Annotated in this window: 103 protein-coding genes and 7 tRNA genes (1 of these 110 cut by a window edge); 60 read left to right on the top strand and 50 right to left on the bottom strand. The window is 38.8% G+C overall.

The genetic code is table 11. The features are described from left to right. Positions 1-623, bottom strand: partial view of a methyltransferase gene (locus EG365_RS04980; protein ID WP_000371518.1) — the 5' portion only. 391 nt of this gene lie to the left of the window's left edge; only the first 623 of its 1,014 coding nucleotides appear in the window; its start codon is at positions 621-623; the stop codon falls past the left edge of the window. 62 nt (positions 624-685) lie between these two features. After that, entirely contained in the window at positions 686-2,044 is a 1,359-nt protein-coding gene (locus EG365_RS04975) for a uracil-xanthine permease family protein (protein ID WP_000070856.1), read from the bottom strand. 178 nt (positions 2,045-2,222) lie between these two features. On the opposite strand from EG365_RS04975, the gene typA reads away from it, so the two are divergent. The 3 genes from typA to EG365_RS04960 all read left to right on the top strand — a co-directional run bounded on the left by typA (position 2,223) and on the right by EG365_RS04960 (position 5,240). After that, entirely contained in the window at positions 2,223-4,058 is a 1,836-nt protein-coding gene (gene typA, locus EG365_RS04970) for a translational GTPase TypA (protein WP_001280092.1), read from the top strand. 255 nt (positions 4,059-4,313) lie between these two features. Continuing rightward, positions 4,314-4,745, top strand: coding sequence for a large conductance mechanosensitive channel protein MscL (mscL, locus tag EG365_RS04965; protein ID WP_000022555.1), 432 nt, complete (start codon positions 4,314-4,316; stop codon positions 4,743-4,745). A gap of 141 nt (positions 4,746-4,886) precedes the next feature. Next, on the top strand, positions 4,887-5,240 hold the full coding sequence (locus tag EG365_RS04960) for a gamma-glutamylcyclotransferase family protein (protein WP_001984816.1): 354 nt from the start codon (positions 4,887-4,889) through the stop codon (positions 5,238-5,240). Between the two features lie 10 nt (positions 5,241-5,250). Here EG365_RS04960 and EG365_RS04955 read toward each other — a convergent pair whose 3' ends face one another. Continuing rightward, the gene (locus tag EG365_RS04955) at positions 5,251-5,541 is read right to left on the bottom strand and encodes a peptidylprolyl isomerase (RefSeq protein WP_001192454.1); all 291 of its coding nucleotides are present in this window, start codon (positions 5,539-5,541) and stop codon (positions 5,251-5,253) included. A 19-nt stretch (positions 5,542-5,560) separates the two neighbouring features. Continuing rightward, positions 5,561-6,385 carry a bifunctional DNA-formamidopyrimidine glycosylase/DNA-(apurinic or apyrimidinic site) lyase gene (mutM, locus tag EG365_RS04950; RefSeq protein ID WP_001114562.1) on the bottom strand — a complete coding sequence of 275 codons (825 nt, stop codon included), beginning with the start codon at positions 6,383-6,385 and terminating at the stop codon, positions 5,561-5,563. A gap of 75 nt (positions 6,386-6,460) precedes the next feature. Here mutM and EG365_RS04945 point away from each other — a divergent pair, with 75 nt between their 5' ends. From EG365_RS04945 to EG365_RS04930, 4 genes are all read left to right on the top strand, one after another. Next, a complete protein-coding gene (locus EG365_RS04945; RefSeq protein WP_001280163.1) occupies positions 6,461-7,027 on the top strand; it encodes a DNA-3-methyladenine glycosylase in 567 nt (188 codons plus the stop codon). Positions 7,028-7,159: 132 nt separating this feature from the next. After that, a complete protein-coding gene (locus EG365_RS04940; protein ID WP_000055238.1) occupies positions 7,160-9,289 on the top strand; it encodes a TonB-dependent receptor family protein in 2,130 nt (709 codons plus the stop codon). Positions 9,290-9,298: 9 nt separating this feature from the next. Continuing rightward, positions 9,299-10,408, top strand: a complete 1,110-nt coding sequence (locus EG365_RS04935) for an NADH:flavin oxidoreductase/NADH oxidase (protein WP_001096158.1) — start codon at positions 9,299-9,301, stop codon at positions 10,406-10,408. A 64-nt stretch (positions 10,409-10,472) separates the two neighbouring features. Continuing rightward, complete coding sequence (locus tag EG365_RS04930) at positions 10,473-11,396, top strand: AEC family transporter (protein WP_000231862.1); 924 nt, start codon at positions 10,473-10,475, stop codon at positions 11,394-11,396. A gap of 34 nt (positions 11,397-11,430) precedes the next feature. On the opposite strand, the gene EG365_RS04925 is transcribed toward EG365_RS04930, so the two are convergent. From EG365_RS04925 to EG365_RS04915, 3 genes are all read right to left on the bottom strand, one after another. Continuing rightward, a complete protein-coding gene (locus EG365_RS04925; RefSeq protein ID WP_000734694.1) occupies positions 11,431-12,255 on the bottom strand; it encodes a tetratricopeptide repeat protein in 825 nt (274 codons plus the stop codon). 182 nt (positions 12,256-12,437) lie between these two features. Continuing rightward, on the bottom strand, positions 12,438-13,148 hold the full coding sequence (locus EG365_RS04920; protein WP_000850476.1) for a DsbC family protein: 711 nt from the start codon (positions 13,146-13,148) through the stop codon (positions 12,438-12,440). A 145-nt stretch (positions 13,149-13,293) separates the two neighbouring features. Beyond that, a complete protein-coding gene (locus EG365_RS04915) occupies positions 13,294-14,016 on the bottom strand; it encodes a YgfZ/GcvT domain-containing protein (protein ID WP_000054214.1) in 723 nt (240 codons plus the stop codon). 216 nt (positions 14,017-14,232) lie between these two features. On the opposite strand from EG365_RS04915, the gene EG365_RS04910 reads away from it, so the two are divergent. From EG365_RS04910 to EG365_RS04895, 4 genes are all read left to right on the top strand, one after another. Further along, positions 14,233-14,682 carry an SRPBCC family protein gene (locus EG365_RS04910; RefSeq protein WP_000190598.1) on the top strand — a complete coding sequence of 150 codons (450 nt, stop codon included), beginning with the start codon at positions 14,233-14,235 and terminating at the stop codon, positions 14,680-14,682. A gap of 142 nt (positions 14,683-14,824) precedes the next feature. Further along, the gene (locus EG365_RS04905; protein WP_000354381.1) at positions 14,825-15,181 is read left to right on the top strand and encodes a DUF488 domain-containing protein; all 357 of its coding nucleotides are present in this window, start codon (positions 14,825-14,827) and stop codon (positions 15,179-15,181) included. A gap of 90 nt (positions 15,182-15,271) precedes the next feature. Then, positions 15,272-15,616 carry a zinc ribbon domain-containing protein YjdM gene (locus tag EG365_RS04900; protein ID WP_000056785.1) on the top strand — a complete coding sequence of 115 codons (345 nt, stop codon included), beginning with the start codon at positions 15,272-15,274 and terminating at the stop codon, positions 15,614-15,616. Between the two features lie 211 nt (positions 15,617-15,827). Beyond that, positions 15,828-16,169 (top strand): YegP family protein, encoded by a 342-nt coding sequence (locus tag EG365_RS04895; RefSeq protein WP_000929503.1) that lies wholly within the window; start codon positions 15,828-15,830, stop codon positions 16,167-16,169. Between the two features lie 54 nt (positions 16,170-16,223). Here EG365_RS04895 and EG365_RS04890 read toward each other — a convergent pair whose 3' ends face one another. The 4 genes from EG365_RS04890 to EG365_RS04875 are packed head-to-tail and all read right to left on the bottom strand — an operon-like array spanning position 16,224 to position 22,928. Further along, on the bottom strand, positions 16,224-17,939 hold the full coding sequence (locus tag EG365_RS04890) for a proline--tRNA ligase (protein ID WP_001202763.1): 1,716 nt from the start codon (positions 17,937-17,939) through the stop codon (positions 16,224-16,226). Between the two features lie 58 nt (positions 17,940-17,997). Continuing rightward, positions 17,998-21,096, bottom strand: coding sequence for an efflux RND transporter permease subunit (locus EG365_RS04885; RefSeq protein ID WP_000264364.1), 3,099 nt, complete (start codon positions 21,094-21,096; stop codon positions 17,998-18,000). 15 nt (positions 21,097-21,111) lie between these two features. Next, positions 21,112-22,230, bottom strand: a complete 1,119-nt coding sequence (locus tag EG365_RS04880; protein WP_001260821.1) for an efflux RND transporter periplasmic adaptor subunit — start codon at positions 22,228-22,230, stop codon at positions 21,112-21,114. 59 nt (positions 22,231-22,289) lie between these two features. Next, a complete protein-coding gene (locus tag EG365_RS04875; protein WP_001989943.1) occupies positions 22,290-22,928 on the bottom strand; it encodes a hypothetical protein in 639 nt (212 codons plus the stop codon). A 282-nt stretch (positions 22,929-23,210) separates the two neighbouring features. Here EG365_RS04875 and pilG point away from each other — a divergent pair, with 282 nt between their 5' ends. The 6 genes from pilG to EG365_RS04845 all read left to right on the top strand — a co-directional run bounded on the left by pilG (position 23,211) and on the right by EG365_RS04845 (position 31,830). After that, entirely contained in the window at positions 23,211-23,594 is a 384-nt protein-coding gene (pilG, locus tag EG365_RS04870; RefSeq protein WP_000389061.1) for a twitching motility response regulator PilG, read from the top strand. Positions 23,595-23,617: 23 nt separating this feature from the next. After that, positions 23,618-23,980, top strand: coding sequence for a response regulator (locus EG365_RS04865; protein ID WP_000101096.1), 363 nt, complete (start codon positions 23,618-23,620; stop codon positions 23,978-23,980). Between the two features lie 60 nt (positions 23,981-24,040). Further along, entirely contained in the window at positions 24,041-24,577 is a 537-nt protein-coding gene (locus EG365_RS04860) for a chemotaxis protein CheW (protein WP_000729757.1), read from the top strand. Positions 24,578-24,623: 46 nt separating this feature from the next. Continuing rightward, positions 24,624-26,702 carry a methyl-accepting chemotaxis protein gene (locus EG365_RS04855; protein ID WP_000505931.1) on the top strand — a complete coding sequence of 693 codons (2,079 nt, stop codon included), beginning with the start codon at positions 24,624-24,626 and terminating at the stop codon, positions 26,700-26,702. 146 nt (positions 26,703-26,848) lie between these two features. After that, entirely contained in the window at positions 26,849-31,369 is a 4,521-nt protein-coding gene (locus EG365_RS04850) for an Hpt domain-containing protein (RefSeq protein ID WP_000658903.1), read from the top strand. After that, positions 31,366-31,830 carry a hypothetical protein gene (locus tag EG365_RS04845; protein ID WP_000678929.1) on the top strand — a complete coding sequence of 155 codons (465 nt, stop codon included), beginning with the start codon at positions 31,366-31,368 and terminating at the stop codon, positions 31,828-31,830. The genes EG365_RS04850 and EG365_RS04845 overlap by 4 nt, the downstream gene beginning before the upstream one ends. 35 nt (positions 31,831-31,865) lie before the next feature. Here EG365_RS04845 and dapE read toward each other — a convergent pair whose 3' ends face one another. The 3 genes from dapE to EG365_RS04830 all read right to left on the bottom strand — a co-directional run bounded on the left by dapE (position 31,866) and on the right by EG365_RS04830 (position 34,278). Next, entirely contained in the window at positions 31,866-33,002 is a 1,137-nt protein-coding gene (gene dapE, locus EG365_RS04840) for a succinyl-diaminopimelate desuccinylase (protein ID WP_001016571.1), read from the bottom strand. A 125-nt stretch (positions 33,003-33,127) separates the two neighbouring features. Then, positions 33,128-33,271 carry an entericidin A/B family lipoprotein gene (locus EG365_RS04835; protein ID WP_001984826.1) on the bottom strand — a complete coding sequence of 48 codons (144 nt, stop codon included), beginning with the start codon at positions 33,269-33,271 and terminating at the stop codon, positions 33,128-33,130. A 98-nt stretch (positions 33,272-33,369) separates the two neighbouring features. Next, entirely contained in the window at positions 33,370-34,278 is a 909-nt protein-coding gene (locus EG365_RS04830; RefSeq protein ID WP_001017530.1) for a DUF1853 family protein, read from the bottom strand. A gap of 104 nt (positions 34,279-34,382) precedes the next feature. On the opposite strand from EG365_RS04830, the gene EG365_RS04825 reads away from it, so the two are divergent. From EG365_RS04825 to EG365_RS04790, 8 genes are all read left to right on the top strand, one after another. Beyond that, positions 34,383-34,751 (top strand): YbaN family protein, encoded by a 369-nt coding sequence (locus tag EG365_RS04825; protein ID WP_001259501.1) that lies wholly within the window; start codon positions 34,383-34,385, stop codon positions 34,749-34,751. An 89-nt stretch (positions 34,752-34,840) separates the two neighbouring features. Further along, the gene (elsL, locus tag EG365_RS04820; RefSeq protein WP_000077301.1) at positions 34,841-35,344 is read left to right on the top strand and encodes a cell wall-recycling L,D-carboxypeptidase ElsL; all 504 of its coding nucleotides are present in this window, start codon (positions 34,841-34,843) and stop codon (positions 35,342-35,344) included. Positions 35,345-35,550: 206 nt separating this feature from the next. Beyond that, positions 35,551-35,626: transfer RNA gene (locus EG365_RS04815), tRNA-Val, on the top strand. 24 nt (positions 35,627-35,650) lie between these two features. Beyond that, positions 35,651-35,727: transfer RNA gene (locus EG365_RS04810), tRNA-Asp, on the top strand. 47 nt (positions 35,728-35,774) lie between these two features. Further along, a tRNA-Asp gene (locus EG365_RS04805) sits at positions 35,775-35,851 on the top strand. 21 nt (positions 35,852-35,872) lie between these two features. Then, positions 35,873-35,948, top strand: a tRNA-Val gene (locus EG365_RS04800). 39 nt (positions 35,949-35,987) lie between these two features. Next, a tRNA-Asp gene (locus EG365_RS04795) sits at positions 35,988-36,064 on the top strand. A gap of 66 nt (positions 36,065-36,130) precedes the next feature. Then, positions 36,131-36,206: transfer RNA gene (locus EG365_RS04790), tRNA-Val, on the top strand. 207 nt (positions 36,207-36,413) lie between these two features. Here the strand turns inward: EG365_RS04790 and EG365_RS04785 are convergent. The 4 genes from EG365_RS04785 to yccS form a co-directional block, all read right to left on the bottom strand. Then, positions 36,414-37,199 carry a YdcF family protein gene (locus EG365_RS04785; RefSeq protein WP_001198163.1) on the bottom strand — a complete coding sequence of 262 codons (786 nt, stop codon included), beginning with the start codon at positions 37,197-37,199 and terminating at the stop codon, positions 36,414-36,416. A gap of 126 nt (positions 37,200-37,325) precedes the next feature. After that, positions 37,326-39,872 carry a PepSY domain-containing protein gene (locus tag EG365_RS04780; protein ID WP_000473046.1) on the bottom strand — a complete coding sequence of 849 codons (2,547 nt, stop codon included), beginning with the start codon at positions 39,870-39,872 and terminating at the stop codon, positions 37,326-37,328. A 157-nt stretch (positions 39,873-40,029) separates the two neighbouring features. Then, complete coding sequence (locus EG365_RS04775; protein ID WP_000125649.1) at positions 40,030-40,605, bottom strand: SdpI family protein; 576 nt, start codon at positions 40,603-40,605, stop codon at positions 40,030-40,032. Between the two features lie 100 nt (positions 40,606-40,705). Then, on the bottom strand, positions 40,706-42,880 hold the full coding sequence (gene yccS, locus EG365_RS04770; protein ID WP_002016809.1) for a YccS family putative transporter: 2,175 nt from the start codon (positions 42,878-42,880) through the stop codon (positions 40,706-40,708). A 127-nt stretch (positions 42,881-43,007) separates the two neighbouring features. Between yccS and EG365_RS04765 the strand changes: the two genes are divergently transcribed. Continuing rightward, complete coding sequence (locus EG365_RS04765; protein ID WP_000003701.1) at positions 43,008-44,222, top strand: multidrug effflux MFS transporter; 1,215 nt, start codon at positions 43,008-43,010, stop codon at positions 44,220-44,222. A gap of 27 nt (positions 44,223-44,249) precedes the next feature. On the opposite strand, the gene EG365_RS04760 is transcribed toward EG365_RS04765, so the two are convergent. Then, the gene (locus EG365_RS04760) at positions 44,250-44,954 is read right to left on the bottom strand and encodes a nitroreductase (protein WP_001047597.1); all 705 of its coding nucleotides are present in this window, start codon (positions 44,952-44,954) and stop codon (positions 44,250-44,252) included. Between the two features lie 510 nt (positions 44,955-45,464). Between EG365_RS04760 and EG365_RS04755 the strand changes: the two genes are divergently transcribed. The 6 genes from EG365_RS04755 (at position 45,465) to sbmA (ending at position 51,572) form a co-directional block, all read left to right on the top strand. Continuing rightward, positions 45,465-45,668 (top strand): hypothetical protein, encoded by a 204-nt coding sequence (locus EG365_RS04755; protein ID WP_002010643.1) that lies wholly within the window; start codon positions 45,465-45,467, stop codon positions 45,666-45,668. Between the two features lie 182 nt (positions 45,669-45,850). Continuing rightward, positions 45,851-45,991, top strand: coding sequence for a hypothetical protein (locus EG365_RS04750; RefSeq protein WP_000490937.1), 141 nt, complete (start codon positions 45,851-45,853; stop codon positions 45,989-45,991). 99 nt (positions 45,992-46,090) lie between these two features. Further along, on the top strand, positions 46,091-47,566 hold the full coding sequence (locus EG365_RS04745; RefSeq protein ID WP_001005337.1) for an alanine/glycine:cation symporter family protein: 1,476 nt from the start codon (positions 46,091-46,093) through the stop codon (positions 47,564-47,566). 168 nt (positions 47,567-47,734) lie between these two features. Next, a complete protein-coding gene (locus EG365_RS04740) occupies positions 47,735-48,706 on the top strand; it encodes a patatin-like phospholipase family protein (RefSeq protein ID WP_000811534.1) in 972 nt (323 codons plus the stop codon). 197 nt (positions 48,707-48,903) lie between these two features. Beyond that, a complete protein-coding gene (locus EG365_RS04735; RefSeq protein ID WP_000615951.1) occupies positions 48,904-50,139 on the top strand; it encodes a threonine ammonia-lyase in 1,236 nt (411 codons plus the stop codon). Positions 50,140-50,375: 236 nt separating this feature from the next. Then, positions 50,376-51,572: a peptide antibiotic transporter SbmA gene (sbmA, locus tag EG365_RS04730; protein WP_001984834.1), complete on the top strand. Its 1,197-nt coding sequence runs from the start codon at positions 50,376-50,378 to the stop codon at positions 51,570-51,572. 39 nt (positions 51,573-51,611) lie between these two features. Here the strand turns inward: sbmA and EG365_RS04725 are convergent, their stop codons facing one another. After that, positions 51,612-52,361: a DUF4850 domain-containing protein gene (locus EG365_RS04725; RefSeq protein WP_000735830.1), complete on the bottom strand. Its 750-nt coding sequence runs from the start codon at positions 52,359-52,361 to the stop codon at positions 51,612-51,614. 124 nt (positions 52,362-52,485) lie between these two features. Here EG365_RS04725 and EG365_RS04720 point away from each other — a divergent pair, with 124 nt between their 5' ends. Together EG365_RS04720 and EG365_RS04715 are read left to right on the top strand one after the other, a co-directional pair. Beyond that, a complete protein-coding gene (locus EG365_RS04720; protein WP_000789887.1) occupies positions 52,486-53,553 on the top strand; it encodes a DUF1176 domain-containing protein in 1,068 nt (355 codons plus the stop codon). 83 nt (positions 53,554-53,636) lie between these two features. Beyond that, positions 53,637-54,155, top strand: a complete 519-nt coding sequence (locus EG365_RS04715) for a hypothetical protein (RefSeq protein ID WP_000086450.1) — start codon at positions 53,637-53,639, stop codon at positions 54,153-54,155. Positions 54,156-54,233: 78 nt separating this feature from the next. On the opposite strand, the gene EG365_RS04710 is transcribed toward EG365_RS04715, so the two are convergent. From EG365_RS04710 to gatC, 5 genes are all read right to left on the bottom strand, one after another. Then, a complete protein-coding gene (locus tag EG365_RS04710) occupies positions 54,234-54,812 on the bottom strand; it encodes a DJ-1/PfpI family protein (protein ID WP_000037733.1) in 579 nt (192 codons plus the stop codon). Between the two features lie 276 nt (positions 54,813-55,088). Beyond that, the gene (locus tag EG365_RS04705; RefSeq protein ID WP_000347085.1) at positions 55,089-56,396 is read right to left on the bottom strand and encodes a HEPN domain-containing protein; all 1,308 of its coding nucleotides are present in this window, start codon (positions 56,394-56,396) and stop codon (positions 55,089-55,091) included. Between the two features lie 59 nt (positions 56,397-56,455). Further along, positions 56,456-57,925, bottom strand: coding sequence for an Asp-tRNA(Asn)/Glu-tRNA(Gln) amidotransferase subunit GatB (gene gatB, locus EG365_RS04700; RefSeq protein WP_000796648.1), 1,470 nt, complete (start codon positions 57,923-57,925; stop codon positions 56,456-56,458). After that, entirely contained in the window at positions 57,925-59,403 is a 1,479-nt protein-coding gene (gene gatA / locus EG365_RS04695; RefSeq protein ID WP_000130658.1) for an Asp-tRNA(Asn)/Glu-tRNA(Gln) amidotransferase subunit GatA, read from the bottom strand. The genes gatB and gatA overlap by 1 nt, the downstream gene beginning before the upstream one ends. A 53-nt stretch (positions 59,404-59,456) precedes the next feature. Then, positions 59,457-59,771, bottom strand: a complete 315-nt coding sequence (gene gatC / locus EG365_RS04690; RefSeq protein WP_000107699.1) for an Asp-tRNA(Asn)/Glu-tRNA(Gln) amidotransferase subunit GatC — start codon at positions 59,769-59,771, stop codon at positions 59,457-59,459. A gap of 133 nt (positions 59,772-59,904) precedes the next feature. On the opposite strand from gatC, the gene EG365_RS04685 reads away from it, so the two are divergent. The 6 genes from EG365_RS04685 to EG365_RS04660 all read left to right on the top strand — a co-directional run bounded on the left by EG365_RS04685 (position 59,905) and on the right by EG365_RS04660 (position 64,726). After that, on the top strand, positions 59,905-60,945 hold the full coding sequence (locus EG365_RS04685; RefSeq protein ID WP_000601379.1) for a rod shape-determining protein: 1,041 nt from the start codon (positions 59,905-59,907) through the stop codon (positions 60,943-60,945). A gap of 16 nt (positions 60,946-60,961) precedes the next feature. Beyond that, on the top strand, positions 60,962-61,819 hold the full coding sequence (gene mreC, locus EG365_RS04680) for a rod shape-determining protein MreC (RefSeq protein ID WP_001182997.1): 858 nt from the start codon (positions 60,962-60,964) through the stop codon (positions 61,817-61,819). Beyond that, positions 61,806-62,297 carry a rod shape-determining protein MreD gene (mreD, locus tag EG365_RS04675; RefSeq protein WP_001121008.1) on the top strand — a complete coding sequence of 164 codons (492 nt, stop codon included), beginning with the start codon at positions 61,806-61,808 and terminating at the stop codon, positions 62,295-62,297. The genes mreC and mreD overlap by 14 nt, the downstream gene beginning before the upstream one ends. Further along, complete coding sequence (locus EG365_RS04670) at positions 62,285-62,845, top strand: Maf-like protein (RefSeq protein WP_000940843.1); 561 nt, start codon at positions 62,285-62,287, stop codon at positions 62,843-62,845. The genes mreD and EG365_RS04670 overlap by 13 nt, the downstream gene beginning before the upstream one ends. A 113-nt stretch (positions 62,846-62,958) precedes the next feature. Continuing rightward, the gene (gene rng, locus EG365_RS04665; RefSeq protein ID WP_001288187.1) at positions 62,959-64,413 is read left to right on the top strand and encodes a ribonuclease G; all 1,455 of its coding nucleotides are present in this window, start codon (positions 62,959-62,961) and stop codon (positions 64,411-64,413) included. 139 nt (positions 64,414-64,552) lie between these two features. Beyond that, the gene (locus tag EG365_RS04660) at positions 64,553-64,726 is read left to right on the top strand and encodes a PA1571 family protein (RefSeq protein ID WP_001103036.1); all 174 of its coding nucleotides are present in this window, start codon (positions 64,553-64,555) and stop codon (positions 64,724-64,726) included. A gap of 29 nt (positions 64,727-64,755) precedes the next feature. Here the strand turns inward: EG365_RS04660 and EG365_RS04655 are convergent, their stop codons facing one another. Both EG365_RS04655 and EG365_RS04650 read right to left on the bottom strand, forming a co-directional pair. Next, on the bottom strand, positions 64,756-66,141 hold the full coding sequence (locus EG365_RS04655; RefSeq protein WP_001247581.1) for a WS/DGAT/MGAT family O-acyltransferase: 1,386 nt from the start codon (positions 66,139-66,141) through the stop codon (positions 64,756-64,758). Between the two features lie 171 nt (positions 66,142-66,312). Next, the gene (locus EG365_RS04650) at positions 66,313-67,047 is read right to left on the bottom strand and encodes a phosphoadenylyl-sulfate reductase (protein ID WP_000216076.1); all 735 of its coding nucleotides are present in this window, start codon (positions 67,045-67,047) and stop codon (positions 66,313-66,315) included. A 184-nt stretch (positions 67,048-67,231) separates the two neighbouring features. Here EG365_RS04650 and thrH point away from each other — a divergent pair, with 184 nt between their 5' ends. After that, positions 67,232-67,849: a bifunctional phosphoserine phosphatase/homoserine phosphotransferase ThrH gene (gene thrH / locus EG365_RS04645; protein WP_000406996.1), complete on the top strand. Its 618-nt coding sequence runs from the start codon at positions 67,232-67,234 to the stop codon at positions 67,847-67,849. Between the two features lie 67 nt (positions 67,850-67,916). Here thrH and EG365_RS04640 read toward each other — a convergent pair whose 3' ends face one another. Continuing rightward, on the bottom strand, positions 67,917-69,428 hold the full coding sequence (locus EG365_RS04640) for an OmpP1/FadL family transporter (RefSeq protein WP_000768256.1): 1,512 nt from the start codon (positions 69,426-69,428) through the stop codon (positions 67,917-67,919). Between the two features lie 598 nt (positions 69,429-70,026). Next, the gene (locus EG365_RS04635) at positions 70,027-70,725 is read right to left on the bottom strand and encodes an NAD(P)H-dependent oxidoreductase (RefSeq protein WP_001023286.1); all 699 of its coding nucleotides are present in this window, start codon (positions 70,723-70,725) and stop codon (positions 70,027-70,029) included. 163 nt (positions 70,726-70,888) lie between these two features. Here EG365_RS04635 and EG365_RS04630 point away from each other — a divergent pair, with 163 nt between their 5' ends. After that, positions 70,889-71,923, top strand: coding sequence for an AraC family transcriptional regulator (locus tag EG365_RS04630; protein WP_000187163.1), 1,035 nt, complete (start codon positions 70,889-70,891; stop codon positions 71,921-71,923). Positions 71,924-71,965: 42 nt separating this feature from the next. Here the strand turns inward: EG365_RS04630 and EG365_RS04625 are convergent, their stop codons facing one another. Together EG365_RS04625 and EG365_RS04620 are read right to left on the bottom strand one after the other, a co-directional pair. Next, entirely contained in the window at positions 71,966-72,958 is a 993-nt protein-coding gene (locus EG365_RS04625) for a fatty acid desaturase family protein (protein ID WP_000993883.1), read from the bottom strand. Between the two features lie 106 nt (positions 72,959-73,064). Beyond that, positions 73,065-73,865, bottom strand: a complete 801-nt coding sequence (locus tag EG365_RS04620; protein WP_000799167.1) for a PaaX family transcriptional regulator C-terminal domain-containing protein — start codon at positions 73,863-73,865, stop codon at positions 73,065-73,067. Positions 73,866-74,220: 355 nt separating this feature from the next. On the opposite strand from EG365_RS04620, the gene EG365_RS04615 reads away from it, so the two are divergent. From EG365_RS04615 to hchA, 4 genes are all read left to right on the top strand, one after another. Continuing rightward, a complete protein-coding gene (locus EG365_RS04615) occupies positions 74,221-75,039 on the top strand; it encodes an undecaprenyl-diphosphate phosphatase (protein ID WP_000426931.1) in 819 nt (272 codons plus the stop codon). A gap of 158 nt (positions 75,040-75,197) precedes the next feature. Beyond that, complete coding sequence (locus EG365_RS04610) at positions 75,198-76,091, top strand: AraC family transcriptional regulator (protein WP_001186870.1); 894 nt, start codon at positions 75,198-75,200, stop codon at positions 76,089-76,091. A 46-nt stretch (positions 76,092-76,137) separates the two neighbouring features. After that, positions 76,138-77,136: an NAD(P)H-quinone oxidoreductase gene (locus tag EG365_RS04605; protein ID WP_001053079.1), complete on the top strand. Its 999-nt coding sequence runs from the start codon at positions 76,138-76,140 to the stop codon at positions 77,134-77,136. Between the two features lie 202 nt (positions 77,137-77,338). Further along, positions 77,339-78,214 carry a glyoxalase III HchA gene (gene hchA, locus EG365_RS04600; protein WP_001095768.1) on the top strand — a complete coding sequence of 292 codons (876 nt, stop codon included), beginning with the start codon at positions 77,339-77,341 and terminating at the stop codon, positions 78,212-78,214. Positions 78,215-78,227: 13 nt separating this feature from the next. Here hchA and EG365_RS04595 read toward each other — a convergent pair. Both EG365_RS04595 and EG365_RS04590 read right to left on the bottom strand, forming a co-directional pair. Further along, positions 78,228-78,300: transfer RNA gene (locus EG365_RS04595), tRNA-Arg, on the bottom strand. A gap of 76 nt (positions 78,301-78,376) precedes the next feature. Beyond that, complete coding sequence (locus EG365_RS04590; RefSeq protein WP_002016863.1) at positions 78,377-79,732, bottom strand: amino acid permease; 1,356 nt, start codon at positions 79,730-79,732, stop codon at positions 78,377-78,379. A gap of 379 nt (positions 79,733-80,111) precedes the next feature. Between EG365_RS04590 and prpF the strand changes: the two genes are divergently transcribed. The 3 genes from prpF to EG365_RS04575 all read left to right on the top strand — a co-directional run bounded on the left by prpF (position 80,112) and on the right by EG365_RS04575 (position 82,797). Next, on the top strand, positions 80,112-81,299 hold the full coding sequence (prpF, locus tag EG365_RS04585) for a 2-methylaconitate cis-trans isomerase PrpF (protein ID WP_000011463.1): 1,188 nt from the start codon (positions 80,112-80,114) through the stop codon (positions 81,297-81,299). Between the two features lie 158 nt (positions 81,300-81,457). Next, entirely contained in the window at positions 81,458-82,369 is a 912-nt protein-coding gene (locus EG365_RS04580) for a polyprenyl synthetase family protein (protein WP_000097112.1), read from the top strand. A gap of 59 nt (positions 82,370-82,428) precedes the next feature. Continuing rightward, positions 82,429-82,797 carry an MmcQ/YjbR family DNA-binding protein gene (locus tag EG365_RS04575; protein ID WP_001012945.1) on the top strand — a complete coding sequence of 123 codons (369 nt, stop codon included), beginning with the start codon at positions 82,429-82,431 and terminating at the stop codon, positions 82,795-82,797. 67 nt (positions 82,798-82,864) lie between these two features. On the opposite strand, the gene EG365_RS04570 is transcribed toward EG365_RS04575, so the two are convergent. The 4 genes from EG365_RS04570 to EG365_RS04555 all read right to left on the bottom strand — a co-directional run bounded on the left by EG365_RS04570 (position 82,865) and on the right by EG365_RS04555 (position 85,926). Next, the gene (locus tag EG365_RS04570; protein ID WP_001143941.1) at positions 82,865-83,719 is read right to left on the bottom strand and encodes an SPFH domain-containing protein; all 855 of its coding nucleotides are present in this window, start codon (positions 83,717-83,719) and stop codon (positions 82,865-82,867) included. Between the two features lie 28 nt (positions 83,720-83,747). Then, the gene (locus EG365_RS04565; protein WP_000397562.1) at positions 83,748-84,209 is read right to left on the bottom strand and encodes an NfeD family protein; all 462 of its coding nucleotides are present in this window, start codon (positions 84,207-84,209) and stop codon (positions 83,748-83,750) included. Between the two features lie 105 nt (positions 84,210-84,314). Next, positions 84,315-85,232 (bottom strand): patatin-like phospholipase family protein, encoded by a 918-nt coding sequence (locus EG365_RS04560; protein ID WP_000684973.1) that lies wholly within the window; start codon positions 85,230-85,232, stop codon positions 84,315-84,317. Between the two features lie 67 nt (positions 85,233-85,299). Continuing rightward, on the bottom strand, positions 85,300-85,926 hold the full coding sequence (locus tag EG365_RS04555) for a lysophospholipid acyltransferase family protein (protein ID WP_000434847.1): 627 nt from the start codon (positions 85,924-85,926) through the stop codon (positions 85,300-85,302). A 127-nt stretch (positions 85,927-86,053) separates the two neighbouring features. On the opposite strand from EG365_RS04555, the gene EG365_RS04550 reads away from it, so the two are divergent. The 5 genes from EG365_RS04550 (at position 86,054) to EG365_RS04530 (ending at position 93,033) form a co-directional block, all read left to right on the top strand. Continuing rightward, entirely contained in the window at positions 86,054-87,301 is a 1,248-nt protein-coding gene (locus EG365_RS04550) for an MFS transporter (protein ID WP_000489706.1), read from the top strand. 545 nt (positions 87,302-87,846) lie between these two features. Further along, positions 87,847-89,151, top strand: coding sequence for a DcaP family trimeric outer membrane transporter (locus tag EG365_RS04545; protein WP_000362914.1), 1,305 nt, complete (start codon positions 87,847-87,849; stop codon positions 89,149-89,151). A gap of 183 nt (positions 89,152-89,334) precedes the next feature. Next, positions 89,335-90,984, top strand: a complete 1,650-nt coding sequence (locus EG365_RS04540; protein WP_002017062.1) for a phosphoethanolamine transferase — start codon at positions 89,335-89,337, stop codon at positions 90,982-90,984. Positions 90,985-90,998: 14 nt separating this feature from the next. After that, on the top strand, positions 90,999-91,673 hold the full coding sequence (locus tag EG365_RS04535; RefSeq protein ID WP_000161505.1) for a response regulator transcription factor: 675 nt from the start codon (positions 90,999-91,001) through the stop codon (positions 91,671-91,673). A gap of 25 nt (positions 91,674-91,698) precedes the next feature. After that, complete coding sequence (locus EG365_RS04530; protein WP_000559382.1) at positions 91,699-93,033, top strand: two-component system sensor histidine kinase PmrB; 1,335 nt, start codon at positions 91,699-91,701, stop codon at positions 93,031-93,033. Here EG365_RS04530 and EG365_RS04525 read toward each other — a convergent pair whose 3' ends face one another. The 3 genes from EG365_RS04525 to EG365_RS04510 form a co-directional block, all read right to left on the bottom strand. Beyond that, on the bottom strand, positions 93,034-93,732 hold the full coding sequence (locus tag EG365_RS04525) for a phosphatase PAP2 family protein (RefSeq protein ID WP_000184466.1): 699 nt from the start codon (positions 93,730-93,732) through the stop codon (positions 93,034-93,036). 152 nt (positions 93,733-93,884) lie between these two features. Further along, entirely contained in the window at positions 93,885-95,072 is a 1,188-nt protein-coding gene (locus EG365_RS04520; RefSeq protein WP_002001094.1) for an ammonium transporter, read from the bottom strand. A gap of 302 nt (positions 95,073-95,374) precedes the next feature. Further along, entirely contained in the window at positions 95,375-96,259 is an 885-nt protein-coding gene (locus EG365_RS04510) for a LysR family transcriptional regulator (RefSeq protein ID WP_000144729.1), read from the bottom strand. 116 nt (positions 96,260-96,375) lie between these two features. Here EG365_RS04510 and EG365_RS04505 point away from each other — a divergent pair, with 116 nt between their 5' ends. The 3 genes from EG365_RS04505 to EG365_RS04495 all read left to right on the top strand — a co-directional run bounded on the left by EG365_RS04505 (position 96,376) and on the right by EG365_RS04495 (position 99,114). Then, on the top strand, positions 96,376-97,281 hold the full coding sequence (locus EG365_RS04505) for an AEC family transporter (RefSeq protein WP_001084918.1): 906 nt from the start codon (positions 96,376-96,378) through the stop codon (positions 97,279-97,281). 94 nt (positions 97,282-97,375) lie between these two features. Next, positions 97,376-98,392 carry a molecular chaperone DnaJ gene (locus EG365_RS04500; RefSeq protein ID WP_000006933.1) on the top strand — a complete coding sequence of 339 codons (1,017 nt, stop codon included), beginning with the start codon at positions 97,376-97,378 and terminating at the stop codon, positions 98,390-98,392. 137 nt (positions 98,393-98,529) lie between these two features. Further along, positions 98,530-99,114, top strand: coding sequence for a methyltransferase domain-containing protein (locus tag EG365_RS04495; RefSeq protein ID WP_001003239.1), 585 nt, complete (start codon positions 98,530-98,532; stop codon positions 99,112-99,114). Positions 99,115-99,170: 56 nt separating this feature from the next. On the opposite strand, the gene EG365_RS04490 is transcribed toward EG365_RS04495, so the two are convergent. Continuing rightward, positions 99,171-102,050, bottom strand: a complete 2,880-nt coding sequence (locus EG365_RS04490) for a valine--tRNA ligase (protein WP_000128713.1) — start codon at positions 102,048-102,050, stop codon at positions 99,171-99,173. A gap of 196 nt (positions 102,051-102,246) precedes the next feature. On the opposite strand from EG365_RS04490, the gene EG365_RS04485 reads away from it, so the two are divergent. Genes EG365_RS04485 through EG365_RS04475 form a run of 3 tightly spaced genes read left to right on the top strand, consistent with a single transcriptional unit; the run spans position 102,247 to position 104,245 of the window. Further along, on the top strand, positions 102,247-102,924 hold the full coding sequence (locus EG365_RS04485; RefSeq protein ID WP_000120755.1) for a hypothetical protein: 678 nt from the start codon (positions 102,247-102,249) through the stop codon (positions 102,922-102,924). A gap of 25 nt (positions 102,925-102,949) precedes the next feature. Further along, positions 102,950-103,756: an SDR family NAD(P)-dependent oxidoreductase gene (locus tag EG365_RS04480; protein WP_001086064.1), complete on the top strand. Its 807-nt coding sequence runs from the start codon at positions 102,950-102,952 to the stop codon at positions 103,754-103,756. A gap of 54 nt (positions 103,757-103,810) precedes the next feature. Further along, positions 103,811-104,245 carry a nuclear transport factor 2 family protein gene (locus EG365_RS04475; RefSeq protein WP_000371754.1) on the top strand — a complete coding sequence of 145 codons (435 nt, stop codon included), beginning with the start codon at positions 103,811-103,813 and terminating at the stop codon, positions 104,243-104,245. Here the strand turns inward: EG365_RS04475 and EG365_RS04470 are convergent. The 9 genes from EG365_RS04470 to EG365_RS04430 all read right to left on the bottom strand — a co-directional run bounded on the left by EG365_RS04470 (position 104,242) and on the right by EG365_RS04430 (position 115,269). Further along, on the bottom strand, positions 104,242-104,676 hold the full coding sequence (locus EG365_RS04470; protein ID WP_000369288.1) for a YbjQ family protein: 435 nt from the start codon (positions 104,674-104,676) through the stop codon (positions 104,242-104,244). The genes EG365_RS04475 and EG365_RS04470 overlap by 4 nt on opposite strands. A 7-nt stretch (positions 104,677-104,683) precedes the next feature. Next, entirely contained in the window at positions 104,684-105,031 is a 348-nt protein-coding gene (locus EG365_RS04465) for a YbjQ family protein (RefSeq protein WP_000927244.1), read from the bottom strand. A gap of 109 nt (positions 105,032-105,140) precedes the next feature. Continuing rightward, on the bottom strand, positions 105,141-106,595 hold the full coding sequence (adeK, locus tag EG365_RS04460; protein WP_001174793.1) for a multidrug efflux RND transporter outer membrane channel subunit AdeK: 1,455 nt from the start codon (positions 106,593-106,595) through the stop codon (positions 105,141-105,143). Then, positions 106,595-109,771, bottom strand: a complete 3,177-nt coding sequence (gene adeJ, locus EG365_RS04455) for a multidrug efflux RND transporter permease subunit AdeJ (RefSeq protein ID WP_000046678.1) — start codon at positions 109,769-109,771, stop codon at positions 106,595-106,597. Before adeJ ends, adeK begins: the two co-directional genes overlap by 1 nt. 12 nt (positions 109,772-109,783) lie before the next feature. After that, complete coding sequence (adeI, locus tag EG365_RS04450) at positions 109,784-111,034, bottom strand: multidrug efflux RND transporter periplasmic adaptor subunit AdeI (protein ID WP_000986589.1); 1,251 nt, start codon at positions 111,032-111,034, stop codon at positions 109,784-109,786. Between the two features lie 24 nt (positions 111,035-111,058). Continuing rightward, entirely contained in the window at positions 111,059-111,685 is a 627-nt protein-coding gene (locus tag EG365_RS04445; protein ID WP_001987651.1) for a phosphatase PAP2 family protein, read from the bottom strand. 184 nt (positions 111,686-111,869) lie between these two features. After that, positions 111,870-113,930, bottom strand: a complete 2,061-nt coding sequence (locus EG365_RS04440; RefSeq protein ID WP_000547883.1) for a site-specific recombinase — start codon at positions 113,928-113,930, stop codon at positions 111,870-111,872. 14 nt (positions 113,931-113,944) lie between these two features. Then, on the bottom strand, positions 113,945-114,922 hold the full coding sequence (gene sdsA / locus EG365_RS04435) for an All-trans-nonaprenyl-diphosphate synthase (protein WP_000234081.1): 978 nt from the start codon (positions 114,920-114,922) through the stop codon (positions 113,945-113,947). Positions 114,923-114,969: 47 nt separating this feature from the next. Next, a complete protein-coding gene (locus tag EG365_RS04430) occupies positions 114,970-115,269 on the bottom strand; it encodes a hypothetical protein (RefSeq protein WP_000667118.1) in 300 nt (99 codons plus the stop codon). Between the last annotated feature and the right edge of the window lie 74 nt (positions 115,270-115,343).

Below are 115,343 nucleotides of genomic sequence, written 5' to 3'. Positions count from 1 at the left end.
ATAATTCCAGCTCCACACCCGAAGTCGGCAATTCTACCTGATTTCACCTGATTTAGATAAGGGAGTAAAACGGCAGTTCCGACATCTAGATGAGTTTGGCTGAAAACGCCGGGTAGGGCACAAATGGTAAGTTCTTGCTCATTTACTTGAACAGTATAGGTTTTTAACCAGCTTTCAAGAGGTTTGATCTTTTCAGTTTTCTCAATTTTTAAATGCCATAACTGACAATGTCGGGCACTATCAAGTTTAAGTATTTTGCCAAAGCTTTGTAGTTGTTTTGCCGCTCTCTCAACACCACCTTTTTTTTCACCTACTAAAAAAACTGATTGGTCAATTTTCAGATGGCTCATCACTACATGCAATATATAGTTTAAAAGCTCTTTTGATTTTGGAACAAAAATTATAGCCTGATCAAATTCTTGTAATGGAAACTCAACCGAGAAATGAGCTGTTGCGCCTGCATTTAAAAAACCCTGATAGTCAGCATAATTCCACGTCCAGACTGATGCATCAATCTCAGTGGGTAATTGACTGACTAGGGCGTCATTCGGTGCATTAATTAACAAGACCCTACCTTTTAAATAGTCATGTTGTCTTAATATCACTTCACTTCTAGGGTCCATGTACATCTCTCATGAAGAAGAATGCCCAGTGAAAACTGGGCAGTAATCAAAATTAAAATTGGTTATTTATGTGTTTCTGGGAGTACAACATTTAAAATTAATGCTGCAATACCACCTGTTGCTACGCCGGAACTAAAAATATTTTTAAATAATTCTGGCAGATGCTCCAAAATTTGTGGCACCTGAGCAACACCCAAACCTAATGCAAGTGAAATCGCAATAATTAAAAGGGCACGGCGATCTAAATGAATTGATGAAAGTATATTAATACCTGAGGCAGCAACGGCGCCGAACATTACCATGACTGCTCCACCTAATACGGCTTGTGGAACAGCTTGTATTACACCAGCTACAGCAGGGAATAGACCTAATAAAATGAGTAAAGCAGCAATCCAGATTCCTACATAACGACTTGCTACGCCAGTTAATTGGATAACACCATTATTTTGGGCAAACACGGAGCTTGGGAAAGTATTGAATAGGCCAGCAAGTAGTGAATTTGCACCATTTACTAACACACCACCCTTAATACGTTGCATCCACTGAGGACCATCTACAGGTTGGTTTGATAGTTTACTGGTTGCCGTTACGTCACCAATTGCTTCTAAAGACGTAACCAAATAAATAAATGCCATTGGAATAAATAAGCCCCATGAGAAGCTTAAGCCAAAATGCATCGGTGTCGGAATTTGAATCACGGGCGCATCTTTTAGACCAGAGAAGTCTAGATATCCCATAAAGCCGGCAAGAATGTAGCCAATCACTAAAGCAATTAAAATAGCTGAACTTTTAATCCAGACAATACGAATACGGTTTAGGACAATAATAATAGCAAGAACCGTACACGACATTATAAGGTTATCAGCACTGGCAAAAGTATGGTCCTGCATGGCTTGATAACCACCGCCCATACTAATCAAACCTTCTTTAATGAGCGTTAGACCAATCAGGAGTACCACAATACCTGTCACAAGGGGAGTAATTAGCTTTTTTACCCATGGGAGAATTTGTGATACGCCCATTTCAATAAATGAACCTGCAATCACAACACCAAAAATAGCAGCCATAACTTGATTGACTGGTGTACCTGCAGCAACCATTGCACTGCCAATACCGATAATCGGGCCAATAAAGTTAAAACTTGTACCTTGAACAATAAGTAAGCCTGCACCAAACGGACCAACTTTTTTACATTGTAAGAAAGTCGCGATTCCTGAAATGACCAAAGACATTGATAAAATCATATTGGTTTCATTTCGTGGAACGCCTAATGCTAAGCAAATTAGAAGCCCGGGAGTAACAATCGGGACAATAATTGCAAGCAAATGTTGAAAGGCTGCCAAAAAAGCCACGAACGGTTTTGGTCGGTCATCTAGCCCATAAACGAGGTCAAGACGGTCTTGTGATGGTTGATTGGACATGGGAGTAAATACGCCGCAATTTCGCAAATTGGCGCTATTCTAATCGAGATACCTATCTTTACAAAACGAAATACAGACTATTGGAAAATTTTTTTGTCAATGTCAATAAACTGTCACTACTCAAGAGTAGTGTTTTTCTGTATAATTTGCCCTCAAATTTTAGGCGTTTCGAATTTTCATGTCAGATATCAAAAATCTCCGTAATATCGCAATTATTGCGCACGTCGACCACGGGAAAACCACACTTGTCGATAAACTACTTCAGCAATCAGGTGCTCTCGGTGACCGAGCAGGCGAGATTGAGCGTGTCATGGACTCGAATGCGCTTGAAAGTGAACGTGGTATTACCATCTTAGCGAAAAACACCGCTATTACTTGGTTAGACAAACGTACCGATACAACTTACCGTATCAACATCGTGGATACCCCGGGACACGCCGACTTCGGTGGTGAAGTAGAACGTGTAATGTCGATGGTTGACTGCGTACTACTTCTTGTTGACTCACAAGAAGGCCCAATGCCACAAACTCGCTTTGTGACTCAAAAAGCCTTTGCTCGTGGTTTAAAACCAATCGTGATTATCAACAAAGTTGACAAGCCAAGTGCTCGTCCAGACTGGGTAATCGATCAAGTATTTGATTTGTTTGATAACCTTGGCGCAACTGATGAGCAACTTGATTTCCCAATCGTTTATGCATCAGGTTTACGTGGTGTAGCGGGTCCTGCTCCTGAAGAGCTTGCAGAAGACATGACTCCGTTGTTCGAAACGATTGTAGACATCGTTGAGCCACCAGCTGTTGATGTTGATGGTCCATTCCAAATGCAGATTTCATCACTTGACTATAACAGCTTCGTAGGTGTTATCGGTGTTGGTCGTATTCAACGTGGTTCTGTAAAACTAAATACTCCTGTTACTGTAATTGACAAAGAAGGCAATACACGTAACGGTCGTATCTTAAAAATCATGGGTTACCATGGTTTAGAGCGTATTGATGTTGATTCTGCATCTGCGGGCGATATCGTATGTATTACTGGTATTGATGCTCTTAACATTTCTGACACGATTTGTGATCCGAAAAACGTTGAAGCATTACCACCTTTATCTGTAGATGAACCTACAGTGTCTATGACTTTCCAAGTAAACAACTCTCCGTTTGCTGGTAAAGAAGGTAAATTCGTAACTTCACGTAACATTCGTGAGCGTCTTGACCGCGAATTAATTCACAACGTAGCTTTACGTGTTGAAGATACTGACAGTCCAGACCGTTTCAAAGTATCTGGCCGTGGTGAACTTCACCTTTCAGTTTTAATTGAAAACATGCGTCGTGAAGGCTTCGAATTAGGTGTATCACGTCCGCAAGTAATCATTAAAGAAATTGATGGTGAAAAACAAGAACCTTACGAAAACGTAACGTTTGACGTTGAAGAGCAGCACCAAGGCGCTGTAATGGAACAAATGGGTCACCGTAAAGGCGAAATGACCAATATGGAAGTTGACGGTAAGGGCCGTATCCGTATTGAAGCAACTGTTCCTTCACGTGGTTTAATTGGTTTCCGTTCTGAATTCTTAACCATGACCTCTGGTACTGGTATTATGACTTCAAGCTTCTCTCACTATGGTCCTCTTAAACAAGGTACTGTTGCGAAGCGTCAAAACGGTGTGTTGATTTCTATGGTTCAAGGTACATGCTTGGGCTATGCATTATTCAGCTTACAAGACCGCGGTCGTTTATTCGCTAAGCCACAGTTAGAAGTTTACGAAGGTATGATCGTAGGTATTAACTCTCGTTCAGACGATATGGTTGTAAACCCAACTAAAGCGAAACAGTTAACTAACGTTCGTGCGTCTGGTACTGATGATGCTTTAACTTTAACACCTGCAATTGAATTCACGCTTGAACAAGCTCTTGAATTTATTGAAGATGACGAGTTAGTAGAAGTTACTCCAAAATCAATTCGTATCCGTAAGCGTTACTTGACTGAAAATGAACGTAAACGTAACCGTGATAAATAATTTTTCTTAAATGAAAAAGAAAAACCGCTAAATTCGTTTAGCGGTTTTTTATTGCTTACTGGTAAAGCTGAAAGTAAACTTAAAGTCATATTTTTCTTGTAAGCAAATATGTTGTTAAAGTGTGAAATAGCTTTCTTTTTTTGAAAAAAATATTAAATTATCAATATCATGGCGAGTACTATCTAGACGGATAAGAGGCCAGTGAAAAAAGAAAAATATGATGTGTTCCTCCCCCCTACATCTGGAGATGTTTAGATGAGTATTATTCAAGAATTTAAAGAATTTGCCATTAAAGGCAATATGATGGATTTAGCCATTGGTGTAATTATTGGTGGTGCTTTTGGCAAAATCGTAGACTCGTTAGTAAAAGATATCATCATGCCACTTATCACTGTAATTACTGGTGGTGGTGTTGATTTCTCGCAGAAATTTATCGTGTTAGGTGCAAACCCTAATAACTTACAATCTCTAGATGCCTTACAAAAAGCAGGTATCAATGTATTAACTTATGGTAACTTCCTGACCATTTTAATTAACTTCCTGATTTTGGCTTGGGTTGTGTTCTTAATGGTGAAATTATTAAACAAACTTCGCCGTGATAAGAATGAGCCAGAAGCTCCAGCTGCAACTCCAGAAGACATCCAATTATTACGTGAAATTCGTGATGAGTTGAAAAAACAAGCTTAATAAAAAGTATTTAAGTATAAAAAACGGTACCTAGTGTACCGTTTTTTATTACATAGCATTTTATACTGGACTAGAGATATTGATAAACTTGCTAAATCACAGTTAAGTTTAGCTAAGCAGATAGAACAAGGACATAAATTAATGAATCAGCTTTTTGTATATGGAACTTTATGCCCTAATAAAGCAAATGCTCATATTTTAGAGCAGATTGGTGGTAACTGGACAAAAGCGAGTGTACGAGGAGTGATTCATATTTTAGATTGGGGACCAGACAAAGGCTTAAAGGCCTTAGAATTAGATCCAGAAGCAGATTGGGTAGAAGGCTATTTGTTTAGCACAGAAAAGTTAGCAGAAAACTGGCAAATGTTAGATGATTTTGAAGGCTTTCAATACCAACGCGTGACAGCAGATATAAAATTAGAATCGGGTGAGTATGTTAAAGCCTGGACATATCAAATCAATATGCAGGCTAAAGCTCCCCACAATTACAAGTAAAATGCTGAAATCAACGTAAGCCAGTCATTCTGAATTTAACTTCTAAGAGATGATAGCCAAACTGGCTTTTGATTGGACCTTGTAATACACGTTCAGCAGCCGTAAAAACTACTTTGTCAATGACAGGCACCAATTGCCCTTTTTTGACTTCACCAAGTTCACCACCACGTTTTGCCGAATTACAGGTGGAGTATTGCTTGGCAAGTTTGGCAAAGTCAGCACCACTTTGTAGCTTCTTTTTCAGCTGTTCGGCTAAGTCTTTATCTTTGACTAAAATATGTCGGACAATTGCTGTTTGCATGTTGTCTTCCTCCAAAAAATTAAGGCTTTCTCAGCTTTTTAAGTGGTTGGCACTGTGGGCAAAATACGCTGGCACGCTGACCGAGTTTTAAGTTTTCTAATGTGGTTTCACAGTTAACACACATTTCACCGGCACGACCATAAGCGAGTAAAGTCTGTTGAAAATAACCATTTTCACCCATGGCATTGCTGTAGTCTCGTAAAGTCGAGCCACCTAAATCAATTGCTGACTTCAAAATTCGCTTAATCTCAACAACCAGTTTCTCAATCTGTTGCATGGTTAAATCACCAGCGGGCTGTGCTGGATGAATGCCAACATTAAACAAACTTTCAGTTGCATAGATATTGCCAACACCAACCACTACATGATTATCCATGAGTGCAATTTTTATGCCGACAGATTTATTCTTGAGTTTAAAAGCTAAATATTCTGCATGAAAGTCAGTACTTAAAGGCTCTGGCCCTAAAGTATCGATGAGTTTGCCTTGAGTTTCAGGATTAAGCCAAAGAATACAGCCAAAACGACGTGGGTCATGGTAACGTAACTGCTGATCTTCAAATTGAATAATGAGATGATCGTGTTTTCTCAATTCATCGTTTGGTTGACACAGGCGAAAACTACCTGACATTCCTAAATGCCAGAGCATTTGATCTTGTTCAAACTCTGCCAAAATATATTTTGAACGTCGATTTAACCCAATGAGACGTTGCCCAACAAGTTTCTGAACATTATCTGGTATAGGCCAGCGTAAGCTAGGATTGCGTACTTCAACACTTAGAACTTTTTGATTCAATAAGGGAAATAAACTGGTTTTAGTGGTTTCGACTTCGGGTAACTCAGGCATGCCAACTCGCAGAATTAACAGATATACTGGATTAATCAAGTATAACGTGTGGTATGTAATATTTCAGAGAATACTATGTCAGATATTTTACCATTAAGCTGGTTTCAACGAGAAACTTCGGAAGTAGCATATGATTTAATCGGCTGCGTATTATGTAAGCGACAGCCGGATGGACAAGTTATCCGCTGTACAATTAGTGAAACAGAAGCTTATTTGGGCGTTCGCGATAAAGCCTGCCATAGCTACAATGACAAACGTACCGCACGGACAGAGGTGATGTATCGCCATGGTGGTACCATTTATGTCTATTTAATTTATGGCATGTATGAAATGCTCAACATTATTACTCAAACAGAAGGTGTACCTGAAGGAGTGATGATTCGATCAGCATTTTTAAATAGTGCTTCAACTAAAAAAGAATATAAGCTTTTGGCTGGACCCGGCAAACTGACACGTTATTTGGGCATTGATCGGACCTTAAAGGGCCAGACTTTAGGTGAAGAATCTGGACTATGGATTGAAGCAGCCACTACACAGCCAGAAGTGGTTTTAACGCCACGTATTGGAATTGATTATGCCGAGGAAGCAAAAGACTGGCCTGAACGGTATTGCTGGAAAGATCATCCATCATTAAGTCGATAATTCTCATTTGGCAAACAAACTTATATGGCAAAACGAGCGTTCCAGATTTACAACAATGTAGACCGAATTCTATATCCAGACAAGACACTGCTTTTTGTTATCATAACTACAATATAAATAAAGGAAATAAGCATGTCCTTATTACGCTTAGACCGACTTCATTACTGTATTTTGATGAGTATGGGCTGTATTTCTAGCCCACTTGTTTGGGCAGAAGACTTAAATTCAGACGTTGCCCAATTGCCAACTTTACATGTGGAAGCGACACGTACTGACACCGGTTATTTACAAACACCAGCTTCGGTTTTCCGAATCGAGGCACCTCAAGTGGATAGTTCTTCACAAGTAAATTTAACTGAAGTTGTGAAGGGCATACCGAGTTTACAGATTCGTAACCGTGAAAATTATGCGCAAGATCTACAGCTATCTATGCGTGGTTTTGGTGCACGTTCTACGTTTGGTGTACGTGGTATTCGTCTTTATGTGGATGGTATCCCTGCAACAATGCCAGATGGGCAGGGCCAAACATCTAATATCGACTTAAGCAGTTTAGATCATGTTGAAGTTCTAACAGGGCCTTTTTCTTCACTTTATGGAAATTCATCAGGCGGGACTATTTTAACTTCTACTAAAGAAGGGCAAGGGAAAGACTCAATTGAGCTGAGTTATTCGGGTGGTAGCCATGATAAAAGCCGAGCAGGACTTGTGCTGCAAGGTGGAGCAAAGGGTGCGAATGAACCAAGCTATATTATTAGCTCATCATACTTTGATACCGACGGTTACCGCGAACATAGCGGTGCAGAAAAAGTACTAAATAATGCAAAGCTCAGCTGGAATCTTGATGATGGTAGTAAAATCAACTGGGTAACCAACTATGTAAAAATCCACGCCGATGATCCGCAGGGTCTAACGCATGATCAGTGGAATGCAAATCCAAAGCAACAAGTTCCATTTTTAAAGCAATTTAATGTTCGTAAAGATATTGAACAAACCCAAACGGGCGTGACATGGTCTAAGCCGATTAATGACAAAAATGAACTCTATGCCATGGCATATTTAGGCAATCGTCAAGTCACACAATATCAATCTATTCCTAAGTCCACCCAAGATGCGAGCATAAACCATGCCGGTGGAGTCATTGATTTTGAACGTAATTATTATGGCGCTGATTTCCGTTGGACGGGTAAAGAGTTACTTCCAAATACCACGCTAAGTGTCGGTGTGGCACTTGATGCAATGGATGAAGATCGTAAAGGTTTTGAAAACTTTAATTTAGTAAATGGTCAACCTTCTTATGGTGTCAAAGGTAATTTACGTCGTGATGAAGACAATACTTTATGGAATATCGATCCATATTTACAAGCTTCATGGCAGTTCTTACCTACATGGCGTTTAGACACGGGTGTTCGCTATAGCAATGTCCACTACAAATCTGAAGATAACTATTTAAGTAATGGTGATGATAGTGGTAAGACGGATTACGATAAAGTTTTACCGTCGGTCGCTTTAAGTTGGCAAATTTTACCTGAACTTATGGCCTATGTAAGTTATGCCAAAGGTTTTGAAACACCAACTTTTACTGAAATGGCATATCGACCTGATGGTCAAAGTGGTTTTAATTTTGATTTAACAGCTTCAACAAGCGATACCTATGAAACAGGTTTAAAGTCACAAAACCAATTAGGTGATTTTACTTTGGCGGTTTTCCAGACTAAAACTAAAGATGACATTGTTTCGGCCGGTAACTCAAATGGCCGATCAACGTTCCGTAATGCAGATAAAACCTTACGTGAAGGTGTAGAATTTGCATGGAATAAAAAGTTATGGCGAGACTTAATAGCGACCGCAAGCTACTCGTATTTAGATGCAACCTTTGATGCTGACATTCCAGCGTTAGGAAATATTGCTCAGATTTCCTCAGGAAATGCCATACCGGGTATTGCCAAAAACCAAGCTTATGCCTCTTTGGCATGGCAGCCATCGCACGGTCTATATGGTGGTGTAGATGTACAGTATATGGACAAAGTATACGTGAATGATACCAACAGTGACGCAGCACCGAGCTACAGTGTAACCTCAGCAAATGTTGGTTATGCATGGGTAATGGGCGATTGGAAAGTCAATAGCTTTGCTCGTGTAGATAACCTCTTTGATAAAAAATATGTAGGTTCAGTGATTGTAAATGACGGTAATAGCCGCTATTTCGAACCTGCTGATGGACGTAACTGGAGTGCAGGTTTACGTGTAATTAAACAATTCTAGGAATTAAAAATGGCAAAATTATTTGAAACGGTTAATTTCGATTCACTACAACTGGTCAATAGAATTGTAATTGCCCCAATGTGCCAATATTCGGCAACAGATGAAGGCGAAATTACCTATTGGCATGAACAGCAATGGGCAAATTACGCGTTGTCTGGAGCTGGGCTATGTATTGTGGAAGCTACAGCTGTACAGGCGGAAGGTCGAATTAGTTATGCAGATCTTGGCCTTTGGAATGATCAGCAACGTGACCAGATCAAAACTTTATTGGGAAAAGTTAAAACACTTTCTCCTATGCCATTTGGAATTCAGTTAGCTCATGCTGGACGTAAGGCATCTACTGAAAAGCCTTGGTTGGGTAAAGGCCAAATTGCAAAAGATCAGCCACATGGTTGGCAAACAGTTGCTCCAAGTACAAGTACTTTTTCGGTTCATGATGCAGCGCCACATGCTTTAACCATTGCCGAGATTAAACAAATTCAACAAGACTTTGCAGCTGCGGCCAAACGTGCAGTTGAAGCGGGCTTTGAGTTAATTGAGGTACATGCTGCTCATGGTTACTTGCTACACCAATTCTTATCGCCAATTGCAAATCAACGTACTGATGAATATGGTGGCTCTTTAGAAAACCGTATGCGTATGACGCTAGAGGTTCTTCAGGCAATTAAACTTGCTGTTCCCGAAGGTTATCCGGTAGGGGTACGTTTATCTGCAACAGATTGGATGGATGGCAATGAGCAGTGGGATATTGAGTCTACGGTTGGTTTATCAAAAGCCTTAGAGCAGTTAGGCGCGGCCTATATTCATGTCTCTAGTGGCGGTTTACATGAGCATCAAAATATTACTATTGGAGCAGGTTACCAAGTTCCTTTCGCGGAACAGGTTAAAAAACATGTAGCTATTCCTGTGATTGCTGTAGGTCTTATTACTGACCCACAACAAGCTGAACAAATTTTAGAAAACCAGCAAGCTGATGCCATTGGTCTTGCGCGTGCAATGTTATATGACCCACGTTGGCCATGGCATGCTGCTGCTACATTGGGTGCAAAAGTCAAAATTGCTCCCCAATATTTGCGTTGCCAACCACATGGCTTAAAACAGCTTTTTGATTCTTTTTAGTTTTTAATATTCGGGCAAATTAAGATTTGCCCGTTTTCTTTTGAAATGAGTGAGGAAGTAGTCTGTGGTTTTTCAGGTAATTTTACCAATTTTGATTTTATTATTGATGGGGTACTGTAGTGTCCTCATTAAACTGGTAACACCTGAACAAATTAAGGCTCTGAGTGCATTTGTTATTAAAATTTCTTTACCTGCTTTTTTAATCCAATCTTTAGCCAATAAAAACTTACAAGATATTTGGCACCCAGCTTATTTTATTGCTTATGGTGGCGGCTCTTTAATCTTGTTTTTTTTGGCTTTTATCCTTTACCGCAAGTATTTTAAAAATAGCCTAACACATAGTGCAGTCATATCGATGGGCGCTTCTATGTCAAATACAGGTTTTATGGGTACAGCGATTCTAACCATGCTAATGGGGAGTCATGCTGCAATCTATATATCTTTAACCTTAATTATCGAAAATTTATTAATAGTTGCTTTAATGCTCATTTTGGCAGAAGCGGGTTTGCATCAACAGCAACGGCTTTTGCCTTTACTGAAAAAAACATTCATGAATTTACTTAAAAACCCTGTAATTATTGCAATTTTAGTTGGGATGAGCTGCATTTTGCTAGATATTCATCTGCCTTCAAAACTTGGACAAGCCTTAGAACTTTTAGGAAGAACAGCTTCGCCTCTAGCATTATTTGCTATTGGTGGCAGCTTGGTTGGTATTGGTATTACCGCCGTGAATTTCCAAAGTATATTGTTGGCTGGATTTAATGTCATCCTTATGCCTGTTGTGATTTTTGGGCTGTTCCTTTTACTGCCAAACGTGAGCCAAGAGATGTTATATGCTGGCACTTTACTTGCTGCGCTGCCAATGCCGATCGCTTTTGGTATTTTTGGGCAAGCCTACGGTTTAAATGAAAGAGCATTAATCCCCTTAATGATTAGTACCATTATTGGCTTTATGGGTGTGAGTGGGCTTATTGCCTTGTGGTGGTAAAAGAAAAGCCCCATGAGGGGCTATTGTCTCTTTACTATTTTTTAGGAGCTGGCTGCATAGGAGCGGCGGCAGCTTGTTTATTCTTCTCAGCAATAATTTTTTCGACCGAAGCTAAAGATTCTCTAGCATTAGGAACATTTTGCTTAGCAAGCTCAGTAAAGATCTGTTTTGCTTGAGGCAGGTTCTGAGGAATGATATTGCCATTCGCCATCATGGTTGCTAAAGCCATAGATGCAGGCGCATAACCCTTTTGAGCAATTGTTTGCAAAGCTTCAATGCCTTGGCGTTTCATTAAAGGATTTTTATTTTCAACCCCTTGGCTAATATCATAAAGCGCTTTGACCTGAATAGCAGGGTAGTTTCCTTTTCTAATCAAAGGCGCTAGCTTTTGTAAAGCAATTTGGTGAGATTGAGGTTTTTTCTGCGCAAATAAAATAGTCGCTATTTTGACAGTTGCATCATCAGAACCTTGAGCTGATGCCTTTTGAATATATTGACTGAATTTGTTGCTATCTTTGGCAACACCTAATTCACCAGTCTCATAAAGTTGTGCAAGCGTGTAACTCGCTTGAGCATAACCTTTATTTGAGGCATCTTCATAATATTTCAGAGCTTTGGCATTATCTTTGGCAGTACCTTGGCCCATTTGTGTCATATAGCCTAAGTTATAGATGGCTTGAGCATTTCCTGTTTGTGCAAGACGTTGGACTTCTTGAAAGGCAGCAGGATAATTTTTTGCTGCGTATAGCTGCTCAGCCTGTTTAAATACATCGTTTTTAGCTGCAGAAGCCGTCGTGTCTGCTGCAAAGATTGATGAACTTGAAATGGCAATTAGACTGGCGATAAGTAATTTCTTCATTTCTTTTTAACCTTTTACTTTGTAGCTACATCATTCCATCGATGTATTAGCTCAATTCAATTTCTCATCATAAATATTGATGGCCGAAAGTAAACAGCCGATTTGTATATAAAACGATGTCTATAAAGCAAACTGTGGAGAAAAATAATACGCCACTCTACTTAAGAGAATGGCGTATTGGATTATTTTACTGACTGTAATAATGCTTCAATCTGTTTTGCATCACTTGGTACGCCAGAGATTCTTTGACCATCTTGTAAGAACAGAGTGGGTGTACCATCTATATTTAATTTCTGGCCTAAAGCAATATTTTTCTGAATTGGACTTGTACAGCTTTTGCCAGCCGCTGGCAATTTACGGTTAAGCATATAATTTGTCCATGCTTCTGAAGGGTTTTTAGAGCACCAGATTTGATTAGAAACCTTTTCAGCATTTGGATGTAAGCTGGTCAGCGGATATAAGAATACATATACGGTTACGTTATCCACCCCAACCATATTTTGTTCTAGACGCTGACAGTAAGGGCAATCAGGGTCACTGAAAATATAAAGAGTACGCTCTCCTTTACCTTTGACGTATTTAATTGCCTGATTTAATGGGAGACTTTTAACATCAATTTTACCCAATTCGGCAATTCGCTCTTCTGTCATATTTTTTTGTTGTTTGATATCAACTAAATTGCCTACAAAAAAGTATTTTGCATCTTGATTGGTATAAACAATACGGCCACTTGTATAGACTTCATAAATTCCAGCGACAGGTGACTGATAGACACCTTTTACAGGGAGGTCTGGATAATTTGTCTTCAGATTTTGTTCAAGTGTTTTAACATCAGCATGAGCAGAACCGAAAAAAGCCAAACTCAACATGAGTGTAGCAAGTTTAGTTTTCATATTTTTTCTCTTAGATTACAACGTGGATTATGATGGCATAGAAAACTTAAAAAATTGATGTCCTAATTTAATGAATTCATTAGAATTTTGTATCTATAGAAAAGCCCGCAGATTTATCCACGGGCTTTTAATTTATTAAATATAATTATTGTGGTCTAGCAACATCACCACTTAAAGCTTCTGGTAAATCTAAAACTTGAAGACCTAACTCTTGAAGGGCGGCAGGTTTCGCAACAACTAAGGCAATATAACCGTCAGTAGTTTGGGTACTATTAACCACTTCTACGTCATTGTGCAATTGAGTTGCTGGAGCAGGTGAATCACCCGTACCTTGAACTAAATGCAACCAGTGTTTTGGTTTTGCCTTAAACCAAAGGCGCGCCACAATTTCTTGACCTAAGTAACAGCCTTTATCGTAATTGACGCCTTCGCGTTGATGTAAACGTAATTCTTGTGGCTGAAACTCATGTTCAGTCGCTTGAGCAATCCATGCTTGACCTGTCATGATGGCTTGTTTTTGCCATTCGGAAATATCAGTTTCTGTAGAGCTGAACTCAGTATGGCCATTCACAACTTTTGGGAATACAGCACCTTGTTCACTTAAGGTCATTTTTGAAAAAGCACCATATTTTTTAATGTGCTTCGCGAATTCTTCAGCTTGATCTTGAGTGACAATAATTTCAAAACTTTCTGCATTATTCTTTTTTAGCCACAAGCCAAAATGGATGCGGCCTTTAAGATCACAAATGGCTGTATAGCGTGTTTCATTTTCAGCTAAACGTTCAGTATCTACAGTCACTTGACCTTGTAAAAACTTTTGTGCATCTACACCGTTTAATGCATATGAGGAGAAAGCGAGCAGACTCATGATTAATCTCAAATTCAATATGTTTCTTTATGATTGCTGACTATTTTGCTCCATTTTTACTAAAAAATCAGCCATAGTTTTCGTAATTTACTTTTGTATAAAACAATAGGTTTAGGTCAAAAAAACACCAAAAATATACGTTAAAAGAAATTCTACGGTTTAAGCTATTCAACATAATTTTTATAACTTAAATGGACTTAAAATAAGGAGAAGACAATGGCAACAGGTACAGTAAAATTACATCGAGTGTTTAAGGCACCAGCTGAACGAGTTTATCGTGCTTTTCTTGACCCAGATGCTTTAGTTAAATGGATGGCACCTCACGGTTTTACCGCGAAGGTTCATAGTTTTGATGCAAAAGTAGGGGGCTCATACAAAATGAGCTTTACCAATTTCTCAACCGGGTCAACGCATTCATTTGGAGGTACTTATGTTGAACTCGTTCCCAATGAATTAATTCGTTATAACGACCAATTTGACGACACAAATTTACCTGGCACGATGCAGGTCACCATTACATTAAAAACAGTATTGGTCGGCACAGAAATACACATTACCCAAGAAGGAATACCTGAAGTTATTCCTGTGGAAGCATGCTATTTAGGCTGGCAAGAGTCTTTATCTTTATTGAAGTTGTTAGTAGAAGCCGACATTCCAGATCAATAATTGTCTTTTTTAATTGAGACTTAAGTAAAAAGTGAGTAGAAAAACTACTCATTTTTTATTTTTTAAACACTATCAAAAATGAACAAAATATTGAATGATCATATGAAGCTCAATGAGTTAAGCCTTCTTGTGAGATAAAGATATGGATATACAAATTAAAAGAATTTATGACGATGTAAGCGGTGATGATGGAAAGCGAATTTTGGTTGATCGACTATGGAGTCGAGGGATTAGCAAAGAAAATGCTCATTTAGATTTATGGTTAAAAGAAATAGCTCCTTCAACCGAACTTCGTAAGTGGTTTCATGCAGAGTCTGCAGAACATTGGGATGAGTTCAAACAACGTTATTTAAAAGAACTAGAAACAAACCCCGCAGTTAAAGAGTTATTAGAAATCGTTTCACATCATAAAGTCACACTTTTATATTCGGCTAAAGATGTGGAACATAACCATGCGATTATTTTAAAAGAATATTTATTAGAAAAGAGCAAAAGTTAAATATATAAATTTTTTTTTGGTAAAAGTCTTTTATTTAAAACTTTAAAAAATGAGTCATATCTCGCATAATATACTTTTTGAGATTTTTTTATGTCTTTGCCAAACTGTCCAAAATGCCAATCAGAATATACATATCAAGACGGCGATTTATTAATTTGTCCAGAATGCTCACACGAGTGGAAAGAAGGGGAAGCTTTAGTAACTGAAGAGCAAGAAGTGATTAAAGATGCTAATGGAAATGTTTTGGCGGATGGCGATAGCGTTACTGTAATTAAAGATTTAAAAATTAAAGGTTCTTCTTCAGTTGTTAAAGTCGGAACAAAAGTAAAAAGTATTCGTTTAGTTCCAGATGCAAGTGATGGTCACAATATTGACTGTAAAATTGATGGTATTGGTCAGATGAAGTTAAAATCTGAATTTGTAAAAAAAGCTTAATTTGTTAATTTTAATTACATTTTGGTAGAGATCGCAGGCGTGATCTCTACCTTTTTACATTTCAACATCCTTATAATTTTATTACGATAATGTATAAAAAGTAGACTATCCAAAGCTTAATAGCTCATTTATATTGTCATTAAGAAGAATTAACTTTCGTCCAGAATAATAACGAAAGTCATACCCACACCAACAAAAAAACGAGGTTCATATGGCAGGATGGTACGAAATTACACAAGCGAATGATGGACAATATCGCTTTGTACTTAAGGCTGGTAATGGCGAAATTATTTTAAATAGTGAGCTATATAAAGCGAAAGCATCAGCAGTCAATGGTATTGAGTCAGTTCAAAAAAATAGTAGTGACGATGCGCGATATGATCGTTTAACTGCAAAAAATGGGAAACCTTACTTCAATTTAAAAGCTGCAAATCATCAAATTATTGGTTCGAGCCAGTTTTATGCCAGTGAAGCTTCACGCGATAAAGGTATCGAATCGGTTAAAAACAATGGATCTTCCACAACCATTAAAGACTTAACAGTTCAGGTGTAAAATTAAATTAAAAAAAGCAGCTTCTAAAAGCTGCTTTTTTTATTTATGTATTTATTAACGCGCTAATTTAGCTAAGAGTTCTTCTTTAGTTAAATTGCTCGCTTCAGCATCACGGCGACCTTTATATTCAAAAGTACCCGCATCAAGACCTTTTTCACCAATCACAATACGGTGTGGAATACCCATTAATTCAAGGTCAGAGAATTTAACGCCTGGACGTTCGTTACGGTCATCAAGTAATACGTCAAAGCCTTGGGCTTGAAGTTCTGCATAAAGCGCTTCTGCTGCTTCAAGAGTACGTGGTGATTTGTGTGCATTCATTGGAACAATTGCGATTTCAAAAGGAGCAATCGCTTGAGGCCAAATAATCCCTTTGTCATCGTAGTTTTGTTCAATTGCAGCTGCAACTACGCGTGTCACACCAATACCATAACAGCCCATTGTTACTGTAAATGGTTTGCCATCTTCACCGAGAACTTTACATCCTAAAGCTTCAGAGTATTTAGTACCAAGTTGGAAAATATGGCCCACTTCAATACCGCGTTTAATTTGTAGTGTACCTTTACCATCTGGAGATGGGTCACCTTCAACCACATTACGCAAATCGAAAACTTCAGTAATCTGTGCATCACGTTCCCAGTTTACGCCTACAGCATGTTTGTCTGCCTCATTTGCACCAGCAACGAAGTCAGAAAGAACAGATGCAGCACGGTCAACAATTACAGTGATGCCTTTTTCAACTAAACCTTGTGGACCAGTGAAGCCAGCAGTTAAGCCAAATGCTTGAAGTTGTTCTTCTGTGGCAAACGCGAGAGGAGCGGCCACTAAAGGATGCTTCTCGGCTTTAATTTCATTAAGTTCGTGGTCACCACGTAAGAATAGGGCAACGACAGGTACATTGCCTTTCTCATCAGCAACGCCTTGAACCAATAAGGCTTTTACAGATTGTTTAGGGTCAGCATTTAAGAACTGGCAAACATCAGCAATTGTTTTTTGATTTGGTGTTTCAACCAATTTAAATTCTTGTGTAGGCGCTGCACGCTCACCCACTAAAACAGCTTCAGCCATTTCAACGTTTGCTGCATAATCAGACTCAGTTGAAAATGCAATGTCATCTTCACCGCTTGCAGCTAATACGTGGAATTCATGTGAAGCTGAACCACCAATTGAACCTGTATCTGCTTGTACTGGGCGGAAATCTAAACCTAAACGAGTGAAAATACGGCTATAGGTGTCATACATCACATCATAAGTTTCTTGTAATGATTCTTGAGTTGCATGGAAAGAATAAGCATCTTTCATGATGAACTCGCGTGAACGCATTACACCAAAACGAGGGCGGATCTCATCACGGAATTTGGTTTGAATTTGATAGAAATTTACAGGAAGCTGTTTATAACTTTTTAGCTCGTTACGTGCTAAATCGGTAATCACTTCTTCATGTGTAGGACCAAGCACAAACGGATTGTCGTGACGATCTTTGAAACGTAATAATTCAGGACCATATTGTTCATAACGACCCGATTCTTCCCACAAGCTTGCGGGTTGAGTTACGGGCATGAACACTTCCATAGCACCTGAACGGTTCATTTCTTCACGAACAATGGCATCAACTTTTTTAAGCACACGTGTTCCCATCGGCAGCCATGTATATAAACCAGATGCCAATTTACGAATCATCCCCGCACGTAACATGAGCTGATGTGAAATCACTTCAGCATCGTTTGGGGTTTCTCTCAACGTTGCAAATAAAAAGCGGCTTGCGCGCATGGAAAAAGTCCTAAAAGTTAAGCGTTATAAAAACGCGGATTATACGATAGTCGCTGCATTATGACATGAATCGTCGGGTTTGACGCAGCATAAAGTTTTTCAAGTCATCCAGATAAGTGAAAATGACGGGGACAACCACAAGAGTCAATAAGGTAGAGGTAATGACACCCCCAATTACAGCATGAGCCATTGGTGCACTTTGTTCACCACCTTCACCTAAACCTAGAGCTAATGGAACCATACCCATCACCATCGCACTTGTTGTCATCAAGATTGGGCGTAAACGGGTTTTGCCTGCTTGTAAAATAGCATCATAACGACTTATCCCATCTTCCATCGCTTTTTTAATAAAGTCGATAAGCAAAATCGCGTTTTTGGTTACCAGCCCCATCAGCATAATAATGCCAATAATTGAAAATAGATTTAGGGTACTCCTAAATAAGAATAAGGCCAGGAAGACACCAATCAGGGACAATGGTAAAGATGCCATAATCGCAGCAGGGTGAATAAAACTATTAAACTGAGAACCCAACACAATATAAATAAATACAATCGAAAGGGTAATTGCCGTTAACGCATAACCCGCAGATTCAGCCATATCGGCATTTGCCCCTTGAGTATCAAAGGTATAACCAGCTGGCAATTTGAATGCTTTTTGCATTTTATCGATATCTTGACCGATATCCCCACTTGGACGTCCTGAAGTGTTTGCTTCAATTAAAACTTCACGTTCAAGGTCACGTCGGTTAATTTGCGAAGCTCCAAGTTTTTCTTGGGTTGTGGCTACGGCGCTTAATGGAACTAAAATATTTTGCCCATTTGCATTGGTTTTATTCGAGTTGAGATATAGGTTCTGAACATCTTGGGGAAGCACACGTTTATTTTCATTTAAACGGATATTCACATCATAAGTTTCGCCGTCACGATCTTCCCATGTTGTGACATTGTCACCTGCAATGAGTGGTCGAATCGCATTCGCAATTTGAGAAACAGATAAACCTAAATCACTGGCCAGTACACGGTTAATATGTACACCTAAAGTCGGTTTAGGTTCTTTTAAAGAGCTTTCTAAATCGACCACACCATCAATTTTTTCCATTTCAGCCATGAAACGATCCGAGATTTTTTGTAGTTCATTTAGATCAGATCCTTTAATAGAAATCATGATTGGCTTTTGACCACCAGACACTGAGTCTTGAGCAGCAGCGACTGAAGTCACTCGGATGCCAGCTACACTTTGTAAACGATCACGGAATTCATTGTTGAGTGTTGTCAGGTCTGCACTACGTTCTTGTTTTGGTTTTAGGGTGACTCCTAAACCTGCATGGTTTTTACCGGAGTCGACTTCACTGTTAACCACTCCATAAGTAGAAACGACATCAGGGAATTGCCTAATAATCTGATCAACCTGATGTAATTTTGCTTGGGTATATTCTAAAGAAGAATCAACTGGGGTTTCGAACTGAATACGAATTTCACCTTTATCTGGTGTAGGTACAAATTCGGTTCCGATCATTTTTGATAAGCCTAATGCCACAACCAATGAAACAATTGCAATAATGACTGTGATGAAACGAAAGCGTAAGGCAAGCTTTAAAAGCTTTTCATAGATATGCGTTAGGCCATCTAATAGATTAGAAATATAGTTAAAGAAACGTTGCAGTCGACTTTCTTTTTTCTTTACAGGATCTTTCCAGTGTGCGGAAAGCATTGGGTCGAGTGTAAAGCTGATGAACATGGAAATAAGAACAGCCGTACTTACAGTTACCCCAAATTGGTAGAAGAAACGCCCAATTAAGCCTCCCATAAAGGCAACTGGTAAAAATACCGCCACAATGGTGAGTGTGGTTGCAAGTACTGCTAACCCAATTTCTTTAGTACCGTCTAAAGCCGCGGTGACATGGTCTTTGCCGAGCTCTGTATGTCTGACAATGTTTTCCCGAACCACAATTGCATCATCAATTAATAGACCAATACTCAGTGACAGGGCCAACAGTGTCATCATGTTAATGCTAAACCCAAATGCCCAGATGAATGTTAATGTGCCAAGTAGGGTAATCGGTAAGGTTAAACCTGTAATAACTGTAGAGCGGAAAGAACCTAAAAATAGTAAAACAATTAAAACTGCTAAGACTGCTCCTTCAATAATGGTACGAACAACGTCTTTAATTGAAGCACGAATACCTTTAGAGCTGTCAGCGACGACTTTATAATTCAAAGCCGCAGGCATTTGAGCTTTTAGCTTCTCTAAGGTTTGATAAGTCTTATCAACAACCTGAATTACATTAGCATCGGAACTTTTTAAAATATCGACAGAAACCGCTGTTCTTCCATTATAAAAAGCACTTGATTGCAGTTCGGCTTGAGTATCTTCAACGGTTGCTACTTGTTTTAGAAAAATAGGGGAACCATTTTTATTAGCAATAACTAAATCACCAAATCCAAGAGGATGGATGACTTTTGATTGAATCTGAACAACCAGTTCAGAATTCTTTTGTTGTAAGGTTCCTGCAGGTACTTCTATATTTTCATTTTTTAGGGTGTTAATGACCTGATCAATACCAATACCATAGCTTTGTAATTGTTCAGGATGAACCTTAATCCGAATTTGACGTTTAGCATCACCTAGTAAATTGACATTACCCACACCAGAAACAGTTTTAAGCTGAGGTACAATTTTTTTGTCTACATAGGAGCTTAATTGAGCCAAGCTCATGCTGTTCGATTCAAACACGACTGACATAATTGGGCTAGATGATGGATCGTAGCGTTGTACAATCGGTGTATCAATTTCATCGCGAAATTGGGCAATAACTGGAGCAATTTTGTCGCGAACATCCTGTGCTGCAATCGCCGAAGACGTATCAAGATTAAACTCTGCAATCACCATCGAAAGCCCTTCACTTGAGCGTGAAGTGATTTGTTTAATACCCGAAATGGTATTGATTTGATCTTCGAGTTTTTTGGTAATATCCGATTCAACTGCTTCAGGTGAAGCACCCGCATATTGCGTAGTGACGACTACGAATGGGAAATCAATATTTGGAAACTCTTCAACGGTCATACGTTTCCAAGATGCTAACCCGAGTACCATTAGACTGAGCATCATCATGATGGTAAAAACGGGGTACTTCACACTAATTCGGGTAAACCACATAAGCTATTTGCTACCTTATTTATTTTTTTCGGTTGTAAGCGTCACTTTTTTATTGATATCAGAATCTTCAAACTGAATACGACTTACCTGATCTGTACTTTGTAAACCCTGAACTAAAGCGATATTTTCGTTGTATCGTTGCTCAACCACTCGAATTTTGACTTTCTGAATCGTTTGATTGCGTATTACCCATACAAAAGGATCATGTTGCAGATTTTGAATGCTATCTAAAGGAATGGTTTGCCCCTGATTGCTATCATTATGCAAAATAATACCGTTAATAAACGCACCAATACTTAATGAATCAATCGCTTCTTTAGGGCTCGCAAAGAATTCAATTTGTCGGCTGTCTTGGTCTGCTACAGGTGAAATACGGGTCAGTATGGCATGTAATTGTTTCGAGTTACCCTGAATCTGATACTGGATAGAGCTACCTACTTTTAAGGCAGATTGTTGCTCAATAGGTAGTTTCGCTTGTATTTCTAATTGATCCGGATTAACGATTTCAAATAATGTTTGTCCAACCGAAACGGTTTGTCCCGGTTCAACTTGTCGTTTCGTAATCACACCTGAAATGGGGCTAGTAATAATACCGTCTCGATCAGCTTTTTTAGCAATATCCACATTGGCTTGTTGAGCTCTAACACTTTCAAGTTGACCTTTATAATCCACCTGACTTTGCTCAAACTCTACACGGGCAATAAAGCCTTGATTGAGCAATCTTTGTTTTCGATTCATCAAATTACGTGCAAGTTCTGCTTGTGCCTGAGCAGAAGCAAGATTAGCCTGTGCCTGAGCTAAGCGTGCAGCGTTGTCTTGATTATTTAATCTAACTAGGACTTGGCCTTTTTGTACCTTTTGACCTACATTGGCTGTAACGGCAGTTGCTGTTGCACTAACTTGGGCTTGAATAGAACTTTGTTGTACTGCACGAATAGTTCCTGTAAAAGCGGTTTGAGCGGCGAGTGAGCCTTCTTTTACAGGAATTAAATCTTGAGGAATGAGTTCAATTTTTTTAGGTTCAGATGCTGTTGTTTTTGGTACTTCTTGCTGGTTACATGCAGCTAAGATTAAACTCAGACTGATCAAGCTTAATTTAAAAAAAGTAGAAGGGGTAAGATGCGTTGTGCGCATACAGCATCATCCTGTAATTCAAATTTTATTTTGCCCCTATTCTTGATAAAGCTGTAACCTTATTCAAGCTTTTTTAAACGTTCGATAATATTTTCATAATCTTTATTGGTGCGATTATAGGTTTTCGAAAGTATTTCAAGTGTTTGTTTAACCTTATTAATATTCATAAGATTGTTTTCAATCAAGGTTTTATGTCTTTCGGGAACTTGTTCACCCTTACGAAAATATTCCATTTCTTGCCGTTTAAATAAAATTTTGTCTTGTTGTAATTGGCTCAGTTGGTCCTGCTGATAATTTATTTGTTTTTTAATTGCCAATAATGCTTGGTCTCTTTTAATCGTCGCAGTTTTACTATTGCTATATGCTCTTTTTAATTTGTTATCTTCTTCTCTATATCGAGCTGATAATGCACGCTGTGAGGACTGATTTAAATCGGCTTCAGAATTATAAGGATGATTTCTTTTAATGACCTGCATATTCTGGTCGAGTGCTTCATATCCATAGCGAATATGAGCCGGTGTTACGGATGTACTAATATTCGCAATACCATGCTGATCATAATAACGATACCAGACAGCTTTAGGAGCTGCATTTGCAGCCAACGTTGGGGAAGAGAAAAACAGTGCTCCGCAAGAGGCAATGCCTATAAATACAGACAAGCAGTTCCTATAAAAGGCATATTTCATCCGCTTATTCATAAAATTCCCCAAAAAAGAAAGGTAAGTCACTTATTTTTAAATAATTAATCTTAAATATATTAGTTATTATTTAACTGAATAAAAATATCGACATTATAAAAAAAATGATAATTTTTTTGAAAGTGTGATGAGGTTAAAAGTTATTGTTTATAAATGAGAAAGTAGACAAAAAGCTTTCATTGAAAATAGAAGTATAGATATGTTAAAAATGCGTATAAATCTGTAAAAACAAATTTAAGTTAAATTGCATTTATATTTTATGTTATGGGGATGGAAGATTAAATGGAAGATGCATTCCAAAATCTGAAAGTAATGGTTATTGATGACTCAAAAACTATTCGCCGTACCGCAGAAACTCTATTGCAACGCGAAGGTTGCGAAGTGATTACTGCTGTCGATGGATTTGAAGCTTTATCTAAAATTGCTGAAGCGAATCCGGATATTGTTTTTGTAGATATCATGATGCCTCGTTTAGACGGTTATCAAACTTGTGCTCTGATTAAGAACTCTCAAAATTATCAGAACATTCCCGTTATCATGCTCTCTAGTAAAGATGGTTTATTTGATCAGGCAAAAGGGCGTGTGGTAGGTTCAGATGAATACTTGACGAAACCTTTTAGCAAAGATGAATTGCTAAATGCGATTCGTAATCATGTAAGTTCATAATAAGTAATTTGAGGGCAAAAGAAATGGCACGTATTCTCATTGTTGATGACTCACCAACAGAAACTTTTCGTTTTAAAGAAATCCTAACTAAGCATGGCTATGACGTACTTGAAGCATCTAACGGTGCAGATGGTGTGACTTTGGCAAAAGCTGAGCAGCCTGACTTGGTATTAATGGATGTGGTCATGCCAGGTGTAAATGGTTTTCAGGCAACGCGCCAGATTACCCGTGATGAAGACACGAAGCATATTCCGGTGGTGATTGTGAGTACTAAAGATCAGGCAACTGACCGAGTATGGGGTAAACGTCAAGGCGCAATCGATTACTTAATCAAGCCAATCGAAGAAAAGCAATTAATTGATGTAATTAAACAATTTCTAAATTAACTCATCCATCCATAAAAACATAAATAACGGGATAAATACGCCCGTTTTATAGGATCGAGTATGGCAGCGAATGGATTTATCGAGTTACTTCGTTTGTCTAAACGGGGTAATAAGAATTACGCTTCAGTTCAAAATGAAGCACAGCGATGGTCAGGAATTGCTTTTGAAATGAGAGGGCAATACTTCGTCGCACCACTTGGGGAAGTGTCAGAAGTTATCTATCCACCGAAATATACACCAGTTCCAAATACTCAAAGTTGGGTCAAGGGATTGGCAAACATTCGTGGAAGATTACTTTCGGTATCTGATTTGGCTCATTTTATTTCAGGGCAGCGGAGTTCATTTTCGTCTACCCAAAAAGTGCTGTGTATTAGCCATCATGACCAGTATGTGGGGTTGGTTGTGGATCAGGTTTTGGGGATTCAGCACTTTAATAAAAAAAGTTTTTTTTCCGAGAGTTTAGACTTAGAGGAAAACCTAAAAGAATATTGCCAAGGGTATTTTCACCAACACAATCAACATTGGCATGTCTTTTTATTTAGTCGGTTATTGCAAAACCCACACTACATGAACGCATCGACAAAATTTATAAACTAATTTTTATGCTGTGAATGAACAGCGTATTTTTCTGGGGAGAAGCTGTATGGGCTTTAAACTTAAAAAGAAAAGTGGCAATCGCGGTGCTACCGGAAAATCGAGTGTCAATTTTATTGCAAAAATCCAGTCAAAAATTGAGCAGTTTGCCAGTTTATTTGGGGAAAGTGAAAAGTCCAAGCCTATCCTTTATGCAGCGCTGTTATGTTTAGTATGTGCGTTAATTTCATTAGCTTATCTATTTTATAATGTACCTCGTCATAACCAGTTAATTCGAAGTCTTGGTGAGTTACGTCTGTTATCTCAAACCATTTCTAAGCAAGCAACTGAAGCAACAGAGTCGGGTTCTCAAGAGGCGATCACAAAGCTACAGCAATCTAAAAAAGACTTTGATGAGAACTTACTTGAAATTGAAAATATTCACGGTAAGTCGACCGATGAATATCAAAAAGTTGAGAAAATATGGGGTGAGGTTTCAAAAAATATTGATTTGATTTCATCACATCAACGAGTACTTAACCAGTTATATGATACCAACATCTCGATTAGTGAAACGGTTCCAGAGATTCAGGCAGAATATAACTTGATGGTCGACCAAATGGCTCGCCAAGGTTTGCCAAGTAGTCAGGTAATTATTGCTAAAAACCAGGTATTTATTGCAGAGCGTATTTTACGTTCGATTAACTCGGTGTTAAGTGGTACGGACGGAAATGTATCAACTAGTGACTTTAGTGTCGATATTGAGACTTTTGGTACCTATTTAAATGCTGAACTGAATGGTAATGCCGAGTTAGGTGTTGATCGTATTGCTGATCCGGCTTTACGTGAATCTTTAGAAAGTATTAAGTCTGAATATGACAAAGTCTTAAAATCTGCTGCTGCAACGGTATTAAAAAATGGTAGCCAGATTGTCAATGTTCGTCAGGCTTCTTCTCAGATTTTCTCTAAATCGGATGTAATGTTGGAAAGTCTAGGACATTTATCTGATGTTGCAAGAAAGAACTGGCTCACCTTATTTTTAGGTGCTGTTCTTATTCTTTCATTAGGCGGACTAATTTTCTCTGTATTCAAGTTAATTACACTACGTAGTGTAATGGATAAGCAACGTGTTGCTCGATTACAGGAAGAATATGACCGTAACCAGAATGCGATTTTACGTTTACTTGATGAAATTGCCGACTTGGCGGATGGTGACTTACGTTCATATGCAACTGTATCTGAAGACTTTACGGGTGCTATTGCCGACTCGATTAACTTCGCAATTGACCAACTGCGAGATTTGGTTTCACGAATTCATGAAACCTCTCAGGAAGTTGCACGCTACACACAAGATACGCAAAGTATTACTAACCAGTTAGCAGAGGCATCAGAACATCAGGCGCAAGAAATTGCAGGTGCTTCTACTGCCATGAATGAAATGGCACAGTCAATTGACCAAGTATCTGCCAACGCTTCTGAATCTGCGGAAGTAGCACAGCGTTCAGTACAAATTGCATCAAATGGTGCACAAGTGGTAAATCGTTCAATTGAAGGTATGGATACTATTCGTGAGCAGATTCAGGAAACTTCTAAACGTATTAAGCGCTTAGGTGAGTCTTCTCAAGAAATTGGTAACATCGTATCGCTCATTAACGATATTGCAGACCAAACGAACATCCTTGCATTAAATGCAGCAATTCAAGCATCTATGGCAGGTGAGGCTGGTCGTGGTTTCGCCGTGGTTGCCGATGAAGTACAACGTCTTGCTGAGCGCTCAGCATCTGCAACCAAACAGATCGAAACACTGGTTAAAACAATTCAGACCGATACCAACGAAGCCGTTATTTCAATGGAACAAACAACGACGGAAGTTGTACGTGGTGCGAATTTGGCAAAAGATGCGGGTATTGCACTGGATGAAATCCAAAAAGTATCGGGTGACTTGGCAAAATTGATTGCGAGCATTTCCGACGCAGCAAAACTTCAGTCAGCATCTGCGAGTCACATTGCAACCACCATGACGGTTGTACAAGAAATTACTTCGCAAACAACAACGGCAACGTTTGACACTGCTCGCTCCGTATCAGAGTTGGCGAATATGGCAGAGTCATTACGTGAGTCAGTAACGGACTTTAAATTACCAGACTAAATTGGGGGATAAGAATAGCTATTCTCATATCGCTATTCTTTTAAAAGTATGAGCAGCGCCAGACAAATATTGGGGAGATAGTTATTTTTCTGGTGTTGTCTCTGTAGTTTTCCCCACTCAGGGGGTAAGCAAAAGAAGCCTTTGCTATGAAAGAAATATTAAAAACTTTAACTGAAGCAATGACGCTACCTGAAGATAGCTATTCTGAACAAGATGCTGAGTTTCTTGAGATCTTCATTGAAGAAATTGAAGAGATTTTTGTTGATTTGCAACCTTTGATAAATAAATGGATGCAGTCTGAGAATATTGCTACGCTCACTGAAATTCGTCGTCATTTCCATACCTTAAAAGGTTCCGGAAGAATGATTGGCGCTAAATCTTCAGCTGAGCTTGCGTGGACAGTTGAAGATACACTCAACCGGGTAATCAACCAAAGCTTACAATTAACGCCAACTATTCAGAGCTATGTGCAGTTAGTATTTAAGTTCTATTTCCTTAAATTAGTAGATAATTTTAAGCAAAAACGAGCACATACCTTAGATTTCAGACCTCTTATTTTATTAGGCCAACAACTACAACAACAGCAAAGTTTAGAACCAGCTTTAGAAGAGCTTTTACAACTTTCAAATACGCTTACGGCCGAAACAGTGACTGGTCTTGAGCTAGATTATATTGAACAAGATTCGTTAGCCGAGCCAATCATTCAAGCTACTCATACTGAAATTGAAATAAATCTAGATGAAACTTTGACCTTATTTATGGAAGAGGCGGAAGAACATTTAGCCACGATTCATCAATTTTTGGATCAAGAGTTACATCAGTACGACAGTTATAACGCTTTAATCCGCGCTTTACATACTTTGCGTGGTAGCTCTGCAATGGCACAGGTCGAAACAATTTTCGAGGCCAGTACCAAAGTTGAGCATTTATTTAAAATACTGCTACAAGAAGAGTTATCTTCTCACTCTGAAGAAATTTTATTATTACAAGAATATCGTGAGTTTGTTCGAGATAGCTTGGAACTACTATCTAGATATAGTTCAAGTGAACAGCTCGAAGCGAGATTGCAGCAATTTAATCAATCTTGGGATGCATATGTTGAGCAACATGGTGACCGAACAGATCCGTTAATGCCTTCTCATGGCTTGGTATCGCAATTATTACAATTAGATGTTTCTGAATTACTGGATGCAGAATTAGATTTTGAGAAGGGTATTCGTAATGAGTTTCCTGATTATCTTGAACGCCTAAGTGAACAGGCTGATTTATTACTGCAACATACACATTCTCAAGCAATGTTGGGTTTACATGAATATACCAGCCAACTGAAAGAAAGTTATGAAGTGCTGCTTGATAAACCTACTTTATTACAATCAGACTATATATTTGAAATTTATCAAAAAGCGCATCAACAGCTCATTCAATTATTTGATGCTTTAGCTGCTGGTCAGCGAGTCGGTATTGTTAAGCAACATCAAAGTATTTTAGAAGAATTAAAACTTTATACGCAGTACACTCCAGACCTATCAAATGACCTGCCTCAGCAGGATTCGACATCTTTTGAACCAATATCCAATATTGAACAAGAGCCAGAAGTAGTAGCTACTGTAGAGAATTTCTCAGACTCTGTAGACTGGGCGGTATTAGGTCAAAGTGTGCAGCAAGATCGACAATATATTTCATCTACACAAGTGAATCGAAATTTTGATGCTGATCTTTTAGATATCTTTCTTGAGGAAGCTGAAGAATTACTTGAGGGAATTGATACCGATCTTAATATTTGGGTAGGTGAGCAAGAAAACTTTGCAGCTCTGAACAACCTAATGCGTTATTTGCATACCTTGAAAGGGGGAGCAAATATGGTTCAGGCAACGTATCTTGGTTTGATTGCCCATGAATTAGAAAGCATTTATGAGCGTTTAATTCAAAAGCAATTAGTAGCAACTTCAGATTTAATTGATTTTATTCGTTTGGTTCAAGATGACTTGGCTGACCGTTTACAAATCATGCGTGAACAACAACTAGATTATGCAGCCCCTTACACAATTAACGCATTAAAACGAGCGGGTCAAAACTCTAACTTCCAACCTTTACCAGTGGTTGAGGCATTTGATACTGAAAGTGAGATATTCTCTGAGCAAGAGGTGATATCTGAAGTAATAATAGATGAGATACCAGTAGAACTTGAACCTGCTCTTGCAGAGTTAGAAACTCATCACGATCAGGTATTCGACACAGCGGCTACCGAGTTAGCTACTCCAGTTGAAGTAATTACCTCGGTTACATCGCAAGAGAGTGAAATTGCAGCTGATGAACAGGACATTGAGGCTGTTGTTGAACAGACGTTCCTGGAAGAAGCTACTGAATTGTTAGAAATGGCTGAATCGCTATTAAAACAATGGTTTGAACAGCGTACAAACCGTAGTATTTTGCTTCAGCTTCAAAGAGCCGTGCACAGTTTAAAAGGTGGTGCACGGATGGTGGGTTTAGAAGCCGTACAAGCAATTGCCTACCAACTAGAAAATGCTTTTGAACAATTTGCGCTACATCACTTCAATTCGAATATTTATGATCATTTATTAGAAAGTGCGATTGCATGGTTAAAAGATGCAATTTTCAACCACAATTATCAGCATTTCGATGGATTACAGCAAAGTTTAGAAAATATTCAATTCTTTGAAACTACAATCCAGATTCCGACTAAGTTAACTAGAGCGGACTTGTTTAACTCAGAACCGGTGATGACCTTTATACAAGGTGATGGTACAGAGCCTCCACCAATGATGGGAGCATGGGAGCAAACAGAGCGTCTGGATCAGAATAATGAAATGATCCGTGTTTCAGCTGACTTAATCGAGAAAATGATTGATTTGTCTGGTGAAAACTCCATTAACCGTTCACGAATTGAAATGGACCTAAGCCAATTTAGCCATACACTAGTTGAAATGGAGTTGGCGATTCAACGACTTGCCGATCAGTTGCGACGAATGGAAGGTGAGTTAGAAACACAGATTATTGCTAAACATGGAATTGAACATTCTCGTTATACTGACTTTGACCCATTAGAGATGGACCAATATTCATCTTTAAATCAATTGTCGAAATCGCTTGCTGAATCTGCATCGGACTTGGTCGACTTTAAAAATACGTTATCTGACAAAATCAGAGATACCGAAAGTTTGCTTTTACAACAATCACGAATTCAAGCGGAAATTCAAGAAGGTTTAATGCGGACACGTTTGGTCCCATTTTCGCGTTTATTGCCGCGTTTACAACGAATTGTTCGTCAGACGTCTACAGCATTGAATAGACCTGCTGAGCTTTTCGTAAATAATACGGAAGGTGAGTTGGACCGCAATATTTTAGAACGGTTAGTGACTCCGCTTGAGCATATGCTCAGAAACGCAATTGACCATGGTTTAGAAGACCGAATGCAGCGGCAACAAGCAAATAAACCGGAAACAGGGCGTATTGAACTTAATATTCAGCGTCAAGGTACGGATGTTGTGGTTGTCTTTAGTGATGATGGTCAAGGCATTGATGTTGAAAAAGTACGTCAGAAAGCACTCCTTGCCGGATTGATCAAGCCAGAACAAGACTTAGAACAGCAAGACATACTGCAACTCATTTTCCATCCGGGTTTAAGTACAGCAGAGCAAGTCACTCAGATTTCCGGGCGTGGTGTAGGTCTTGATGTCGTGCAGAGTGATATTAAGTCTTTGGGGGGACATGTCAGCGTTGAATCCGTCTATGGGCAGGGAACAACATTTACGATTCGCGTACCGACTACAGTAGCGGTAAGTGATGCCTTAATGGTTAAAGTGGCAGATCAACAATTTGCGATTCCACTTGCTCAAATCGATCGAATTATTCGAGTGTCACCAGCCTCTTTAGAGCAGTATTTTGAAAGTCCTCAAGAACTATTTGAGTATGAAAATAAACGTTATCCATTACGTTATCTTTCTGAATTTGTTGGTAACCAACCCATACCACGTTTAAATGGTGTGATGTATTCATTACCTGTGTTAATGATTAAAGCCAATAATGGCCAAACTGTGGCACTACTTGTTGACCAGTTAATTGGCTCTCGAGCACAAATTGTAGTGAAACCAATTGGTCAACAGTTCTCTAGCATTGGAGCAATTGCAGGCGCCACAATTTTAGGTGATGGACAGGTCTGCTTAATTTTAGACGGACAAAATATTGCGCGACAAATTCAGTCAACTCAGCGTCATAAACAACTTAGTGAAGCAGTGTATAGACACCGAGAGTCTGATGAACGCCGCCTCATCATGATTGTAGATGACTCAGTAACTGTACGTAAGGTCACGTCCCGATTGCTTGAACGTCAAGGCTATGATGTGGTTACGGCTAAAGATGGTGTTGACGCCATAGAGCAGCTAGAAAATATTAAGCCAGATTTGATGCTACTTGATATTGAAATGCCACGTATGGATGGTTTTGAGGTTCTCAATCTTGTACGACATCATGATATGCATCAATACATGCCAATTATTATGATTACATCCAGAACAGGCGAAAAACATCGTGAACGAGCATTCTCGTTAGGTGTAAGTCAATATATGGGTAAACCTTTCCAGGAAGAAGAGTTACTAGAGAATATCGATGCTTTACTTGTAGCGTCTGACAGTGAGGTCAAATCATGAAAGGTAGTGTAAATACATCATTGATCGCTAATATGGACCAACAAGAGCTACAGCATCTTATTACAGTTTCAACTGGTTTTATTGACGCTTATATCATTGAATGTAACGATCAGGTACCTATGCTATTGCCACAAAACATTGTGTTGTCTGCCATGGATGTAAAAAATGGCGTAAAACATATTGAATGGCATGATGTGAAGCTACCCGTCTACTCAGTACATAACACAATTGATCAACATGCAGTAGCATTAGTGATTGAAGGGGAAGATATTAGCCAACGTTTTGCATTAATCTGTAAAACAATGCCAGTTTCTACTCGTCTGCGTATTTCTGAAATTGTCGATGAAATGGATGAGCATGAGGCTGAACAACACCCAGCAGTATTTAAATATGTGCGTATGCAAGATCAACGCTACTATATACCTAACTTAGAATATATTGAAAAATTACTTGGTTTATAAAAGAAAAAGGAACTCTTTTGAGTTCCTTTTTTATTTTATTGAGCTAATAAATTTTCTAAAATTTGCTCATAAATATCAGTTAATGGATCAAGATCATGTACATCAACATGTTCATTAATTTGATGGATAGTTGCGTTTAGAACACCGAGTTCTAAAACTTGTGCACCTGTTGGAGCAATGAAGCGCCCATCAGATGTACCACCACTTGTTGAAAGCTCAGTCTCAGTACCAGTCACATTTAAAATAGCAGTTTGAGCTGCGTTAACTAATTCACCTACTGGAGTTAAGAATGGTAAGCCAGACAAATTCCAGACAATTTCATATTGCAAGCCATGCTTGTCTAAAATTTCATGAACACGTTGTTTAAGCTGTTCTGCTGTAACCTCGGTTGAATAGCGGAAATTAAAAGTAACTTCTAAAGCACCAGGGATTACATTGGTTGCGCCAGTACCTGCATGGATATTTGAAATCTGGAATGAAGTTGCAGGGAAATACTCATTGCCATTGTCCCAAACTGTTTGGCACAACTCAGCTAACGCTGGGGATGCTTCATGAATTGGATTACGTGCCAAGTGTGGGTAAGCTACATGACCTTGTTTGCCTTGAACCTTCAATACAGCATTAAGAGAACCACGACGGCCATTCTTAACAATATCACCTAATTTATGAGTACTTGATGGTTCCCCAACCAAACACCAAGTAATTTTTTCATTACGCTTTTCCAGTGTTTCGATAACTTTAACTGTACCGTTAACAGCAGGACCTTCTTCATCTGAAGTAATTAAAAAAGCAATTGAACCTTTATGGTTTGGGTGTTTTGCTATAAAACGTTCAGATGCAACTACCATTGCAGCTAATGCAGTTTTCATATCTGCTGAACCACGACCATATAATTTGCCATCGCGAATTTCTGGTGCAAATGGGTCTGAATTCCAAGCGTCTAAACGTCCTGTTGGTACTACGTCGGTATGACCAGCAAAACAAAATACAGGGCCTTCGGTTCCACGTCGAGCCCATAAATTATCGACATCTCCAAAGCGCATAGGTTCAATATGGAAGCCAACCTTAGCTAAGCGCTCAGCAATAATAGTTTGGCAAGTATGATCAATAGGAGTAACAGAAGGCTGTTGTAAAAGTTCTAAGCTAAGCGAGAGAGTGTCTGAGTGGTTCATACCGGAAATTGCGTACTGATGAGGTGAAATATAGTCCGATATAATAGGCGAATCTCTAAAGGATGGGTATTTAAAAATAAAAAAACCTTATCGAAACGATAAGGTTTTTAAATGTTAAGCATAACTTACATTTTATTTTCAGTTTTTTGTGCGGTGTTAGTTACAGCATCACCAGCTTTAGAGACATCTTGACCAAAACCCTTGAACGTATTACAACCTGTTAAAACAAATGCCACCATTACAGATGCGACTAAAACTTTTTTCATCATTTTCTCCGTATAAATTTAATAATGAAGTAAATTTAGATTAAAAAACAAACGGAAAAAGAAACATGATTGTTTAATAGTAAAAACGTTATAAATTGTTTCTATAAGGACGTGGTCTCTTGTAAAATACCGTTATTTTTGATGAGAGAAGGTTTTAAGCTTAGTAAAGCAGGGTGCCTGAACATATAAAATCGGGTTTCATTAATATTTTGACAATATAGGCCATCAGTCCACCAATAAGCAGTGTTTGAACTCGCTTTTTGATGAGGACAAAGCCATTCATGTCTTTCTAAGCGGTAAAAGTCAGATTTAGGGATTTCTGTACCCCAAGTACCTAAGCGACGTTTTAAATTTACCCATTCAGGAATAAGCTGTTCTTGAGGTAAATTTAGAGGAAGATAAAGTTGTCCTTTTAAGACAGCGAAACGTTGTTGAACTTTAAAACCCAAAGCTTCTGAAAATTGAAATTGTTTGTCAGTAAAGTGGTAAAGCTTTTTACTTAAAGTATCTTGTCTATTTAAACCAATCCATTGTTCTAAATTTAATTGACCTTCACCTAGGTAATATTTTAGAGCAACTTCCCAATGTTCAATTTCTTGAGTATTTTGATTTAAAACTAAAAAATCGAGTTCACCTAAAGTTTTTGCTCCATCAATTTTTTGAATACTATGGCCTAATAACTGATAAGGATGATATTGATCTTCTTGTAGCCAAAACCAAAGTAAATTTTCAAAACGTAAACCTAAGCGTGTGCTCTTAAGCCGAGACATAAATTGAAGTAAAGGTTCTGGTGCTTCATCAAGCTGCTTTAGGCGGGGTAAGTAATTTTGAAAATGTTGTTCCCAATTTTTATCTGTATGTAATTGAAAACTATGTCGAATAGTAAGGCTGCAGGGAAGTTGGCTAAGTAGGTTCGGGCTGGCAATTGTAAAGGCCAATTGTCTTACCATTGGGTGACTGAACTGTAACCATGGCTCAAAATAGGATGTTTTAATTGAGGCAATATTCATACGTTGAGTACTCGAAATAATTCATCCAAATTTCATGGTCAATCAACAAAACAATACCAGAAAAACACTTTATACTACGAGTAACAATAGCTTAAGGTTTATATATGCGAACATTGTTTTGGCGAACTCTGGTCGTGATTTTTATCACGCTTGGTATTATTGGAGCAATTTTACCAGGCATGCCGACAACAGTGTTTCTTATTCTGGCTGCTTGGGCGGCCTCAAAGGGATGGCCTCAGATGGATGCGTGGTTGTTAAACCACCCCAAGTATGGACCAACCCTGCGGGATTGGCGAGCAAATGGGACAGTACCGCGTAAGGCAAAGTGGATTGCAACCATTATGATGACCGCAAGTGGTATTCTGATGCTGTTTACTTCGGCGCCGTTTTGGGTCAAGGTTTTTACCGATACTACCATGCTTGTTGTTGCAATTTGGTTATGGCTACGTCCTGAGCCAAAATTAAAAGATTGATAATCTTTTAATTTTGGCGCAAGACAAGTTTCCCCATAATTTTTCATTAAAGCTCAAAATAGTTGAGTTGATATAAGAGAAGAAATTCGATGTCCCAATTTAAACTTGAAGATGCAGATATTCTTATCGATTTAGCAAATCAAACTTTAAGCTTACCTAAACATAATAAGTTTTACGTGGTCTCTACTGGCAAAAATGGAATTGGGGAACAAGAAAATACGGGTAAAACCCCACGTGGATGGCATCGGGTTGCTAAGAAATTTGGTATGCAATCTCCCAAAAATGCAGTTTTTATTGCACGGCAGCCCACAGGTGAAGTTTATAGCAGTGAATTAGCCGCACAATTTCCTGAGCGAGATTGGATATTGTCACGCATTCTTTGGTTAGATGGTTTAGAAGAGGGCTTTAACAAAGGCGAAGGCCACGACACGATGCAACGTTATATCTATATTCATGGTACACCTGATAAAGAACCGATGGGGGTTCCAATGTCACATGGGTGTATTCGAATGCGTAATGAAGAAATCATTGAATTGTTTGATTTAGTCTCTGAAGACGCATTAGTTTATTTGTCTGAACAATCTTTAACCTAAAATAGGATTTTAAAGATTATTGTTTAATTAGCCGAATGATCAAAATATTAAAATAAGTGCTTAAATAAAATACAAAAAATTGTTTTTTACTTAATAATGACTTATTTTTAATCATTCATTCGTATTTTTTTGAAAAGTTGTCGAAAAGCGTTTGACACCTGTTAAAGATTCTCTATAATGCACCTCACAAACGATGAAGACGTTAAGGGCGCTTAGCTCAGTTGGTAGAGCGTCTGCCTTACAAGCAGAATGTCGGCGGTTCGATCCCGTCAGCGCCCACCAAGCCTTTACGTTAAGATCTCAAGTGCAGCGGTAGTTCAGTTGGTTAGAATACCGGCCTGTCACGCCGGGGGTCGCGGGTTCGAGCCCCGTCCGCTGCGCCACTTAAGACTTAACATCGTTTACCCCACAATTGCGATATTGTGAAAGTGCAGCGGTAGTTCAGTTGGTTAGAATACCGGCCTGTCACGCCGGGGGTCGCGGGTTCGAGCCCCGTCCGCTGCGCCACTTTTATAAAACGCTTTTGCAGGGCGCTTAGCTCAGTTGGTAGAGCGTCTGCCTTACAAGCAGAATGTCGGCGGTTCGATCCCGTCAGCGCCCACCATAATTTGTGACCATACTTTATTTTTAAAGTATTGCAAGTGCAGCGGTAGTTCAGTTGGTTAGAATACCGGCCTGTCACGCCGGGGGTCGCGGGTTCGAGCCCCGTCCGCTGCGCCATTCTCTTGATTCCCTGATCTAGAGGATGTAATGTATAAAGACTGTGATTGTTGTCTTTTTCAATCAGGGCGCTTAGCTCAGTTGGTAGAGCGTCTGCCTTACAAGCAGAATGTCGGCGGTTCGATCCCGTCAGCGCCCACCATAATTTTTTCAAATTTAAAAAATTAAACACGCTAATTTATTTAGTGTTTTTTGCGTTTCTGCTCTTCCTATTTTTTATCTATCTATTTTATCTTTTTTGGTTAACTCTCTCTTTTCCATACTTAATTTTTGAGTTCGAATTATTATTACTATCGAGTTTAACTAAAGCTGCCATGCTGTAACGCAATAGCAGCTTTGTAAACTAAGATTAATACTCATTTAGAAGCCAGCCACTAGCGTATGCAAAATATTCACGTAGCCAAGCGTTGTAGCGAGTAATTAAAGGTGTTTCTGCAGCGACCATATAAACCTGTGTATAGCCTTGTTTCTTTGCAATAGCTGCAGCTCGTGGTGTATGGAAGTCACTTGTAACAATTGCAATGGGTTGATTAACATTAATATGAGCTTGTTCAAGTAAAGGTTTACTATTTTTAAGATTAAGTTCTGTACTTGTGCTTTTGTCTTCAAGGATCATTCGATCTTTTGCTATATGAAAATGTTGTTCCAAGTAGCGTGACATGACTAATGCTTCAGGTTCTTTTTCGGAAAAGTCTAAACCGCCTGTTAAAATAACCTTTGCTTGCGGTTGTGAAAGGGCAACTGGTGCTGCTGTGTCAAGACGCTTTGCAAGAATAGCTGAAGGCTGTCCATTTTCGACACCACTTCCTAAAACAATAATTGCTTTAACTGCGGGGAGATTTTGACTTGCGTCTTTATTTTCTTTAATAAAATTAAAAAAATAGCCTAAGCCAATTAACCAAATCCAGAAACACAACCACCCAAAACGCCAAAGAGTATGAAGCCGATAGTGATAGAAGAAAAACCGTTCTAAATGATAATAAAATAATGCATAAAGACAGAAGAATGCTCCTAAAACTAAAGGAACAAGTGTGCCTACATGAATTTTATTTAGAAAAGCTAGAAATAAGCCGTCCAAAAATAAAATTGAACCAATGACTGCTAAGAAAATCCGAATCCACTTACTGACTTGCATTGTGTTTAAAGCTGCAATTTAAATTGCAGACAGTGTATGCAAAATCATTCCAAATTCAATGCTGATTGTAATAAAAAGCCGAGTAAAGCATTTTGGCTATTACTCGGCTTTGTTATTTATTGATATTTAATAAACATCACGGCGATAACGGCCTTGTTGTCTTAACTCATCGACTTGTTCTTCGCCTAAAATATGAATAAGTGCTTGATCGACTCCACTTGCCATTCCATCAATACTGCCGCATACATAGAGTACTGCACCGCGTTCAATCCAGTTGATTAACTCCGCTGCATTTTGTCGGATGATATCTTGAACATAAACACGTTGTTCTTGATCGCGTGAGAATGCAAGATCAAGTCGTTTTAACATTCCCATCGTTTGCCAAGCTTCAATAGTTGATGCATAGAAGAAATCATGATTGCGTTGGCGTTCACCGAAAATTAGCCAGTTTTCAGTATAGTTATGGCGAGTTCGTGTATGAAGTAAGCTCATTAAACCAGCGATTCCCGTTCCATTACCAATACAAATAATTGGACGATTATCATCAATCAAATGAAAAGACTCATTGGTACGGATACGCAGTGCAACATTTTGATTAATTTCTGTATGTTGAGTCAGCCAACCTGATCCTAAACCTAAATTACCAGACTCATCATATTGTTGACGAACAACTAGACGTAATACTTGCTGAGAAGGGATGCTAGCAATGGAATATTCTCGCGTTGGTAGGGTAGGAAGTTGTTCTAGTAAATGGTCCAGATTGGCAAACGGTTCAATTTCACCAGTTAAATCTTTATTCCAAAGTGCCTTTTCAATAGAAACCTGTAGCGAGTCTACCACCGCATTTTTAAGAATGTGATGATGCTGTAAAAACTTATTAATACGCTCAGGACTGTTACCTGGTTGTATTTCAGCAATGTCCCCAGCTTGCCATACAGCTTCATGACTGGCAGTAAGTTCAATATTGTAGGCAGGCTGACCTAGACTATTTGGATTGAGTAAATCACGTTGTTGTAATGTCCAATTATCAAACACTTTTTCGATATTAACAGCATGCAAATCTAGTTTAGTTGCTTTTACAAGTGCCTGATTCCAGTTTTGAATATCTGCCGGATTTGCATTATCTACTTCTATAATATCGAAGAAGGCTTTGGCACCATTGTTTTTAAGCCATTCATCTACTGTGTGGCCAAAACTACAATAAGTATCCGGATATTCCTTAGAACCTAAAGCTAATACTGCATATTTGACATGTTGAAGTTCTAAGTTGGTTTTTAATAACTTTTTAGCAAAATTAGAAGCTAAGTCAGGTGCTTCTCCAGTACCATAGGTGCTAATCACAAATAATATTTGTTCATGTTGCTGTAAATCAGCTTCGGTTAATTGTTGTACAGATTTAACCTGAACTGGTTGATGCGCCTCTTGTAAGCTCGTTGCAGTACTCCACGCGAGTTGTTCCGCAACTCCAGTTTGGGTGGCATAAGTGATTAACCAAGGCTTAGCATTTTGGTCGATATAATGGCCTGCTAAAGACTGGCGAGCCGCTTGAGTAAGTTTTTTTTGCTTACGGCGTTTAAGGTAAAGCATCCATCCGGTAACAAAGAATAATGGCATGGCTAAAGAAGCAAGCATCGCCACAAATTGATAAACTGGTCCGAAGAAACTACCTCGGTGCACAGGTAACATACTGCTCATAATTTTTTGATTAAGCTTTTTATCTTCATAAAGCTCCATTTTTTCAATATTGGCAGTTTTATAGTTATAGACAGCTTGGTTACGTGCACGTTCATGTTGTGGCGTTGCATCTACAAAACTTAATTCAATTTTTCCATCATCTTTTTTAGGTAAGTTAACTGTTAAAGTCGAATAATCACGTCCAATCTGATTATTAAAACCACTCCAAGTTTGGTTAAGTGCGGTAATCAGTTGAGCATTATCTAGTTGAATTTTAGGCAATTGATCTTTATTTCGCCCAGATCCACTATGGCCTTGCATTTTAGGTTGTTCTACACCTAATACTTTGAACATACCACTACGCCACCAGTCATATGACCAATATAGACCTGTACATGCAAAAAGAAGATAAAAAACAATAACCCATGTACCTACAACAGCGTGTAAATCCCAAATAAAATTTCGACCTTTAAGTTTGGGCTTAACAGCAAGCCATTGACGTGCAGAGTGCTTTTTCGGCCAGCGTAAATATAATCCGCTCAAAACAAAATATATGAGCATTAAGGCACAAGCACCGGTAATTTGTTTACCGAACTCACCAGCAGTTAAGTTTCGGTGAATTTGTTGTATTAATAAAAGTAGTTTACGACCTTGTACCTCTGGTAATACTTGAGCTGTATAAGGGTTAACCATCATATTGTAGCCGCGTCGTTCGCCTTCTTTTTCAATGTTTACTACAGATGAGGCGGTAGGATCTTTGGCAATTGTAATGCTATTAATTTTAATTTCAGGCTGGATTGTTGTGAAATGCTGGTAAAGCTGAGCAGGGGTAAGCTTAGGTGAGCTTTGTGCTTGCACAACATAACTATCTGTATTTACCCATTTTAAAATTTGCTGATCATAAGAATAAATTGCGCCTGTAACACCCATAATGGATAAGATGAGGCCAGCACTAATACCCAGAAACCAATGAATTTGAAATAAAAACTTTTTAAACATGGTCGAATAATGTAAATATGATGGAGATCTTGTAACGAAGTATAGCCGAAGATTGAGTAGATAATATGGATTTTGGAGATAATATTAATTTTCATTATCATTTATTTTTAGCATAATAAAAAACCTCCTGTAAAGGAGGCTTTTTAAAGAGGTGAAATTATAAAGTTTTCGGTTCACCTACACTTTCTTTCAAATGCTTACGAATTGTATTGAAAGAAAAGTTTTTAGAGTCCATACGTTTAGGCAATATATATGCACCTTGTTGTTCCTGACCTTTAGGATCTTTTACTTTAAAGTTAACTAAAATAAAGTCAGGGGTGTTGTACCATTCATAGATATTTTTCCATCCGATAGTTCCAACACCTTCTTGTAAGCCCATTTGCTGGCGCATTACGATACCGTGAGGTTGTACACCTAAGCGAATACCTTTGATTTCCTGCACAGGAAACTCATTCATCTTACGCTTAACGTACCATTCCAAACCATATTTGCGGCCTAGGTAATAAAGTACTACACAGACAATAGCAACCCAGCAAATCACTGTAGAGTAGTTCTTGATAAAGATAAGACCTAAAATCGCAAGGGCTAAAATTACGCCCATAATCGCCCAGATTTTTGTGCTGATTTTATTGGTGCTGCGCCAGATAAGAAGTTGTGCATTACGTTGCTCAGCTTCTGATACCTCGTAAGGAACAGGCTGAAGCGTATAAGCATATAAAGTTTTCGCGGTCATAGTGCAAATAACAAATTGTAAACTGTTTTAAGTTTAGCATTAATTGGCATAAGTCAGGAAAGGATATTATGCCAATTTCATACTAAATTCTGACTCAAATTTATAATGATGCAAGTTCGCTAGCATCATTATCCAGATCATGACTTAGCCTTTGTTTTAACATACTAAATCGATTTAATACACTGAGCATCAACGATAACTGCTGTAAAATAATGAGCGATTTTTGGTCATCTTCATCATTTTGGCTTAAGCGCTGACGTATCGTCTGTAGCATATTTTGTGCCGTAAGATCAGGCATTTCATCTCTTAACAAAGCACCTTGTATATCATCTAAAGCTTGATCTAATACGTTAAGAACCGCTTGATCCTGAATCTTTTCTCGATGTGCTCCAAGTGCTGCGATATAACTTAAAAATGTATGATTGAGGCATAAAAATTCAAATATATCGGATTTACGAGTAGGGTCGAAGTCTGGCTCTGTTGCTAAAGTAGAAATAAGCGAAGCGACTTCTGCATCAGTATTATGTGCTGCTCGGCGGACAATACGGTAATTGAGGGCATGATTATGTCCTTCATGATATTGTTTTACCACTTCAGCTAAATAATTACATTGTGCTTGTAAGGAGCGTCGAATACTGCGTGGTAGGCGACGGAATTTCCAGTCAGGCCAAATAAAGGTCACGCCAAACCATGCTAAAGCACAACCAATTAGGGTATCAACAAACCTAGGAATAGCCGCAGCGACTGCCGAACCGTCCAGATTAAAGTTAATTAATGCCAAAATGGTAATAAAAGCAGTTGCTTGAGCATATTGCTTACTACGTAACTCGAAAAACAGTACGCCACTCAAAATTAGCATGACTAATTGCCCTTCCACAGAAGGTACTAAAAATACTATGCTAAGGCCGACAATAATTCCGACTAATGTACCCACAATACGTAAACGTAAGCGACGTTTTGTTGCGTTAAAGTTAGGTTGGCTAACAAATAAAGCTGTCAACATAATCCAGTAGCCATATTCGATATGAGTCATTTGAATAAATACATATCCAATAAAAAGAACAATCGAAACACGAATGGCATGACGGAACAGTACAGATTCAGGTGTTAGATTTTGTTTTATTCGAACAACAATATCATTCCAACCTTTTAGATCATCATCTTTAAGTTGGTTTTCAGCCTGCTTTACTTTGTCAGACTGAATATGCTGTTCCGTTTCTAAGTTGAGTAATTGTGAGTCAATAGACTTTAAGTTTCGGTATAAGGCAAAAAGAGCATTTACCCACAATAAGTCATACTGCTGATCATTTCTTAACTTTACTAAAGATAAGCGTAAATTCTCGAAACTCTGCTTAAAGCGTTTGTTATGGATATAGGGTTTACGCTGTAAAATACATTCATTTAGCTCTTGGCAAGCTTTACCCTGAATTGCCAAAATGCGCTGAAACCTAAATAAAATATCACTGTGCTGGAAAATTTTAGCTAACTTTTGATAGTCGATATGGGCAGAATCTGCACGTTCATGAATATCTTGTGCGACAAAATAATAATGTAGGCTACGGCGAGTTCCTTTTTGTCCACGGTCACCTTTTAAACGGGTTAAAAGGGCGGTTTTAAGATCATTAAAAATCGTTATTAATTTGCCATTTTCTAATGAAAGATCAATCATGCTTTGCTGATAACTCGCAGGAGTCATATCGACATCAAACAAATTGGATTTGGCAAATAGAAAGTCGCCTAATGAAGCATAAGAGGCCGCAAGTTTATCTTGAAGTTGGCGAACCGGAAATAATAAAAAGCTAATGGTTGCAATAAGTCCGTACCATGCTGCTCCCGCAACCAAAAGAGCTGGCTGAATATACCACTGGTCAAATAAATGAACTCCCAGCATGGTATAAACTGAAACAACCAGACATCCATAAGAAATTGTTGCGTAACGGCGGCCTAATGACCCTAGTAAAATCCAGCCAATACAAGAGGCAATCAGCCCTAGTGCAAAAAGCATTGGATAAGGGAAAAGTAATTGTACGGAAGCTGCGGTAATGAAGAAACCAATATAGGTGTAAATCAAATTCATGATTCGCACTGAAAAGCGATCATCAATATCACTTAAACCAGCTGCGACCACACCTAAAGTGAGGGGAATTGTTGCTAATTGATGTCCTAGAAAATAAGGCACGAACGCAGTTCCTGAAAAGGCAATCAGCATCCGCACGTTATACATAAATGAAGTGTTATAAGTCGCTCTTTTTAGGCGTTTAAACCAAGATTTCAAATGAAGTCCTTGCTGATCAACCTGAGTGATAAAGGATTTGCGTATTTCTACACCAATGTTGCACAAATCATACGATAGACAGTGTAAGCTTGTCTGTATGCAAATGATTGAAAAATGAAATATCGTTATGTCTGAACAAACAGCCCAGCGTCAATATTCTATTGGCTGGATTATGTTGCTCGCTTTACTCACGGCTTTAGGGCCATTATCCATTGATATGTACTTACCTGCGTTGCCTCAAATGGCCCATGATTTTGGGGTGAGTACGCAAATGGTAGCAAACACATTACCAGCTTATTTTTTTGGTTTAGCCATTGGACAATTGGTGTATGGACCTTTAAGCGACCGTATTGGTCGAAAAAAGCCTCTTTATTTTGGGCTTGCGCTTTATGCAGTTGCAAGCTTGTTCTGTGTGCTCGCTACAAATGAATGGAGTCTAATTGCTGCCCGTATTTTACAAGCCTTAGGTGGTTGTGTGGGGGTGGTTATGGCTCGTGCTGCTATACGAGATAGATTAGATGTCCAAGGCTCGGCACAAGCTTTTTCAAGCATGATGATCGTAATGGGCTTAGCACCTATTTTGGCCCCGATGATTGGGGCCTGGATATTAATCTGGTTTCCGTGGCAAGCGATTTTTATTGCGCTTTCAATTGTAGGGGCAATCTGTTGGCTATGTGTACATTTCTTTTTTAAAGAAACTTTGGCAGTTGATAAGAGACTCAAGTTATCTCTATATCAAGTGGCTACCTTATATGGTGCTATTTTCAAAGATGCAAGCTTCCGTTTACCTATGTTTGCAGGATGTTTAACAGGTGCAGCATTATTCTGTTATATCAGTTCAGCTCCAGCCGTTTTTATGGACCAATATGGCTTAAATCAGCAAGAGTTTGCTTATGTATTCGGGCTCAATGCTTTTGGCATTATGTTAATGTCATCTTTAAATAAGCACTTAACCACACGTGTTGAAATCACTAAGCGCTTAAAAGCAGGTTCAATGGTACAAGTGACAGGTGCAAGCATTGTGTTGATTGCTGGCTTAATTTCTGCAGCACCTTTATGGCTAGTAATGTTAGGACTGTTCTTAGCAATTTCAGGAATTGGTTTAACTGGACCAAATGCTATGGCTCTAGCCATGTCAAAGCAAGGTGCTCGTGCAGGAACAGCCAGTGCAATTATGGGCAGTATGCAATTTGCTTGCGGTCTATTGGGTGGAGTACTGCTTAACTTCCTTATTTGGTCTGCATCACTCAATATGGGAGTGATGATGGTGTTATTTACATTAAGTGGTTTTATTGTTGTTTTAAAAGCGATTCGTCAAGCAAAAAGCCAATCACTCTCTTGATTTTAAGAGAGTGGCTTGCTTGCATCTTTAATCAAGAAAAACTGCAAAATTCTCAACAGGCTCTCTAGGCGTAATAAAGGTATTCACAATATGTTCAGGGTCGGCATGACCTAGTGCAATTGCACATACCAACTCTTCGTCATCTGCTGCGCCTAAAATATCTAACACTAGCGGATGGAAATGGTTCCAAGCTGCTTGAGGGCAGGTGTCTAATCCCCGAGCCTTGGCAGCGACCATGACATTTTGAATCATCATGGCGATATCCATTTTGGAACCAATTCCCATTGCTTTATTGACTGTAAAGAAAATTCCGACTGGAGCATCAAACAGTTTGAAGTTACGTAACTGTTGAGCAGCCATTTTTTCTTTTTCACCTTTTTTAATATCTAACAAACCGTAGAGTCCCCAACCATTTTCACGGCGGCGGTCAATAAAAGGAGAGACCCATTTTTCAGGGTAATATGCAAAAGTTTCTTTATATTGCTCTGCAAGTTCGGGATTTTTGGAAACCTCAATCTGTGCTGCACAAACACGCTCTACCATTTCATCACGTTTATGACCTGTAACTACATAAACTTTCCACGGTTGAGTGTTGGTACCAGAAGGTGTTCGACTTGCGACTCTTAATATATCTTTAATGACTTCTGGCTCAATGGGAGTGCTTAAAAAAGCACGGACAGAATGTCGAGAGGTAATTGCTTCGTCAACAAGGCGGACTTGTTCCAAATTCATGAGTACTCCTGATCTTTTTCCTCAATATTTAATACTTTTTGAGATGCAATTTTATATGCTGAAATTGCTGTATTTATAAGCAAAAAATATTAGAAAACAGATATCCTTATATATATGATTAATGACTTGGGTAAGACATGATGTCTGCTCAATGATAATTCGAATATGCCACTTTAGGCTTAAAATGGTAAAGTGGTGCGACTTTGATAGTCATTCGATTAAAGCCAAAATAAGGGTTGAGTGAAAATTGCTCAATTAGAAAAAAGGTATAATATGTTTAAAAACAGTACAAAACAGATGTTTTTGCATAAAAAATAATCTTAAGTAGCATAAACTTTTAATGAAAAACATACACAAAATTTTAAATTTCTGCATAATACCGACTTTTTTACGCAGGTATGATTTCTCCATACTCACGTTAGGAAAAAAGTAGTGGCTGCAAATAAAATACTTTTACAGAAAGGATTTTGTGCAGAAATGGAGAAATACACGAGGTATAAGGAGCTTTACATGAGTTTACCGCTCATCAACAAGCAGTTCATGAAACAAGGATTGGCGATTACCATTGCAACCATGAAAATGAACGTAACTCACGCAACTACTGAGCCACAAGAAATACAACAGCTTGGTACAGATCTCAATGCACTCTTCTTTAATGAAAAAGAAAAGGGTACAGATAGTCGTGTTATGACGATGGCTTGTTACAGTCTTTGAAATTTAAATCCAGTTTAGACATTCGCCCAAAAGTATATGTAAATATGCTTATTGGCTTAAATCCAGTTTTTATAACTCGATTAATTGATGGGAATCATTAAACGAGCTGATTTAGCGGTGGTCATTTGTTAGTTTCCAAGTTTGTAGCCGAGTCGATGCATTCTGTTCACCCAAATGGGAATATGTTCAGTGGTGCGATGAATTTATTTTATCTGAAGGGTGCTTTCTCTCATGTAACCTTCAAAGGCTTAGTGCTGGGCATGATGTTGCTTAAACTTGTGACGGTAATTGCTATTCAAGTGACATTAAAAGTTTTTCCTTAAATGTACTGAAGAAGTCCCTATTTTTAGGGGCTTTTTTGTTTATTGCAGTATTTTGGCTTGTGCTAATAGCACATTAGCAAGAACGTAAGCGGACCGAGTATGAATGAACAACTCAATGCCACACTGATGTCGTGGGTACAATTTTTTAATGAACCTTTATGGGATTTTCTGGTTATTTTCTTGCTGGCCGTCGGTATTTTTTATACGGTCTTAACAGGAGCAGTGCAAATTCGCATGTTCTTGCAAAGTATTCGTGTTATGAAAAGCAGCCGTACAGAAGGCGAAGATGAGCATGGCCTTACACCTTTCCAAGCGTTTGTAACTGGTCTTGCGAGCCGTGTTGGGGTGGGTAACATTGCTGGTGTGGCAATTGCGATCGCAATTGGTGGCCCAGGCGCCGTGTTCTGGATGTGGGTAACCGCTGTACTTGGTATGAGCTCTGCTTTTATCGAATCTACTCTTGCTCAACTTTTTAAGGTGAGAGACAGTAATAGCAAGCAATTCCGCGGTGGTCCAGCCTACTATATTACTCAAGGTTTACGTAGTAAAACTTTTGGTGTGATCTTCGCATTAGCATTGATCTTTACTTATGGTTTTGTATTTAACTCAGTTCAAATCAATGCAATTGCTAATGCATCTTCACATGCTTGGGGTTGGGATAAAGCTAATCTTATTGCGCATTTAGGTGGTGTTGATTTAGAAATTTCATGGGTTGGTCTTGCTCTTGTTGTGATGGTTGCATTAGCAATCTTTGGTGGTATTAAACGTATCGCTAAATTCGCAGAGATGTTTGTTCCTTTAAAAGCAGGCCTTTATCTCTCTGTAGCGTTATATATTGCATTAAGCAACTATGCGATTTTACCTGATGTTTTAAAACTGATTGTGACTGAAGCTTTCCACTTTAATGCTGCGGCAGGTGGTTTCTTCGGTGCTGCTGTATCAATGGCAATGATGCAAGGGATTAAGCGCGGGTTGTTCTCAAACGAAGCAGGTATGGGTTCTGCACCAAATGCGGCGGCTGCGTCTGATGTAAAACATCCTGTAAACCAGGGTTTGGTACAAATGCTTGGTGTATTCGTAGATACATTCATTGTATGTACAAGTACAGCAATCATCATTTTAGTTTCTGGTGTTTACCAAGATGCTGGTTTCGTCGGGGTTGAATTAACCCAACGTGCACTAGAGACTCAAGTGGGGCACTGGGGAGCTGACTTCTTAGCTGTTCTATTATTCTTGTTCTGTTACTCAGCTGTACTAGGTAACTATGCTTATGCAGAAAGTAACGTACAGTTCATTAATAACAACCCGAAAGTCATGTTCATCTTCCGTATTTTTGTATTGGTGATGGTGTATTTCGGTGCAATTGGTAGTGTGCCATTAGTATGGTCAATGGCAGACTTGTTTATGGGTATTATGGCTACCATTAACTTGGTCGCAATTTTACTCTTAACACCAATGGCTCGTACTTTATTGAAAGATTACCGAGCGCAATTGAAGCAAGGTATTAAAGAACCTGTATTTAAAATTAATAAATATCCAGAGTTGAAGAAAAAAGTCGATTCAGATATTTGGTAATTTTGTAAGAAAAGCCTCTTAGAAATAAGGGGCTTTTTTTCGGCATAATAAAAATGCTTGAGTATAAAAATTAAACATGACAAATTAAATAAATTCACTACAGCATTTCACAAAACGAGCAACTAAAATTGCAATTCGAAAATTAACGTCATAGTGCAAAGATGGGCCATGAAACAGCTTAAATTGTGGGTTCTCGGACTTTCTATGGTGTTGGCCGGGTGCCAAACCACCTCACACTTATCTGCCTTAAAACCGCAAACGGCAGAGGCATACTCACGTTTCGTCGATCAGCCTTTTGCACAGCTTAAGAAGCAGCATAAGAAACCAGTAGTCGCATTAGTACTAGGTAGTGGTGGTGCACGAGGTTATGCACATATTGGTGTTATTGAAGTTTTAGAACAGCATGGTATCCGTCCTGATTTCATTGTTGGAACCAGTGCAGGAAGTATTGTTGGGGCAATTTATGCGAGTGGAAAAACGCCTGATGAACTTCGCGATACTGCATTGAAAATGAAAGCTGCAGATGTTCGTGACATCAGTATTGGTTTAAAAGGTTTTTTTGATGGCAAAAAAGTTGAAGACTACGTAAATCAGCAAGTAAATAACTTGCCGCTCGAAAAAATGAAAATTCCGATGTATGTAGTGGCAACAGAGCTAAAGCATGGCACCAAAACCGTATTTAATTATGGCAATACGGGACAGGCCGTGAGAGCATCAGCCTCAATACCAAGCATGTTTGTACCGACTAAAATTGGTAAATCTGAATATGTAGATGGCGGTTTAGTCAGTCCGGTACCTGTTGAAGTAGCCCGTGATTTAGGAGCCGATGTCATTATTGCTGTCGATATTCTGGCTCAACCCATTTATACGGAAACCTCAAATGTATGGGGACTCTTTAACCAGAATATTAATATTATGCAAGGACGTTTGGCTGCCGAAGAACTTCAATATGCAGATGTAGTAATTCAACCGGATTTAAGAGAAAAAGCACATATTTTTGATGTAAAAGGCCGTGAAGCAACCATGAAGGCAGGCATAGATGCAGCAAATGCAAAACTGTCTGATATTCAGTTTGCGATTGATGAAAAAATAGCTGAACAGAATCTATCTACTGACGGTTTAAGTGCGCAAACGCAATAAATTAAAAGCAAGTATATGAAAAATTAAGTAAAAGCCCGCTAAGGGCTTTTTTGTTGAAAAATAAAAGATTTGTATGTGCTGACAAAAATTTTTGTATAGTGGAGCTATGCTGAAAACTACTCATGACACATATGAGATATTCATGCTATTTTTCAAAAAAATAATTGATTTGTAACATATTGAGGCCAGCTACTTAGATGATTCAGCAACAGGTAAAAAATGAGTTTCCAACATTAGAAGATATACATGCCGCTGCAGAGCGTTTAGATGGTTTAGTTGTTAAAACACCTTTTGTTTTTTCAGAAACCATTTCTAAAACTTTAGGGGCTGAAATGTGGCTGAAATTTGAGAATCTACAGTTTACGGCTTCGTTTAAAGAAAGGGGCGCATTAAATAAACTTTTGAGCTTATCTGAACAAGAAAAACAACATGGTGTAATTGCAGCTTCAGCTGGTAATCATGCGCAAGGGGTCGCTTATCATGCACAGCGCACAGGAGTCACGGCAACTATTGTTATGCCAAAATCGACGCCCAATGTGAAGGTGCAACGAGTACGTGAATACGGTGCGCGTGTTATTTTGCATGGACAAGACTTTTCGGAAGCTGCTGCTGAAATGCACCGTGTGGCACAAGAAGAATCTTTAACCATTATTCATCCATTTGATGATGCTGAAATTATTGCGGGTCAAGGTACTATCGCGCTCGAAATGCTGGAAGCTGTTCCTGATTTAGATATCTTGGTCGTACCTATTGGAGGTGGTGGTCTCATTTCTGGTATTGCGATTGCTGCAAAATCAATAAATCCTAAAATCAAGATTATTGGAGTTCAGTCGGTTGTTTATCCAAGTATGGCGAAACTGCTTTGTAACTATCAACTCGCGGTTTCAATGGGTTCAACGGTAGCTGAAGGTATTGCGGTTAAAACTCCGGGTGAGCTGACCACACAAATTGCTAAGCATTTTGTAGATGATATTGTGGTAGTCACTGAAGATATGATTGAAGAAGCGATTGCGCTATTACTCAACATTGAAAAAACAGTGTGTGAAGGAGCTGGCGCAACTGGAATTGCTGCAATTATGTCTCGTCCCGATCTATTTTTAGGTCATAAAGTTGGTGTGGTGTTATCTGGTGGCAATATTGATACACGCGTAATGGTTTCAGTATTACAGCGTCACTTAACTCGTACTGGCCGTATGGTTCGTATTCGCGTTGAATTACCAGATAATCCGGGTGCCTTAGCGCGTCTAACAGCAATTATTGCGGAGCAGGGCGGTAATATTTATGAACTTCGACATGAACGCTTTGCAGCAACAAGCCGTGCTAAAGAAAGTGCGGTGAGTGTCGATATTGAACTAAAAAGCGCTCCAGATCTGGAACCATTAATTCAGGCTATGCAACTTGAAGGCTATATTGTTCGTAAAGAAGAGATTTAAACGTACATATGGCTGTGATATAAAAACTGTATATGGCTCTTAGGGGAGCCATATACAAAGCAATTTAAACGGATTAAATTGCATAAAGGGATGAATTTACAAAAAAACGATCAAATCCTTCAATGAAATGGGAAAAATTGACAATTCTCTAAACTTTAGCCTTCACAATTTTAAGGTTTAGGTTTTAGTATTCCTTTCATTGTAAATTTGAAGAAATATAGGGATATCAACACTCAATGTTCAAATCATTTTTTCCATCACCACGATATTTCTTTATATCTGCGGTTATTTGGCTCGCGCTAAATATGGTGCTCTGGTATACAGGGGGAGATCACTGGGGACAGTATCTTGGCTTTCCTCAGGGGTATGCAGATGCTGAGTTGCCTATTGGGGTAAGTCGCTTCTGGTCGCCTGCTTTTTTATGGTTTTACCTCTGGTTTTTAGTCTCCACAGCACTGTTTGCTAGCTTTTGGAAAATTATATCGAATAACCCATGGCAGCGTTGGTCTATCTGGGGCTCGGCTTTTATTTTATTTAATATCTGGTTTAGTGTTCAGGTCAGTGTTGCCATTAATGCATGGTATGTACCATTTTGGGATTTAATCCAACAAATGCTTTCAAGTGGAGGGGGAGATCTCTCTGCACTTTATAGTGAAACTCTAGTCTTTCTTTACATTGCAATGGTTGCTGTGACTTTAGCTGTGATTAATGCTTTTTTTACAAGTCACTATGTATTTCGTTGGCGTACGGCAATGAATGAATATTACACGGAGCATTGGGAAAAGCTTCGCCATATTGAGGGTGCTTCACAGCGTGTACAAGAAGATACCATGCGCTTTGCAACAATTTTGGAAGACTTAGGGGTTGAGCTGGTCAAAGCAGTTATTACATTAATTGCTTTCTTACCAATTTTATTTCAGCTTTCTAAACATGTTCCAGTTTTACCAATTGTCGGCGAGCTAGAACACTCCTTGGTATGGGCCGCAATTGTATGGTCAATTTTTGGTACTGTCCTACTCATGGTGGTTGGTATTAAATTACCCGGTCTACAATTTAATAACCAAAAAGTAGAAGCAGCTTACCGTAAAGAATTGGTTTATGGTGAGGATCATGCAGATCGTGCAAAACCTGCTACTTTACGTGAGTTATTTAGTAATGTACGTAAGAACTATTTCAGACTTTACTTCCACTATGCCTATTTTAATATGACAGCGATTTGGTATGGACAGCTTGATATTCTCTATAATTTGGTTGTTCTTTTCCCATCGATTGCTGCTGGTAAACTCACATTAGGTTTAATTCAACAAATTGCGAATGTATTTGGACGCGTACGTGAATCATTTCAATATTTAATTACTTCTTGGAAGACGATTATTGAACTACTTTCAATTTATAAGCGTTTAAAAGCTTTCGAATCGATATTACATAAGTAAAAAGAGCCCGCGAAAGCGGGTTTTTTTATGATTATTGATTTAATGGGTTGCATTATAAAAATTAAGGATAGGGCCAACTAGAGACTGCTGCGACTTATCTAAGGTGACTTGAATCTCTTTATAGTTAAAAGTGTCTTCATCATCATACTTGGCAATACCATGGGTTTTATTGTTCACTTGAGGAATTTGGTAGCTAAAAAAAGCGACTTTTTTAGAGGGATGAACAATATTGATAAGGTTTTTAGGGTCTTTAAAACCACCATATTCATTTTCAAGACTTTCTTTTAATAGTTCAGGAAAATAAAGCGTTGCATTGGGTAATCCACATCCAACGCAAAATGAAGAGTCATAAAGCTTTATCGCTTGCTTTTGATCTGGACTCATGATTAGAGCAAAACCAGTTCCATTTGCGCCTGCATTTGCTTGAATATCTTGCCAGTTACGTGGAACAAGTACTACACCTACTTCAGGTAATGCAAGAAGCTTTAATTGCTTGGCATGTTGAGCATCAAGTTTAAAATTAAAACTACAGCTTTTAGGCGTGCATTTTTCAAAACTTTTAAGTAAACCATCTTCTATTGGGTTTTGTGCCGTAATGCCATAAAAAGGGACTGCAACGCCGTTTAAAAATTTTGCCTCTCCAAGAGCATAGAATTGATTGTCTGCTTTGCGGGTTGTAGCAGAGCTATAAAATTTGGGGAAATGAGGAGTAAAGCTTTTTACTTCTGCATAAGCAGTTGAATTTAGGCTGACTAATGTTGCCCATAATAAAAAATTTAGTTTTTTCATTTTTAGAAAGTAATCAATTTAAATTTTATATAAATCTAACATATTCTTTTAAACTAGGCGGTAACTCAAAATTTAACACTGTTGTTAACTTCATAATAAAACAGACGTGTAGAGACATGAAAAAATGAAAAATATACTTTCAATTTGTTGTTTGGCAGTAATAAGTTCTTATAGTTTTGCTCAAGATATAAAAGGTATTTCATTTTCTCACCAAGAGTGGGAAATCTCTTGCAGTAATACGGGTACCTGTAAGGCTGCAGGCTATCAAAACGAAGAAAATGGTGATAATCCCGCTTCAATTTTATTAACACGTAAAGCAGGCCCAAAACAACCTGTACAGATTGGATTTGCTTTGTCTGACTATGAACAAAGCATACCTGCAAACCAGCTTAAAAATATCCATTTTTATATAAATGGCAAAGATTTAGGTGCAGTGGGTGTGGACGGTACTGAGCTGCCAATTATGGGTAAGCTAAACAGCTCGCAAGTCAATGCTCTACTACAGCAGTCCAAACAGAAGACTGAAATTGTATTTAAAAATGCGCAGCATAAATGGAAAGTTTCCGATGCTGGGATGACTGCCGTATTATTAAAGATGGATGATTTTCAGAAGCGTATAGGGACTATTGGTGCTTTGGTTAAAAAGGGCAGTGCCAATGAAAATCAAGTGCTTATGCCTGAACCAAAACTAGTTGTGAAGCGTATTAAGACTTCAACCAAACCTTATTTAACTTTACAGCCTAAAAATAAACATTACCAAGCAATACACCGTAGTTTGATGGCTGCTAAACCGAATCCGAAAGAAGACGGCTTTTGTAAAGGTATTTATGGTGGTAACAGTGATGGAGCCGAACCACAGAAAATTGAGCTATATAAATTAACCAATAAGAAAGTTCTGGCGACTACATTGTGCTGGAGAGGGGCTTATAACGAAGGGTATGGGGCATGGGTACTCGATGAGTCTTTAAACGGTAAGGCCGCGTTTGTGACTGAGTCCGCCTCAGATTTTGATAGCGGTATTATTAGTAGTGCTCAAAAGGGACGAGGCATTGGAGATTGCTGGGCAAGTGAAGAGTGGGTATGGGACGGCAAGAGTTTTGTGCATACTAAGGATATGTGGACGGGTATGTGTAAAGGCTTGGCAGCAGGTGGAGTGTGGGAGCTTGATCGAATAGAGTCTGTGGTGAAATGACTACTTTGTGGTTACAGAGTCATAACAGGTAACTTTAGTGACTCTGTGATAAAAAGAACAGATTGTTTATTGGAGCTAGACCTATGTCACGTCATCTTTATGCTATTGCTCGCCGTAAGTTTTCACATCTGAGCCGTTCAATATATGTGGCGGCGACTGTACTGGGTGTAACACAAATTGCGATGGCTGGTCCAACAGTTGATCAGCTCAGTGATTGTTTAGTTAAAGCAACGACAGCTTCGGATAAAACCACAGTGCTCCAATGGACATTTACAGCTTTAGCAGCTCATCCTGATTTAAAAGCATTTAGTAATGTAACGCCTGAGCAAAAGGATCAGTTAGATCAAAAACTGGCTCAGGTTTTACAGCGGATAATTGTAGAGCAATGTTCTGCTCAGACCAAAGCTGTAATTCAGGCTGAAGGTGTGAAGGCTGTTGGGGAGGCTTTCCAGCAGTTAGGCCAAAGTGCGGGTGAAGATATTGTTAAAGACCCAGCCGTTAAACAGCAGTTGCAGGGCACATTACGCTACATCGATTTAAATAAATTGGTGACAACGTTTTTAACACCAGAAATTTGGAATAAGTTGGGAATTACAAGATAAAAATCTAGTTTTCTATTTTAGTAATAAAGCCTGCTATCTAAATGCAGGCTTTATTGTATTTGGGGTGAAGAATCTTATTTAGATACTAATCTTAGCGCCTAAAACTTTCACAAATTGTGCTAACCAAGCTGGATGTGCAGGCCAAGCTGGAGCAGTCACCAAATGACCATCTGTAACTGCTTCAGTCACAGCAATATCTGCGTATTGTCCACCTGCCAATTTTACTTCAGCCGCACATGCTGGATAAGCCGAGCAGAGGCGGTCTTTTAAAATGTCTGCTGCAGCGAGTAACTGAGCACCGTGGCATACGGCTGCAATTGGTTTTTTCACTCTATCGAATTCACGTACAATTTCGACAACACGTTCATTCATGCGTAAATACTCTGGCGCACGACCACCTGGGATGACTAAACCTACATAGTCTTCGGTATTAACGGCATCGAAATCATAGTTAATCGCGAAGTTGTGGCCACGTTTTTCGCTATAAGTTTGCTCACCTTCAAAATCATGAATAGCCGTCGCAATATGATCGCCGTTTTTTTTATTTGGGCAAACCGCATGCACGGTATAACCCAAACCAGTTAAGAACTGGAAAGGAACCATAGTTTCATAGTCTTCTGCATAGTCACCGACCAACATTAAAATCTTTTTAGACATGATTTATCTCTCTTATTTAAAATATATGTGATTTCAATTTGTAATTTAAATTAGCACAATGAAAGTATGATTTTTAGCAAAAAGTGCATTCTTTAGTCGAAGGGTGGCTGAAGTTAGGGGGTGAGAATAACAAATACAGTTTTTGATAATTCACTGGTATTAGTTACGTGATAGGCTACATGGATGTCGCCGTTAGGCAGAGGTATCAGAGATGTGCCTTCTGCCTAACAGATGGTTTTGTTACTTTTGCCAAAACAAAAGTAAAGCTATTTTTTTTTAACCAAATTTCTGATTATCTAGGAAAGTAATTAAATCTTTATTTGAGTTAATTTCATCGGCTTTTATTTTTGATATTATTTTTATTATACTCATAGCTAAGTAGTATCTTATTTGCTTTAACTCTTTGGTTTCAATATTTATGTTTCCACCATGTGCAATACCACTACGTTTTGCATATAAATTGCACATAGTGTTGTAAACTAGTTTTCTACTTTCAATGTCATCTTTAGCTATTAAAAAAGCAGTGTTTTCAGCTAATACTTTTGTAATGGAGTCTCTACCTGTAGTTAATAATGATTCCATTCCAATAGCACAGAATAAAAAGCTCTCATTTAAACTTTCCGAATTAATGGATGCACTATACCAATTTATAGAAACACGCAATTTCTCTAATAAGTCATTGTTAAAGCTATTAGTTAGTATAGGAAAGCATAATTCTTTAAATTTAGAACCAATATTACTTAGACTATCTATATTATTCCTTTGTGAAAAGCTAAAATCGACATTGTAAATAATTTCATCACTTAATGCGCTAGTACTTAATTCGTCATAATTTACGCATAATGGTTGAATTCTATCTTTAACTTCATAAGTATGTACTTGAATGTGGAATTTATAACTTTTTGATATATGAGTGATGAAAATAATTTGATTTATTAACTCTTTAGCATCATTTTTACTTTTTTCTTTGGCCATTAATGGGTCGCCAAGATTAGAAATCTCAATAACTGTTTTATTTTTATATTTTTTTATTGTATTTTTTAGCTCTTTTAAAAATATATCTTTGGGATTAAATGTCCCATTTCTTTTTCGCTCATCTATGACTAGTTTTATATTTTTATTTATTTTTTCTGAGAAAGAAATGTTGTTTGAGTTTTTTTCATTAAAATTTCCAAGAGTTATATTTTCAAATGAATATATTTTATCGCAGTTTAATCCTTGGATAATGAAATAGAAGAAATTAGTTTTTTGACTATAAATTTTCAGTTCTGAAATAACTTTATTAAACTCAGAAAATATATCTAAACTACTATTCTGAACATATTCTTTGAATAGTTTTTTTATTTTTTTATCTATAGTTTCCAAAGCTATTAAATCAATTAGATTGGTTGTTTTTAATATAGAGGTAAGAAATACAGTCCAATTAAGAGATGTTTCTATTGAGAAACCGTAACTTATATCACTTAAAGTAGCAAAGCCGCCTGAAGCCATGGCTGTATGAAAATCAAGCATATTGTCTTTAAAATAATCAAAATATGTAATTATAGATCTTGGTCTATCTATTTTTATTTTATTAAAATCCATAAAAAACCCCACTTTAAGTGAGGTTTTTATCGCATAAAAACAATGAATTAGTCAATAAATCAACCAATCAATTTTTTCATTAATTCATTGACTTGCGCAGGATTAGCTTTACCCTTAGATGCTTTCATGACTTGACCAACAAGACCGTTAAAGGCTTTTTCTTTACCAGACTTGTACTCTTCAACCATTTTTTCATTGGCTGCAAGTACTTCTTTAATGATTGCTTCAATTGCACCAGTATCGGTTTCTTGCTTTAAGCCTTTTTCCGCAATAATGTCATCGGCAGATTTACCTTCAGATTCCCACATAAAGCCAAAGACTTGTTTAGCAATTTTACCGCTAATGGTGTTGTCGATAATACGCGCAATCATGCCGCCAAGCTGTTCAGCAGAAACAGGTGAGTCTGTTAACTCTAAGCCCGCTTTGTTTAAAGCACCAGAGAATTCACCCATTACCCAGTTTGCAGCAATTTTACCTTGCTTCGCACCGCCAGCCGCAGCAACAACAGCTTCATAGAAGTCCGCCATTTCGCGTGAGAGCGTAAGTACGTGTGCGTCGTATTCAGTTACGCCAAAGTCTGCAATAAAGCGTGCACGGCGTGCTGCTGGCAACTCAGGCATAGTTGCTTTGATGGCCTCAATTTGCTCATCTGGAATAATTACTGGTAGCAAGTCTGGATCAGGGAAGTAGCGGTAGTCATTTGCTTCTTCTTTAGAACGCATAGAACGCGTTTCCATTTTATTTGGATCGAACAAACGGGTTTCTTGATCAATTTCGCCGCCCCATTCCAAAATTTCCATTTGGCGTTCAATTTCAACATTGATCGCTTGCTCAATGAAACGGAATGAGTTGAGGTTTTTAAGCTCACAGCGTGTGCCAAACGGTTGTCCTGGACGACGTAAAGACACGTTACAATCCGCACGGAATGAACCTTCAGCCATGTTGCCGTCAGAAATACCTAACCAACGTACTAGTGTGTGAATTGCTTTGATGTAGGCAACTGCTTCTTCAACCGAACGCATGTCTGGTTCAGAAACGATTTCAAGCAAAGGCGTACCAGCACGGTTTAAGTCAATGCCAGACATACCTTCAAATTGGTCGTGCACAGACTTACCCGCATCTTCTTCAAGGTGAGCACGAGTTACGCCAATGCGTTTAGTCGTACCATCTTCAAGCTGAATGTCGATATGGCCCAAGCCCACAATCGGATTGTCCATTTGGCTAATTTGATAGCCTTTTGGAGAGTCAGGATAGAAGTAGTTTTTACGTGCAAATACTGAAGCTTGGTCGATGTAAGCATCAATCCCTAAACCAAAACGAATTGCGAGTTCAACCACTTTTTCATTTAAAACCGGCAATACACCCGGCATCGCCAAGTCTACAAGGCTCGCTTGTGTATTTGGGTCTTGACCAAATTCAGTTGATGAACCTGAGAAAATTTTAGAATTGGTTGCAAGCTGAGTATGAATCTCAATACCAATAACGACTTCCCAACCGTCAATCAATTTCAACTTTTGAGCTTCAGCCATTATGCATTCTCCTCAGCAATTGCCGCACGTTTGGTGTGCCAGTCAGTGTTTTGTTGGTATTGGTGAACAATCGACAACAATTGTGATTCTGACCAGTAATTACCGATTAACTGTAAACCTACTGGTAAGTTGTCTTTATCAAAACCAACAGGAGCATTAATCGCTGGCAAGCCTGCTAAGTTCACTGCGATGGTATAGATATCGCCTAAGTACATTTCAACAGGGTCTAAAGATGCACCAATTTTGTAGGCAGTTGTTGGTGCAGCAGGTGCTGCAATTACATCTACATTTTCAAAAGCTTTTAAGAAGTCTTGTTGAATTAAACGACGTACTTTTTGTGCTTTTACATAGTAAGCATCGTAATAACCCGCAGAAAGCGCGTATGTACCAATTAAAATACGGCGTTGAACTTCTGGACCGAAACCTTCTGAACGCGAACGTTTGTAAAGATCCATCAAGTCAGCTGGGTTTTCACAGCGGTAACCGTAGCGAACACCGTCATAACGTGACAAGTTAGAAGATGCTTCCGCTGGCGCGATGAGGTAATACGTTGGTACATAAGCTTCAGTCATGTTGAGGTCGATTTCAACAAGCGCTGCGCCCATTTCTTCAAGCTTTTTCAAAGACTCTTCAACACGTGCTTTTACGTCCGCATCTAAACCTGCAACGTTAAAGTATTGTTTAGGAATACCAATGCGTAAGCCTTTTACAGATGTGTTATTTAGGTTTGCAACGTAATCATCGACTTCTTTTTTAACCGAAGTTGAGTCTTTAGCATCGTGACCTGCAATTACATTCATCAGGTAAGCACAGTCTTCAGCAGAGCGTGCCATTGGACCTGCTTGGTCTAATGATGATGCATAAGCAATGATCCCGAAACGAGATACACGACCATAAGTTGGTTTTAAGCCTGTTAAACCACAGAAAGAAGCAGGTTGGCGAATTGAGCCACCTGTATCGGTACCTGTAGCAAATGGTGCTAAATCAGCCGCTACAGCCGCAGCAGAACCACCAGATGAACCGCCAGGAACATGGTCAAGTGCCCAAGGGTTACTCGTTGCACCTACATATGAACTCTCAGAAGTTGAGCCCATCGCAAACTCATCCATGTTCACTTTACCTAAAGTAACCAGACCAGCTGCTTTAGTTTTTTCAACAACGGTTGCATCGTAAGGTGAAATGAAGTTATCGAGCATTTTTGAACCAGCAGTGGTTTTAATACCTTTGGTACAAAAGATGTCTTTGTGGGCAAGAGGAATACCCGTTAAAGCAGTTGCATTGCCAGCTTTTAATGCGGCATCGGCAGCATCGGCTTCGCGAAGTGCCTGTTCTGGAGTAACCGTCACATAGCTCTTAACTTGCGGATCGATTTTAGCAATACGTTTTAAATAATGTTCAGTCAATTCGCGAGATGAAAACTTCGCTTGGCTTAAGCCTTCAGCAAGTTCGCGAATTGATAAGCGATGTAAATCAGTCATGAGTAAAATTTCTTTACATTCAAAATAGGGAAGATGGGTTAATTGATTAAAAGTTATTCAATCACGCGAGGAACAAGATACAAACCATCTTGAGTTGCAGGTGCAACTGCTTGGTATTCGTCCCGATGATTGCTTTCAGTTACCACATCAGCACGTAAAGGTTGAGGATTGTCAAAAGGACTCTTTAAAGGTTCTACGCCTTCCGTATCAATGCCTTTTAAGGTTTCCATCATGCCTAAAATTTTATTTAGACTTTGAGCATATTCAGCAGATTGCGTATCATTGAGCGACAATCGAGCAAGATTGGCGATTGCTGAAACTGTTTGTGCATTTAAATCTGCTGAATGCTGTGCATCCGATGTAGACATAACATCACCTAATCAGTATTAAAAATTTTCAAAATATCGTGCGTTATAATAAGCGATTGACTTGTTCAAATCATCACATTTAGTTTAAAGTTGCCACCTTGCATCCACATGAAAGTTTAACTGAGAACGAACCGTGATTCTAAAACGACTAATTGGCTTGTTTTCGCCGGATCTAGCCATTGATTTAGGTACAGCAAATACACTTATTTATGCACCAGGCCGCGGCATTATATTAAATGAACCAACAGTTGTGGCAATTCGTCACAGTGGTTCACAAAAAATTGTTGCTGCTGTAGGGCTAGATGCTAAGCAAATGCTAGGCCGTACACCTGCGAATATTTCTGCAATTCGTCCAATGAAAGACGGTGTAATTGCAGATTTTGAAGTGACTGAAACCATGTTGAATCAGTTTATTGGTAAAGTTCACGAAAAACGTTTGTTCCCACCTGCACCTCGTGTAGTTGTATGTGTACCATGTAAATCAACTTTGGTCGAGCGCCGTGCAATTCGCGAAGCCGTATTTAATGCGGGTGCTCGTGATGTACGCCTAATTGAAGAGCCAATGGCTGCTGCAATTGGTGCTGGCATGCCAGTTGAACAAGCATGTGGTTCTATGGTTGTGGATGTTGGTGGTGGTACAACTGAAATTGCAATTATTTCATTGCAAGGTTGTGTCTATGCTGATTCTTTACGTATTGGTGGCGATGTATTTGATGAGCAAATTATCAATTATGTTCGTAAAGCTCACGGTTGCGTAATTGGTGAAACCACAGCTGAAATTATTAAAAAAGAAGTTGGTATGGCTGTTTCTGATGGTACGACATTAGAAATTGAAGTACGTGGCCGTAACCTTGCAGAAGGTGTACCTCGTGCAATTACCGTAACTTCTGACGAAATTACTCAAGCAATTTCTGACCCGTTACAAAGTATTGTAAGCGCGGTGAAATCTGCACTTGAACAAACTCCTCCTGAACTTTCTTCTGATATTGCTGAGCGCGGTATTGTGTTGACAGGTGGTGGAGCGTTACTTCGTAACCTTGATAAATTATTAGCTCAAGAAACCGGTTTACCAGTTGTTGTTGCTGAAGACCCTCTTACTTGTGTAACCCGTGGTGGTGGTAAAGTATTGGAATTCTTCGACAACCCGAACCATGACATGCTTTTCGTCGGTTAAGTTTAAGGATTAGGCGGTGCAACCGAATATTTTTTCAAGACAGCCGCCATCTTTCCGCTCGTTCATTATTGCGGTCATTACATGCTTGGTGGTGCTGTTCTTTGATTGGCGCATGCCTTATGTAATTCAGCCAGCAAGGGATGTCTTGTACGCTGCATATAATCCAATATATGCACTTGCAAGTTATCCGGTACTGTCGAGAGAATGGCTGAATCAACAAACTAAATCTGAAACACAACTGCGCCGTGAAAACACTGCAATGCAGGCTGAGCTATTACAGGCTCAGGTCCGCTTGCAGAAGCTGTCTGAATTATCTGCTGAAAATACCCGCTTACGTGGTTTACTCGATACACCATTAATTATTGATGGTCGTATGGAAATTGCGGAAGTGATTGGGACAGATGCCGATCCACTTCGTCACATTATTATTATCAACCGTGGTGCAATGGATCATCTTAAAGTTGGTCAAACGGTTTTAGATGATAAAGGGATTATGGGGCAAATTATCAATGTATATCCTCATAGTTCACGTGTGATGCTGCTTTCTGACAAAGAGCATTCTCTATCTGTTCGTTTAGAGCGTACAGGTATGCGTGCAATTGTCTCGGGTACTGGTGATTTAGGCCGTTTAAAAATGGAATATGTGCCAACGAGTGCAAATATTCAGGTCGGCGATAAAGTATTAAGTTCAGGCTTAGGTGAGCATTTTCCAGCAGGTTATGCCGTGGGTACGGTGGCTAAAATCCGTCGCCATAATTCAGGTGAGTTTGCTGAAATTGATGTTACACCAGCAGCACAATTAGCAACTGGTCATCATGTTGTTGTACTTTTCTCTGACTCATTAGCGAAGGAGCAACCATATGCCGATCGCTAAGTTGAAACGTGAGAAGCGTAAAGATCCATTATGGGGAATTATTCTCTCTATAATCGTGGGGTCTGTCCTCATGATCTATCCATTATCTTACGACATCTCGGGCTGGCGACCATTGTTCATGCTTATGATCATGTTGTTTTGGGTTGTGTGCCAGCCAACATGGTGTGGGGTGTGGTTCGCATTTGGTATGGGGATTTTTACAGATCTATTGCTTGATGCACCTTTAGGATTAAATGCACTGAGTTTTGTTATTGTCACGTTTATTACCCGATTTTTAATACGCGAACGCCGTATTTTGACTTTTGGTAATTTATGGACGATTGCTACATTGGTGATTATTGCTCACTTAGCGTTTATGTGGGTGACTCAAACGATGGGGGGCATTCATTTTTCGATTGCTCGACATTGGCAACCATTGATGACAAGTATCTTAACCTGGCCTGTTGTCTATTATTGTTTAGCAAAATGGCGCATTTAGTTTTAGCTTCTAGTTCTCCGCGTCGGAGAGAGTTGTTGCAACAACTGGGCTTAAATTTTGAAATCTATAGCCCGGATATTGATGAATCTGTTCATGAAGGTGAGCTGGTTCACCAATATGTAGAGCGGTTAGCGAGAGAAAAAGCCCAAGCTGTATTAAACATTTTTCCAGATTCAGTGATTATTGCAGCAGATACGAGCCTTGGTCTGGATGGTCAGATTATTGGTAAACCTGACTCAAAGCAGCATGCCTTTGACATCTGGAAACAATTATCTGGTCGTTGGCATGATGTATTTTCCGGAATTTGTATTGCAACACAGCAACACATCTTAAGTCAGGTGGTGCAGACCCAAGTTGAGTTTGCATCTCTAACTACGCAAGATATGGAAGATTACTGGGCCACAGGAGAACCTGTAGGGAAGGCCGGTGCATATGCAATTCAAGGAATTGCTTCACAATATATTCCCAAAATTCAAGGAAGTTATAGTAATGTGGTAGGGCTTCCTTTGTACGAATTTTCACAGTTATTCAAAAGAGTGAAGACATAAGGGGTTGTTGATAATTCTTGATTGAATTGCATTGTCGATGAACAATGGACAAAGCTACATTAACAGTCCCTCTGACTCTTTAATAAAAATTTTATAATGCTTTGAGTTTATGTATGTCAGAAGAACTACTTATTAATGTCACACCTATGGAGTGTCGGGTGGCATTAATCGAAAATGGAACTGTTAATGAGCTGTATGTTGAACGTACAGTTAAACGTGGACTTGTCGGCAATATCTACAAAGGTAAAGTTGTACGCGTGCTTCCGGGTATGCAAGCGGCCTTTGTTGATATCGGTTTATCCAGAACGGCCTTTTTGCATATTAATGATATGGTTTGGCCACGTTCACAGCCAACTCCAAATGTGTTTGAACTACTTCATCCAGGGCAGATTCTTACCGTTCAGGTGATGAAGGATATGCTCGGTACTAAAGGTGCTCGCCTGAGCACAGATCTTTCAATTCCTTCTCGCTATTTAGTTCTTATGCCATATGGTAACCATATTGGTGTTTCTCAGCGCATTGAGTCTGAAGAAGAGCGTGATCGGCTACGTAATATTATTGAGAGCATTCAGGCGGAGCATAATTTACCCGGTAGCGTAATTGTTCGTACTGCTGCTGAAGGGGTAGATGAAGCCGAAATTGCACAAGATATGTGCTACCTCAGTAAGTTATGGGAATATATTCAGCGTAAGCAAGTTGATGTGGCAGTACCTTCCTTAATTTTTGAGGAACTACCGCTACCGCAACGAATTATCCGTGATCTGGCAAGTGAAGAAACCGCAAAGATTTATGTCGATTCGAGAGAGATTCATGGAAAACTGCGTGAGTTTGTAGATGAGTTTGTTCCGAATATGCAAAGTCGCCTGATTCATTACCCGGGTGAGCGTCCATTATTTGATCTTTACAACGTTGAAGAAGATATCCAAAAAGCACTGCAAACACGTGTTGCTTTAAAGTCTGGCGGTTATTTAATGATTGACCAGACTGAGGCGATGACCACAATAGATGTCAATACAGGCTCTTATGTTGGTGGCCGTAGCCTTGAAGACACTGTCTTTAAGACCAATATGGAAGCGACTCAGGTGATTGCGCGTCAGCTTAGACTACGAAATCTAGGCGGCATTATCATTATTGATTTTATTGACATGCAAGAAGCGATTCATCGTGAAGAAGTGATGCGTCAATTTGAAAAAATGCTTGAACGTGATCATGCCAAGACCAAAATCACACAGGTTTCTGAACTTGGTCTGGTAGAAATGACACGTAAACGTACACGTGAATCATTAGAACACTTGTTATGTGAATCGTGTCCAACGTGTCAGGGGCGTGGTTTTGTCAAAACTGCAGAGACAGTGTGTTACGAAATATTTCGAGAGATATTACGCTACACCCGTGCATTTGAGTCTACGAGTGGCTTTACTGTCGTTGCTCATCCATCCGTGATTGACCGATTATTAACAGCAGAAGCACCTGCAGTGGCGGATTTAGAGCATTTTATCAACAGAGTTATTAAATTTCAGGTCGAAAATTTATATACGCAAGAGCAATACGATATCATTTTAAGTTAAAGTTGTAACAAGATATCGCTTAATCCTTGTTACAACTGAAATTTTACTTTCATTCATGAATTTTAAATACTACTTACATACAGTAGCCCTAGACGTTCTCCCTATTAAACGTCTTAGCAAACAATAAGAGGTATAACCCATGAATGTAAGTGAAAACTTAATTAGCAACGGTCTTAAACATGTTTTAGAAAGCACGCCAGTCAATAGCTGCTATATGTTGAATGACCAAGGTAAAGAAGTACCAATCACAACTGCAATGATTCGTTCAGTATGTCATCAGTTACTTAACCAGTGCCGCGCAATTAAAAAATAAGGGGCCATTTTAAAGCCCCTTAATTTTTCCTAACTCGCTGAATGATGTTTCAGCTGTTTCTCTTCAATAATTTCTTCAAACCGTTGAATCTCATCTTCAAGATGCGTTAAAAGGTTTTGCATTTTAGGTAAAGCATTTCGACATGCTGTTAAACCTACTTCAAGCTTATCCAGATAGCTTGTCATTGTAATATTGAGCGCTTGCCCGTCCATGACAATAGAAGCAGGGTAGAGTGCATCTAATTTCGCACCATTCCAATAAAGCGGCTCACGTGGGCCAGGTACATTGGAAATCACTAAATTGAATGCCTGACGCTTAGGAAGCATCCCCGACATGATGTTAAGTCCAGCTGGACCATAAACAACAGCGCTATAGTTTAAAATCTCATTCGCGGTCATGCGGCTAAAGCGTTGCTTTGAATTTTGCATACTACGACGAATGATCTCGAGCCGCTCTAGAGGCTGATCTTTATGGGTTCCTAAATTTGCCAAAATCATGGTAATACGATTGCTCACGTCAGAGTCATCTGTGCGTAGGGAAGCAGGAACCATGGCAATAAGAGGCTTTCTAGGCAGGCTGTTGTGACTAATTAGATATTCACGTAATGCCCCAGAACACACAGCAAGTACGACGTCATTGATCGTTACACCAAGTGCTTTAGAAATTTTTCTAAGACGGCTTAATTCAAAAGATTGGGCTGCAAAGCGACGTGAAGCACTTACACGTTGATTTAAAATTGAAACCGGAGCTTGAAAGGTAGAGACGTAATCAGGATTTTTACCCATTTCTTTAAAAATGGTTTGCGATAATTCCTGCATGACTTTAGGGGTCACCTCAAGTTGTGATTTGATACCACCTAAAATACTTTTGATCTTACTTGTACTTGGTTTTGGTACTTTTAAGCGTTTTGTTCTTTTACTTTCTACACACCAAAGTGGAACCACATGTTTTTCTTCCGGCGTTTTTGACAGCGACTTCTCAATTAAGCGCATGCCTGCAACACCATCAACCATGGCATGATGAATCTTAAAGTACATCGCGAAACGATTGCCTTCGATCCCTTCAATAATGTCACACGTCCAAAGTGGTTTTGCACGATCAATTAAAGAGCTGTGCTGCTGGGAAATATAAACCAGTAATTCACGAATTCGACCAGGATGAGGCAAGGCAATATGGCGAAAATGGTGGTCGATATCGAACTCTTCATCTTCATCCCAAAATAGACCATTTAAACGGTTATTGAAGGGTGGAACAGGAATACTTTTAGATTGGCGTATTTCTTCTACTAAATCGTGAACGAAAGTTTCAGGGGCATTTTCAGGTATTTCAAATAAAAACAAGCCGCCAACATGCATCGGTTGTTGTCTTTTTTCTAGTGATAGAAAAATAAAATCAATAGGGTGTAATGGACGCATAACTCGTTGTGCCTCATGCTTTTTTCTAAGAAGCCCTTAACTGAGCTCTTATTAGAATTATAGAACCGTAAATTTAGTATATAGCGTTTATTACAGATTAAATATGACTTTGTGTACGAGATATAACTGTAAAAAAAACCACTGATTCATCAGTGGTTTTTTTATACCGAACTATTTTTTCAAGTTACCTGCATGTAAGCCACATTCTTTTTGTGTTGCTTCTTCCCACCACCAACGGCCTTCACGTTCATGTTGATTTGGAAGTACTGGACGTGTACATGGCTCACAACCAATTGAAACAAAACCACGCTCGTGTAGAGGGTTATATGGAATTTCCATCATGCGGATATAACTCCACACATCGGCGCTAGACCAGTTCGCAAGCGGATTATATTTAATAAGTTGCTTACCCGGACCAGAGAAGCCTGCATCAGCTTGTACCACTGGAATTTCAGTACGTGTACCAGGGCTCTGATCTTTACGCTGACCTGTAATCCAACCATCTAAGGTCGCTAGTTTCTTACGTAAAGGTTGAACTTTTCGAATGCCACAGCATTCTTGATGTCCATCTTTAAAGAAACTAAATAAGCCTTTTTCATTCACCATGCTTTGCACAGCTTCCGCATCAGGGAAACAAATCTCGATATTAATATTGTAGTGCTTACGAACAGTTTCAATAAATTGATAAGTTTCAGGGTGTAGACGGCCTGTATCAAGACTAAAAACACGGAAAGGTTTACCTAAACGTGAAGCCATATCAATTAAGACTACATCTTCTGCTCCAGAGAACGAAATTGCGATCTCACCTTGTTGGCTTAATGCAAGTTCTAGAATCTCGCGCGGACTTTTAGCTGCATATTCAGCCGCGAGAGCATCAACGATATCAATAGTCGGAATAACGGTCATGGGTGTTCCTGGCAAAAGGCTTGGGCGCATTGAGTTATGAAAAATATTCTAAAGGATAGTGAATAAATTGCTTAGCACTTTAATTTCGATCCTTATGAATAAAATTGATTTGATCAATAACAACGCAAAACTGAAAATCTTAATGGTATGATACAGCAATTTTTAACCAACGTTGGAAGCATTCATGGAAATCGTATGCCTAGATCTTGAAGGAGTTTTAGTTCCTGAAATTTGGATCAATTTCGCAAAAAAAACAGGGATTAAAGAACTAGAAGCAACAACTCGTGATATTCCGGATTATGATGTTTTAATGACTCAGCGTTTGAATATCCTAAAACAACACGGTTTAGGCTTAAAAGACATCCAAGAAGTTATTGCCGAGATGGGGCCACTACCAGGTGCAAAAGAGTTTGTTGAATGGGTGAGCAATCATTTCCAGCTGGTCATTTTGTCGGATACTTTCTATGAGTTTGCTCATCCTTTAATGAAGCAATTAGGCTGGCCAACAATTTTCTGTCATAAATTAGAGACAGATGAAAATGGTATGATTACCGCTTATAAACTTCGCCAACCTGACCAAAAGCGTGAGTCGGTTAAAGCACTACATGGTTTGAATTTCCGTGTGATTGCAGCAGGTGATTCATATAATGATACAACGATGCTTGGTGAAGCCGACCATGGTTTCTTGTTTGATGCGCCTGCAAATGTTATTGCGGAGTTTCCTCAGTTTCCTGCAATCAATGGTTATGATGCATTAAAAGAAGCAATCCGTTCTGTTTCACAGCGCAATATTCCTGCTTAAGCAAGGACAAATACACAATAAAAAAGGCGCTTATAGCGCCTTTTTTATTTAGATTGGTTTTTGAAACTTAGAATTTATAACCAAGTTTTAAACCGTAAGCGATAGCATTGTTATCAGAGAAGTCTGCAACATATTCATCGCTACCTGCTTGCGCGCCTGTTTGAGCTTTGGCATCACCCAACCAGAAGTATTTTACGCCACCAGCGATGAAAGTTTGTGGAGTAGGGCTATATTGAACACCTAAACCTACGTTCCAGTAACCTTCTGTTGGTCCTAATGTTGTTACAGGATTACCTGCACCAGAGTCCCAACCTACAGAAACATTACCAGCCCATTTATCATTAAGTTTACGGCCTACACCAGCGTTCACAGACCATTGGTCATCAGAATATTCAACTAGGTTGAAGCCATTTGGACGCCCAACAAGACCACCTACAGCTTCTGAGACTTTGCCAAATTTATATGGTTGAATTGAGAAATCTTTCCAGTTCACCCAGCGTACATTGGCAAACGCAACTGTATCCGCCATGATACCTGTCTGAAAATCAAGGTTAACAGACTGTGGCGTTGTGATTGTAGTTTTACCAGATGAATTAATTGCTTGAAGTTTAGATGCTGGAACATCTAAACCAGCCAGTACTGAAGTAAGACCAGGGAAATTTAATATAGATAAATTTTCATCAATATTTACTTTGTGATCAATTTCAGAACGATAAGTTACAGATGCTCTAAGTGCGATTTCAGGAATCTGATAAGCAGCACCTGCTAACCAACCAGCACCTGTAGTTTCTTTAATATTTGCATCATAACCATTATAAAGACTATAAGCTTGACCTCGTAAACTTACATTACCTTTAACGGTTTGTAATACAGGACCTGCGTAGAAATTGAAGTTTTTAGTTGGTTGATAACCAAATACAAAAGATAAGTTTTGTGTATCAACTTTAACTTTAGTTCCACCAGTACCTAAATAATTATTTGCTGCGTTAATAGCAGCTTGGGTTTTTTGTAGTGCTGTCAGTCCTGCACCTACAGTTGTATTTCCTCCGGCAGCAACTTGTTGTAATGCGCCTAAGATCTCTGTTTGAGTTGGTTTTGTAGGGTCACCGCCAGTAACCTTCGTCACCTCTATAAGAGCTGGTGTAAATGCTGACCCAGATGCTTGAACTAACTTCTGAATTGAGCTGCTTGCTAAGTCACCTAATGCCTTTTGACTTAAAATAGTATCACTGCCTGGATTCGAAACGAATACGTTATTACCTGAATATTCTGCATCTGCTCCAAATGGTTGATCGTAGAGTAGACCGAAAGAAAATTGGTCATTAATTTGTAATTTTAATGCAGCACTTGGGAAGTAGTAGTCATTCGCCATATCGCCAATATCACGACGTGTGGCACTAGATCCAGCTTCTTTACCAGCTACATCAGGATCTAGAACAGAAATACCTGCTTCAAAGTAATTACCAGGTTGGAAGAACGCAGACATTGACTGTCCAGAGCGATCTAAAGCTGCTGCAAAAACCCCAGTTGCAGGCAGCGTTGCTAAAATCATTGCAGTGCTCAGATGTTTTAATTTCATTTTTAATCTTTCCTTGAACTTCAAGACATTTTTTTAAAAGTAACAGAGTTAAACCGTTTAAACTGTGTTGCCTTCAGTGCTTTGAATTACAAGTTTCAAAGCATTGATAACTCCATGTAACAAAAATAGCATAATTACACTAAGAGTAAATCTGTTCTATGAACTGCAGAGTACTCACTTTTTATACAAAAAATGGCAATAATGAATGAAATATGAAGGAATATTTTTGTTGTTTAATTAATTTAAATAATTGATATTTATATTTTTTATCTATTATTAAAGTTACTTGTTTTTATGACATTTTTGTCATAAATCCAAGAAAAATGGTCAAAGATTTTTTTGTAAAAATATGAATTGATTGATTATGAAATGAGTATTAGTCATCATTTTTAATGGATAAGTCTAGTTTCTCTACACATGTATATTATTGATTCGGTTTTATATTGTTATTTATTAGATAAAAATTGAGAGTATTTTCTTTACTATTTGGTCAAATTTTTTGAGGAATTAATTGCTGGATTTAAGCTTGCTTTATTTAAGGGATAACCGAAATAGAAAAGAATTCGGTTATCGCGCCTTTTAGATTTAAAACATAGCATTAGAGGGGATATAACTTTTCATCAAACTCTTCAAGTTTAGGAAATTTTAAAGGTTCAAGTTGGTCAAGGTGAGTGAGATACGTGACATAGTCCTCAAGAATAGTTTCACGCGCTTCTTGGCTAATGTAAGGTACATGGTAGGCAATGAATGGGGGAAGAACTTCAAAGCCAGTATAAGCCAAACTACCGCGTTGAATCGGTGATAGATAATGTTCAATTGGTCCGTGAATAGAATTTTCCCCAAACATATGTGTTCTACCACCGAGTGTTAAACAGAGCATTGCTTTTTTACCTGCCATGCCACCATGGTTGTAAAACCGCTTACCACCATAAAAAAGTCCAGAGACAAATACACGATCAATCCAGCCTTTTAAAATTGCTGGAACAGAAGTCCAATAAAGCGGAAAGTTCAAGATTACTAGATCGGCACGGTTTACTTTGTCAATTTCTGCTTGAATATCAGTAGCCAAAAGTTGTTGTTTTGTGGCATTTCGCTGTTCTAATGCATAGTTAAAGTAATCAGGTTGATTGAGTTCTAAAAAATCTTCCTTAGAGGCAACAGGATTAAACTGCATTGCATATAAATCGGAAATTTCTACTTGATGGCCCAATTTTTTAAAGGTTTGCTGTGCTGTAGTTTTTAGGGAGGTTGTAAAAGACAGAGGTTCTGGATGAGCATGAACAATCAGGATATTCATAGTGTCTTTACTCTTAAAGATAAGATTGGTTTTTAGTGGAATGTCGGAGAGTTAAGTCAGTTTGTCTTAAGTGACTATGCCTGAATTTAAAAGCATGGCATAGTTCATGAACTGACAGTTTTTACCATTTAACGCCACAATTACGCTTTCTAATGGGCCGCTCATGACTCCAGAATTACCCGGAACTTATATTAATTTATTAGTTGAGATCGTTAAGCGCAGAGGTATCTCTTGTGAGCAGTTTTTAGAGGGTAGTGGAGTAACACCGGAACAATTAAAAAAACCGTATTGGTATGTTGAGTTTAATATCTTAAATAACTTACTTGAGCATGCGATTCAACTCACTCATGAGCCAGCATTAGCGGGTTATTTGGCATTGGAAATGAAAGCTTCTTGTTATGGTTCTGTCGGTATGGCGGCCATGGTGTCTGCAAATCTTGAGGAGGCTTTAAAAATACTTGAACAATTTATTGGTTCGCGTTGTGATGCCTTTAAACCTGAGTTAAAGCAAGAGCAAGACGATGTTTACTGGTCTATTCATCAACCTTTAAAAAGTTTTCAATTAAGTTCAGATGCGACTATTTTTTTGTTGTTAGGTTTTGTTTACATCGCAAAACATCTAACAGGGGTATCTTCTTTAGGTACAGTGCAATTGAATATGCCCGAACCACTAGGTTTTTCAAAAATAAAAGATAAATTAGGCGTAAGTTGTTTATTTGAGCAAAAACATAATATTTGGATTATTCCAAAAGAATATTTAATGCAGCCTGTACTCACGGCTGATCCTATGCTGGCACCTTTACTGAAAGCACAGTGTAAAAAAGATATTGATAAATTGAAGTTACGAAGTGGGTGGAAAGCAGAAATTAGCCAAGTAATAAAAAAATTATTGATCAATAGTCAGGGGGAAATATTAAAAGTTAAGCAAGTTGCCCAAATGATGAATATGTCAGAACGTAGCCTACAGCGGTATTTGGCAATAGAGAATACAAGTTTCTCAGCATTAGTTGATTTAACTCGAAAGCAATATGCACAAGATCTTTTGCAAAATAGTTCAATGTCAATTGAAGCTGTGGCATTAAGTTTAGGCTATGCCGATACACCCCATTTCACTCGTGCATTTAAGCGCTGGATGGGTGTAACACCGAAGTATTATCAAACTCAGTTAAAACTAAAAAATTTAGAGATACGTGAATAATCAAGAAGACCACAAATTTGAAAGTGGTCTTCTAACCCTATTTTAATTTGTTAACTCTTGTTTTGATGAAAGTATATGAATTACTTCAAAATAGCTCGGTGGAGTGGGCACATGCCCACGTTCTCTTAATATTTTGTGCATACGCGGTAATTTAAAATATGGAACAGACGCCATTAAATGGTGTTCCATGTGGTAATTGACATGAATAGGGGCCACAAAGCTTCTCGCAATCCAACCTGCACGTGTGGTACGAGTGTTAGTTAAAGCAGTATTGCTGGTTTGCATACCTGCATGTTCTGCCATTGAACGAATTCTTAAAAATAATGGAAATGGAGTCAAATAAGCCAAAGGCCATAACCAATAAAAACGTTGTTGACCACATGCTTTTAAAACACCATAAAGTAATAGGTTGGTTGCAATAGCGCCTGTACTGTTTTTTGCAATACTCTTTGCATAGTCAACGAAATTTTTATCACTGCGGTCTAACCAGATTTGATCATTGGCTACAGTCCATTTCATGACATCAAGGTCCATCAACACACGGCCTAAGCTAAACTTTAATCCTGTTATACCGGTTAAGTCGCGTAAGAATTTACGAGTAAGAGATTGTTTACTGACAGGAAAGCCTGCAACTAAAGAAAGATCTGGATCATCCGGTGTAGATGTTTTTGCGTGATGTCGAACATGGTGTACACGATATTTTTGTAGGTCGTTCCAGATTGGGCGGGCACATAGCCACTCCCCAACGAAATCATTTATTTTCTTATTTTTGAATAAACTTTTATGGGATGCATCGTGCATTAAAATTGCGAGGCATAACTGACGGCCAGCTAAAACAGCTAGAGCAAGCATACATGCTAATAATTTCCCCCAACTCGGTAAGTAATCCCACATCATAATTAAGCTGGCAAATGTTCCTCCAATAACAGCCCATGTGCTAGCAACGGCCCAAGCGCCATATGCATCTGAAGGTTCTGTAAGCTCTTGTATTTCTTCTCTGCTAAATAGATCGGTAACACTCACCTGTGCATTCATTTTTATTCTCCCAAATTAGAGTTTGGTATCCATATTTTATATTACAAATATAGTCATAAAAATTTAAAAAGTGAAATATTTGTTTGTAAAAAAATAAATCAGATGGCTATAAATTTAATTCCTGTTCATATATTTTTTTCCAAAGTTTTTGGCCAATTGCATCTAGTTGCTGTACATCTTGAGCAAATTGATTACGAGCAGATTCATTTACAAATGGCTCTGGTAATAATGGGTCATTCATGAGTAAGGCAATTGTTTCCCTTCCTAAAAGAAGTGCCTTGACTGCTGCATCGTTTAAAGGGGAGTGAGCATAATTTTCAAGCCAGTGCGTAATATCTCGACTATACATTTCATAATTTTTTTCGAGTTGTTTGGTATCCCATAAAGAAAAAATTTGCTTAAGTGTTGTTGAGTCGACATGCTGAATAATACAAATTTTTGCTTCTTTCTCTAGCCCTGCTAAAACAAGCTCATCACAGGTTTTTTCAAAGCTATAAGCTAAATTGTCTGGGCGGATGTAAATACCAGTTTCCAACTCTTTAAAACCAAATTGACGAAGTGCACGTTCCCGTTTTTTTAGTGCTGTTCGGTCTATGCGGCCTAAGGTTCCTGTAAACACGGCAAGATAATGCTGCTGCCATTCTTTAGTTTGTTTAATTCCATTTTTACGATTGAGAATAACTTTCGCCCAATCTTTTGCAGATGGAGAAAGTTGATAGATTCCGCGTTCTACGCTCTGGATCATACCTTCATTTAACAAGCGTGTTGTCGCAACTCGAATACCATTTTCACTTAAGTTAAAAAGTTTAGCTGCAACCAAAATTTGTTTGATACTGAGCTGAGGATAAGCAGAAGAAAGAAAGAGGTCGATAATAAGATGACGTGCGTTAATTTTGGTATTTTTCATTCAGTCTGAATTTTTGATATGAGTTGTATTTAATTGGAATAATAACATGTTTTTTTAAGGACTTTTTAAGATGATTTTCTAAACTCATCTATTGTAAAAGACTTATCTATAACAAAAGAAAATTTGGCCATTTTTAACCAAGTTTTATCTTTTTACGATAGTTAACCTAAGTTTGTCATTATGATGTGATACATTATCGCACTTTAAATAAACTGCCTTTCACTAGAGGCAATAACCACAAATGCTAGAAATGATCTGATATTGAACACATGTTGAGCTAAATAAAAGGCTAACTGTGGCAATAAAATAAATTTTAGATCGTTCTAGTGATTAACTAACTTTCTTTGAGCAAGTTATGGAAAATTTTGAAGTTATAAAAGCACTGTTTCTAGGCTTTGTTGAAGGCTTAACTGAATTTTTACCTATTTCGAGTACTGGTCATTTAATTTTATTTGGTCATATTATCGATTTCCATTCAGATGGTGGTCGTGTCTTTGAAGTAGTGATCCAGTTAGGTGCTATTCTGGCAGTGTGTTGGTTATATCGTCAGAAAATCATTAACTTAATCAAAGGTTTTTTTAGTGGTGATGTCGAGTCACGCCATTTTGCCATTAGTGTCTTAATTGCTTTTTTCCCGGCAGTGATTATTGGCGTTTTAGCTGTAGATTTTATTAAAAGTGTTTTATTTAGCCCAATTGTAGTTGCGATTGCTCTGATTGTCGGCGCGCTTATTATTTTCTGGGTTGAATCTAAACAATTTGAACATAAAACGGATGATGCGACCAAGATCACGTTTAAACAGGCGCTTTTAGTTGGTCTGGCTCAATGTGTTGCGATGATTCCTGGAACCTCTCGTTCTGGTGCGACAATTGTAGGCGGGATGTTTGCAGGCTTGTCTCGTAAAGCTGCAACAGAGTTTTCGTTTTTCCTTGCAATGCCGACCATGCTAGGTGCAGCAACATTTGACCTAATTAAAAATGCTGATGTGTTGACTTCAGACAATATGGTTAATATTGGAGTGGGTTTTGTTGCGGCATTTATTGCTGCTTTATTGGTTGTAAAAGCACTCGTACTCTTCGTTGAGCGTCATACATTACGTGTATTTGCATGGTATCGAATTGTATTAGGTGTAATTATCCTAATTGCTGCTATGTTCTTTAACTTATCTGCTTAATAGTCAGATTAAGGATAAAAACCTAGAGAAATCTAGGTTTTTTTATGCCTAAAAATAGCTTTAACTTGCTTATTTATACAAAGTACTACCAAGAAATACTTTTTCCTTTTAGTTTGATTGATATAGTAAATCTTAAATAGCCCGTAAAAAATAAAGCAATGCAACAGAATGACTTGACGAAAAGTTTGGTAGAGGCTTTTTTGTATTTGGCTCCTCAAGAGGGGTTATATCCCACTCATATTTCAAATATCACCCTGATGAGGGTAGATCATTCCACACAGCCGGTTGCTGTATTGCAAGAGCCTTCCATTGTTTTAGTCATTCAGGGTGTAAAACGAGCTTATATCGGAAAAGATATTTTTAAGTTTCAACAAGGCCAGTGTTTATTTATCTCAATTGCTATTCCTTTTGATTGCGATACGTTGGTTGAGCGTGAACCAATGCTTGCAATTGCGATTAAATTTGAACCTCAAATGATGGCCGAGCTGGCGGCTAAAATGGATAAAGAGCAGCGACCACTTATAGAAGATTTTGATAACAAAGAGATAAAACTGAGCTGTGGTTTAAATATTATTGAAATGAACTCGGTTATATCTGATGTTGCTTTACGCTTGTTGAACTTACTTCGTTCCAAGCAAGATACTGCAATCTTAGGAGAGCAGGTGAAACGAGAACTTATTTATCGGGTTTTACAAGCCGGTGGTGGTGATTTTATCCAGAACCTTTCGGCTATTATGAGCCGAAGTGGAGTGATTTATACGATTTGTGAAATTATTCAAAGAGATTATTATCGTAACTTAACGGTTCAGGAGTTGGCTAAACAAGCAGGAATGAGCGTTTCGCTTTTTCATCAAGCTTTTAAGAAAGTTACCAACTATTCTCCATTACAGTACATCAAAATTACTCGGTTACATAAGGCCCGTGATCTAATCCTAAATAACCAAATGGGCGTTGCAGAAGCTGCCTATGAAGTAGGATATGTGAGTGCCTCACAGTTTAGTCGAGAGTTTAAGCGGCTGTTTGGAGTTCCACCTAAATTATCAACAAACTAAAGTAAATCAACACGTCTTAAATATAAACCAAACATGGAGCATATCAATGAATCTTCCGACAACCATGAAAATTGTTGAAATTACGGTTCCTGGCGGACCTGAGGTTTTAAAACTTCAAGATTCAAATGTTCCGGTACCTCAAGCTGATGAAGTTTTAATTGAGGTTAAAGCCGTTGGAATTAACCGCCCTGATGTCTTACAGCGTATGGGGTTATATCCAATGCCTAAAGGGGTTACTCAAATCCCCGGACTTGAAGTCGCTGGAGTAGTGGTTGCTGTGGGTGAGCAAGTGCAACAGTTTAAAGTCGGGGACAAGGTTTGTGCTTTAACCAATGGTGGCGGGTATGCAGAATACTGTGCGGTAACTGCAACTCAAGTATTACCAATACCTGAGAATTTATCATTTACTCAAGCTGCTGCGATTCCAGAAACATTCTTTACGGTTTGGGCAAATCTTTTTGATATTGGCCGTTTAAAGAAAGATGAAACTACCCTGATTCATGGCGGTGCAAGTGGGATCGGAACCACTGCTTTAGCGATTTGCCATGCTTTAGGTATTAAAACTTTTGCTACGGTTGGTAGTGAAGATAAAGTTGAAGCACTCTCTGACTTAACCACAGCAATTAATTATAAAACCCAAGATTTTGAGCAGGAAATTTTGAACCATACTCAAGAACAAGGTGTTGATGTTATTTTGGATATTGTGGGTGGTTCTTATTTTCAGAAAAACTTAAATCTATTAAAACGTGATGGCCGACTTGTCATTATTGGCTTTATGGGAGGTCGAATTGCAAAAGAATTTGATTTACAAAAACTGATTTTAAAACGTGCCACAATTACAGGCTCAACGATGCGAGCGCGTAATAGCCAAGAAAAAGCACAGATTGCTCAATCTTTACATGAACATGTGTGGCCATTATTGGAGCAAGGCAAGTGTTTACCACAAATCTATAAAACCTATGCTTTTTCAGATGTACAAAGTGCTCATGCATGTATGGAGCAGGGCGACCATATTGGAAAGATCGTTTTAGAGATGAATGCTTAATCTTATCTGTGACAGTTTAGGTGAATGACATGTTTGCCTAAACTGAAATTTTATAATTATTAATTGTGCCTATTTCTATATAAAAATTGCCAAATTCTATTGGCTTGTTGCACCTGTTTCTTGATCTGAATATACATTTACTAAGAAATAATAACTGTCTTAAAGCTGTTATTTCGCTCTTCAATTCTAAAGGATGGTAACCATGAATACCCCAGCATCAAATGATAAAAATCCAACTCCAGATTTAGCTGAAGATAATGCGTTCTTCCCATCACCATATTCACTGAGTCAATATACTTCTCCTAAAACAGATTATGATGGCACAACCTATCCAACGCCGTATGCGGGCAATAAAAAGGTTTTAATGATTGCAACTGATGAACGTTATATCCAGATGCAAAACGGTAAGTTCTTTTCTACCGGAAACCATCCAGTAGAAATGCTTTTGCCAATGTTCCATTTAGATAATGCCGGATTTGAAATTGATGTTGCGACACTTTCAGGGAACCCTGCCAAGCTTGAAATGTGGGCAATGCCAAAGCAAGAACAAGTAGTATTAGATACTTTCCAGAAATATGCAGATAAATTAAAAAATCCGTTAAAACTTGCCGATATTTTAGAAAATGTAGTCGGTGAAAACTCTCCATATGCGGCTGTATTTATTCCGGGTGGGCATGGGGTATTAGCGAAGATTCCGCATAGCCTTGAAGTGAAGAAAGTTCTTAAATGGGCAGTTGAACAAGACAAATTTATTATTACGTTATGTCATGGTCCAGCTTCGTTACTGGCTGCCGCAGTAGATGAACAGCCTGAGAATTATATTTTTAAAGATTATCAAATTTGTGTATTCCCTGACTCGTTAGATAAGGGAGCGAATATTGATATTGGTTACATGCCTGGAGCATTACCGTGGTTAGTCGGTGAAAACCTTGAAAAACTCGGTGTGAAGATTTTGAACACTGGCATTACTGGTCAATGTCATCGAGACCGTAAATTGTTAACGGGCGATAGTCCGCTTGCTTCTAATAATTTAGGCAAACTTGCAGCTGAAACATTGCTGGCTGAAGTGAAGGATTAATTAACTAAAAGTGTGCGCCCTGCGGGACTCGAACCCACGTCGGTCGCTTAGGAGGCAACTGCTCTATCCAGTTAAGCTAAGGGCGCATAATTTTCTGATTATAAACAAAAAAGCCATTGCCGAGGCAATGACTTTTTATAGTTTTAAGTACAAGCTGTTAGATTACTGTTCTTTGGCATTGAGTACTTTAAACAAAATAAACATGAGAACGATCCAAATAGGAATCATCATCACTGATTCTTTAAAGCCTTGACTCCACATAATGTAGAGTACTACAGCAATAAAACCTAAAACCAAATAGTTACTAAACGGTGCCCAAAGTGCAGGAAAGTGAGTTTTTTGACCGAGTTTTTTCATTGCTGATTTAAACTTAAGGTGAGTCATACTGATCATCGCCCAGTTCAATACCAGTGCTCCAACAACAATGTACATTAAGTGGCTTAAAGCATCTTCTGGTACAAAGTAATTTAAAAGAACACAGCCAAAAATGAGTAATGCCGATAGCAAAACTGCTGGTACAGGTACACCTTGTTTATTTACTTTCTTGAAAATTTTTGGTGCATTGCCTTGTTGAGCTAAACCGTAAAGCATACGGCTATTTGCAAACATCCCACTGTTATAAACAGAGAGAGCGGCGGTTAAAATAATAAAGTTCAGTAAGTGTGCAGCCCAACCAATACCCATTTGACTAAAAATCATAACAAATGGACTTTTGTCGAGACCGCCAAGATCTAATTGGTTCCACGGCACTAATGAAAGTAAGATCGCTAGTGAACCGATATAGAAAATCAAGATACGGAAAACAACTTGGTTAATTGCTTTTGGAATAGTTTTTTTCGGATCTTTTGCTTCTGCCGCGGCCATACCAATCAGTTCAATACCACCAAAGGCGAACATCAAGAAAGCCAACATATAGAAGAGGCCACTAAAGCCATTTGGAAAAAATCCACCATGAGACCAAAGGTTACTAAACGAAATGCTTGAACCTACATCTGCTGTAAATAGCAAATAAAGGCCAAAAACAATCATAGAGATAACCGCAGCAACTTTAATAATAGCGAGCCAGAATTCGGACTCACCATAAAATTTGACGTTTGTTAGGTTAATTGCCGTAATCACGACAAAGAAAAATAAGACAGAAGTCCATGCTGGAATATGAGGCCACCAGTAATTAATATATTTGGCTACCGCGGTGAGTTCACTCATCGCAACCAGAACATAGAGCATCCAATAATTCCATCCAGCTAAAAATCCGGGAAATTTCCCCCAGTATTTATACGCAAAATGGCTGAACGATCCTGCAACAGGTTCTTCAACAATCATTTCTCCCAGGTGGCGCATAATTAAAAAAGCAATTAAGCCACCAATGGCATATCCTAAAATAATGGATGGTCCCGCAGATTGAATCACTTGCGCCGAGCCTAAAAATAATCCGGTACCAATTGCTCCACCCATAGCAATTAATTGGATATGTCGATTTTTTAGTCCTCGTTGAAGTGTAGAAGATTCGTTGGTCAAAGGTCTTCACTCACAATGAATAAGTAAATTATTCTAATAGATGGATTTATTTTAGCCTAGACTACAATTGAACAAGGGATGACTGTAAAGTAACTATAAAAAATATTTAAAATCATAAACTTGCTTTTAATCGTGTTAAATTGGTTGAAAAATCTTCCAAAAATATATTTTTTGATAGACTTTTTTTCTTATGATTTTGCTTTATTCGGTCATTGCAGGCATGAATTGAAATTTCCAAAATAAACCCGCGTCAATACGATTGATGTATAAAAGTACAGTGCTATCTCTTGATCATAAAACGATTTAAGATGAAGCGAATGACTAAACAAGTCTGCTTGTTTTGAGATATAAAAACACAATAGTAAGGATAACAGTTGATATGAGCTTCGTACCGCAAATTAAAATTCCAGCAACTTACATGCGTGGTGGAACCAGTAAAGGTGTATTCTTTAAACTTGATGATTTGCCGGAAAAAGCTCAAGTTGCAGGTCAAGCAAGAGATCAACTCTTGCTACGTGTCATTGGTAGCCCAGACCCTTATGGAAAACAAATTGATGGAATGGGTGGAGCGACTTCGAGTACCAGTAAAACCGTTATTCTCGCCAAAAGTACACAGCCAGATCATGATGTCGACTATTTGTTTGGGCAGGTTTCAATAGATCAAGCTTTTGTAGACTGGAGTGGTAACTGCGGTAATTTAACAGCAGCGGTTGGTTCATTTGCAATTTCAAATGGTTTGGTTGATGCCGATCGTATTCCTGAAAATGGCCTTTGTACTGTTCGAATCTGGCAAAAAAATATTCAAAAAACTATTATTGCGCATGTACCTATCATCAATGGCCAAGTTCAAGAAACCGGAGACTTTGAACTAGATGGGGTAACTTTCCCTGCTGCTGAAGTTCAAATTGAGTTTTTAGACCCTGCCGATGATGGTGAAGAGGGCGGTGATATGTTCCCGACAGGGAATGTTGTTGACCAATTAGATGTTCCAGAGATTGGTAGTTTTCAAGCCACATTTATTAATGCCGGTATTCCAACCATTTTCTTAAATGCAGAAGATTTAGGCTACGAAGGTACTGAATTACAAGATCATATTAATGGTGATGCAGCAGCATTAGCACGTTTTGAAAAAATTCGTGCCTATGGTGCAGTTCAGATGGGCTTAATTAAAGATATTTCAGAAGCAGCCGCACGTCAGCACACACCAAAAATTGCTTTTGTCTCTAAACCAAAAAATTACACAGCTTCAAGCGGTAAAAACGTTTCAGAGAACGATGCCGACTTACTCGTTCGAGCTTTGTCGATGGGCAAACTTCACCATGCCATGATGGGAACAGCAGCGGTAGCAATTGGTACAGCGGCTGCGATTCCAGGCACTTTAGTAAATTTAGCAGCTGGTGGTGGAGAACGTGAAGCAGTACGTTTTGGACATCCATCTGGAACATTACGTGTTGGTGCCCAAGCTGAACTTACAAATGGCCAATGGGTGGTGAAAAAAGCCATTATGAGTCGTAGTGCGCGTGTGTTAATGGAAGGTTGGGTACGCGTTCCGGGTGACAGTTTCTAAAAGTCATTTAAATGAAAAGCCTCTCTACCCTAGAGAGGCTTTTTACTTCTGACATCCATAACTCATCACGCACTTTTTACAGTGAATCGTGTATGATGTAGCACATGAATGTTTCATCACATTCAATAAAATTTCTCTACTGATTTTACGAGGCGACTGTGTCATCACTCTCTCAAGTTAATGCGGATGTTTTAAAACAAGCTCAACAACGTATTCAACAAGATTTATTGACGACACTGGCTGCATTCTCAATTCCCGAACCTTTAAAAAGCGCTGTACACCATGCAGTTATGCTCGGTGGAAAACGTGTGCGTCCGGCTTTGTGTTACGCTACAGCTTCTTTACAAGATAATCCAAATTTTGCGGCTGCTCGCCGTGCTGCGGTTGCTGTTGAACTCATCCATTGTTATTCCTTAGCACATGATGACCTGCCTTGTATGGACAATGATTTGCTTCGCCGTGGTCAGCCAACGTGTCATGTTGCATTTGGTGAAGATACCGCGTTACTTGCGGGTGACATTTTACAATCAATGGCTTTTGAAGTTTTAGGGAGCCGTTTGTTTGATGAGCAAGGGCAGGGAACGGATGCTGCAATTGTCTTAAAGCAAATTCAAATTTTAGCTACAGCTAGTTCTAAAATGGTTTGTGGACAGGTTTTAGACTTACAAGCGGAAGCTAAACAAATTTCTCAAGACGAACTAGAGAATATTCACCGTAATAAAACGGGTGCGCTTATTCAGGCTGCTATTATGATGGGGGCAGTGACAATTTTCTCGGGTACAGATCAGGCAATTCCAAAACTACGTCAATATGGTCAAGCAATTGGACTGGCTTTTCAGGTCCAAGATGATATTTTGGATATTACGTCGAGCACTGAAACTTTAGGCAAAACCGCTGGTAAAGATGAACAAGTACAAAAATCGACTTATCCTGCTCTAATGGGACTAGAGCAAGCACAGATTTATGCCAAAGAATTGCATGATCAAGCTTTCGATGCCTTAGCGCATTTCGGTGAAAATGCAAAAGAATTAGTTGAGATTTCACAATTCCTGTTAGCTCGTACTAATTAATAAAAACATAAATCAATCTTCCTACTTCTATTCAGACTTAATGAATACAGGAGAAAAGAATGAATGGTGAACAGCTTCATCAACTCGCAATAGAGGCGGCGCGTAATCTCCCTTTTAGTGAGCAAACTCATCCATTTGGTCCAGAGTATGAAGTTTTTAAAATTTTAGAAAAAATGTTTATGCTGACAGTGGAAGTGTCTGGCATAAAAATGATTAATGTCAAATGTGACCCTTATAAAAGTCAGGAATATCAGGAACTCTATCCATTTATTATTCCCGGCTATCACATGAATAAAAAACACTGGATTTCGATTAAACCGCATAAAAATTTAACAAGCGATTTTCTCCGAGATTTAATTGGCGACTCTTATGACTTGGTCGTAAAAAAGCTTCCTTTGAAAGATCAGAAAAGATTAAACAACCAATAATATAAAAGAAAAAACGGCGACATGATTGTCACCGTTTTATTTCAAGTAATTATTTGAAGCAATTAAATTAATTATGCTTTCCCATAATGCCACGAATTGTATTTAAAACATCGGCAGGTAACACAACAGTTTTGGCATTGCTTGATTTCGCCATATCTTGCATTGCTTTGACGTATTGTTCACCTAACAGGTAAGCAACAGGAATTTCTTTATCACCTACGGCACTTGTTACCATTTCAATCGCTTTTTGAGAAGCTTCTGCTAAAACAACCTGCGCTTCGGCATCACGGCGAGATGCTTCTAAACGACCATCTGCTTCTAAAATTGCAGCTTGTTTCTCACCATCAGCTTTGGTAACTGTAGCACGACGTTGACGTTCAGCAGCGGCTTGAGCTTCCATGGCCGCTTGCATGGTTGAAGATGGCTGAATATCTTGAATTTCTACTGTTTTTAAAGTGATACCCCAATCTGAAATATCATCAGAAATCGCAGCTTTTAGTTTAGCTTTAATGTGATCTCGTGAAGATAGAGCATCATCTAGATCCATTTCACCGACAATTGAACGTAGTGAAGTCTGTACAAGGTTTTGAATGGCCCATGTATAGTTTTCAATACCGTACACTGCTTTTTCAGGTGTAGTCAGATTGATATACGCCACGGCATTCATGAGTAATACAGCATTGTCACGGGTAATGACTTCTTGTGATGGAATATCAAGCACAATATCTTTAGTGGTGACTTTATAGGCTACATCATCAATATAAGGAATAACGAAGTTAAGCCCCGGATTAAGCGTAGAATGATATTTTCCTAAACGCTGAACAATCCATTTATAACCTTGAGGAACAATGCGTACCCCTTTAAAAATGGTAACAGCAACAAAAGCCAAAAAGGCTAAAACAATAATAGTACCAACTGGCATGAAAATAACCTCTCTTTATCTTTAATGTTTATGAAGTGCTGTGGGGCTGAACAATTAAGTCATTACCCGAAATATCAATGACTCGAACCCGATCACCGACCTTAACAGGGGTGGTGCTTCGGCAGTTCCATTCATCGGCCCCTAAAATAGGCATAGGGAAACGAACAATAATTTGGTCATGAGCAAGTCCGGTCTGAATCACCATACCAATTTGCCCAATAGTCGCTTCTCGAGGTAAACCTGCTTTAGTTTTATCAATAGATAAAGGCTTAATAAATTTAAACCAGAGAAGGGTACATAGCACCGATAACACAATCCACAGCACTATTTGAGTAGTAAGGCTGATATCTGGAAATAACCAATAGAGAAAGCAAACCATTATGGCTGCAATACCAAACCAGAGAGCGGCAAAGGCAGGGAGAATCAGCTCAGAAAGAATAAGTAAGATACCCAATACAAACCAGTGCCAAGGTTCTACAACAAACTCCATAGATCTGCTCTTTTATATGTCTTTATGATGGGTAAAAGTGATTTCATATCACTTTTACCACTGTAGCAGATGATGGAGAGTGTGGATAGAAAAAAACCACCTCAATTAAAATTTAGGACGTGGCGCAGGCTTAAATGCGGCTGGAGATTTTTTGAAATTTGCAATTGCAGTTTCAATTTGGCGAATTTGACCTTGAGCAGCTTTTTCGCCTTCTAAAATAGCTTCATTACTTGATTTTAAATCGAGTGTACCTAAGTGCCCAACTTTAGGCTGAATCACCACGTTAGCTTGCTTTAACTCTTCATTAATACTTTGTTGACCCATAATATTAATAGTTTGATCAAGCAATCCCCACATATTCGCAGGTCGGTTTCCTGCCGGACGTGCAGAAATGTCAACTGCAATCACAATATCAGCACCCATATCACGTGCTGTTTTGACCGGAATTGGGCTAACCAGTCCGCCATCTACATATTTCTGCTTACCAATGGTTGCTGGTACAAATACATTGGGAATACTGCATGATGCACGAACAGCTTGTCCTGCATTACCTTTAATAAAGTCTGCTTTTTGTCCATTATCAAGACGGGTTGCTACCGCTGCAAAACGAATTGGGAATTTCTCAATAGGCTTGTTACCTACGTTACGGTTAACATAGTCCTGTAACTTTTGCCCAAGAATAATACCTTGGCGATTCAGGGTTAAATCGCGAATATCAGACTCTTGCAATTTAAGCGCAAGATTTTGGAGTTGATAAGGCGTTTGTCCACTGGCATAGATACTGCCTACAAAGCTACCGGCACTTGTACCCGTAACAATTTTCGGTTTAATACCATGTGATTCTAAAACCTTGATAACACCAATATGTGAAAATCCTTTTGCTCCACCGCCACCCAATGCAAGTGCAATCACTGGTTCGCGCGCTTTAACTGAAGTGGTCGGTGTTGGTGTTTTGCTGAACTTATCACAGCCGAATAGGGCTAAAGAGATAAATCCGATACTGGCAAATTGAGCAATTTTCATCTTTGAAAAACAATCTATGGCAAGATAAATTAAGATGGCCCATCAGACCAGATTCGTTCAATTTTTGCTAGGTTTTTTTCACAAGATTTTGTAAAGGCTCTGCAAGCCAATTACGATTTTTCGGTGATATTTTTCCTTCATAACGTTCAAAAATCTTGGCGAGATCTTCATCATAATTTCCGCTTGGAGTTAAATAGCCTAAGCAGTGAATAGTCTTACGGTCATAATCAAAAGAAAACATCACAATAGGAATATTGGCTTTTGCAGCAATATGGTAAAAACCACTCTTCATTTTTTTTGCTTTCTTACGTGTGCCTTCTGGCGCCATTCCAATCCAGATCTTGTCATACTGTTGAATAGTCGCAACGACTTGTTCAGTCAGACCATTGGCCGAGTCACGTTTTACAGGAATAACGCCCGCCCAATCTAAAACCCGTTTAAAAGGTGGCTTAAATAAACTGTCTTTACCTAGCACCGTAATTTGAATACCGAGTCCAAAAATGGCAAGAAAACCATACCAGCCATCAATATTGGAGGTGTGGGGAGAAATAATGGCTACAGCTTTAGGAAAGTTGGGAACTTCACCTTCTATAGTCCAGCCTTGTGCCAAAAAGAGTTTTTTAAATAATGCTCGACTTAAAGCATTACCACGTTGGGGAACCTGAGACGGTAGATTAGGGAAATGTTGTTCCATATTTTTAAGTTTTAAATCATCCTTTGTTTTATCTTAATCTTTTGAAATCTGCGCTTCATTGGCAAAATGTAAGACCACGCATGGTATTTCATGTTATTACCGCACAAATAAATAAAAGTAGGTATATATGTTCCGACAGCAAAATCTTTATCTTTTGCTCTTTTCCTTATATTGGGCACAAGGTTTGCCTGTAGGTTTTATGACGCATGCCTTACCTGTCATATTAAGAGCTCAAGGTGTATCTCTTGCCCATATTGGTGGTTTTGGGCTGCTCATGTTGCCTTGGTCAATCAAAATATTTTGGGCGCCGTGGGTAGATCGACATGCCATCTCGCATTTAGGTCACTATCGTAGCTGGATTTTACCCGCTCAGTTTTTGACGGTGGGTGTACTTTGTATTTTATCTTTTTTCCCTATACAAGTTTTAGATCAGCCTCTTTATCTCTTTATATTTTTTATTACGCTGTTATTTATGAACTTAACAGGCGCAACTCAAGATATCGCGACCGATGCTTTAGCGGTCAATTTATTGCAACACGATCAGCAACATTGGGGAAATACTTTTCAAGTTGTAGGTTCACGACTTGGTTTTATTGTAGGCGGGGGAGCCGTGTTATGGTGCCTAGACTGGTTATCATGGCAGCCGACTTTTCTATTATTAGCCGCTTTAGTCTTTATTAATACCTTACCTATTTTACTATTTAAAGAGCCATCTCATACTTCTCATTCACCTCATCAATATAGCCAACCACGTCTAGTTACAAAGATTAAAGCTTACTTGGGGTACTTCTCTCAAAATAAGGAACTTCGTTCTTGGTTAATCGTCCTTATAACTTTTAAGGTTGCAGATGGTTTAGCCGGGCCATTACTTAAACCTTTAATGGTAGATATGGGTTTAAGTTTTACTCAGATTGGTATTTACATCACCATGCTTGGGGCTGTTGCTGCTTTATTGGGGGCACTTATTGCTGGCTGGATGTTAAAACATATTTCTAGGTCCACAGCATTAATGACTTTTTCGATATTAAAAATTATGAGTTTAGGGAGCTATGCGTATTTGGCTTATGCTTATGAACAAAAGATAAAAATAAATGCATGGCTTATCTATGCCGTAAATGCCCTGGAAGATGCTTTTGCTGCCATGCTACTGGTTGTGATGTTAACTTTGGTTATGCATTATAGTCGAAAAAACTATGCGGGTACCGATTTTACTTTTCAGGTTTCAGTCATGGCGACAGTCAGTGGTGGTCTTTATAGCTTTAGTGGAGTCATTGCAGATGCGCTTGGTTATTTCCATTATTTGATAGCTATTGTCAGTATTGCGGTACTCTTTTTAATTCCTATTTACTTATGGAAAGCTGCCAAAACTGTATAAAAAATAACATTAAGTAGATGAAATAAAGAGACTTAAATATAAATAAGCTGCACTAAAAAATCATACTTATATTTTTAGCCAATCTTTTAAAAATGTATATTTTTGGCTATTTAAATGGCTTATTAATTGTGCCATCTTGTTTGGAAAGCAAAAGGAAGCTGCAAGGAGAGAAGTGGATGCAAATAACAAGAAAAATCATGTGAATCAAATAAGACTGGCAAAAAAATATTCATTTAGATTGGATATTAGCCTAAAGTCTAAAAAAGAATAATGAAATAATGATTTAATCATTCTATAAGATAAGAGAGTTGTGTAGGATTCGTTACAACATGAAGTTAAGGTAAAGGTTCTGTAAACCAAAAAGTAAATGCTGATTCTTTTGGACCGGAATTTTTAATCTTACCCAGCGTTAAAATTGGTTTTGATTGCGGTAATAAAATTAATGCAATCAAATTTGGAGGATGGTTGATTCTTTAGTGCTTAATGGTCACACGAATCAACTTGGCATGGACAGGCAGCATAAAATATATTTTTAGGAGTCTTTGATGGATCTATTCCTTAATCGTAAATCGTTTGTTGTTAAAAGTTTAGCTATTACAGTAACAGCTTTAATGATGAGTGGGGCAAATGCGGCAACTTCTGATAAAGAGGAAATTCGAAAGCTTCGTCAAGAAGTTGAAGCATTAAAAGCATTAGTTCAAGAACAACGTCAAGTACAGCAACAACAGCAACAAGTACAGCAGCAACAGCAAGTACAGTTAGCTGAAGTAAAAGCACAACCTCAACCTGTGGCAGCACCAGTGTCTCCATTAGCAGGATTTAAATCTAAAGCTGGCGCTGATGTGAACCTTTATGGTTTTGTTCGTGGCGATGCTAACTATATTATTGAAGGTGCAGATAACGACTTTGGTGATGTAAGTAAGTCAGACGGTAAAACACATGATAAATTACGTGCGACTGCTAAAACAACACGCCTCGGTTTAGATTTTAATACACCTGTTGGAGACGACAAAGTTGGTGGTAAAATCGAAGTCGATTTTGCTGGTTCAACCACAGATTCAAATGGCTCATTGCGTATTCGCCATGCTTATTTAACCTATAACAACTGGTTGTTTGGTCAAACAACTTCAAACTTCTTGGCTAACCATGCACCAGAAATGATCGACTTCTCGACAAACATTGGTGGTGGTACTAAACGTGTACCTCAAGTACGCTATAACTACAAACTAGGCCCAACTACACAATTATTTGTTTCTGCTGAAAAAGGTGATAGTACTACTTCGGTAACAGGTGATAGTATTAAGTATAGCCTACCAGCATTAACTGCTAAAATCACTCAAGGCTATGCAGAAGGCAGAGGTTCTGCTTCAGCTCGTGTTCTGGTAGAAAATTATAAATCACAACTTGCTGATGATGATAAAACTGGTTGGGGCGTTGCAGTTGGTACTGACTTTAAAGTGTCTGATCCTTTAAAACTCTTTGCTGACGCATCATATGTTGTGGGTGATAATAGTTACTTGTATGGTAGTAACTCTCCATACGCAGTAGATGGGAATTCTATTGAGCAAAATGAATTTGTAGCAGTACAAGTGGGTGGAACTTATAAGATTTTACCTAACTTACGTTCTACTTTAGCGTATGGTGCTCAGTTCTCTGATGATGGCACTGATTATGCGAGATTAAATGCCTCTGCAAATGAAAAAGTTCAACAAGCATGGATCAACTTTATCTATACGCCAGTTAAACCAATTGATTTAGGCGTTGAGTATGTAAACGGTAAGCGTGATACCTTTGATGGTAAGTCTTACAAAGATAACCGTGTTGGTTTAATGGCTAAATATAGTTTCTAATAACGATTTTTTTAGCTAAAAATAGAAAAGACGAGGTTAAACTTAACCTCGTCTTTTTTTATTTGTTAAATTTAAAAAATAATAATGAAATAAAGTCTCTAAATTAGATCATTTTTTATTTAAGTCATTTTTAAGTTTCAATTTCTACATTAAAGCATCATAAAAAGATTGTAGTCACTCACGATGCTGAATTTTTTTTCAACATTAAGAAATAAACAGATTTCCCTGTTTATGTTTAATCTCATTATAGCCATTTGGCTAGGTGCAATTTTAAATATTGGTTTTTATCATCAAGTCCATACTTTAACTCCATATTTTGGAGTAAAGGCTATTTTGTTTTTAGCTGCTACTCTCATAATTCTTGTTGCTACCTATTATGCGGTTTTACAAATCTTAAATTGGAAATGGACTGCCAAAATCTTTGCAATTTTATTGATATTTATTGGTGGTTTTAGCTCTTATTTTGTAAACACATTAGGTGTCATTATTTCACCCGACCAAATTCAAAATATGGTGCAGACCGATGTTTCGGAAGTTACCGATCTAATCTCTTTACGCTTTGTTTTATGGACAATTTTTTTTGTTATTTTACCCATTTTTTTAATTACTCAAGTTAAATTTAAACAAGAAAAAGTATCACGGTTGTTATTGAAGAAAGTATTCTCACTGGTAGCTTCATTGGCCGTGGTCGGTGTTTTACTTTTTACCTACTATGTCGATTTTGCTGCAATATTTCGTGAGCATCGTGATTTAAAAGGGATGATTTCACCGCAAAATAGTATTTCATCGCTTATGTCTTACTACCATAAGAAGGCTCCGAAGAAAAATCTGCCTCTTGTGATATATGGACAAGATGCTCATCAAGTTCAGCGCGTACAAAAGAATCTCCCTAAGTTAATGATACTTGTTGTGGGTGAAACGGCACGTGCCGAAAGTTTCTCTCTAAATGGGTATGCAAAAAATACGAATCCGGAGCTTTCTAAACAAGATATTTTCAACTTCTCTCAAGTGAGCTCATGCGGTACGGCAACAGCGGTTTCTGTGCCATGTATGTTCTCGGGTATGCCACGTGTAGATTATGATGAGCAATTAGCCAGTCACCGCGAAGGTTTACTAGATATTGCAAAACGTGCGGGTTACCAAGTAACTTGGATTGATAATAACTCGGGTTGTAAAGGTGCATGTGATCGCGTTGAGCAATACCAGATTCCAGAAAACTTAAAGAAAAAATGGTGTAAAGATGGCGAATGTTATGATGACATTCTCATTGACAGCTTAAAGCAGTATTTGTCTACTATTGCCAAAGATGATGATCGTCCACGTTTGATTGTTTTGCATCAGGTGGGTAGTCATGGACCTGCATATTACAAGCGTGCGCCTGAAGCATATCAACCCTTTAAACCGACTTGTGATACGAATGCGATACAGGGCTGTTCGCAAACCGAATTGCTAAATAGTTATGATAATACAATCGTATATACAGACCATGTATTAAGCCAAATGATTAATACTCTAAAAGAAATATCAAAATATCAGACAGGTTTATGGTATTTATCTGATCATGGCGAATCAACCGGAGAACATGGTTTATATTTACATGGTTCACCTTATGCAATCGCACCGAGCCAACAAACACATGTACCAATGATTATGTGGTTCTCTGAAAGTTGGAAACAACATAATCTTGCTCAAGTGAATTGTTTAAGCCAACAAACTAAACAAAAGTTAAGTCAGGATAATTTATTCCCAAGTTTGTTAAGTTTGCTGGATGTAACAACTCAGGTCATCAACCCTCAACTGGACATGTTGCACTCTTGTGCCCATGTAAACTAAAGCGAGCCTAGAACATGACAAAAATCTTGATGATTGAAGATGATTTTATGATTGCAGAATCAACGATCACGTTGCTGCAATATCATCAATTTGAGGTGGAATGGGTCAATAACGGTTTAGATGGTTTGGCTCAGTTGGCGAAGACTAAATTTGATCTTATTCTTTTGGATTTAGGATTGCCTATGATGGATGGTATGCAAGTTTTAAAGCAGATCCGTCAAAGAGCAGCAACACCAGTATTAATTATTTCTGCTCGAGATCAATTACAAAACCGTGTCGATGGTTTAAATTTGGGTGCAGATGATTATTTAATTAAACCTTATGAGTTTGATGAGTTGCTTGCCCGTATTCATGCATTACTACGCCGTAGTGGAGTAGAAGCTCAACTTGCGAGTCAAGATCAACTATTAGAAAGTGGTGATCTGGTTTTAAATGTTGAACAGCATATTGCGACGTTTAAAGGCCAACGCATTGATTTATCAAATCGTGAATGGGCAATCTTAATTCCACTTATGACTCACCCAAATAAAATCTTTTCTAAAGCCAACTTAGAAGATAAGTTATATGATTTTGATAGTGATGTGACCAGTAATACTATTGAAGTATATGTTCACCATTTAAGAGCGAAGCTGGGTAAAGATTTTATTCGAACCATCCGAGGACTGGGCTACCGTTTGGGGCAATCATAATTTAAAATTTCGGGACTTCATAAAAGTGCATTATTCATTAAAAAAACGACTGATTTGGGGCACCTCAATTTTCAGTGTCATCTTAGGTTGTATTTTAATTTTTAGTGCTTATAAGGTTGCACTTCAAGAAGTCGATGAAATTCTAGATACTCAAATGAAGTATTTAGCGGAAAGAACAGCTGAGCACCCTTTAAAAACTGTAAGCAGTAAGTTTGATTTTCATAAAACTTACCACGAAGAAGATCTGTTTATCGATATCTGGGCTTATAAGGATCAGGCCCATTTGTCTCATCATTTACATTTGCTGGTTCCACCTGTTGAGCAAGCGGGATTTTATTCTCATAAAACCGCTCAAGGTATAGTCAGAACTTATGTTTTACCTTTGAAGGATTATCAGATTCAGGTCAGTCAGCAAGAGAGGGTTCGTGAAGCTTTCGCTTGGGAGCTTGCGGGCAGTATGTTTATTCCGTATTTAATTATTTTACCTTTTGCAATATTTGCCTTAGCAGCCATTATTCGTCGTGGTTTAAAACCAATAGATGATTTTAAAAATGAGTTAAAAGAACGCGATTCCGAAGAACTCACACCAATTGAAGTACATGATTATCCTCAAGAGCTTTTACCTACTATTGACGAAATGAACCGTCTTTTTGAGCGCATTTCTAAAGCGCAAAATGAACAGAAGCAATTTATTGCCGATGCTGCTCATGAATTACGAACACCTGTGACTGCATTGAACTTACAAACCAAGATTTTGCTAAGCCAGTTTCCTGAGCATGAATCATTGCAAAACTTAAGCAAGGGTTTGGCGCGTATTCAGCATTTGGTGACTCAGCTTTTAGCATTGGCAAAGCAAGATGTAACTTTAAGTATGGTCGAGCCTACTGGTTATTTTCAACTCAATGATGTGGCATTAAATTGTGTGGAGCAGTTGGTCAACTTGGCTATGCAAAAAGAAATCGATTTAGGTTTTGTTAGAAATGAACCCATCGAAATGCATAGTATTGAACCTACTGTACATTCGATTATTTTTAATTTAATTGATAATGCAATTAAGTACACCCCGCATCAGGGTGTTATTAATATTTCAGTTTATACCGATCCAGATCACTACGCATGTATTCAAATTGAAGATAGCGGTGCAGGAATAGACCCTGAAAATTACGATAAAGTCCTTAAGCGTTTTTATCGCGTGCATCACCATCTTGAGGTGGGAAGTGGTCTAGGTTTATCTATTGTAGATCGTGCAACTCAAAGGCTTGGTGGGACTTTAACTCTCGATAAGAGCTTAGAGCTTGGCGGTCTTTCTGTATTAGTGAAATTACCTAAAGTTTTACATTTACATGAAACAAGAGTGTGATTACGTAAGTTCTTGTTTCACTTGTTTTTCAAACTCAAAACGATGAATACAAATCGCATAAAATAAAATATTTATTGCCCAAACGACCCAGCCTGTCCATAAGTTATGGCTTAGAAAATGTGCTCCTCGCATCATTTGCGCCCAACCCATCATGAAACCTAATAAAATACCGGAGAATAAATAAAAGTAAGCACGTTTAGGTTGTTCAAGACGATAAACAAAATAACCTGTCATTAAAATAAAACCTGCACTTGCATGACCGCCTGGAAAACAATGGCCATGTTTAGCGCTAAAGTCCCAAATATAGCTTCCTAAAGTATTAGGGTGAACCATATTCCAAGGGCAGGCGTGAGCAGATTGTGACTTTATTAGGCCAACTATACTGCTACCGAGCATACTGACAAAAAACATATAGCCATATTGCCAGCGATAAGGTTTTAATTTTTTTAATTTAAATGACGCAAGCCATAAACCAAAAAAGATAACATAAACGGCGGTGATGATTTGTTTTACAATTTCATGATTAAGTCTTTCAAGATACCAATTGTCCCGATTGAAAAAATGACCTGTTGAATCAATCCAAGGTTGGATGAGGTACATATCAATTTTCCCACCGACTGGAAATACAAATAGAAGAATAAAAAAACTGAAAAAAAGAAAGAGAATATTAATTTGGAAAAAAAGTTTTTGATTAGTCATTCTGATGCAATATCAATCGACAATAGGTGCGACTAATTACATAAAATTAATCTTAAATTGCTCTTAAACTATACTGGTGAAAGAAGTTCAATTTTCCTTAAAAAATAAAAAAGCGACGAATAGTATCGTCGCCTTAAGCACTTTAGAAAGTATTAAAACATACCTTCTTCAGAGTTTGCTGAGATCTTATGAATAGATAAGTCTGCACCACGGAACTCATCTTCTTGAGATAGGCGAATGCCAATGGTCGCTTTAAGGATGCCATAAACAATGAAACCGCCAGCCAGTGCAATGGCAATCGCGAGTGCTGTACCGATGAGCTGAGAGATGAATGATACGCCGCCTAAACCACCTAGCCATTTTTGACCAAAAATACCTACGGCAATACCACCAAATGCACCGCATACACCATGTAGCGGCCAGACACCAAGAACGTCATCAACTTTGAGTTTGTTTTGGGTATAGGTGAATAGATACACGAACATAGCACCTGCTGCACCACCAATTACAAGTGCACTGACTGGATGCACAATGTCAGAACCTGCGCAAATAGCGACTAAACCCGCAAGTGGACCGTTGTGTAAGAAACCAGGGTCATTTTTCCCAATCGCATTTGCTGTAATCGTTCCGCCTACCATTGCCATAAGGGAGTTAATCGCAACGAGACCAGAGATTGCATCAACACGCTGAGCACTCATCACATTAAAGCCAAACCAGCCTACGATCAAAATCCATGAACCAAGCGCCAAAAATGGAATAGAAGAAGGTGGGTGAGCACTTACACGACCATCTTTCTTATAACGGCCAGAACGTGCGCCCAATAAAATGACAGCAGCAAGTGCTATCCAACCGCCCATGGCATGAACTACGACTGAACCCGCAAAGTCATGAAAAGCTGCGCCAAAAGTTGTTTCTAACCACTTTTGCAGACCGTAGTTGCCATTCCAGACCATTCCCTCGAAGAACGGATAAACCAGTGCAACCAATGCGAGTGTGGCAATCGCTTGTGAACGCATTTTTGCGCGTTCTGCAATACCGCCAGAAATGATGGCAGGAATGGCCGCAGCAAAAGTGAGTAAAAAGAAGCAACGCATAAGGTTATAGCCATGATCATTGGATAAAACCGTACCATCATGGAAGAAGTGCTGGCCATAAGAGATGTAGTAACCAACAAAGAAATATGCGATTGCGGAGAGGGCAAAGTCAGTCAGAATTTTACTAAGCGCGTTCACCTGATTTTTGTGGCGAACTGTACCAAGTTCCAAGAATGCAAAACCTGCGTGCATGGCAAGAACCAAAACTGCACCAAGTAATAAGAAAAACAGATCTACATTTTGCATAGCATGCTCGAAAAAAGTGCTAAATTCCATTTTGGAACAAATCTGGGTCTGTAAATTGCACCAAAATAGATTTAAGGAATCTAAAAACCTAAGTTTGTCGAAACAAACTCAATTGCATAAAAGTGAATATGCAATAAGCGCACCAATTTGGATTGAAATAGAGGATTTTGGCGATAAATGGTGCGTTGATTTATTCAAGATAGGGCAATAAGGGCGCTTTTTACGTTACAAGTCATCTAATATGTTGATAAATTGATCTGAAAGAGATCATTATTAAATTTTTAAAAATTATCTATATTTAATTAATGATCAGACCAAACCTCTTGAGCAACTTCAATAAATGCTTTTACGGCTGGACTGATGTGTTTTTTGTTTTTTACTGCAAGACCAATAGAACGTTTAAGGTTTGGTTTAAAAGGGCGTTTAACTACGTTTGGATAAAGCGAGAGTAGCTCTTTGGTGATCACCATATCAGAGACAATCGAAATCCCTAACTGGTTGTGAACCATACTGACAATACTCAAAATTTGTGAAACATAAAATTTGATGTCTGGTTTGACATTAAAATTTTTTAAAATTAATTCGACCTGATGTCGACTACCCGCCATTGTCATAATGAAAGGACAATTTTCTAACTGTGCTGGATCAATATAGAGTTGTTGGGCGAGCGGGTAACCACTCGGAATTAAGGCAACAAAACGATCTTCAATTAAGGGAAATGTATCAAAACGCTCATCTGGCATAATCAAAAAACCAACTTCGATGCGTCGCTCTAATAACCACTGAGCAACTTCTTTATCTTCACCTTCATCAATATAAATTTCGATTTTGGGGTAGCATTGCCGAAAGGCTTCTAAAATTTCAGGCAATAGATAAATAGAGGATGAAGCCCCAAAAGATCCAATACGTAGTGTGCCTTCGTTTAAACCATGGATTGCAGCCACTTCTTTTTCTAAGGTATCGGAAATACTCAATAGCTCTTTTACATGGGTTAATAACTGCTGACCTGTCGTCGTCAGCTCAATATCGCTTTGAGTTCTTGAAATCAGGTTAATGCCCCATTGTTGTTCTAATGATTTAAGCGCATGGGAAACTGCCGACTGTGAAATTCCCAGCTTTTCTGCTGTAGCAGTAAAGCTTTTTAGTTCAGCAATGAGTGCGAAAATTTCAAGCTGGGTAAATGTCATGTTGTACTTATTATGAGTAAAAACTCATTTTATCATGAGTTTTCATTATCTTTAATATATGAGTAAGCCAAGTTAGTTCCCAAACTAGCAAGCCTCAACAAAACTCGAGTAAAGAAATGAATAGTATTGTTTTATCTCTTTTTCCTTTAGTTGCATTAATTGCATCGGGATACTTATTTAAAAAATATCGTTTTTTTAGCGATGAGTTTTGGGCTGGGGCAGAGAAGCTGAATTATTATATTTTATTTCCAGCTTTGCTTTTTAGTACGCTATCGACCGCAAAAATTGACTTACAAAGCTTGAGTACAGCCATCATTGCGATGTTGGTTGTGGTTTTAGCAGTGACCGCTTTTTTATACATACTTCGAATGTTTTGGCACATACCACCCGCACGTTTTGGTGTGCATGTACAAAGTATGGTTCGCTTTAATACCTATATTGGTTTGGCTTTAGTCACTTCGCTTTTTAAAAGTGAAGGAATGGCAATTCTGGCAATTTTATTGGCGCTTTGCATTCCGCTTGTGAATGTTATTTCGGTGCTTGCTCTAACCTCTAAAGAACATATGGCAATTAAACCTGTTTTGATTGCACTCCTTAAAAACCCGTTGATTGCATCATGTGTGATTGGAGCCGTAGTCAATGCGCTTCATATTCCTATTTGGGAAGGCTTTACTCAGTTTATTAAGCTTTTTTCAGTGTCGAGTTTGCCACTAGGGTTGTTATGTGTTGGCGCAGCTTTACAGTTTATGCAAATTAAAAAAGACATTGTGGTATTGGCAGCAGACACGTTTGCACGACTTTTAGCAGTTCCTGCTTTGGCTTATATGGTCTGCATGTGGTTTGATTTACCAAGTTTGCAAACGCAAATTTTAGTTATTTTCTTTGCGCTACCGACTGCTTCTGCTTCATACATTTTAACCAAAGTTTTGGGTGGAGATAGTCAGCTTATGGCAGCCGTGATTAGCTTTCAAACTTTATGCACCGCCGTGACTTTACCACTGGTGATTTGGTGGATTTCTTAAGATATAAATTTTAGGCTTTTTAACACTTAAAGAATGCTGGCTACCTTCCTCATATAATTATTGCTACACTTTTTTCTTTTTCGGGTGGATGAGTATGTCCTTTGATCTCAAAGTGAGCTTGCAGCAAAGGTCTGAACCATCTGCACAGCAGAAAAAACTGAATCGCCTGATTGATAAAATAGAACAGCAAAAAGTTAGTCTGAGCACATGGCAAAATGCACAAGCTGAGATTCAACAGTACATACGACAAAAACTGATGCCTGTATATAATGATTTACATACAGTGCTATTTCAGCAGTTAGAGCAACTTTGGAATATATTACATAGCCATGAGTTTTCCAAAGCAGACATACAACAACTGGATGAAAAAATTGCCCAGCTTGCACAAATGTTGAAGCGCTCAAAAATGTTATCTGCTGAACAGGTGGATTTAGTGAAGCAGATCGATAACTTTTATCAGCAACATGCAGCGGAATCGGCAAAAAAGAATAGAAAAGCTCAGTCAATAAAATCTGAATATGAAGAAAGCGTTGATCAAGGTTTAGAGTTAGAAGAAGACTTTGAACGGTATGCGGCTGAGCAACAACAAGCGCGGAAACAAGCTAAACAGCAAAGACAGCAACAAAAACGTGAACAAGCTGAGCAAATGGCAGCCCAGTCACTCAAAACAGTTTATTTAAAAATTGCCGCGATGATTCACCCAGACCGTGAGCAAGATGAAACTAAAAAAGAAGAAAAAACTGAGTTGTTCCAACAAGCAAGTCAGGCCTATGAAAAACAGGACTTGTTTTACTTACTCAAACTCCAGTTACAGCTTGAACAGAATAAAGGGCTAGGCGCTAAAGAGTTATCTGCTGAGCAGTTGCGGTTTTATAAACTGGCTTTGGATGCACAAAGTCAGCAGCTTGAAAGTCAAATTGCTGAGATTTTAGATTCTTTTCAGTTAGCCAAGAATGTGAAAGTAGAGCATGTACATATTAGTGATGTGTATAAAGCTGTAGATGCTGATTGTGCTGAGCTAAAGCAGCAGTTGAAGTGGGAAAAGGAACGTTTAAAGCATATGAAAAAGGTAAGTGGGGTGGAGATGTTATTGGGGCATGGGGTGCTTTAATCAGTTTCTAGGTTTTATGTGCAGCCATGAGACTACCGATGATTTGATAAGGTATAAATTCTGAAATAGGAAATCGTTGAGATTGGATTTTTTATAAAATATAGTGTGGAAATTATAAAAATTAAAAGATCGGATTTATGAATGAAAAACTTATTCAATTATCAAAAGAACTTAAACATAGACCTATTTTAGAGAAGGCTTTAGGTTATTTTCCTAACTTACCTTTAGTTGCTATCGATTGTGGCTGTGGCGCTGGCAATGAATCTGCTTATCTACTCTCAAAGGGATTTAATGTTCATGCTTTTGATATTTCAATTGATGCGCAAAAAGTCTGTACTGATAGATTTAAAGATGACTCTAAATTTATTTTCTATCATGAATCTTTTGAAGACTTTAATTTCCCGTCTTCAAGCTTAATTATTGCTTCATCAAGTCTGTTCTTTTGTAACCCAAGTTATTTTTATAGCGTAATTAAACGAATGATAAATGCTCTTTCTGAAGGTGGAATTCTTGTAGTTGATTTATTGGGAATTTATGATGAGTGGGTTATTAGAGAACCTACAAAATTTATAGGATTTACTTATCAAGATATAGCTGATTTATTCTTATGTGATTTTAATCTGCTGTTTCATAAAGAAATTAATGAAAATTTACCTTTATTGGAAGGTTATATAAAAACATGGCATCTTCATATGCTGATTCTACAGAAAAGTGATTTTTAAATATAGAAAACCCAGAACCTGCTTGCACAGATTCTGGGTTCATTTAACTAATTAAATTAAAGCGCAGCAATTTGCTCCATATTCGCTTTAACTTTATCTAACTGCGCAGCAAACTCAGCAAGCTTCGCTTTTTCACCTTCAACAACCGCTGCTGGTGCTTTAGATACAAAGCCTTCATTTGCAAGTTTATTTGCAATTTGGTCGTGTTGCTTTTGGATTTTATCCAAGTCTTTTTGCAAACGGCCAAGCTCAGCTTTAGGGTCAATTAAGCCTTTCATTGGTACAAATACCGATGCATGACCTACAACACTTGAAGAAGAAAGCGGTGGTTCTTGATCTTTACCTAAGAACTCAATACTTTCAACTTTAGCCAATGCTTTGAACAACGCTTCAATACGAGTAATTTGCTCACGTTCAGCATTAGAAATGTTTTGAAGTAATACTGGTAATAAACGCGCATTACCTAAGCCCATTTCACCGCGAATGTTACGTACCGCACCAATCAAACCTTGAAGCCATTGCATATCTGCTTCAGCTTGTTCATTGATTTTTGCTTGCTCAGGAATAGGATATTGAGCAGTCATAATGGTTGGGCCGCCTTGACCAAGCATTGGTGCAAGTGTTTGCCAGATTTCTTCTGTCAAATATGGCATTAATGGATGAGCCAAACGTAATGATGCTTCCATGACAGCAAGCAATACACGGCGTACTTCAGCTTTACGTTCTTCTGAAACTTCTGCATCGTTCAGAACTGGTTTAGTTAACTCAACGTACCAGTCGCAGTATTCATTCCAGATAAAGTCATAAATCGCTTGAGCAGCAAGGTCTAAACGGTAAGTTGCAAACGCTTGGTGTACAGCAGCTTCAGCTTTTTGCAGACGGCTGATAATCCATTGTTCTGGAAGTTCCCAAAGATCAGGACGTGCTTCTTGACCGACAGTTTGGCCTTCAACATTCATCAGAACGAAACGTGTTGCATTCCAGATTTTGTTACAGAAGTTACGGTAACCTTCAACACGTTTTAAGTCGAACTTGATGTCACGACCAGTGTTTGCAAGGGCACAGAACGTGAAACGAACTGCGTCAGTACCATAAGCATTAATGCCTTCTGGGAATTCTTTACGCGTTGATTTTTCAATCTTCGCAGCATCTTTCGGGTTCATTAGGCCAGTCGTACGTTTTGCGACTAAGCTTTCTAAATCGATACCGTCAATCAAGTCTAATGGGTCAAGAACGTTACCTTTAGACTTCGACATTTTTTGACCTTCACCATCACGTACCAAGCCGTGAACGTAAACCGTCTTAAATGGAATTTGAGATGAACCATCTTCATTTTTCATGAAGTGCATGGTCATCATGATCATGCGGGCAACCCAGAAGAAGATAATGTCAAAACCAGTCACCAACACGTCAGTCGGGTGGAAAGTTTTGAGTTCAGGCGTTTGTTCTGGCCAGCCTAAAGTTGAGAATGTCCAAAGTGCAGATGAGAACCATGTATCAAGTACGTCTTCGTCTTGTTTAAGCTCAACATCGGCCGCGATGTTATTTTTCGCGCGAACTTCTTCTTCGCTACGGCCAACATAGATGTTGCCATCAGCATCGTACCAAGCTGGAATACGGTGACCCCACCAAAGCTGACGTGAAATACACCAGTCTTGAATGTCACGCATCCATGCCATGTACATATTGCTGTACTGCTCTGGAACAAACTTAATACGACCATCTTGAACCGCTTCAATTGCAGGCTCTGCAAGAGGCGCAATTTTTACGTACCATTGGTCAGTCAGTAACGGCTCAATAATCACACCAGAACGGTCACCGCGTGGCGCTTTTAAGTCATACGGTTGGATTTGGTCTAACCAGCCTTCAGCTTCCGCTTGAGCAACTAATTTTTTACGTGCTTCGAAGCGCTCTAAACCAGCATAGTCTGCAGGTGCAGTAATGGTTTTAGAAATTTGTTCACCAGCTTTGGCAATATATTCAAATTCACCTAAAACTTCGGCATTTTTGTTGAAGATATTGATAATTGGCAAGCTATTGCGTTTACCTAACTCATAGTCGTTAAAGTCATGAGCAGGGGTGATTTTTACACAACCAGTACCGAAGTCTTTTTCAACGTAATCGTCAGCAACGATTGGAATTAAACGACCAGTAATTGGCAATACAATATTTTTACCAACAAGGTGTGCATAACGCTCATCTTCAGGGTGAACAGCAACAGCAGTATCACCAAGTAAAGTTTCAGGACGAGTCGTTGCAACTACGAGATAGTCTTTGCCATCTTGAGTTTTAACTGATTTATCTTCAAAGAAATATTTAAAGTGCCAAAGTGAGCCTTTTTCTTCTTTGCTTTCTACTTCAAGGTCAGAAAGAGCAGTTTGAAGTTTAGGGTCCCAGTTTACAAGACGCTTACCACGGTAAATTAAACCGTCTTCGTGCAAACGAACGAAAACTTCTTTCACTGCGTTTGATAAACCTTCATCCATCGTGAAGCGTTCACGTGACCAGTCTACAGACGAACCTAAGCGACGAATTTGTTTGGTAATTGTGCCGCCAGATTGTTCTTTCCATTCCCAAACTTTTTCGATGAACTTTTCACGGCCTAAGTCGTGACGAGTAATACCTTGTAAGCCAAGTTGACGCTCAACAACCATTTGAGTTGCAATACCAGCATGGTCGGTACCCGGTTGCCACAAAGTGTTTTTACCCATCATACGGTTATAACGGGTGAGGGCATCCATAATGGCATTGTTAAAGCCATGGCCCATGTGCAAACTACCAGTGACGTTTGGTGGTGGAATCATGATACAGAATGATTCACCGTGACCAGAAGGTTTGAAGTAACCTTGTTCTTCCCACGTTTTGTACCACTTCTTTTCGATCTCGGTTGGATCGTAGGTGGTGGCAATATTTTGAGCGGTTTGAGCGTCAGTCATAGTAGCTTAGATCGAATATGCATAAAAAATTGCATCTATTGTAGCAAAAAATTGCCTCGAAATTAATGTGCTGAAAACAGATAAACGGTTTTGTATTTTTTTCAAAAAACGGTAGATTTATGAAGCATGGATCACAATTTAATCGTGTAGAGGCACGGAAGAAAAATTACAAAAGAATTGAAAAGGGATGCGACACATGAGCTACAAAGTTTTTTTAAAGATTTCCGATTCAACCTATACCCAGTTTGCTTCAATTCGAGAGAAATTACATGCTGGGGTAAGAGAAAGCCAGTCGAAAGTATTGGGGGATGTTCTTTCCGATTTGTCGTGTGAAATTATTGAGCAAGTTTTCTCTGTATTGTTAAAGGATGAGCAAGATAACTCGACTATGACTGAAAAACAGCGGTATGAGTCCGAGAAAGTTCTTCAGCAAATTTTAGATACTTTCCGAAAATATATGCCTTGGTCAGTCTCTTTTTTCGGTAATGAAAGACTTTTACCTTTAGTTGATTATATGACCTCACTCATGAAAGAACGTGAGCAAGAGGTTTATATTACATACCCGATCACCCCTCAACTTGTGCAACAGGCCCAAACACTGACGGAACAAATACGTGAGGGCAATATGCAAAGCGTAGAAAAAGCTTTTCAGACCTTAATTCAAATTGTGGATTTAGGTGTAACAAGCCTAGTACGTGAACCTAAAAAACGTTTAAAATTTAATTTGGTTGTCGATAAAACCCTAAATGGGGTCATTAATATGACAACGCATTTGGGCTATAAACGTTTGGAAAAATTGGGGATGCAGGTTGATCAAACGACCGCAACTCATTATATCAACCACTTTTTGGCCTTTATGCATCAAGCAGCATAACTTAAAAAGATAATAGGAAGTTAAAATGGCCAAACTTGATACTTTGCAAAATAAAGTGGTGTGGATTACGGGAGCATCTTCCGGTTTAGGTAAAGCTTTAGCTGGTGAGTTTGCTTTGCAAGGGGTTCAAGTGATTTTAACTTCGCGTCGCTTTGAAGAGTTAGAAGAAGTTCGCGTTGGTTTACTCCATCCGGATCAGCACTTGTCGGTAGTTGCAGACATTACCAACCAACAGCAAGTTCAAGAAGCGTATGAGCAGATTTTAAAAGCCAAAGGTCGAATCGACTGGCTTATTAATAATGCGGGTTTAAGTCAACGTGCTTTGATTCAGGACACCACGATGGAGACTGAAAGAGCCATTATGGAAGTCGATTATTTCTCGCAAGTGGCATTAACCAAAACTGTGCTGCCGACCATGCTTAAACAAAAGTCTGGCCGAGTTGTATTTGTGTCGAGTGTAGCAGGGCTATTAGGTACGCAGTATCGTGCAAGTTATTCGGCTGCTAAAGCTGCAATTCACATGTGGGCCAACAGTTTACGTGCTGAAGTTTCAGATCAGGGCGTTGAAGTTTCTGTGATTTTCCCGGGCTTTGTAAAAACTAATGTTTCATTTAATGCGCTAAATGGTGCAGGGCAACCTCAAGGCCACCAAGATGAAGCAATCGAAAATGGACTAGAGGCCGATGTTTTTGCAGAACAGTCAGTTAAGGCTTTAATGCAAGGACAGGAATATATTGTAGTGGGCGGTACTAAAGAAAAATTAGGCGTGATGGTTTCCCGTATGTCACCGAAACTACTCTATAAAATGATCCGGAAAACAAAAGTGAAATAAAAAAAAGATTTCGCCGTGCTAAATTGATGGAAAAACCCGCATAGAAGGTTCACCATGGATCAAGACTACCATCGTATTTTAGAGGTCATTACGCGTTTTCAATTGGTTTTTGACCAGAAAAATTGGGATGCGTTTGATGAGTTGTTGGCCGATCAACTTGAGGTGGACTATTTGCAGTTTAGAGGGGAGCCTTTATGTGTGGTGTCTTGTCATGAATTTAAAGGTTCTCGGCAACAAGCTTTGTCGCATTTACGACTACAGCACAATTTGAGTAATCCTCTTATTCGGATTGAACAAGACCGAGCATGGCTAGAGTGTAATTATCAAATTTACCGTTTTTCGGAAAATGATTATTTTCATTCTTTTGGTCGCTATTATTTTACTTTGGCAAAACAACAGGATAAATGGAAAATTACCGGAATTTGCCAACACTTAACTAAAAATATTGGCAATCCGCGTATTCACTTTTCTGCTATGGGGCAGTGCTAGTCTTTGACTGCTGTACCATAAGCAAAAACCTCAACCATTCCGCCTTGCATACCGAGTTCGGTTGTACTCAGCCGAACTCCCATAATATGGTTCGCACCTACACTATGTGCTTGTTGTTTTAGTCGTACAATCGCCTCGCGGCGAGCACGCTCAACAATACTTTCATAACTGCTAAGACGACCACCTAAAACGTTTTTTATAGAAGCCAGTACATATTTAAAATAGTCATGCGAAATAACCACATTACTGCTAATAAAATGACCCAACTGGTCGCTTGTGGCAAAACGATTGGTATCAATTCTGATATGGGCAAATTGTTGCTCTTTTTCTAGAAGCTCATTTAAATGTTTTCGTTCAATATGGCGGCCAAAAGCCCAACCAATACTGAAAAGAATGAGAAAAATAACAAGCTGAAAAATAAGATTGTCCATTTTCTACCTATGCACTAAATGGATCGGGTAGATGAGGTGCTGGCTGCACAACTACTGCTGTGCCATATACAAATAATTCAGAAGCACCTTGGGCAATATTTGAGGTAGAAAAACGAATACCAACAATTGCATTGGCACCAAGTTGCTGGGCTTTTACAATCATACGTTGCATAGCCTCTTGTCGAGATTCTTCTAATAATTCGGTATAACCCGTAAGTTCACCACCTACAATATTTTTTAAACTTGCCATCAAGTCGCGACCCACATGCTTACTACGGACGGTACTCCCGTAAACGACATCAAGCTGCTTTAAAATTTGATGGCCTGGAACACTTTCTAAATTACTTAATAACATTGTTTTTTATCAAACTAAATTTCTTAAGCTTTCAAGATAAAAAATATTCAGATGAGTTGCAATAAAAAAGCCCACCAAAGTGAGCTTTTATAAGAAAGTGATTTAAAACTTATTGCTTTTTAAGTTCAGCACTAGATGGTTGGTGAACCACTGTATCTGAAGTATTTGCTTTTAAACCACCACCTAGAGTTTTGTATAACTCGATTTGGTTGTTTAAGTTTGCTTGTTGAAGCAATAACAAACCTTGTTCAGCTGCATATGAAGAACGCTGTGCATCAAGAACAGTCAAGTAACTATCAATACCGGCACGGAAGCGGGCATTTGAAAGTGTGTAGTTGCGGTTAGTTGCTTCTACTAGACGTTGTTGTGCTGTTAAACGCTCACCAATATTGGCACGAGTTGCAAGCGCGTCATTAACTTCACGGAACGCCGACTGAACTGATTTTTCATAATCAGACAATGCAATTTTCTGATCGGTTTCAGAAATTTTTACATTGGCACGGCGTGTACCCCAGTCAAAGATTGGTAAATCTAAGCTTGGACCAACTGACCATACAAAACCACCAGACTTAAATAGATCACTTAAGTCAGTTGATGCATAACCAGCCGAACCCGTTAAGCTAATGGTTGGGAATAAACGTGCTTTTGCAGCACCGATATTCGCACCCGCAGCGCTTAAGTTGTATTCAGCAGCTTTTACATCCGGACGGTTATTTAACAAGTCACTTGGTAAACCGGCAGTAAACACATTTTGTTGAGCAATGCGTTTTACAGGTTGTGTAGGTAACAAGTTTTGTGGAACAGGTTGGCCTACAAGCAAGTTCAACAAGTTTTGTGCTTGAGCAATTTGAGTTTTGTAGTTCGCTACATCATTACGCGCAGTTTCTACAGAAATCTGTGCTTGACGTAATGGAACTTCACTGTCAATACCTACATCAAAACGTTTTTTGTTGAGATTGTAAGAATCTAACTGTGCTTTAAGCGTTTGCTCTGCCAGTCTTAAGTTTGCTGTTGCAAACGAATAATTTAACCATGCTTGAGCAACTTGGCTAATCAGACTGATTTGAGTCGAATCACGAGCACTTTGTGTTGCAAGATAACTATCTAAAGCAGCATCTTTGAGGCTACGAACACGACCCCAGAAATCTAGCTCATAAGCAGTTACACCCAAACCTACTTGATAAGTAGAGTAGGGGTTATTCGGATCACGGCTTTGAGAAACCTGACGAATTGCACTACCACTTGCTCCGATTGTTGGAAGCTGGTTGTTCTGTGTAATCTGATATTGCTGTTGAGCACGTTCAATATTGAGCGTTGCTGTACGTAAGTCACGGTTATTGGCAAGAGCCAAATCAATCACTTCAAGCAAACGCGGGTCAGCAAAGAACTGTTTATAACCCTGTTCAGCAATAGACGTACCAGAAGCGCTGTTATATGCATAGCTTTGTGGTATATCGGTTTTCACGACTGGTTCTGGGCCGCGCATGCTTTGACAAGCTGCCAAAGCAAGCGCAAGTGCAGACACCGCAATGCTACGACCTGAAATAGACCATACTTTTTGCATCACGATTTATGCTCCTGAGTGTTTATGGTTTTTGGTTTGTACTTAAAGATACTACGAATCCACACATAGAATACAGGGATAAAGAAGATTCCTAAGAACGTCGCGCTGAGTACGCCACCAAGTACACCAAAGCCTACAGAGTGCTGACTTCCTGCACCGGCACCTGTTGAAAGTGCAAGTGGAAGTACACCGAAACCGAAGGCAAGGGTGGTCATGATAATTGGACGTAAACGCATTTTTGCAGCATGTAAGGTTGCATCAAGTAGATCTTCACCTTTTTCCTGCAATTCTTTTGCGAATTCAACAATCAAGATCGCATTTTTTGCAGAAAGACCGATAACCGCAATAATCGCTACCTGGAAGTAAATGTTATTTGAGAGATTTGGATCTCCTTTAATAATCATGCCCAAGTAGGTCAATACGATTGCACCAATGACACCAAGTGGTACCACAAGTAAAACCGAGAACGGAATTGACCAGCTTTCATATAGTGCAGCCAAGCAAAGGAATACGATTAACAATGAAAGTGCGTATAAGAACGGCGCTTGAGCACCAGACTCACGTTCTTCAAGTGATAAGCCTGTCCACTCATAGTCGAAACCTTGTAAGCCCATAGATGGTAACTTACCAATAATTTCTTCCATTGCTTTCATGGCATCACCAGAGCTCACGCCAGGTGCAGGTGTACCTTGAATGTTAACCGATGACACGCCGTTATAACGTTCGAGACGTGGAGAACCATACGTCCATTCGCCTGTAGCAAATGCCGAGAATGGAACCATCTCACCTTTGTTATTACGTACATACCATTTGTTTAAGTCTTCAGGCATCATACGGCTGCCCGCATCACCTTGAACATAAACTTTTTTCACACGACCACGGTCAACGAAATCGTTAATGTATGAGCCACCCCATGCAATACGCATTGTATTGTTGATTTCGGCAATACTAACGCCCATAGCACCAGCTTGAGCCTGATCTACATTAATTTGATACTGAGGAGTATCTTCCTGACCATTTGGACGCACACCTACAAGACGTTTATCTTGTGATGCCAAACCTAAAATCGTGTTACGAGCTGCAATCAGTTTCTCATGGCCTTGACCACTTGAATCTTTAAGCTGCAAGTTAAATCCGGCAGTTACACCAAGTTCAGGCATTGCTGGAAGCTGTAACGGCATAACGTATGATGCATCTTTAATGATCATATTTAATGCCATACCACGCTGAATCAATGAACCAATTTGAGTTTCTGGTGTCGTACGTTTGCTCCAGTCTTTCAACTTAACGAAGCCAATACCCGCGTTTTGACCAACACCTGTGAATGAGAAACCAGAAACAGTGAAAATAGATTCCACGGTATCTTTTTCATTCATAAAGAAGTTAGTCATGGTATCAATCACTTTACCGGTACGGTCAAGCGTTGCATTTGGTGGTAATTGTACAAGTGTCATGACCACACCCTGATCTTCTTCTGGTAAGAATGAAGACGGGAGTTTTTGGAACAAGAAGACTAAAAGGGCAACTACAACAGCATAGAGCACGCCAGAGAAGATTTTGCCTTTAAGCATGCGGCTAACACCATTTTGGTAGCTATGCGACATGCGGTCAAAACCATTGTTAAAGCTTCTAAAGAAACGCGCAAAGATATTATTGCTTGGTTCTTTATTAGGATCATGCTGTTTCAAGATAGTTGCACAAAGTGCCGGTGTGAACGTCAACGCTACAATTAACGACAGAACCATTGCAGTTACAAGGGTAATCGAGAACTGGCGGTAAATTACACCTGTTGTACCACCAAAGAAAGCCATTGGTACGAATACCGCTGTCAATACGCTGGTAATACCTACTAACGCACCAGAAATCTGCTGCATTGAGCGAGAAGTGGCCGTAACCGGATCGGTATGGTCTTCACTCATCACACGTTCAACGTTTTCGACTACAACAATGGCGTCGTCGACCAGAAGACCGATTGCCAATACCATAGCGAACATGGTTAAGGTGTTAATTGAGAAGCCAAAGATATTAATGACCGCAAATGTACCTAATACAACTACTGGAACTGCAAGCGTTGGAATAATCGTTGCACGCCAGTTTTGTAAGAATAGGAACATGACAATGAATACCAAAATCACGGCTTCAATTAATGTGTGTACTACACTTTCAATTGAAAGACGGATAAATGGAGTCGTGTCATAAGCCAGTTTATCTGCAAGACCTGTTGGATAGTTCTTACGTAGTTCAGATAAACGTTGTTCAACTGCTTCGGCTGTGTCGAGTGCGTTAGCACCTGTTGCAATTTTAATTGCAAGACCAGCTGCCGGTTTACCGTTAAACTTCGAGTCGAATTGATAGTTATCCGAACCTAATTCTACGCGAGCAACATCTTTTAATCGAACCTCAGCACCTGATGCTGTGTTCTTTAAGAAGATATTTTTAAACTGTTCAGGAGTCTGCAATAAGCTTTGTGCATTTACTGTTGCGTTAAGAACTTGACCTTGTACAGCCGGAGCACCACCTAACTGACCTACGGCAACTTGCGAGTTCTGCGCTTGTAAGGCAGTTGCAATATCACTAGGAGTAAGTTGATAGCTTGTTAATTTAGCTGGATCAAGCCAGATACGCATTGCGTATGAGCCACCGAAGACCTGTACCTCACCAACACCGGCAACACGGCTAAGCGGTTCTTTAATTGACGAGTTTACGTAGTCTTTAATGTCAGAGTCTGACAGGTTGTTATCTGGTGAATAGAATGCAATAACTTGCAAGAAGCTCGCACCAGATTTAGTAACTGTTACACCTTGACGTTGTACATCTTCAGGTAAAAGCGCAGTTGCAGATTGCAATTTGTTTTGAACTTGAACCTGTGCAATATCAGGGTCAACACCTTGTTCAAAGTTTAATTGAATAGATGCCTGACCATTACCAGCACTGTTAGATGAAATATAACGTAAGCCATCAAGACCATTCATTTGTTGTTCAATGATCTGGGTTACAGTATTTTCAACTGTTTCAGCCGATGCACCAGGATAAGTCGCAGCAATCGTTACGGTTGGTGGTGCAATCGTTGGATATTGTGCAATAGGCATTTTTGTTAGCGTAAGAATACCCGCCAACATAATGACTAATGCAATCACCCACGCAAATATGGGGCGATGAATAAAAAATTGTGCCATTCAATCTACCCCTTATGCATTTGAAGCTGCTTTCTGTTCTGCTTGAGGTTTACCTGATTGAGCCGGTTTCGCAGCATTTGGTGCTGCACCTTGAGAGTTTGCTGGTTGAGCTTGATAAGGTTTTGCTGATACTTCTTGCCCTTCTTTAACTTTGGCAACACCATCAACAATGACTTTATCGCCGGCTTTTAAGCCGTTAGTCACAATCCAATTTTGTCCTTGAACACCAGAGGTTTCAACAGGACGACTCTCAACAACCCCTTTAGCATTAACAAGCATCGCTACAGCTTGCCCTGTAGGTAAACGAGTAATGGCAGCTTGAGGAATCAGGTAAGCATTTGGAACAACGCCCTGAACAATTTGCGCAGTGGTATACATACCCGGAAGCAATAAATGATTCGGGTTAGAGAATACGGCACGTAATGTAATTGTTCCTGTATCTTGGTTTACAGAAGCGTCAGAGAAAGCAAGTTGCCCTTCGATTGGATAGGTAGAACCATCTTCAAGCTTTAATTTTACTTTCGTGTTGTTACTGTTATTTAAACTGCCTTTACTTAGTTGTTGACGTAAACGCAATAACTCAGCACTAGACTGATTAATATCAACATAGATAGGATCTAACTGTTGAATCGTTACCAACGGGTCAGTCTGGTTTGCAGTAACCAAAGCACCAGCCGTTACTGAAGAACGACCAGATTGGCCAGAAATAGGAGAGCGAATTGTAGAATAACCAAGATCTACATTTGCATTTGTTACTTGAGCCTTAGCTGCTGCAACTTGTGCTTCTGCAACATTGACTTGACCAAGTAAGTCATCATATTCCTGTTTAGACACAGCATTACTAGAAACAAGTTGTTTATAACGATTTAACTTGGTACGTAGTGAAGCTAGATTTGCCTGTTGTTGTAGGAGTGATGCTTTTGCATTTTCTAACGTTGCACGGTTCGTTCTAGAGTCGAGCTCATAAAGCGCCTGACCTTCACGAACATAGCTTCCTTCAGCAAATAAGCGTTTTAAAATCACGCCACTTGTCTGAGGACGAACTTCAGAAATTTGATATGCTGAAGTACGGCCTGAAAGCTCAACGCTTTGTTCAACACTTTGTGGTTGAGCAACAATAACACCTACTTCTGCAGGCGGCATTTTCTGAGCAGCAGCAGCTTGCTGTTTCTCATCGGAGCCTTTGCTACAACCAACAAGCGCGATACTTGTTGCTAATGCGCAAGCAGTAAGGGCTGGTGCCCAAAGCTTAGCCGACATCATTGTTCCACCTCGTTTAGATAAAATCTAAAAATATATTTGTTTTTTACTTAACCTACTTTGTGTTTGTAATAACCAGAGCCAAAGCAGTGCAATCCAAATAAAACCAATGCCCCAACCAGCGAGTACGTCTGTTGGGAAATGAACTCCTGCATATATTCTTGAAAGCCCCATACACACAAACCAAAGACAGGAGATCAAAACAATATAAGGAGAGTTAATGTTGTGCTTATGGCATAACATAATCATTGCCAGACAAGCCAGTGTTGATGCATAAACACTATGTGCACTTGGGAACGATGCACCATAACTTTCAACAATATGATATGCCTCAGGAGGTCTAGGCCGGTTAACACACCACTTGAGCAGCCAACCCATGGTGATACTGCCAATAACTCCCAAGCTAATGAAAATAACAGTAATATATTTTTTATACCATGCTAAATATATACATACTAGAAAGGATAAAAAACATACAAAAGGCATGCCGCCTACGCGTGCAAGAAAGGTGGTTATAGTATTAAGATAATCTAAACGATGGTGACTCAATGTTTGAACGGTGAGCAAGTCCAAAGATTGAAGACTTGGTACAAAAAGACCAAGAACACCTAATCCTAAAAAAACGCAACCAATACAAAGCAATAGATAGGGCATAAACACACCTTTGCTTATTCATATAGTTTTTCACTATTGAACGCCGTTGAAAGTGTACTTGCCAGTACACTTTTTTTCAAGCCTGATAGATCATCGTAAATTCATTTTGAAATTTTTTTAACATTTGGAAAAACAATCACAACAAAATTGACGGACATCACATTTTGTGTACAAAGCAAAACATTTAATGTTCTGCTTTTTTTCCGCTATTGGCTTGGGCATTTTCTTCTAATTCTAGAGGCTGTTTCGGTGGCCAGAAGAAGTCACTTGGTCGGGTAAGAAAATGGGTCATGACCAGTTTAGCTAATGGCTTCCATTGTTCAAAGCGAACTCGACGTGCACGTAATGCCACAATAATAGTGAGTGTGAAACTCACAAATAAGTTGGTGAGACCAATACAGAGTACGCCTAAAAATGAAACTATAATCAAGCCAATATCAGGGCTACCATTAATAGTCATTAAACCTTGAATGAAGTTCGCTGAAGCAAAAGCAATGTGACGAATATCTAGAGGTAGGCCCAAAATAAAGCCAATTGTTCCCATACTTCCTAACATTACGCCAAATAGGAAATTACCTGCGAGCGCCCCTAAATTACGTTCAATATATTCTGCAAAACGGTTCAGGCGTTCTTGTCCAAATAAGTTTCTTAAACGTCGATGTGCTTTTAAACGGGGTCCTACTTTTCTATAAACTGCCATGTTGTCGAAGTAGCCCGCAATTAGGCCAGATAAAAACAAACACACCCCAGCAATCGCTGCATGCGGAACGGCTAATGACGTAAAAGGGTTTAGGCTGTGTAATAGATAAGTTGCCTTGGTATGAGTTAATAAAGGCTCATCAAGATAGAACTGCCAAGCAAAGGTAATAAGAGCGGCAGTAGGAATTGCAATCGAGATATTACCCAAAATAGCAATAAACTGAGTTCGAATAATATTGATAATAAGTGCGGCTAATTCTGCAATTTGTGCAGTTTTAGAGCCTTTACGTTGCTGTACAGTTGCAGCGAGGGCAGCGGCTGTCATTGCGGGTTGTTTTGTTGCAACAGTAAAGTGCAATACATGAATCAGAATAAAGCCAAGTGAATAGTTCATACTGAACGTAAAGGCTTGCATGAGCGGAGCCATAGTCATACGTGCAGCAAGAATTTTTAATGAGGCCATACAGGCAATAATCACACCTGCACCAGCAGCGGCTTTATACATGCCCCAAAAGCCTTTGGTGTCTGTACTTACATAATGTTCGCCAGTACGGCTTGCATTCTCTGTGACTTGAAAGGCAATAAGCTCACTGGTCGTGCTGAGTAACGAGCGGACACTTTTTTCACTATAATGTGCTTTAGTTAAGTCTGAAATTAAGTTTCCTAAAGAAACGTAGCGTCCCTCGCTATCGTCTACAACTAGATAGAGTAATAATTCAATCCGATCTAAACACTGTTCAAGTAAAGACAAAAGATAGGTCAAACTTAAACTAACACCGATTCTTTTGGTCGCTCGACGTATTTTTAAAACGACGTCTCGACACTGCTCTAGCATTACAAATGCTTGAGAGGCATCAGGTGGTGGAAGCACAGCAATGTCGTTGCTGGAAATATCCTGTTTTTTGTACTTCTCTATAAACTCAATAATTTCACGGTTTTGTACCAAAAATGGCGATTCATATTCGGTTAATTCAGGTTGAGCGTTAATAAATTCAGGATAAAGACCGATACCACTAATACGGTAAGATAAGACAGTAATTGCCTTAATCATTTCTCGCTGAATGGCATGCTTTTCATCGACATTACTGTTACTTTGCCCAATAAGTCCGAACAAAGTTGCCCAATCCTTGTCATCAACATTGTTTAACCAGATTGAATCACTTTCTAAATAGAAAATTTTTCCAATCAGAATTTTTAGCTGGCTTGCATCTTCAATAAGTGGCAGAAAATGGCCGCCAAGTCTTTGCCCAAGCTGGTTCCAGAAGCCATCTAAAGACAAAATACCGCTATCTGCATATAAGCTGACTTGCTTATATTGATTAATGAGGCGTAATAAAAAGGTTTGTAAAAGGGCTGGAGCGGTAGGAGTAAGTAATAGGCTATCAATAAAGGCTTGTATTTTTTGCTCTATTTCATCCGTATCGTGAGGATCGGATGGCCGTAAAGCATTGACTAAGTCAATGAGAATATTTTCGTCAATAACAGCTTGAGGGTTTTCAAGCTGTTTCTGGATTTTAAAAAAATGTTCTGAAAAATTTATATGCATAGGCAAAATAATATCTACTGTATTCGATGTAATGCAAGCCGAGTTAAATTAATCAACGCTTGACGATAAGGTGTATCAGGCAAGATTGATAAGGCTTGCAGTGCTGCTTCTGTTTCTTCTTGGGCACGGCGCTGGCAATAGTCTAAAGCACCAGACTTTTGCACAATTTCAATCACTTTAGGTAATTGGTCAACACCACCAGTCGCAATACTGCGTCTGATAATGGCATGCTCTTCACCGGTTGAATGTGCTAATGCTGAAATTAACGGTAAAGTCGGTTTACCTTCCATTAAATCATCACCAATATTTTTACCTAATGTTTCAGCATCTGAAGTGTAGTCTAAAATATCGTCAATAATCTGGAATGCATTTCCGAAATGACCTGCAAATAATCTTAAAGGTTCGCGGTAAGCTTCTTGTCCTGCCAAAATAGCCGCACCTTCGGTTGCAAGTTCAAATAAACGAGAAGTTTTCCCGTGAATAATTTTTAAATATGTTTCTTCGGTTGTATCCGGTTGATGCTGAGATTGGAGTTGTAATACCTCACCTTCAGCAATTTCACATGTACCTGTTGAGAAGTCTTTTAATAAGGTCATGTTGTTTAAATCAACCAAAAGGTCAAAAGCGCGGGCAATAAGGAAGTCACCAACCAATACGGCCGTTTGATTGTTCCATGTTGCATTTGCAGTAGGACGACCACGGCGAAGTCCAGATTCATCAACTACATCATCATGCACTAAAGTTGCGGTATGAAGCATTTCAATAATAGCTGCCAGACGCTGTGCATTTTGCATATTGTCGAGGCCGCAAGCGCGTGCTGCAAGTAAACACATGATTGGGCGCATACGTTTGCCGCCAGCTTCAACTACATGTTTACTCACTGACATGACCAAGCCGACTTTTGAGCTAATTCCTTCATTAATCAAGTGATCCATCGCAGCAAAGTCTGTAGCAACAGGAGCGAGAATGTCTTGCTTAAAATCGATGACCATATGAAGAAAAACCCCGTATTGGTAGATAAGTGGCGTTAGTGTATCAATTAAAAGTGCATTAAACAGGGAAACAAGCAATTGATATTAATCATTTGTATGTTCATGAAGAGTTCTTTGTTCTTTATTTCGGCAAAACGATGTGTTTCCGACAAAACAATAAATTTTAATAACGTCAACATGAATACAGCTTGTTCTTGTTGCAAGTTGTGTTTGGAACTGTATTTTAAATTCCATTCAGAATCAATGAAAAGTACTAAAATCAAATTGAAGCTATTTTTATTATGTAAGAATGATGGCTTCTGTTGCTTAGTTAAAGATAAAGCACTTGTCGTTTGATCAAATTTCACTTAAAATCTGTCGCCTTGTATAACCCCAGTGGCGTTCGTTTTAAGATCGATATATCCCTTTATCGGCACGACGA

This window comes from Acinetobacter sp. FDAARGOS_494, from assembly GCF_003812225.1.
In the GTDB taxonomy this organism is placed as follows: Bacteria; Pseudomonadota; Gammaproteobacteria; order Pseudomonadales; family Moraxellaceae; genus Acinetobacter; species Acinetobacter baumannii.
This window is presented reverse-complemented; position numbering and strand designations above follow the sequence as displayed.

What these genes read in the sequence shown, in the direction of transcription:
- EG365_RS04885 (WP_000264364.1), bottom strand. Translation starts at nt 21,096, where the DNA reads ATGTGGTTTACCCGAATTAGTGTGAAGTACCCCGTTTTTACCATCATG.
- EG365_RS04710 (WP_000037733.1), bottom strand. Translation starts at nt 54,812, where the DNA reads ATGTCTAAAAAGATTTTAATGTTGGTCGGTGACTATGCAGAAGACTAT.
- sbmA (WP_001984834.1), top strand. Translation starts at nt 50,376, where the DNA reads ATGTTCAAATCATTTTTTCCATCACCACGATATTTCTTTATATCTGCG.
- EG365_RS04755 (WP_002010643.1), top strand. Translation starts at nt 45,465, where the DNA reads ATGAGTTTACCGCTCATCAACAAGCAGTTCATGAAACAAGGATTGGCG.
- gatC (WP_000107699.1), bottom strand. Translation starts at nt 59,771, where the DNA reads ATGTCTACATCGGATGCACAGCATTCAGCAGATTTAAATGCACAAACA.
- EG365_RS04735 (WP_000615951.1), top strand. Translation starts at nt 48,904, where the DNA reads ATGATTCAGCAACAGGTAAAAAATGAGTTTCCAACATTAGAAGATATA.
- typA (WP_001280092.1), top strand. Translation starts at nt 2,223, where the DNA reads ATGTCAGATATCAAAAATCTCCGTAATATCGCAATTATTGCGCACGTC.
- EG365_RS04670 (WP_000940843.1), top strand. Translation starts at nt 62,285, where the DNA reads ATGGCGCATTTAGTTTTAGCTTCTAGTTCTCCGCGTCGGAGAGAGTTG.
- EG365_RS04845 (WP_000678929.1), top strand. Translation starts at nt 31,366, where the DNA reads ATGAAAGGTAGTGTAAATACATCATTGATCGCTAATATGGACCAACAA.
- prpF (WP_000011463.1), top strand. Translation starts at nt 80,112, where the DNA reads ATGAGCTTCGTACCGCAAATTAAAATTCCAGCAACTTACATGCGTGGT.
- EG365_RS04615 (WP_000426931.1), top strand. Translation starts at nt 74,221, where the DNA reads ATGGAAAATTTTGAAGTTATAAAAGCACTGTTTCTAGGCTTTGTTGAA.
- EG365_RS04725 (WP_000735830.1), bottom strand. Translation starts at nt 52,361, where the DNA reads ATGAAAAAACTAAATTTTTTATTATGGGCAACATTAGTCAGCCTAAAT.
- EG365_RS04895 (WP_000929503.1), top strand. Translation starts at nt 15,828, where the DNA reads ATGGCAGGATGGTACGAAATTACACAAGCGAATGATGGACAATATCGC.
- EG365_RS04780 (WP_000473046.1), bottom strand. Translation starts at nt 39,872, where the DNA reads ATGTTTAAAAAGTTTTTATTTCAAATTCATTGGTTTCTGGGTATTAGT.
- EG365_RS04540 (WP_002017062.1), top strand. Translation starts at nt 89,335, where the DNA reads ATGCTGAATTTTTTTTCAACATTAAGAAATAAACAGATTTCCCTGTTT.
- EG365_RS04485 (WP_000120755.1), top strand. Translation starts at nt 102,247, where the DNA reads ATGAGCTACAAAGTTTTTTTAAAGATTTCCGATTCAACCTATACCCAG.
- EG365_RS04470 (WP_000369288.1), bottom strand. Translation starts at nt 104,676, where the DNA reads ATGGACAATCTTATTTTTCAGCTTGTTATTTTTCTCATTCTTTTCAGT.
- EG365_RS04655 (WP_001247581.1), bottom strand. Translation starts at nt 66,141, where the DNA reads ATGCGTCCATTACACCCTATTGATTTTATTTTTCTATCACTAGAAAAA.
- elsL (WP_000077301.1), top strand. Translation starts at nt 34,841, where the DNA reads ATGTCCCAATTTAAACTTGAAGATGCAGATATTCTTATCGATTTAGCA.
- EG365_RS04555 (WP_000434847.1), bottom strand. Translation starts at nt 85,926, where the DNA reads ATGGAACAACATTTCCCTAATCTACCGTCTCAGGTTCCCCAACGTGGT.
- EG365_RS04505 (WP_001084918.1), top strand. Translation starts at nt 96,376, where the DNA reads ATGAATAGTATTGTTTTATCTCTTTTTCCTTTAGTTGCATTAATTGCA.
- EG365_RS04630 (WP_000187163.1), top strand. Translation starts at nt 70,889, where the DNA reads ATGACTCCAGAATTACCCGGAACTTATATTAATTTATTAGTTGAGATC.
- EG365_RS04835 (WP_001984826.1), bottom strand. Translation starts at nt 33,271, where the DNA reads ATGATGAAAAAAGTTTTAGTCGCATCTGTAATGGTGGCATTTGTTTTA.
- EG365_RS04955 (WP_001192454.1), bottom strand. Translation starts at nt 5,541, where the DNA reads ATGCAAACAGCAATTGTCCGACATATTTTAGTCAAAGATAAAGACTTA.
- EG365_RS04960 (WP_001984816.1), top strand. Translation starts at nt 4,887, where the DNA reads ATGAATCAGCTTTTTGTATATGGAACTTTATGCCCTAATAAAGCAAAT.
- adeJ (WP_000046678.1), bottom strand. Translation starts at nt 109,771, where the DNA reads ATGGCACAATTTTTTATTCATCGCCCCATATTTGCGTGGGTGATTGCA.
- EG365_RS04535 (WP_000161505.1), top strand. Translation starts at nt 90,999, where the DNA reads ATGACAAAAATCTTGATGATTGAAGATGATTTTATGATTGCAGAATCA.
- EG365_RS04575 (WP_001012945.1), top strand. Translation starts at nt 82,429, where the DNA reads ATGAATGGTGAACAGCTTCATCAACTCGCAATAGAGGCGGCGCGTAAT.
- EG365_RS04605 (WP_001053079.1), top strand. Translation starts at nt 76,138, where the DNA reads ATGAATCTTCCGACAACCATGAAAATTGTTGAAATTACGGTTCCTGGC.
- EG365_RS04570 (WP_001143941.1), bottom strand. Translation starts at nt 83,719, where the DNA reads ATGCCAGTTGGTACTATTATTGTTTTAGCCTTTTTGGCTTTTGTTGCT.
- EG365_RS04510 (WP_000144729.1), bottom strand. Translation starts at nt 96,259, where the DNA reads ATGACATTTACCCAGCTTGAAATTTTCGCACTCATTGCTGAACTAAAA.
- EG365_RS04490 (WP_000128713.1), bottom strand. Translation starts at nt 102,050, where the DNA reads ATGACTGACGCTCAAACCGCTCAAAATATTGCCACCACCTACGATCCA.
- mreD (WP_001121008.1), top strand. Translation starts at nt 61,806, where the DNA reads ATGCCGATCGCTAAGTTGAAACGTGAGAAGCGTAAAGATCCATTATGG.
- EG365_RS04525 (WP_000184466.1), bottom strand. Translation starts at nt 93,732, where the DNA reads ATGACTAATCAAAAACTTTTTTTCCAAATTAATATTCTCTTTCTTTTT.
- EG365_RS04660 (WP_001103036.1), top strand. Translation starts at nt 64,553, where the DNA reads ATGAATGTAAGTGAAAACTTAATTAGCAACGGTCTTAAACATGTTTTA.
- hchA (WP_001095768.1), top strand. Translation starts at nt 77,339, where the DNA reads ATGAATACCCCAGCATCAAATGATAAAAATCCAACTCCAGATTTAGCT.
- EG365_RS04775 (WP_000125649.1), bottom strand. Translation starts at nt 40,605, where the DNA reads ATGACCGCGAAAACTTTATATGCTTATACGCTTCAGCCTGTTCCTTAC.
- dapE (WP_001016571.1), bottom strand. Translation starts at nt 33,002, where the DNA reads ATGAACCACTCAGACACTCTCTCGCTTAGCTTAGAACTTTTACAACAG.
- EG365_RS04620 (WP_000799167.1), bottom strand. Translation starts at nt 73,865, where the DNA reads ATGAAAAATACCAAAATTAACGCACGTCATCTTATTATCGACCTCTTT.
- EG365_RS04720 (WP_000789887.1), top strand. Translation starts at nt 52,486, where the DNA reads ATGAAAAATATACTTTCAATTTGTTGTTTGGCAGTAATAAGTTCTTAT.
- EG365_RS04480 (WP_001086064.1), top strand. Translation starts at nt 102,950, where the DNA reads ATGGCCAAACTTGATACTTTGCAAAATAAAGTGGTGTGGATTACGGGA.
- EG365_RS04920 (WP_000850476.1), bottom strand. Translation starts at nt 13,148, where the DNA reads ATGAAAACTAAACTTGCTACACTCATGTTGAGTTTGGCTTTTTTCGGT.
- EG365_RS04520 (WP_002001094.1), bottom strand. Translation starts at nt 95,072, where the DNA reads ATGCAAAATGTAGATCTGTTTTTCTTATTACTTGGTGCAGTTTTGGTT.
- EG365_RS04495 (WP_001003239.1), top strand. Translation starts at nt 98,530, where the DNA reads ATGAATGAAAAACTTATTCAATTATCAAAAGAACTTAAACATAGACCT.
- EG365_RS04855 (WP_000505931.1), top strand. Translation starts at nt 24,624, where the DNA reads ATGGGCTTTAAACTTAAAAAGAAAAGTGGCAATCGCGGTGCTACCGGA.
- EG365_RS04945 (WP_001280163.1), top strand. Translation starts at nt 6,461, where the DNA reads ATGTCAGATATTTTACCATTAAGCTGGTTTCAACGAGAAACTTCGGAA.
- EG365_RS04915 (WP_000054214.1), bottom strand. Translation starts at nt 14,016, where the DNA reads ATGAGTCTGCTCGCTTTCTCCTCATATGCATTAAACGGTGTAGATGCA.
- EG365_RS04925 (WP_000734694.1), bottom strand. Translation starts at nt 12,255, where the DNA reads ATGAAGAAATTACTTATCGCCAGTCTAATTGCCATTTCAAGTTCATCA.
- sdsA (WP_000234081.1), bottom strand. Translation starts at nt 114,922, where the DNA reads ATGGTCATCGATTTTAAGCAAGACATTCTCGCTCCTGTTGCTACAGAC.
- adeI (WP_000986589.1), bottom strand. Translation starts at nt 111,034, where the DNA reads ATGATGTCGGCTAAGCTTTGGGCACCAGCCCTTACTGCTTGCGCATTA.
- EG365_RS04935 (WP_001096158.1), top strand. Translation starts at nt 9,299, where the DNA reads ATGGCAAAATTATTTGAAACGGTTAATTTCGATTCACTACAACTGGTC.
- EG365_RS04860 (WP_000729757.1), top strand. Translation starts at nt 24,041, where the DNA reads ATGGCAGCGAATGGATTTATCGAGTTACTTCGTTTGTCTAAACGGGGT.
- EG365_RS04650 (WP_000216076.1), bottom strand. Translation starts at nt 67,047, where the DNA reads ATGACCGTTATTCCGACTATTGATATCGTTGATGCTCTCGCGGCTGAA.
- EG365_RS04565 (WP_000397562.1), bottom strand. Translation starts at nt 84,209, where the DNA reads ATGGAGTTTGTTGTAGAACCTTGGCACTGGTTTGTATTGGGTATCTTA.
- thrH (WP_000406996.1), top strand. Translation starts at nt 67,232, where the DNA reads ATGGAAATCGTATGCCTAGATCTTGAAGGAGTTTTAGTTCCTGAAATT.
- EG365_RS04705 (WP_000347085.1), bottom strand. Translation starts at nt 56,396, where the DNA reads ATGGATTTTAATAAAATAAAAATAGATAGACCAAGATCTATAATTACA.
- EG365_RS04890 (WP_001202763.1), bottom strand. Translation starts at nt 17,939, where the DNA reads ATGCGCGCAAGCCGCTTTTTATTTGCAACGTTGAGAGAAACCCCAAAC.
- EG365_RS04545 (WP_000362914.1), top strand. Translation starts at nt 87,847, where the DNA reads ATGGATCTATTCCTTAATCGTAAATCGTTTGTTGTTAAAAGTTTAGCT.
- EG365_RS04635 (WP_001023286.1), bottom strand. Translation starts at nt 70,725, where the DNA reads ATGAATATCCTGATTGTTCATGCTCATCCAGAACCTCTGTCTTTTACA.
- EG365_RS04745 (WP_001005337.1), top strand. Translation starts at nt 46,091, where the DNA reads ATGAATGAACAACTCAATGCCACACTGATGTCGTGGGTACAATTTTTT.
- EG365_RS04830 (WP_001017530.1), bottom strand. Translation starts at nt 34,278, where the DNA reads ATGAATATTGCCTCAATTAAAACATCCTATTTTGAGCCATGGTTACAG.
- EG365_RS04550 (WP_000489706.1), top strand. Translation starts at nt 86,054, where the DNA reads ATGTTCCGACAGCAAAATCTTTATCTTTTGCTCTTTTCCTTATATTGG.
- mutM (WP_001114562.1), bottom strand. Translation starts at nt 6,385, where the DNA reads ATGCCTGAGTTACCCGAAGTCGAAACCACTAAAACCAGTTTATTTCCC.
- EG365_RS04465 (WP_000927244.1), bottom strand. Translation starts at nt 105,031, where the DNA reads ATGTTATTAAGTAATTTAGAAAGTGTTCCAGGCCATCAAATTTTAAAG.
- gatA (WP_000130658.1), bottom strand. Translation starts at nt 59,403, where the DNA reads ATGACTGATTTACATCGCTTATCAATTCGCGAACTTGCTGAAGGCTTA.
- EG365_RS04975 (WP_000070856.1), bottom strand. Translation starts at nt 2,044, where the DNA reads ATGTCCAATCAACCATCACAAGACCGTCTTGACCTCGTTTATGGGCTA.
- EG365_RS04445 (WP_001987651.1), bottom strand. Translation starts at nt 111,685, where the DNA reads ATGCCCTATCTATTGCTTTGTATTGGTTGCGTTTTTTTAGGATTAGGT.
- EG365_RS04560 (WP_000684973.1), bottom strand. Translation starts at nt 85,232, where the DNA reads ATGAAAATTGCTCAATTTGCCAGTATCGGATTTATCTCTTTAGCCCTA.
- EG365_RS04825 (WP_001259501.1), top strand. Translation starts at nt 34,383, where the DNA reads ATGCGAACATTGTTTTGGCGAACTCTGGTCGTGATTTTTATCACGCTT.
- EG365_RS04500 (WP_000006933.1), top strand. Translation starts at nt 97,376, where the DNA reads ATGTCCTTTGATCTCAAAGTGAGCTTGCAGCAAAGGTCTGAACCATCT.
- EG365_RS04880 (WP_001260821.1), bottom strand. Translation starts at nt 22,230, where the DNA reads ATGCGCACAACGCATCTTACCCCTTCTACTTTTTTTAAATTAAGCTTG.
- EG365_RS04625 (WP_000993883.1), bottom strand. Translation starts at nt 72,958, where the DNA reads ATGAATGCACAGGTGAGTGTTACCGATCTATTTAGCAGAGAAGAAATA.
- adeK (WP_001174793.1), bottom strand. Translation starts at nt 106,595, where the DNA reads ATGCAAAAAGTATGGTCTATTTCAGGTCGTAGCATTGCGGTGTCTGCA.
- EG365_RS04865 (WP_000101096.1), top strand. Translation starts at nt 23,618, where the DNA reads ATGGCACGTATTCTCATTGTTGATGACTCACCAACAGAAACTTTTCGT.
- gatB (WP_000796648.1), bottom strand. Translation starts at nt 57,925, where the DNA reads ATGGCTGAAGCTCAAAAGTTGAAATTGATTGACGGTTGGGAAGTCGTT.
- mscL (WP_000022555.1), top strand. Translation starts at nt 4,314, where the DNA reads ATGAGTATTATTCAAGAATTTAAAGAATTTGCCATTAAAGGCAATATG.
- EG365_RS04750 (WP_000490937.1), top strand. Translation starts at nt 45,851, where the DNA reads ATGTTCAGTGGTGCGATGAATTTATTTTATCTGAAGGGTGCTTTCTCT.
- EG365_RS04715 (WP_000086450.1), top strand. Translation starts at nt 53,637, where the DNA reads ATGTCACGTCATCTTTATGCTATTGCTCGCCGTAAGTTTTCACATCTG.
- EG365_RS04875 (WP_001989943.1), bottom strand. Translation starts at nt 22,928, where the DNA reads ATGAATAAGCGGATGAAATATGCCTTTTATAGGAACTGCTTGTCTGTA.
- EG365_RS04910 (WP_000190598.1), top strand. Translation starts at nt 14,233, where the DNA reads ATGGCAACAGGTACAGTAAAATTACATCGAGTGTTTAAGGCACCAGCT.
- EG365_RS04610 (WP_001186870.1), top strand. Translation starts at nt 75,198, where the DNA reads ATGCAACAGAATGACTTGACGAAAAGTTTGGTAGAGGCTTTTTTGTAT.
- EG365_RS04940 (WP_000055238.1), top strand. Translation starts at nt 7,160, where the DNA reads ATGTCCTTATTACGCTTAGACCGACTTCATTACTGTATTTTGATGAGT.
- EG365_RS04440 (WP_000547883.1), bottom strand. Translation starts at nt 113,930, where the DNA reads ATGCATATAAATTTTTCAGAACATTTTTTTAAAATCCAGAAACAGCTT.
- pilG (WP_000389061.1), top strand. Translation starts at nt 23,211, where the DNA reads ATGGAAGATGCATTCCAAAATCTGAAAGTAATGGTTATTGATGACTCA.
- rng (WP_001288187.1), top strand. Translation starts at nt 62,959, where the DNA reads ATGTCAGAAGAACTACTTATTAATGTCACACCTATGGAGTGTCGGGTG.
- EG365_RS04640 (WP_000768256.1), bottom strand. Translation starts at nt 69,428, where the DNA reads ATGAAATTAAAACATCTGAGCACTGCAATGATTTTAGCAACGCTGCCT.
- EG365_RS04760 (WP_001047597.1), bottom strand. Translation starts at nt 44,954, where the DNA reads ATGAATTTGGAACAAGTCCGCCTTGTTGACGAAGCAATTACCTCTCGA.
- EG365_RS04905 (WP_000354381.1), top strand. Translation starts at nt 14,825, where the DNA reads ATGGATATACAAATTAAAAGAATTTATGACGATGTAAGCGGTGATGAT.
- EG365_RS04900 (WP_000056785.1), top strand. Translation starts at nt 15,272, where the DNA reads ATGTCTTTGCCAAACTGTCCAAAATGCCAATCAGAATATACATATCAA.
- EG365_RS04785 (WP_001198163.1), bottom strand. Translation starts at nt 37,199, where the DNA reads ATGCAAGTCAGTAAGTGGATTCGGATTTTCTTAGCAGTCATTGGTTCA.
- EG365_RS04475 (WP_000371754.1), top strand. Translation starts at nt 103,811, where the DNA reads ATGGATCAAGACTACCATCGTATTTTAGAGGTCATTACGCGTTTTCAA.
- EG365_RS04850 (WP_000658903.1), top strand. Translation starts at nt 26,849, where the DNA reads ATGAAAGAAATATTAAAAACTTTAACTGAAGCAATGACGCTACCTGAA.
- EG365_RS04740 (WP_000811534.1), top strand. Translation starts at nt 47,735, where the DNA reads ATGAAACAGCTTAAATTGTGGGTTCTCGGACTTTCTATGGTGTTGGCC.
- EG365_RS04765 (WP_000003701.1), top strand. Translation starts at nt 43,008, where the DNA reads ATGTCTGAACAAACAGCCCAGCGTCAATATTCTATTGGCTGGATTATG.